Raw genomic sequence first — 88,900 nt, 5'->3', positions numbered from 1 at the left:
TGAAAACCTTCAAAATTCTTGCTGAGCGATATCGCAATCGAGGCAAAAGACTAGCATTAAGATTCAATCTAATTGCTGGAATTTATAACTTGGAGCTGAGTGAAAAATGACTTATGAAAGAAATCTAATTTCTTTAATTTATAACTAAGTAAATTCTAAATGCTAAAATTATTTTTTATAAATTATCTGATTGGAACTTATAAGAAACCTATGAAAACTTTAATACCCCTATTCCTCGCACTCGCTCTAAGCACCACAGCCATCACGATCTAAACTAAATTAATCACATCTCCCCTTACGAAGCAGTGCTTCTCATCTCCTCAAAGGAGAGGGAAATTCATTGTGACCCCAATGAAACCATTCATTCCAAACAACTAAAAGCTTTAAGCATTCACTATGCTAAGAAGAGCTAAAACTAAAATATTGACAAATCGCTCTATGAAAAAAACTACTTATTAAAATTAAAGTAAATTTAATTTATTGATATTTCACTATCTTTATATAAAATGTGCTCGCTTTTTATAATTTATTAATCTTAGGGGTACAACATGAAAAAATTATTGGTTGCAGCACTAGCAGTTTCGACAGTGGCTTTCACTGGCTGTTCAATCCGTATGGCGGATATGACTGTAGCTTCTACAAAAAACTATAATTTAAACTCAAATCAATTCGTAAAAGGTCAGCGCGTTACTGGTGAAGATAAAGTACCAGTTGTGTTATTCCCACTAGGTATTCCAAATTTCAAAACAGCAATTGACCGTGCTATCGAAAAAGACCGCTGTGCAGTTGCACTTTCAGACGTTGTTATCACTCAACTAAACCAAGCATTCCTTGTTGGTCAAATTGGCTATCGCGTTGAAGGTACACAAGTTATTGACCGTTCACAACCAGAATGCAACAAATAAGACTGCATAAAAAAGCCTCTATCAAAGAGGCTTTTTTAGAGAGCTAAGTTCAATCACTTCATTCCAAAAATCAGCTTTAACCCAAGCACTGTCATCACTGCCCCTGCTGCCCGATCAAAACCCGCTTTAAACTTCAAATAGACTTTACGTGGTTTCTCTGCGGATAAAGCCACAGCGACCAATGAGCACCACCCTGCATCGATAAAGAAACACAAAACTGGCAGTACAAAGTAGAAATACGTCGGAATCTCTTTCGGTAAAAGTGCCGTAAAAATACTGGCTAACACAATTGCAATTTTAGGATTCGACAACTGGGTAATTAAACCAGTGGTAAATGCACGACGGAGTGACATTTGCGAGCTGCTCGCATCGCCTGCTTCAATCGGTTCTTTGGCATGTTTAATAATTTTAAATGCCATCCACAGCAAATATAAACCACCACAAATTTTTAAAGCCAAATAAGCAGAAGGTACAGCCAATAAAAATGCCTGCAAACCCAATACCGCTAATAGGCCAAATATTGCAGCGCCCAAACCTGTACCAAGAGCGGTAAATAAACCGTGTTTACGTGAAATCGCAATGGAATTCTTCGCCACATAAATTGACGTTGGCCCCGGGCTCATTGCACCAAGTAATAGTGCTGCCGCAATCGAGCCTAATATCCAAAATGATTCCACTGTCACACCGTTTTCACTTAAATTCGTGGCAATTTTACAGATAGAATCTCTGAATTTCTCCCTATAATTTGCAGTGTTTATTTTAATTGACCAAATTTTTCACTATAAATAACTTGAATACCGCATTAATCCATCGCATGATCGCTAAAAGTACAAATTAATATCAAGACAATGAAATTAGCTGAAGCCCTACTTTTACGCAGTGACTTACAAACAAAATTGGCCTCGCTGCAACAAAGAATCAATAACAACGTGCTCATTCAAGAAGGTGATGCACCTAGCGAAGAACCAAATGCTTTAATTCAAGAAGCATTTGCTGTAAATACAGAACTTTATGGTTTAATTGAAAAGATTCACGCCACCAATGCACAAGCTAAAACCGGTTCAGGACGCTGCATGCTTTCAGTGCTCAATGAACGTGATTTATTGACCCAACAGCATCGAATCTTGCAACAAGCAATTGACAGCTCACGCCGTGAAAATGGTCGTTATAGCTCGAGTGAAATCCGTTGGATTAAAACCATTGCAGTGGCAGATTTACAGAAACAGGCTGATAGCATTAGTCAGCAACTTAGACAAAATAATTTAGAAATTCAGGCATCCAATTGGCAAATTGACCTGATAGATTGACCTGATTTAGTCATTTGAACCACGGTTCATTCCAGTTCGGGCATACTGGGCGAGTACAGAGCCTTTTTAAATGTTTGTAAGGCTTTAATCCAACAAACTAAACTGCAGAAGTAAGACGTCTACTTCAAAATGTTCACACATCTGACGTAGCACACTGCATCTGTGACTCTTTACATGTCACGTCTCACTACCGTGTACTGACAGTATGTCCACCCTATTTTTGATGCATCTATCTGCTAATCGTCATCTGCGGCGGCTTCATTGAGTGCAACATCTTCACGGGGCAATTTATAGTCATGGTCATTTACAGGGACACCGCCAATGATCATGGTGCGATGTTCATTTTGAGGACGATGCAATTCGTCTGTCGTATCACAACCCACCATCCAAAAACTGCACAGGCACAGCATAGGCAGCACAGCCCGACTTAATTTGCTCATTGAATGCCCTCCATTTTTATAATTATCTTGTTTATAAATTCAGCATAGCATTTTTGTGCAGATATTCACCTTATTTATCTGCCGATTTAGGGTCAATTGTCAGGAATTATGTCTCTATGTCGTTTCCTATACTAATCATAGGATCATATGATATGTGCTGATATAAACGGAATCGTTCTCTTGGTAAACTAAATATACTCAACAGGATTTCATCTTCAGCACCTCCCGTTTTACAATGCCTACCTATTTGACCTCCAACCACCAAGATAACGATCACCAACATGTTTGAATCTATCGCCCACGCCATTCCTGAGCAGACTATTCAATATCAAGGGGTTAATTTGTGTATTAAGCGTTTGGACTTGGTACACCTGCAAATATCGGGTAATAAATTTTATAAACTTAAATACAATTTTATTGAGGCACAGAAATTAGGATTTAAACAGGTGCTTAGCTTTGGTGGTGCTTATTCAAATCACATTGCAGCCACTGCATATGCTGCACATTTATTTGGTTTAGGCAGTCTAGGCATCATCCGTGGGGAAGAACTACAACATCAAGCCCGAAATCCTACTTTAGCCACCGCCGAACAGTTTGGTATGCAGCTCAGTTTTGTCACACGCCAACAGTATCGGGAAATGAAACAAGTTGACGCTTTAGCGCAATTACGACAGGAATTTCCCGAACATTATGTCATTCCTGAAGGTGGAACCAATGCATTGGCAATCCGTGGCTGTACGGAAATCTTAAGCCATGAAAATCAACAAAATTTTGATCTCATCTGCTGTGCAGTCGGTACAGGTGGAACCATAACAGGCTTGATCGAAGCAAGTGCTGAACACCAACATGTTCTTGGCTTTTCTGCGCTCAAAGGTAATTTTCTTTGCGACGATGTTGCTCAGTTGACGCAGAAAACCAATTGGAACATCAGTGATGAATTTTGCTGTGGCGGCTATGCCAAAACAACGCCGGAACTTTTACAGTTTATGCAAGACTTTGAACATCGCTATGCGATCCCATTAGAACAGGTTTATACGGCTAAAATGTTGCGAGGTATTTTCAGCATGATTGAGCGGGGTCAGATTAAAAACCATCAGCGTGTTTTAGTGATCCATACTGGTGGCCTACAAGGTCGCTTGAAAGGTTCAACCGAAGCGCTAAAAAGCGTATAATCCTGCGTCCTTTCTTCCACGCGGAAACTTACCATGTCGCAAAATCAATATGATGTCCTTGTTTTAGGTGCTGGTGCATCAGGCTTAATGACGGCATATAAAGCGGCACAGCGTGGACGCAAAGTTTTAGTAGTTGAAAAAGCCAATAAAGTTGGCAAAAAAATCCTAATGTCTGGCGGCGGTAAATGCAATTTCACCAATTTATATGTCGAACCAGAAAATTATATTTCACATAATCCGCACTTTGTTATTTCAGCATTAACTCGCTATACCAACTGGGACTTCATTGGTATGGTCTGCGAATATGGCATTGAGTACGAAGAGCGCAAACATGGGCAGTTATTTACCCAAAATGGTGCAAAAGAAATTCTCGCCATGCTATTGGCAGAATGTGACAAAACAGGCTTGGTGGATATTAAAACCAACTGTGAAGTAAAAGCAGTCAATGCCTTGCCAGAACAAGGCTTTCAAGTGGCAACCAATCTAGGCTATTTTGAAGCAGAATCGGTGGTTATTGCCAGTGGCGGTCTTTCTATTCCTACTTTAGGTGGTTCAGGAATTGGCTATGAGATTGCCAAACAATTTGGTCATTCTGTCTACCCCACTCGCGCTGGCTTAGTACCCTTCACTTTCTCCGATAGTTTTAAAGAAGTCACCACACGCTTGAGCGGCAATGCTGTTGAAGCCACGTTATCGAATGAGTTAAACAGTTTTACTGAGGCTCTACTCTTTACTCACCGTGGTTTAAGTGGCCCAAGCTCATTGCAGCTTTCAAACTACTGGGATGTCGGCCAACGCTTTAATATCAATTTCCTTCCAGCTTTAGATGTTTTAGATTTCCTCAAATCTAAGAAATCTAGTCAACCCAAAGTGTTACTGCGTACACTGTTCAATGAACACTTACCGAAAAGTGTAGTTATAGAATTACAAAATCTGATTTGGCCTGAACAAGCTGAATTAGCCATTGGCAATATTAGTGATGAAAAACTAGAACTTATTGCAAGCCGTTTAGAAAGCTTTGAAGTGAAGCCATCAGGCACTGAAGGTTACCGTACTGCTGAAGTTACACTCGGTGGTGTGGATACCACTGAAGTCTCATCAAAAACCATGGAAAGTAAAAAACAGAAAGGCTTGTACTTTATTGGCGAAGTGCTCGATGTAACGGGGCATTTAGGTGGATACAATTTCCAATGGGCATGGGCTTCTGCGCATGCAGCTTCTGAATACGTCTGATCTCGACATAGAATGAATTAAATATAACCAGCAGATGACCTCTGCATAAAAAAGGGCTGATTCATTCAGCCCTTTTTCTTGCCCAATCTGACTTATTCAAGATAGTCGGTTTTAAATAATGATACTGACGACGACGAAGTTCGTTGAATTGTCAGATCCATTTTTTCAACGGCAACTGAAATATGTTGTGGTTGCACGCTTGCAGTTTGTTTGAGTGTCGATACTAAAGTATTGAACATTGAAATTACCCCCATTTTGCCATTCCTTTGCAAGGATCATAGGTGTCATTCATGACAGCAATATGAATCCTAAGTTTTTATATTTTAAGTAATATTCCATATATCATTATTACTTAAAATACCAATTTTCGGGTAAATTTCAATCATTATTTTTAGACTCATTGGTATGATTTTTTTCACTGTTTGGCGGTGATTGTACTGTCTACTCCAAATCAGTGCGTTTTGATTTTGCAAAAATAAAGCGTCGTGCGCTCGCCAAAAAACCTACCGTGATCCCTGCAATAATCACTGGGGCTAAAAATTTATTCGGTGCTTTTGCCATACAATATTCCTTATAGAGCATTAAAATCGACCACCTAAGCGTGGCCGATTTTGTACAGACGGAACAGGTTAATTAGGGTCATCCGGTTTTGGTGGAGTTACAGGTGCCGAAGGTGCATCGACCTCTTTTTCAGCTTCACCAGTTGAACCAAATGGATTATTTTGTGGTTGATCACTTGGGTTTACATCCAACTGATCTGGAGTTGCAGTTTCTTTTTCACTAACGCCGGGAGTAGCCTGTTGAATGTTTGGATAGCCATCATCTTTTTTCACTTCAGAAGTCATCACAGATGTTGATGGCGTTGGACTTACTGCAGACGATGTAGGCGTATTAAATGTGGTTTTTGCCTTCGCCTGTTCCTGTACTGGATTCGGTTCATTAGCTTCACGTTTTGCTTTATCAATAAGATCTGATAACAATCGTTCCGCCGGATTGCGACCACCTAAACCAAAGGCCAAAGCGAAAGCAACTGCAACCGCACCGAGAGTTAAACCAAAGGCCAAATTCACGATCGAGTCGGCAATACCCATGGCACGCAAGCCCATGGCTACAACCAAGCCCATAATCAGCACACGGACCAAATTACCTAACCAACGTGAACTGTTATATTCCCCTCGTTGCACCACATTTGCCACAATATTGGCAAGCCAGAAACCCACCACCAAGATCACGGCACCAAGTAAAATACTTGCACCGAACTGGATAAACATAGCAATAAGGGCACTGATTTGCTCAAAGCCTAAACGGTTAGCAGCTTCAGATACCGCAAACAACATTGTGAAAAATACAATGAGGCAACCGACAACATCCGACACTTTGGTTTTGCCCAAAAAGCGTTGAATGTCTAATTTTTCTGGCACAGTATCAACACCTGTACCCGAGATCACATCCACAACTAGACGCGCTACAAAGCGTGACACCACATAGGCCAAGATTAAGATTAAACCTGCGGCAATGATGTTCGGTATCGCATACATGATCTCATGTAACATGGCTGTTGCAGGCTGAGAAATCGCCTCGATACCAAGTGCTTCGAAAGCCACAATTAATGCAGTGATAATGACTATAGCAAAGACAAAATTACCCAAAACTTGAGCAAGTTTTGCGTTTTTAAACATGCCCACTTTTTCGACTTGCTGCTGCAAACTCAAACTGTTCACCAAGCCTTCCACGATACCTCGCACAATCTTCGCCAAAATATAACCCACAAAGACGATGACACCGGCAATAAAGATATTGGGAAGATAAGAAACAACTTCAGTGACCATATTTTGGATTGGGAACAATAGACCGTTCAAACCCAAGATCGATAAAACAATCGGTAGGAAAAGTAACAAAATCAGCCAATATACAATTTCACTGATATTTTGACTGATAGGGCTGACACCAACCTCAGAACTAAGTTTTTCATCGAGTTGGGTTTTATCCAGCAGTTTCTTTGAACCGACTTTGACCAAACTCGCCACGATCCAACCAATAAAACCTACAGCTACCGCAGCCAAGAGCTGTGGAATAAATAACAAGAACTGCTGAATCATATTACTGAATGGGCCACTGACACTGGTCAAATTCAGCACATTGAGCGCACCAATGACGGCAATGATCAAAATAATCCAGAACACTACTCTGGAGACTATATTTTCAACATTGGAACGGTGCCCAGTTGCATTTGAAAGTTTTTGATTTGTACCTAATTGTTGCAGAACTTTTTTGACGCCAGCAGCAATCAATAAAGCAATGACCCAACCAATCAGGAGAATTGCTACTGCACTTAAAATGGGGTGAAACTGTTCCCAATAATACATGGCATCAAAACGGCCACGCGGACCACCCAGATAATCATTCATACGTTCGCCCTCATTGTTATACATGATCTGTTGTTATGTGCATTTTTACGTATGCCGCGATATCACACAGCATTGGTGCTTTAAACTTGAGCTTTCTTTTCCACCTTAGTTTTTGCGTATTTTTTAATCAACCAAAGTATGCATAACTCCAACAAAAGCTCACAATTGAATGTAAAAAAGCCTTGGCATAACCAAGGCTTTATTTGTGTCATTCTGATGAGATGCTTAAGGTTCAGATCTTGCAATCATGTAAATCTGACTCATGTATTTATCATCAATGATCTGTCGCAGTAGCTGTATTTGAATCATTGGCAACAGCTTCATCCCCCGCTGTACCGCTAGTCGTATCATTGGCAGTTGCAGTTTGTGCATTCGGTGCAGGATGATCAGGTGGTGCATCCGAAGCAGACGGTTTCATATCTGCAAACATATAAAACAATAACGCGATTAAGAAGATACCCACTAAAATTAGCATATACACTGGGATACGTTTTTTTTGTGTTGTTTCTTCTGCGCTGGTGGTATGGGGCGGTTTATTAAAATCGTGTGTCATATTCCCCTCGCTATTTTGTTGTTCGTCGTTCACTTTTTATACTAGCAATACAATATCCTTTGTTGTGTGAAGAACAATTACAATCCGTGAAAACATGTAACTTGAAAGATCAATTCAATTTATATCCATTTTTCAGTTTAGCTAGATCCCTTAATTTTAGATTTAAAATCAATCGCTAAGGTATAAATATCGGAGCATGAAATGAATGTAACATTTCAATCGTATTCATTTTCAGAGTATCAAGTGTTGCGAAAATAACAGCTTTTTTGAGCTAGATGGAATTCTCTGCTTTTGATGGATGAAATGAGCTATAATCATGCACCTTATTTTTCACCTGTTATCAAATCTATGGCGTACCATCAACAAGGTGTAACGCTTGATCTTGACACTGACGTCACTCATCAATGTTCCCTTCATTACACTCGCGATCAACATCTTATTGGCATTATTGAATTTAGTAAGCCAAGTTATGTGTTGAAATGGGGTGATTTGGAATATTTCCGCCGACGTACTGAAGAGTTTTCAGTGATGCCATTCCCTGAATGCATCAATGCGATGGTGATTGATATTCGAAATATTGCGGCTTTTTTAGATAATGAAGTGCCTATTATTCCTTGGCGCTTGCTCGAAGAAGAATGCCCGATTCGCTTAGTTGTTCCCCAAGATCGACTGGAGCATTATGCTGGCTTTTTTGAACCGACTTGGTTGACTTCCGACGTAGACACAGCGATTCAAGAAATTCGTGAATTTATGGATATGTTTGTGCATTAACACGGAGATTAAACTAAAGTTTAATCCCGAAAACCTCCATTTGGAGGTTTTTTTATGCCCTTTTATTTTCATTATCTATTTCACAATAAATATAATTCATTTAATATTCAATCGCTTATAACAAATTTACTTATAAAAAATCTTCATAACTTATCCCATTTCTTAGTAACAATTCGGCAATAAATTTTGCTTGAGCCTTGTTCGATTTATCACCTAAGATGTAGAAAATGATCTCTTTTTTATTGTTGAAACATTCTTAAAAACAAAGCAATAAAACTAAATACGTAACAAGATCATAAAAAGTGGATATTAAATCAGGGTAAAAGGAGTTTTAACGATGACGTCAAAAAAACATTTAGCAACTTTGTTCTGTGCAAGTGCGCTCACTTTAGGGCTTAGCGCATGTAGTGACAATAAAGCACCTACAACGGATAAAGCTGCAGGAAGTGAAGCTGCTGTTTCTGACTCAGGGACTTTAGATAAGATCAAAAAATCGGGCACGATTGTTTTAGGCTATCGCGATTCATCGATTCCATTTTCATATATCGCAGATAATCCAAACCAACCTGTGGGTTATGCGCATGATCTTCAATTAAAAGTAGTTGAAGCAGTAAAAAAACAATTAAATCTTCCCGATTTAAAAATCCGTTATAACTTAGTGACCAGCCAAAACCGAATTCCATTAGTTTCTAATGGCACCGTCGACTTAGAGTGTGGTTCAACCACCAACAATAAAGAACGCCAACAACAAGTTGATTTCTCAACAGGTTTCTTTGAAGTGGGTTCACGCTTACTTACTGCAAAAGACTCTGGGGTTAAAGATTTTGCTGACCTCAAAGGCAAAAAGTTAGTGACCACGGCAGGAACGACATCTGAGCGTTATATTCGTCAACATGAAAAAGAGTTAGGTATTGGTGAAGTCATTTCTGCCAAAGACCACGCTGAGTCTTTCCTCATGCTACAAAATGGTCGTGCAGCGGCATTTATGATGGATGATATTTTGCTGGCGGGTGAAAAATCGAAAGCCAAAGATCCAAATAAATGGGAAATCGTGGGTACAGCACCGATTCAAGAAATTTATGGTTGTATGCTACGTAAAGGCGATACTGGCTTTAAACAAGTGGTTGATGATGCAATCAAAGCGACCTATAGCTCTGGTGAAATCAATGACATGTATAAAAAATGGTTCCAAACGCCAATTCCACCAAAAAATATCAATTTGAATTTCCCGATGTCTGATCAATTAAAAGCATTGATTAGCAATCCACATGACCGTGACGAATAACTTTCCCTAAACATTCTAAAGATGCTTAAGCCAAACGGATTTTGGCTTAAGCTCATTATAGGGAGTTCCTATGAATTATAGCTGGAATTGGGGTGTGCTGTTCCAATCTACAGGTGTAGGTGATTCGACCTACCTGAATTGGATTTTAATTGGGATCGGCTGGCTGTTTGTCATCGCTTTGGTGGCATGGAGCATTGCGATGGTGCTTGGCAGCATCTTGGGTATTATGCGTACCCTACCGAGTCCTGTAGCACGAGGTATTGGTACGGCCTACGTGACTATTTTCCGAAATGTACCCTTATTGATTCAACTGTTTATATGGTTCTATGTTGTACCCAACTTCCTCCCCGATGCGATTAAAAGCTGGTGGATGAATGACCTTGGGGCAAATACGACCGCCTTAATTTCTGCAAGTGTCGGCTTGGGTCTTTTTACAGCTGCACGAGTCTGTGAGCAAGTCAGGACAGGTATTGAAGCGCTTCCTTTGGGGCAAACCAATGCAGGTTATGCCATGGGATTTAGTACGGCTCAACTATACCGCTATGTGATCTTACCGCAGTCATTCCGCACGATTTTGCCACCTCTCAGCTCTGAGTTGACCAACTGTGTCAAAAACACCTCAGTCGCGTCTTTGGTCGGTGTTGCAGAAATCATTTCGCAGATGAAAACCATCAGTGAATACACGCAAAACACCATCGAAATTTATACCTACGTCACCATTATTTTCATCGTGATCAACATCTGTTTAATTGGTTTCATGAATTTTCTGGAAAAACGCCTACGCGTTCCTGGCTTAATTGCAGGAGATAAATAATGGAATGGCTCAGTTCTTTTATTCAAGACCTCCAAGCGTCTGGCCCTGCACTATGGCATGGTTTCAGCATCACGCTAAAAGTGGTGATCACGGCAACCATTGGTGGTGTCTTTATTGGGACTTTATTGGCGTTGATGCGCCTGTCCTCGATTAAAGTATTTAATATTTTTGCTAAAGGCTATGTGAACCTTTTTCGTTCTATTCCTTTGCTCTTGGTGCTGATGTGGTTCTACTTTGCCGTACCCTTTATCTACACAGGGATTACAGGTAACTATCTGACGATTGATACTGCCCTCGTGTCGAGTATTGTGGCCTTCATGCTATTTGAAGCGGCTTACTTTTCAGAGATTGTCCGTGCCGGGATTCAGTCAATTCCTAAAGGTCAAACTTCTGCAGCTTATGCTCTCGGTATGAGCTATAGCCAAGCGATGCGCTTAATTATTTTGCCGCAATCTTTCCGCAAAATGACGCCACTGCTTTTACAGCAAACCATCATTCTGTTCCAAGATTCAACCATGGTATATGCCATCGGACTGTTAGACTTTTTCCGCACCAACTATGTTCGAGGCGACCTCATGTCATTGTTAACTCAATACATTCTGTTTGCCGGTCTGGTGTATTTCACTATTAGTATGATCGCTACCTATGCAGTTAAAAAATTACAACGGAGGTTAAGTGTATGACCGATCAAAAAACGATGATTGACCTCCAAAATGTCAGTAAATGGTATAAAGATTTTCAAGTGCTTACCGATTGCACGACTCAAATTAAACAAGGTGAAGTGGTTGTCGTGTGTGGACCTTCAGGTTCAGGCAAATCAACGCTCATTAAAACCGTCAATGGACTTGAGCCTTTTCAAGCCGGTACGATTTTAGTCGACGGTATTTCCATTAATGACCCAAAAACCGATTTAAATAAATTGCGTAGTCGTGTCGGTATGGTGTTCCAGCACTTTGAACTGTTTCCACATTTATCCATTACCGAAAACCTGACCATTGCGCAGGTTAAAGTCTTGGGTCGATCAGAAGCCGAAGCCAAGAAAAAAGGCTTGGCTTATTTAGATCGTGTGGGTTTGAGTGCGCATGCCGCTAAATTTCCTGCACAGTTATCAGGTGGACAGCAACAACGTGTTGCCATTGCACGTGCGCTCAGTATGGACCCGATTGCCATGCTGTTTGATGAACCAACTTCGGCACTTGATCCAGAGATGATTAACGAAGTGCTTGATGTAATGGTGGGTCTTGCCAAAGAAGGTATGACCATGATGTGTGTAACCCATGAGATGGGCTTTGCTCGTCAGGTTGCAGACCGAGTGATCTTTATGGATCAAGGAAAAATTGTAGAAGACTGCAGCAAAGATGATTTCTTTAATGCTCCTCGTGGTGAACGAGCGCAGCAGTTCTTAAATAAAATTCTGCATTAACATCAAAACGTTTATTTAACTGATGTTACGAAGTAACATCAGAAGCGTAATTTGATTCAAATAAAAGTACGATACGCGGTAACGTCATCCGCAAGTGTTTGAGATAGAACTTCTTCTAATCAAAAATGTTTTTGCGATACTTTAGATAATTAGACGCTTGTGAACGAGTTTTGTCGGTGAGGTGATTGCACCGCAAGATGGTTTCCTTGCGAAGCACGCTTCTCATTTTGCCTAATGAGAAGCGTGCTTCGTAAGAGTACCTCCAGCCGAAGGCTAATCACTTTATTCATTCCCTTGATGTAAGACTCCGTCGAATTGGCTTAAAAATCATTTTAAAAATGCAAAATTACTTTTGCATGCGTAACATCAGTTATTTAATTTCCGAAAATAAAAAGCTCATCCATCGATGAGCTTTTTTTCATGGCAGATTACCAATAATTTTCTACAGCAATATTGCCTTCACCACGACGGTTCATAGTCAAACCACGCGCCTTTAATGCCGCCTTGGTGTCATCAACCATTTGTGGATTACCACACAACATGACATGCGTCGTTTCCACATTAAACGCTAAGCCTGCCGCCTGTTCTAACTCGCCATTTTCAATTAAAACTGGTAAACGGTCATGCAGCGGTGCATTTGGATCACGTGTCACAATAGGTATAAATTTGAAGCCCGTATGCCCTTCGCCAAAGGTCTCAGCGATTTCTTGAATCCGCTCTACATAAGCCAGTTCTGATACGGTGCGCACACTGTAGACTAAATTAATTTTTTCGTATTTAGACCACGTTTCAAAGTCTTGTAGCATCGATAAAAATGGTGCTAGACCCGTTCCTGTTCCCAACAGCCATAAGTCCTTCGGCAATGGCAACTGATAACGCGCCAAGGTAAGGAAGCCATATGGTATTTTTTCTAAATACAGCTCATCGCCCACTTGTAGATGCTGCAAATTTGAAGTAAACGCACCATCTGGAACGACGATAGAGAAAAATTCTAAAGTTTCATCAAAGGGTGACGACACCACAGAATAGGCACGAACCACCAATACATCGCCCACTTTCAAGCCAATTCGTGCGAACTGACCAGCGGTGAATTTAAAATGTGCAGGGCGTGTCATGGTAAAACTGAACAAAGTATTGGTCCAACGGTGTACAGATAAAACCTTTTCTAAGCTAAATTTTTCAATTGACATGATTTGAACGTGGCGTGACAGACTGTGCTCATGTTAGCATGACAGCATAATTTATTAATATTTTTTAAATGTTAAGGCCTGATTCATGCGCATGACTTTACGCCAGTTGGCTGTTTTTGTAGCAGTCGCTCAAGAAGGTACCGTTACCAAAGCCAGTGATGCTGTCAAACTTACTCAAAGTGCAGCAAGTATGGCATTGGCAGACCTCGAAGATGGTCTCGGTGCTCCACTGTTTGACCGACTTGGTAAACGCTTGCAATTGAATGACTTGGGTCGTTTTTTATTGCCACAAGCTTTGGAAATTTTAGGGCGCTGTGAAGCTTTTGAACAAGCAGCGAAAGGCGAACTACAAAGTATTGATCTGCGTTTAGGTGCGACCCTAACTATCAGTGACTACTTGATGCCAGACCTCATGGCAGATTTCTTACAAATTCAGCCTCAAGCACATTTACAACTTCAAGTCGGCAATACCCGCCAAATGATTGAAGCGGTAAACCAATTTCAGTTGGATTTGGCCTTAATTGAAGGTTCATGCCATCTGCCACAGTTGCAATGTATTCACTGGCGTGACGATGAACTTGCCGTGTGCTGTTCACCAGAGCACCCTTTAGCGAAGTTGGATCGTGCACTCACTGCAGCTGACTTTGATAACGTGGAATGGATCTTACGTGAAGAAGGTTCAGGCACACGTGAAGTATTTGACAACGCAATTTTAAAAGACCTGCCAGATGCCAATATACGTTTAACCTTGGGTCATAACGAAGCCATTCTAAAAATCGTGGCAGGTGGTCTTGGTATGTCATGTATTTCTAAACTTGCGATTGAGCCTTTACGTGAAAAAGGTCAATTGGTGGTTTTAGATACGCCGTTCTGGCAACTTGCCCGTCCATTATTTATGTTGGTACATCGTCAGAAATACCAAGGACCGGGTCTCAAAGCCTTTATGCAATTTTGTGAAAAATAAAAAAAGCGCCTTAAGGCGCTTTTTTATCTATTTTTAAATTGGCGTTCACATGGTTCGCCATCATTATTGCCGTCCATTTTCGTATTTGGACAATTATTATTAAAGAACACTGCTTCTTCGTATGAACGCATCTGACTACAATGCGTACGCCCATCACAACTAAACTGAGCTTTTTCTACTGCCCTTGGCGAATCACTTGAAGCAGGTGCCTGCGCAGTGTCTTGAACAACAGACTGAGCTTGCGTTGAAGCTGTGCCGTATAGATTTTTTTCACCTTGCTCAGTCAGCACCCGATCGGGCAAATCACCCTGAGCTTTACGTTGTTCTTTTACAATGTTTTCATTTTCTTGCATGAGCTGTTGTAAATGTAGCTGCTTCTGTTCTTGGTACTGCTGATATTTCCCATAAACAGCCACAGCGAATACCACAATTACAATAAGTCCAATCATGCTGAAGATTTTACTGCCCCAAACTGTGCCTTTGGCTGTATCGTGAGGAGTAGCTTGGTCATTCACTCGATCCGACCTTGATTCAAATGACGGATTTATCTGTTCATGAGTGGACTGCTCTTTTTTCAAATCTAAACGGATGATATTTACCGCTTTAAATTTACCTCGATCTGCTTCAATCCTGTATTTGAGATTTTCTCCAACACGTGGTTCGATGTGTCGGCTAGGAAAATCACGAATATGAAAAAATAAATCCTGTGCTTGATCTTGTTGTATAAATCCAAAGCCGCGCTCAACGTTATAGCTTTTGATTTTCCCCTCTTTAAACATAAAAATTGTCTCTCATCTTTTCTTTTAATACTCTTATCATAATAAAAAAAGAGGCCAGATAGACCTCTTTTTATTTCAAAGATTTCCATGAAATCTTACAATCACATTATTTACGCAAATTCGAAAGCAAAGCTGAAGTAATTGACTGGTTATTTGCCACTACTTTAGATTTTTTAGCTTTTGCAGATTTGTCTTCTTCACGCTCAATGTTTATGGCTTTATAACGATCACCATTTTTCACCACATTAAATTTCACACGATCATTACGTTTTGGCTCGACACCATCTGCGGGAAAGTCAGAGATATGGAAAAATACATCACCTTCTTCACATGAAAGAAAGCCAAAGCCCTTTTCAGGATTGTACTGCTTCACTTTACCTTTATATTGTTCGGACTTCATAAAGTACCCTATTCCATTTATTCCAATGTCTTTAGTATATAAAAAAGAGGCTATAAAAGCCCCTTTTCTGTTCATGATGCAAAAATTATTCTTTTTGAACTGAACCGAAAATTTTATCGCCTGCATCGCCAAGACCAGGAACGATATAACCGTTTTCATTTAAACCTTGGTCTACAGATGCTGTATAAATGGTCACATCTGGGTGAGCTTCATTCACACGTTTAATGCCTTCTGGAGCTGCTACAAGCACCATGACACGAATATCTTTACAACCACTGGCTTTTAGAACGTCAATAGCAGCGACGAGCGATGAACCTGTTGCAAGCATTGGGTCAATAATCATGGCTAAACGGTTTTGTACGTCTGGTACTAATTTTTTGTAGTAAGTACGCGCTTCTAAAGTTTCTTCGTCACGCTCTAAACCCAATACAGATACTTTTGCACTTGGAATCAGGTTTAAGAAACCATCCAACATACCAATACCTGCACGTAAAATCGGTACGACTGTTATTTTTTTACCGGCAATACGATCTACAGTTACTTTACCATTCCAACCATCAATTTCATGATCGACCATTGGTAAATCTTTCGTTGCTTCATAAGTCAGAAGCATAGTCACTTCTTGAGCAAGCTCACGGAAGTTTTTAGTACTAATATCTGCACGACGAAGTAAGCCGAGTTTATGTCGAATAAGCGGATGACGGATTTCATGGATAGCCACGGGAGAACACCTAAAAGGTTAAGATAAAATTTCAACCATTATAAAGCTATTTAACAAATGATAAAAATAAAAAAGCCCCCTTTACAGGAGGCTTTTTTGTAATAAGCAAATTAATTGCTTAATTCATTAGTTAAATCCACTTTGAATTAAGCTAAAAATGAACTGTTGTAATTCAGGTGAGATCGCAAAGTATGCCACTTGAGAAACTGCAATGATTGGATCTGGATATACACCGATCAACAACACAAGTGCAGCTGCGCCAAGCACCATAATACCACCCACTTTTTGACCCCAATGATCGACAGCGTCGATACGTGGGTTTTCCGGTGGAGTCATGTACATCACAACCATCACACGTAGGTAGTAGTACAAACCGATACCTGAACCAAGGATCACCATTGCAGCTAAGAACCATGAACCACCAGCAACTGCTGTTTTGATCACAAGGAACTTACCAATAAAGCCCGCTGTTAATGGGATACCTGCAAGAGATAACATCATGACAGTGAGTGTTGCAGTCAACACTGGACGACGCCAGAACAAACCACGGTACTCAGCAAGACTACCTGCTTCGTCTTTGTTGTTGTAAGGGCTAGACATCAGTGTCACAACACCGAACGCACCAATCGTTGTTAATACATAAGTAATCACATAAACGTTGACGCTGCTGAATGTTGCAAAGCCTTGTACTTGAACAAAGTCAGTATTACGTGCACTGACAATCGCAACAAGTAAGTAACCAAAGTGAGCGATTGAAGAGTATGCAAGGATACGTTTCAAGTTCACTTGACGTACTGCTAGTAAGTTACCCGCAAGGATAGACAATACTGCAATGATGGTCACGATCGTGATGAAGCTGTCAGAAAGGATTAAGCCAGAAGCCAAGAAATAACGAACGAATAGACCGATCATTGCCACTTTAGCCACAGTCGCTAAGAATGTCGCGATTGGCGCTGGCGCACCTGCATACACGTCTGGTGTCCATTTGTGGAATGGCGCAAGAGACAATTTAAATGCAACAGCAAATACAATCAGTGCAAGACCAAGGACTACACCCGGTTGGCTGAATGTTGTGAACATTTTGCCTGGTTCAGCAACGAATGCCATTGTACCTGTATACGCATATACATAAGCCATACCCATCAACAACATCGCAGAAGCGGTTGCTGAAAGCACCAAGTATTTCACACCCGCTTCAAGCGACTGTGAACGTTGGTGTGTATAAGCCAATAGGCCGTATACAGGAATCGACATTAACTCAAGGCTGATAAAGAATGACGCATAGTGAGAACTTGCAACCATTAACAATGCACCTGTTACAGAGCACAGCATCAAGATATAAAGTTCTTCACGGTTATCTTTATAGGTTTCGATATACGCATGTGACAATGTACAGCAAGCAAGTGCTGCAATCAAAATCACGAATTGGTACAACATCGTAAATGGATCTACGATGAACAAATTCATTACGTTTGCAGGTGCATACTGCCCTGCAACGAAAACAAAAATAATATAAAAGGCTGCAAGGTTCAGACCGATAACGGAAGTCGTTGCAACTAAATTGTGGTTACGCTTGATTGCAATTAGCAACATCACGACGATCGCAGTTAAAGCCACGATCATCACAGGAGCTAATGGCATAAGCTCAGAAAATGACATTGTGAAGTCCATGGCTTATTGCATCTCCACATTTTCAGGTTGTACAGCAATCTGCTGCACAACATCAACGACTTCTTGAACTGGGATATAGCTATTTGCAATCCACGCCATGCTTGAATTTGAAATATCAAGGAAGCTTTGTGGGAATAGACCAAGCCATACTAGACCAAGAGCACAGATTAAAAGAATCACAACTTCACGCGCATTTAAGTCTTTCAACGGATTTGCGTAATGCTGTTTTTGTTCTTCGTTTGGTGTACCAAACAACGCTTTGTGAATCAGGATTAAACCGTAAAGACCGGCAAATACTAAGCTTACTGCAGCAAGGATTGTATACACAGGGAACTTGTCATAAGAACCCATCAAGATCAGGAATTCACCGATGAAGTTACCTAGACCCGGAATACCTACAAGTGCCGCAACAAAGAACATTAAGAAGAATGAAAGGTATTGGAACTGACCACGAATACCGCCCATCAAACGCATGTCACGTGTATGCAGACGTTCGTAAACCTGACCACACATAATGAACAATGCAGCAGAAGATAGACCGTGAGCCAGCATCATAATCATTAAGCCTTGGAATGTCAGGATGTTACCTGCATACAAAGCAAGAAGTACGAAGCCCATGTGCGAAATAGATGTGTACGCAAGCAGACGTTTCATGTCTGTTTGTTGGAATGCACACCATGCACCGTAGAAAATACCGATTAGACCAAGAATGATCGCGATGTCAGCAAACTGAGCAGATGCTACTGGGAAGAATGGAATAACGAAACGTAAAAGACCATAAGCCGCAGTTTTAATCAAGATACCTGCAAGGTCGACAGAACCCGCTGTAGGTGCTTGTGCATGTGCATCTGGTAACCAGCCGTGTAATGGGAAAACTGGAAGTTTTACCGCAAAACCAATGAACATACAGATCATGAATGCATACGCAAGTGCTGGAGCTTTCGCCTCAACAGTGTGTGCAACACTCATCAAGAAGTCATAGTTAAAGCTGATTTGACCGTGAAGTTGGAAGCCAACAACCACTAGACCCAAGATACCGATCAACATGATCAGACCCGCAACCTGAGTATAGATAAAGAATTTAGTTGCAGCGTAAACGCGTGACTTACCTTCTGCTCCTTTATGACCCCAAAGTGCGATCAAGAAGTAGATTGGTACCAGCATCATCTCCCAGAAGAAGAAGAATAGGAACATGTCAATCGCTAAGAATACACCGATCACACCACCTAAAGACCAAAGTAGGTTTAAGTGGAAGAAACCAACGTTCTTTTGAATCTCACCCCATGAACAGCCGACCGCAAGTACACCCAGTAATGCAGTTAAACCCACCATAAGCAGTGAAAGACCATCCACCGCAAGGTGAATGTTAATCCCTAAAGTGGTAATCCACGGTAGGTTAAATTGAGCAGCCCACTGTGGAGCCTGTGTACCCAACTCGTAGTTATAAGTACCGCTTTGCCATAAAACGACGGTTAACACCAACGTTAATAGCATACCAATTAAGGCAATATAGCGTGGTAAGTGCTTGTCGAGTTTATCGACAAGCCAGCATACAAAACCTGCAATGAACGGAATAAGGATCAGAGCGGGTAGAATTAAATTGTTTGGAGTTTCCATTTTATTTCCCCACGACCTGAATCACGACCAGGATCAATAGTAATGCAAACGTACCGAATGCCATACTAGATGCGTATTCACGCAATGAACCTGTTTGACGTGAACTTGTAAAGCTATTACCGCCTTTAACAAGTGCAGGCAATACAAGCCATAAGCCGTCAATTGGATCACGACCAAAGATTTTAGCCAGTAGCAAATAAGGCTTAACGAAAACAATGTTATACAAAGCATCGAAACCAAGTGCATTACGACAGATATTTGCAAGACCCGCGCCCAGTGAAGTTTTCGCGAACGATTTCACTGCACCATAAGCAAAGGCAAATAACACCACGCCAACTGCAAGACCTGCAAGTGCAATACCAACAGCTGTGTATTCAGCGCTATGCATACCGTGTTCTAGTGCTTCTGGAATATCAAACGCTGGGATTTGTGCAGCATTTAAAATATTCGTTACTGGTGCTTTTAATACATAAGCTAAACCAGTTGAAAGCACTGCAAGAATCGCCAATGGACCCCAGTAAGTAACACCTTTGATTTCATGGTAAGGCGTGTTTTCTTTACCAAAGAATACAACCCAAATAAGACGGAATGTATAAATTGAAGTTAAGAACGCACCTGCTACACCAGTCCAGTACAAGCAGTCATAAACTGCAATCGCTTGACCTTTCACCCATACCGCACCAAGAATCGCATCTTTCGAGAAGAAGCCGATCGTGATGAATGGAATCGCTGCCAATGCACCGCCACCAATCGCGAAACAAGCAAACAAGAATTTGTTTTTGTGGAATAGACCACCCATCTTGAAGATGTTTTGTTCATGATGGTAAGCCAAAATCACAGCACCAGAAGACAAGAATAATAATGCCTTGAAGAATGCGTGAGTCAGCATGTGGAATAGACCTGCTTGGTAAGCTTCAGCACCTACAGCCATAAACATATAACCCAACTGACTCATAGTTGAGTAAGCAAGAATACGTTTGATGTCTGTTTGTACCAATGCAGCAAAGCCTGCAACCAACAATGTCACCGCACCAGTGATTGAGATGAACATCATCACTTCTGGCGCTTGTTCAAACACGCTGAACATACGGCTACATAGGTAAACACCCGCTGTTACCATTGTTGCTGCGTGGATCAATGCAGATACTGGTGTAGGACCAGCCATCGCATCTGCCAACCATGTTTGTAATGGGATCTGAGCAGATTTACCTGCAGCACCCAAGAACAACATCAATGCAGTCCAAATCGCAATTGAAGAACTCTGAGCCAAAACTGTTGGCGCAGCAGCTACAACTTCTGCAATGTTTAAAGTGCCGAATTGTTGGTAGATCAAGAACAATGCGATTAGTAGGAATACGTCACCCACACGTGTCACGGTGAATGCTTTAATTGCAGCAAAACCGTTTGCAGGTGTTTGGTAGTAGTAACCAATCAATAGGTATGAACATAGACCTACACCTTCCCAACCGAGGAATAACAACGCTAAGTTGTCACCCAACACTAAAAGCAGCATGCTTGCTACGAATAGGTTGAAGTATGAGAAGAAACGTGCAAAGTCTTCTTCGCCACGCATGTACCATGTTGCAAAGATGTGAATTAAGAAACCCACACCTGTAATCATGCCCATCATCAATAATGATAAGCCATCTAAATGAAGCGTGAAGCCCGGTGCTAAGTTACCTGCACTGAACCAAGTCCAAAGATGCTGAGTTGTTGCAACTGAACCATTATTAACAAAGTCGATACCGGCAATTAATGCAAATAAAGCTGAAAGACCAACTGAACCTGCACCAATAATTGCAGCAACTGATTCAGGAAGGTTTTTACGACCTGCCGCCAACAGGATAAAACCAATTAGCGGGAAAAGTACTGTTAAATATAAATAACTCATCCGCGCATCTCACTAGCAGCATCCACATCCAGATGATGGAAGCGATGATAGAACTGAAGGACGATCGCAAGACCGATACACGCCTCTGCTGCAGCAAGCGTTAAGATCAAGATAAACATCACTTGACCATCTGGCTGTGCCCATGCGCTTCCTGCCAAAACGAACGCTAAAGCAGCAGCGTTCATCATGATTTCAAGGCTCATTAAAATAAATAGTAGGTTGCGTCGAACCATCACACCGTAAAAACCCAGTGCAAAAAGAATGGTTGCAACGATCAAACCATGTTCTAAAGGGATGTTGCCCATTATTCTTTGTCCTCTTCTGCACCTGGCTCACGTTTGCCAAGATGGAATGCAGCGACAAGTGCGCCAAGCAATAACATCGCAGCAACTTCAACCAGCAATAAGTACTGAGTAAAGAGTGAAGTACCCACTTCTTTCGGACCGACAACTTGAGCACCCATGACAGTGCCTGCAGTTGTGTAGTCTGACTTCAACATCCAAACAAGGATTAGACCCATTAGAAAGCTCATCAACGCAGGATATGCCCACGCTGAAGAAGTCAGCCATTTGCTTTCTTGTTCAACTGTATTTTGACCAAGATTCAGCATCATCACGACGAATACGAATAGCACCATGATTGCGCCAGCGTAAACGATAATTTCGAGGGCACCGGCAAACGGCGCACCCACGATCATGAAGATACCTGCAACTGCAAGTAAAGAGATAATCAAGCTTAATAAAGCGTGTACTGGGTTCGTGTTAGTTACAACACGAACGGTAGAGACGATGGCCACAAGCGCCATCAAATAAAATGGCCACATCATGGTAATAGACTCCGTACATCAACTGGTGTGCTTTCGCGTTGAGCCTGACCTTTATCTTTACCAGCAACAGCCATACCTGTTACGCGGTAGAAGTTATAGTCTGGGTATTTACCAGGACCTGAGATAAGAAGGTTTTCTTTCTCATATACTAAGTCCTGACGAACATACTCACCTAACTCAAAGTCAGGTGTCATTTGAATCGCAGTCGTAGGACATGCTTCTTCACACATACCGCAGAAAATACAACGTGAGAAGTTGATACGGAAAAACTCCGGATACCAACGACCATCTTCTTTTTCAGCTTTTTGTAGTGAAATACAGCCGACTGGACATGCAACCGCACAAAGGTTACATGCTACACAGCGCTCTTCACCATCAGGGTCACGCGTTAACACGATACGACCACGGAAACGTGGTGGTACGATGTCTTCCGCTTTAACCTCTGGATATAAAATAGTGTCACGTTTACGTGTCGCGTGTGAGAATACCATCCACAACGAACGTACAATTGACCCAAATCCAGCTAGAAATTTAAACATTTTATTCTCCCTGCTGTCTTAGGCCTGATTCATTAGAATCACAGCACCAGTTACCAGAAGGTTAACCAACGCCAATGGCAAGCAAATTTTCCAACCAAAGTTCATGACTTGGTCATAACGTGGACGCATTAAAGAGCCACGAGCCAAGACAAACATCATTACAAAGAATGCTGTTTTAATAATGAACCAGAATGCAGCTGGAATGAATGGAATATCTAGGTTGAAAGGCGCTAACCAACCACCGAAGAATAAAGTCACGATTAATGCAGAGATCAGTACTACGTTGACGTATTCCGCAACGAAGAACATACCCCATTTCATACCGCCGTATTCGACATGGTAACCTTCCGCCAATTCTTGTTCTGCTTCTGGTTGGTCAAATGGATGACGGTGAGTTACCGCAACACCCGCAACCACGAAGATCAAGAAACCTAAGAACTGAGGAATAACAAACCAAACATCACGTTGAGCTTCAACAATTTCACGCATGTTGAATGAGCCTGCAATCGCAACCACACCCATCAGTGAAATACCCAAGAACACTTCATAAGAAATGGTTTGAGCGGCAGAACGTAAACCACCAAGTAATGCGTATTTGTTATTTGATGACCAACCACCGAACAATACTGCGTATACAGCAATACCAGCCATTGCCATAAAGAACAATAGACCGATGCTCATGTCTGAAACACCTAGATAAGGTGAAACAGGAATAACCATGAACGATAGCACCGCAGTTGCCATCGCAACTGCTGGAGCCATACGGAAAGTCAATTTGTCAGCAAATTTTGGTGTCCAGTCTTCTTTGAACATGATTTTCAGCATGTCGGCAACGATCTGGAACATACCGCCCGGACCTACACGGTTCGGACCGTAACGGTCTTGCCACAAGCCGAGTAAACGACGTTCAATAAAAGACATCAACGCAGCAATCAACACTACAACCAGTAAGATCACAATCGCTTGAAGAACTGAATAGGCGATTGGCCAGTTTTCAGCCCACAGCGGCGTTTGACGGATTAATTCTTGTTCCATGAATTACACTCCTACCGCGACTGAAACAGGTTCTGCAAGCGATACTGTAGGTGCTAGACCCACTGGGTAACCGATATAACCTGTAGGTAAGTATTCAATCACTTGAACTGGAAGGACGATTTCAGCATCCCCTGCTTTCACAGCGATACGTTGACCATCTTGAACATTTAAGCGTGCTGCATCTTGTTCACCCACAGCAAACATTGCTTCAGGAATACGTGATTCCATCGCAGGAGTTTTCACTGTAAATTCACCAGAAGCGAAGATGTGATGCATCGGCACAAGACGGAAGCTCTCACCATTAACCGCAACAGGTGCAGGTGCAACGAAAGTACGTGCTGGACGTTTCGCTAAACGATCGAATAAACGAACGCCTGCATCACCACCTTTTAAGTGACCACCCACGTTGTCTTGGAATTTGTTCCAAGCTTGTGGAGAGTTCCAACCTGCAGACCAAGCAAATGGTACAAGTGAAGCTGGAGTTTGGTTACCTACATAACCTTCCATAGAGAACGTCAACGCAGAGTCTTTATCGACTGGTTGTTTTGGTTCATGAATAGAAAGTGGTGCGCGCATCGCAGTACGACCTGAGTAACGACGTGGTTCACGTGCCACTTTCAGACCATGTACACGGAAGCCAGCATCTGGTGCTACGTCTTGAATTGCTTCAAGTGCAGGAACGTTTTTCGCTACTGACTCGATCACATCATCAAGAACTGTCCAAGAAATCGCTTTGCCTTTCACGCCAGTTTCAATGGCATGTAACCAGCGCCAAGATTCTTTGATCGCAAGTTCTGGTTTGTAGTAGCTTGGGTCATACACTTGGTAGAAACGTTGTGCACGGCCTTCCTGAGAGACAACAGTACCATCACCTTCAGCAAATGAAGCAGCAGAAAGTACGATGTTGGCTTTTTTCACAGTTTCAGTTTCAGAATGATCAAGTACGATCACTTCTTTACCAGAAAGTGCAGCATTCACCTGCGCGGCTGGTAAACGACGATAAAGGTCATTTTCCACCACGATCACGGTATCGTAATCTTGTGCGAATGCTTGTTCTAAACTTTGACCACCAAAGATCGCTAAGCCCATTGAGTTCACTTCAGGAACAGTCAATGTTAAGCCCGCATTACCAAGGTTCTGTGCAACTTGTGCAGCAGCTTCCATGATTGATGCGTCTTGCAAGCTTGTACCAGAGATGATTAATGGTTTTTTCGCAGCTTTTAAAGTGTCAGCAATGGTTTGTGCAAATGCTTTTGCATCGTCATCCAAACCTAAGATCACTTCACCTTTGACAGCAGCTGCGACCGCAAAACCTAAACGTGCAATGTCGTTAGGTGATGCAACAACTTCACCTGTTGCAACATCAGCTAAACGTGTTTGAGTTGCAGCAAGGATGTAAATCGGAGATTTGGCATCTTGAGCAATACGTTGTACAGGCTCAGCCAACCACTCTTGCGTACGGCGCTCTGCAGCCATTTCTTTAGCTTTATTTTTCGCAGCTTGGCGAACAGATAGAGCCATACGAGGCGCAGTTTGAGTCAGATCTTCACCCAAAATCAACACAGCATCGTAGCTTTCGATTTCACGCATACCAGGGTTATAAACACCTTCGGTTTGCATAATAGAAGCTGCAAGTTCAACAAGTTTTTGCTCTTTTTGAGACATACCCGTTGAGAAGTTGTCTTGACCTACAAGTTCGCGAAGCGCGAAGTTTGATTCAAGTGATGCACGTGGTGAACCGATACCCAATACTTTTTTGCCTTGGATATTTTCAATTACGGTATCCAATGCTTGGTCTACAGAAACTGTAGTTACATTTGCACCAGAACGGAATTGTGGTTGACGTGGACGATCTTCACGGTTCACATAACCTGTACCGAAACGACCTTTATCGCAAAGGAAGTATTGGTTCACGTCACCGTTAAAGCGGTTTTCTACACGACGTAGTTCGCCATAACGTTCACCTGGAGAGATGTTACAACCTGAAGAACAGCCTTGGCATACGCTTGGCGCATACTGCATGTCCCATTTACGGTTATAGCGTTCAGAGTGAGTTTTATCTGTGAATACACCTGTTGGGCACACTTCAGTCAAGTTACCAGAGAATTCAGATTCTAAAGTACCTGATTCTGGACGACCAAAGTAAACACGCGAAGCGTTTGCATACACACCAAAGTCTGTACCACCTGCATAATCTTTGTAGTAACGCACACAACGGTAGCACGCAATACAACGGTTCATTTCATGAGAAATGAAAGAGCCTAGCTCTTGGTTGTAATGCGTACGTTTTGTGAAGCGGTAACGACGACGGTCATGCTGAGTCATTACAGTCATATCTTGTAAATGACAATGACCACCCTCTTCACAGACTGGGCAGTCGTGTGGGTGGTTGGTCATCAAGAATTCAACAACAGAAGCACGGAAATTTTTTGCTTCGTCATCTTCAATCGAGATGTAGGTATTGTCAGATGCAGGCGTCATACATGACATAACTAAACGACCGCGAGTATCTTCAGGATTCGCGTATTGAGTCACAGCACATTGACGGCAAGAACCGACAGAACCTAAGGATGGATGCCAACAAAAGTATGGGATGTCGATGCCAAGGCTAAGACATGCTTGTAGCAAGTTCTCTGAGCCGTTGACTTCATACGATTTTCCATCGACATGAATTGTAGCCATAGTCGAATTCCTTAAGCTTGTTCTACGTTGCTAGTTTGAGCTGCCGCATTTACGACTTTAGCTTCAAACTCGCCACGGAAATGTTTGAGTGCGCCCATTAACGGTTCCATCGCACCTGGAGCATGCGCACAGAAAGTTTTACCAATCCAAAGCTTACGAGTAAGTTCTTGTAAGTGATCGATATCTTCTTTCTTACCTGTGCCATCTTCCAAGGCTTTAAGCGCTTTAACCGCCCAAGGTAAGCCATCACGGCATGGTGTACACCAACCGCAAGATTCACGCGCAAAGAATTCTTCTAAGTTACGTGTCGCAGAAACCATACACTGAGTTTCATCAACCACCATGAGCAAACACGTACCTAAACGTGAACCTGCTTTCATGATGCTTTCAGCATCCATAGGAAGGTCAATGTGTTCAGCAGCAAGGAAGTCTGTAGAAGCACCACCCGGTAACCATGCTTTGAGTTTTAAACCATCACGCATACCACCGGCATGATCTTCAATCACTTCACGCGCAGTTGTACCAAATGGAAGTTCCCAAAGACCTGGGAAAGTTACCTTACCTGATGCACCGTAGATTTTAGTACCTGGATCTTTCGACTTACCTTCAGATAAACCGATATACCATTCAGGGCCACGAAGCATAATTGCGGGTAAGTTGTTGTAAGTCTCTACGTTGTTAACAATCGTAGGACGACCCCAAGCACCTGCAACTTGTGGGAATGGCGGTTTAGTACGTGGGTTCGCACGGCGACCTTCAAGCGAGTTAATCAATGCAGTTTCTTCACCACAGATATAACGACCCGCACCGGTATGCACGTGTAACTCAAAGTTCCAACCAGTACCTAGGATGTTTTCACCTAAGTAACCTTTGGCACGAATTTGGTCCAATGCTTCATTTAAGTATTGAGCCGCTTCGATGTATTCACCACGGATGAAGATATAACCTTGTGTTGCTTCTAATGTATAAGCAGCAATCAACATCCCTTCGATCAACTGATGAGGAAGTTTTTCCATCAACAGACGGTCTTTAAAGGTACCTGGTTCCATTTCATCGGCATTACAGATGAGGTAACGAGGACCTGAGTTATCATTTGGTGCCATAAGCGACCATTTGATCCCTGCTGGGAAGCCCGCACCACCACGACCTTTTACAGTCGCAGCTTTGATTACTTCAAGAACTTCTTTCGGTTGCATGCCAACAGCTTTCTTAAAGCCAGCATAACCTTCAAGTGCTTCGTAATCATCTGCACTGCGTACGTGTTCCTGTTTGCTCAAACGCCAAGTTAATGGGTGAGTTTCTGGGTTACCGTCGCCATAAATTGGTTTTGGTTCAGTATTCATACATACTTCTCCAATAACTGTTTAATTGAAGTCACTTCAACTAGACCGTGAGTGTCTTCGTCAATCATTAACGTCGGACCTTTGTCACAGTTACCTAGGCAGCAAATTGGCAATAAAGTAAAGCGACCATCTGCAGTCGTTTGACCAAATGAAATGCCTAATTCACGCTGGAATGCTTCAGCAAGTGTTTCCGCGCCCATCAAGAAGCAAGCAATCGAGTCACATAATAAAATTACGTGGCGACCAACTGGTTGACGGTAAATACGGTTATAGAAAGTAGCAACACCTTCTAGGTCTGCAAGGCTCATGCTAAGCAATTGAGCAATAGCATTCATCTGTGCATCATCTACCCAGCCATTACGGCGTTGTACACACTTCAACGCATCAAGACATGCTGCGCGTGGGTACGGATAGTGACCAATGTGATGTTCGATATCGTGGATTTCTTCCGCAGTTAAAATCCCTTCAACGTTCACACGTGGTTTTTTGTCAGTCAAAATCATCATAATGCGATTACCCCTTAGCGATCCACGTCAGCCATTACGACGTCAATTGTCGCTAAATAAATGATTAAGTCAGACATTAAGCTGCCGTTAATCACAGAAGGCATTTGCTGTAAGTGCGTGAAGGTTGGTGTACGGATACGTGTACGGTAACTCATCGTTGACTTATCTGAAGTCAAGTAGTAGTTCGACGCACCTTTTACCACTTCCGCCATTACAGAGCTTTCGCCTGCTGGCATTACAGGACCCCATGACACGCTCAAGAAGTGCGTAATCAATGTTTCGATGTCTTGTAAAGTTTTATCTTTTGGTGGTGGAACAGCCAGTGGATGGTCTGCTTTGTATGCACCAGAAGGCATGTTGTCTAAACATTGCTTGATGATTTTCAGCGATTCTTCAATTTCACGGAAGTGAACAAGAACACGTGCATAAGCATCGCCTTCGTACTCTAAAGGCACATCGAAGTCGTAGTTTTCGTAGCCGCTATAAGGACGGTATTTACGAACGTCGAAATCAATACCTGTAGCACGTAGACCAGTACCCGTTACACCCCAAGCCAATGCAGATTTAGCATCATACTGAGCAACATTACGGGTACGACCGATAAACACTGAGTTTTTCAGTGCTGCAGTGTAGTACTCGTTCATACGCTTCGGCATCCAATCTAGGATTTCGCGAATGAGGTGCTGCCAGTTGTTTGGCAAGTCATGCGCTGTACCACCGATACGGAACCATGCTGGGTGCATACGGTAACCCGTGATCGCTTCGATCGCGTCATAGATTTTTTGACGGTCAGCGAACATATAGAATACTGGGGTCATACCGCCGGCATCCTGAATCGCAGTACCAATGAACAATAAGTGGTTATTGATACGGAACAATTCAGACATCATGACACGGATACATTGTGCACGATCAGGAACGGTAATCCCTGCCATTTGCTCTACGCCAAGAACGTAAGGCATGTTTTGCGCACAACCACCTAAGTAGTCAACACGGTCTGTATACGGAATGAATGAGTGCCATGTTTGACGCTCAGCCATTTTTTCCACACCACGGTGGTGATAGCCGATGTCAGGAACACAGTCTTTCACTTCTTCACCGTCCAACTGCAAGATCACACGGAAGGCACCGTGCGCAGATGGATGGTTAGGACCCAAGTTTAGGAACATGAAGTCTTCATCATCGTTCCCACGCTTCATACCCCAATCTTCAGGTACGAAACGAAGATGTTCTTGTTCGTAATCCTGTTTCGCTTGGTTTTGGCGATAAGGCGTGTATTCGGTCGCACGTGCAGAATATTCTTTACGTAACGGGTGACCTTCCCAATATGTTGGCAACAAGATACGACGGAGCATTGGATGCCCTTCGAAGTTGATACCAAACATGTCGTAAGCTTCACGTTCGTACCAGTTGGCATTCGGCCAAATATTGGTTGCCGTTGGAATGTTTACATCATTCTCAGCTAATGCAACCTTGATACGAATATCACTGTTACGCTCTAACGATAACAAGTGATAGAACACAGTGAAGTCAGATGCAGGCAGACCATCGCGGTGTGTACGTAAACGCTCATCAACCGCAGACAAGTCAAACAGCATCACGTATGGACGTGACACCGTACGCAAGAACATTAAAACTTCTTGTACACGTGCGCGCTCAACCCAGACTGTTGGAAAGTCTTCAAAAGTCGTTTGCACGTAGAAGTTCTCACCAAATTTGGTTTTGAGCTCTTCTACAATTGCAAATGCAGGGCGGGAATCAACTGGAGTTGATTCTGGCATAGCAATGTCAGTTTCAGCCATTGGCTTGGCTTCCTATTTAATACAAATTCAGTCAATCAAAACGACAATTACACCCAGTCCGGGTGTATCAATATTTCGTCGCAGTGATTATTTAATTTCATCCATTGAGCGTAAGTTTTTCACTGCAATACGCTGTGCGTTCTTACGGTCACGTTCTGGCATCATCTTTGGCTTATACACTGGCTTAAGATCATCACCAATCACGGCCGATAAAGGACGGCGCTCAAGTTGAATCTGGTCTTGCAATAACATCAATGCCTGAATTAAAGCTTCAGGACGTGGTGGGCAACCCGGGATATACACATCGACAGGGATGATTTTATCCACACCTTGTACAACTGAATAAATGTCGTACATACCACCAGAGTTTGCACATGCGCCCATTGAGATTACCCATTTAGGCTCAAGCATTTGCTCGTACAAACGTTGAATTACAGGCGCCATTTTCATGAAGCATGTACCTGCAACAATCATCAAGTCAGCCTGACGTGGTGAAGCACGAATAACCTCGGCACCGAAACGTGACAAGTCATGCACGCCTGTTAAAGTCGTTGCATACTCTACGTAGCAGCAAGATGTACCAAAGTTAAACGGCCAAACTGAGTTTTTACGACCCCAGTTTACTGCTGTATGCGCAACATCCTCTAAACGAGTCATGAACACATTTTTATTCACTTCTTCTTCAAGCGGATCGGTAACGATTTGACGCTCTTGAAGTGGATATTGATCAGCATCCGGATTCGCACGGGTTAATGTATATTTCATCCCGTCTTACTCCTTGTCAGATGATGCAGTCGGTGACTTAGATTTCACACGACCAGATGATTGCGCTGGAATTTGACCTGTAGGGTCCATAACCAACTCTTCAATAGAGTTAAAGCGTGTGATTTCTGCGATGTCCATATTTGGTGAACCAATTTTCAACGCTTTACCTGCAGCTTTACGCTTATCAGAAGGCGCCCAATCTAATGCACCTACTTTTACCGCGTAAATTAAAGCAATCAATAAATCGACCACAAAAATAACCACGGTAGTAAAACCAAACCAGCCTGCTTCACGAACAGAAGTAGACCATGCATATAGATAAAGTGCTTCGATATCAAACACGACGAAGAAAATTGCAACTAAATAGAATTTCGCAGACAAGCGAATACGTGCACCACCAGCACCTACTACACCTGACTCAAACTGCTCTTGCTTAGCACGACCCCATGATTTACCCCCAAGGAGTAAAGGGACGGTCAGCATAAAGACGCAAAGGAATGTAACGCCGATCACGAAGGCAATAATTGCCCAATCGTATGGAGTAATGGCACTCATGCGGGGATAACTCCTGGCAGGCCTATTTATTAACAAAGAATGTATGTATTGGCCTTCAAATACACCAAACACAAAATTAATCCCGCCAATTGTACCTGATTGAGGAGGCTTCTTGCTAGCTTATCGGTATTCGTCTTTAGGATGATTTTTTAATCATTTCAGCATTTAAATTGGGTTTACTCCCTTAAAATTAGGATTAATCGCTTAATTAGATTAGATTGCATTTTTTTATTAATTATTACATTTATGTGATTTTATCAGAAAATTATGACTGTTCAGTTTCATCAACAAACCCTTCATTTCTCAGCATACACGTTCAAATTGGCGTATTTTTATCAACTGTGTCATTTATTAAATAAATACTCCCCCACCTCAACTTTGTTGTTTCTTTATTCACTTCTTTTGCTTTTGATCTTTTCTTCAAATGAAAAGCCAGCTGTATTGGTTCTATGTAAAAAGACATTTTTTTAGCTTCTTGTGGCTTTTTTGCAATTCTTTGACACGACCTATAAAGAGTGTGATATTTGTAGTTAAAACACAAAAAGCAATCACAACGGAGAGACAATAATGACTTTAGAATTTACGCATAAACCTGATTATTTTCTATCTGCGCAATTGGTGATTCACCATATTAAAAACTACTTAGATAAGCACCCTGATGCTCAAAATGCCATTTTTGATTTACGTGATATCTATGAGTTATTACGTCAAGATTTAGCTTCTGCAACCACCAACCTTAGCGGGATTATGAATATTGTAGATGAATATAAAATTGAGACTCTAAACGGCGACCAAAAACTCATTAGCAATTATTCTATCGATGCTAAAAACAACTCTTTACTCATCGATTTCAATGCAGATGCCCTTGCTGCTCTGAAAAATGGCAAACCCATTATTGAACCTGATGCAACGATTACCGAATAAATAAAAACCTGATGTAAAAAAGCCATTCAAATTGAATGGCTTTTTATATGTACCACTCGCTAAATACAGCTGAGTTAGATTTCTTAGGCTGTTTAGCTTTCATTGGCACTAAGCTCTTTACCATCTAGCTTCGGCTTATTCTTCTTAAAACGTGTCGCAGGCCATGTCATGGTAAAACGCGCCCCACCCAATGTTGGACTTCCATCAATACCAACTGTTCCACCAAACCAATAAGCAATACGGCTAACAATCGATAAACCTAAACCATAGCCCCCTGAAGCACGGGTACGACTATCATCTAAGCGTGCAAAGGCATCAAAAATACGCTTACGATCTTCTTCTGGAATGCCGGGGCCATCATCTTCAACACAAATATAAGCCATGCCTTCGTCATTCACACCACCACTAATCAGCACTTTATCATCACAATAACGCACTGCATTACCCACCAAGTTTTGTACAACGCGATGTAAGTAGCGTCGCTCGGTTTCAACAATCACCCCAATCGGTGGTGCTTGCAATTCCAAAGTTTTCCCCGTCTTTAAGGCTTCGGTTTCAATCAAGACCTGATCTAAAACTTCAAACAAGCTGACATCTTCAAATTCCAAAGATGGCATGCCTTGTTCGAGCTTGGCATAAGTCATGATTTCATCAATTAAGGTGTTAAGCGCTTCAATATCTTTGTCGATTTGTTCAACTTGCTGCTGACGGTATTCATAGTCATCTTCATCCGCCATCATTTCTACACCAAAGCGAATCCGCGCCACAGGTGTTCGCAATTCATGAGATACCGCGCGCATCAACTCACGCTGCGCTTCAATTAAACGCTCAATATGATCTGACATCGAGTTATAGCTCGATGCCAAGGTACCAAATTCATCGGTACTTTCGACAGGCAGACGTACAGATAAGTCCCCGCCCTTCATTTTATTTAACGCATAATTTACAGCACGCAGCTTACGTTGCATCGGCACCAATAGACCATAAACACCCAAGCTCAAGACAAACAAGCTCAGTAGCGTAATACCAGCTGCCAATTGGAAAGGCATCCAATTAAATAATGGTACCGGCCCCATAACCAAGACTTCTGATGTTGAACTTGGAATTGGCGATACGATCGAAATGGTTGTGCCGCGCTCCGTAGCACTATCACGATACAAAATAATGCTGTGATCTAAACGTAGTCGGCCGATTTGCTCAGAATCTAAAGGTAAACTCTGAACATTTTGAATTGAAATTGGATATGAAAAATGATGCTGAATTTTTTCAAGATATTGTTTTTCTTGACCAGGGTAATAAACCAAATAATCCAGTATAAAGACAGGCAACGCCTTCATTTGGCGTTCTGAAATATTATCGGCTTTGATATACAGCAGATGCGCAGGGTCATCTTTTAAGCCAATAATAATATAGGCTGCCGTAGTTTGTGCATCCCAACGCACCACAGCTTTACGCTCTTCTATACGTTTTGTTTCCGCTCGGGTTAAATCTACCTGATTAGCTTTGACATAATAGATCGGCAACTCAAGTAGATCAGATGCATCTGACACCCAATCCGACTTTTGCTGTTCGTTTGGCTGACGTGCAATACCTTCACTAATAATGAAAGCCAAGCCGTCAGTAAGCGACTCACGATATTCTTGCGCGCGCTGGTAGTTGATGATCTGTACCAGCAAATAGCCAAATGTAGCGACTAAGAAGACTAATATCAGTAGTCCCGCGTAGACGCGCAAAAATATACTGTGTTTAAACACGTAAAAAGTGTCCTACTTTGCCAAACTTAGGGACGGCATTTTACATTAAATGCCGTTAGTTTCTTTTACGAATAAATAACCTTTACTACGTACGGTCTTAATACGTTTCGGGTTTTCAGGATCATCGCCAATTTTTGGACGAATACGTGAAATACGCACATCGATTGAACGGTCTTGACCATCGTATTCAATACCACGAAGACGCTCAAAGATATCTTCACGAGAAAGAATGCGACCTGCATTAGATGCCAACAACCATAAAAGGTCATATTCCGCACTAGTAAAGTCAACCAACTCATTATTGAGCGTGACAGAACGACCACCGTTATCAATCACAAGATCATCAAATTCGATGCGCTGTGCAACTTCATCTTCTGGTGCTTTGTCTGTACGACGTAATAATGCACGAATACGCGCAAGTAGAACGCGAGGTTGAACAGGTTTTGCAACGTAGTCATCTGCACCCATTTCTAGACCCAAAACTTGGTCCATATCTTCGGTACGTGCAGTCAACATTAAAATTGGTTGATGGTAATGTGGACGAACTTCACGACAAATGGTTAAACCATCTGCACCCGGAAGCATCACGTCGAGTAATACCATATCTGGTTGTTCAGCGATAATACGGCGAATCGCACGATTACCGTCTGGTTCTACCCCAACTTCAAGTCCGTTACGGATTAAGTATTCTTGAGTTAAACGAGCAAGACGCTCATCGTCTTCAACAATTAAAATTTTAGGTAACTTTTCTTCTTGGCTCATTGATTGCCCCTTATTTGATTGGGCGTATCCTATTTGAAATCCGATAGATACGCTTAAACATAGTTTGCAATATACACACGTTTACATTGTAAACAAGATGGCATTCACGAAACTGATACATCAATATCGTATTTTGTAATAAATTTTAACCTGCCATATTTCTGCAATTTTATTTACCGATCATTTCCATGACCTATTGCTCACAATAGCAACAATTATAAATTTGGATACATTTTCATCGGATAAAAACTGACTGGTTGATTCACAACTTTTTACGCTTTCTGAAGTTATCCACAATGTTATCTATAAGCACTCTTTTTCGACTTTGCTATGCTATGCCCTTGTCGGATAAGGCATATATAACAAAGATAAAAAATAGGGATTTTTACGCAATGGAAGGCAGTTCGGACTGACCGAAATTTTTAAATAAATGTCAATATTGATATACCCTGAATTTTCCCGTATCTTGTGTTCAATAAATTTTTAAACCACTAGGTCTTGTGTTTAAACCTCAAACACTGTGGCATAAAAATTGCCCAGTTCAAACGGTCCTAACATAAAAATAGATGACAAATGGAGCTATGCTAGCATGAGCGTAACGAATTCAACCCCTGGTCAAATTCAGGTGATTAAACGCACCGGTGACGTTGCACCTTTTGATGCAGAAAAAATCTCTGTGGCGATTGGTAAAGCGTTCTTGGCCGTTGAAGGCCAGCAAAGCGCTGACTCCAGCCGTATTCACGACCGTATCTCTCAATTAACTGAGATGGTATTGAATACCTTTAACCGTCGTTTACCTTCTGGCGGTACCATTCATATTGAAGAAATTCAGGATCAGGTTGAACTTGCGCTTATGCGTACAGGTGAGCAAAAAGTTGCTCGCTCTTACGTGATTTACCGCGAGCAACGTGCTGAAGCTCGTAAACAAACTGGTGCTCACCACCACCCTACTTTACAAGTAACGGGTTCAAACGGTCAGCTTAAACCACTTGATCTTGGCGCGCTTGAGGCAAATATTGTCAAAGCAGCTGAAGGTTTAGAAGGCATCGATGTTCAAGCGATTATCGATGAGACTGTAAAAAACCTATATAACGGCGTAAAAGAGTCAGACATCTCAACGACCATGATGATGGCAACTCGTACACGTATCGAACAAGAACCAAACTATACATACGTGACTGCGCGTTTATTGCGTAATGACCTTGTTGCTACAGGTTTAGAGTTTTTAGGTTTAGATACTGACACGAACGAAGGCGACGCTTTAGAAACTTTCTTGAAGAAAGGTATCGAGCTTGATCTTCTTTCTCCAGAGCTACTTAACTTTGACCTTGCAAAATTGGCTGCTGCGATTCAACCAGAACGCTCAAACCAATTTACTTATTTAGGTCTACAAACCTTATTTGACCGTTACTTCATCCACTCAGATGGCGTACGTTTCGAATTACCACAATTATTCTTCATGCGTGTTTCAATGGGTCTTTCATTGAACGAAGACAACCGTGAAGAACGTGCGATCGAATTCTACAACTTATTGTCTAGCTTCGATTACATGGCGTCTACGCCGACTCTATTTAACTCTGGTACTTTACGTCCACAGTTATCTAGCTGTTACTTAACAACGATTTCAGATGACCTTTACAACATTTATGGCGCAATGCGTGATAACGCAATGTTGTCTAAATGGGCGGGTGGTTTAGGTAATGACTGGACGCCTGTTCGTGCGCTTAACTCGTATATCAAAGGTACGAATGGTAAGTCACAAGGTGTTGTACCGTTCCTTAAAGTTGCCAACGATACTGCCGTTGCAGTCAACCAAGGTGGTAAACGTAAAGGTGCAGTATGTGCATACCTTGAAACTTGGCACCTGGACATCGAAGAATTCCTAGAGCTTCGTAAGAACACGGGTGATGACCGTCGTCGTACACACGACATGAACACAGCGAACTGGGTTCCTGACTTGTTTATGCAACGTGTATTCGAAGATGCTGAATGGACACTGTTCACACCATCTGAAACACCTGATTTGCATGACCTAACAGGTGCAGAATTTGCTGAACGCTATGCTTACTACGAAGGCATTGCGAAAGAAACCAACATGCTACATAAGAAAGTCCGTGCGAAAGACTTATGGCGCAAAATGTTGTCTATGTTGTTTGAAACTGGTCACCCTTGGATCACATTCAAAGACGTATGTAACTTACGTTCACCACAACAACACGTTGGTGTAGTTCACTCTTCTAACTTGTGTACAGAAATTACGCTGAACACTAACGAAGATGAAATCGCAGTATGTAACTTAGGTTCAATTAACCTTGTACAACACGTTCAAGGCGGTGTGTTAGATCGTGAAAAGCTTGCTCGTACAGTTAAAACTGCTGTTCGTATGCTCGACAACGTGATTGACATCAACTACTACGCTGTTCCTCAAGCTCGTAACTCGAACTTGAAACACCGTCCAGTGGGTATGGGTATCATGGGCTTCCAAGATGCTTTATACGAAATGAAATTGGCTTATGGTTCTGATGCTGCGGTTGAGTTCGCTGATGAATCTATGGAAGTGATTTCTTACTACGCGATTCAAACATCTAGCGACTTGGCACTTGAACGTGGTACTTACGAGACATTTAAAGGTTCACTTTGGGATCAAGGTATCTTGCCAATTGACTCTTTAGATATCGTACAAAAAGCACGTCCTGACCGTATGTTCGAAGTTGACCGTACAACACGTTTGGACTGGGATACTTTACGTACTAAAGTTCAAAAAGACGGTATGCGTAACTCAAACGTGATGGCGATTGCACCGACTGCAACCATTTCGAACATTTGTGGCGTATCACAGTCAATCGAACCAACTTTCCAAAACTTGTATGTGAAATCTAACCTTTCTGGTGAATTCACAGTGATCAACCCGTACCTAGTACGTGCGTTAAAAGATCGCGGTCTTTGGGATTCTGTAATGGTCAACGACCTGAAACACTTCGAAGGTTCGGTTCAAAAAATTGCACGTATTCCTGAAGAGCTTAAAGCAATCTTCGCGACTGCGTTCGAAGTTGAGCCACGTTGGATTGTGGATGCTGCATCACGTCGTCAAAAATGGATCGACCAAGCTCAGTCTCTTAACCTTTACATCTCTGGTGCAAACGGTAAGAAACTCGATATGACGTACAAAATGGCATGGTTACGTGGTCTAAAAACCACTTACTACCTACGTGCATTGGGTGCGACGTCTGCTGAGAAATCAACCATCAATACTGGTGCATTGAACGCAGTTAAGCCTGCTACTGTTGCAGCACCTGTAACTGCTGTTGCGAAAGAAGAACCTAAAGCTGAAGTTGCTGCTGAAGAAGAAGGTTTTGGTCAAGCAGCTCCAGTGCCAATGGCATGTTCAATTGACAACCCTGATTGTGAAGCTTGTCAATAGGACTGACAGGTTTTAATCCCCCTAAATCCCCCTTTGTAAAGGGGGACTTCCTAAAACCCTTTTGGATTCAAGGAAGCCCCTCTTTTTTAAAGAGGGGTTTGGGGAGATTTAAAAATTAAAAATAAATAAAGGAATCCACCATGCCACATATGACGCATAACTATCAGTTAGGGTTAATTGCCTTGGTGGTTTCCTTTATTTTGACTTTTTATGTCCCGATCGCCTATTTCTGGTTCAAGGCATATAAATCGCGTAATCAAAATAAGTAGTGGGGATATTTGCTCTACCGAACAATTTTAGAGCAGTGATCGACAAAACTTAATTTTGCTTACACAAATTGAGCGTATAGTAGGACATCTCAGCGACGCTGGATGTCTATAAAAGATATAAAGCAACGAAGAGAGAACTGTTATGTCTATCCTAAGTTGGGACGATTTCGAAGATGATGAACCGAAACAAGCTGCACAAGCTCACCAGCCTGCGCCCGTCGAACCGCAAAAAACGACTGATTCGCAAGTGGTATCTAATGCACAGCACTCATCGCCGAATTTGGCAGCTGCACAACCCGCTCGAACCAGTACAAATCGACCAACAGATCCAACCGATCCGTTGGCAAGAGCATCTAACGCTCTAGAAAATCTAGACGTTGCACCTGGCTTAGAAGAGCTAGAAATGGGTGCTCAGCGTGTTCAAGTTGACGATAAAGCGATGATCAACTGCCGCGCTGACTTAAACCAACTTGTACCGTTTAAATACGAATGGGCTTGGCAAAAATATCTAGACGGTTGTGCAAACCACTGGATGCCGCAAGAAGTGAACATGAACCATGACATCGCACTTTGGAAGTCTGAAAATGGCTTAACCGAAGATGAGCGTACTATTGTTATGCGTTCTTTAGGTTTCTTCTCGACTGCAGATTCATTGGTTGCGAACAACTTGGTTCTTGCAATCTACCGTCACATCACCAACCCTGAATGCCGTCAGTACATCTTACGTCAATCATTTGAAGAAGCGATTCACACGCACGCTTACCAATACTGTATCGAATCTTTAGGTATGGACGAAGGCGAAGTCTTCAACATGTACCGTGAAATTCCTTCAGTGGCTCGTAAAGCGGCATGGGGTCTGAAATATACACAATCTTTAAGTGATCCTACGTTCAAAACAGGTACACCTGAAAACGACCAAATCTTGCTTCGCAACTTGATCGCGTTCTACTGCGTACTTGAAGGTATCTTCTTCTACTGTGGTTTCAGCCAAATCTTGTCTATGGGTCGTCGTAACAAGATGAATGGTGTTGCTGAGCAATTCCAATACATCTTACGTGATGAATCTATGCACTTGAACTTTGGTATCGACATGATCAACCAAATCAAGATCGAGAACCCTCACCTATGGACTGCTGAGTTCCAAGAAGAAATCATTCAAATGATTCTTGAAGGTACAATGCTTGAAATCGAATATGCTCGTGACACTATGCCACGCGGTGTATTGGGTATGAATGCAGGCATGATGGAAGAATACTTGAAGTTCATCTGTAACCGTCGTTTAAGCCAATTAGGTTTACCTGAACAATTTGCTGGTGTGAATAACCCATTCCAGTGGATGTCAGAAATGATGGACTTACGTAAAGAGAAGAACTTCTTTGAAACTCGCGTAACGGATTACCAAACTGGTGGTGCGTTAAGCTGGTAAGTAATTTTTGAAAAGCGGAATCAAATGATTCCGCTTTTTTTATTATATTTTATGGGGACTTAATATAATGAATAATACCGTAGATATTAATATTGATGTTTTAGAAGAAGAAGTAAAATCTTTAGTAGATGAACCAATACCAGCAAATATTATATTAGAGAAATATCAAAATACTTTTTTAACACCATTAGAAACATTAGAGACTAGTAGCTTTGCAAAATTTGTATCATCTCAAAAACTGAATTACACATTAAATAAAGAAAGTTCCGATGTAACTCTCTCTGACCATTTCTTCACAAGTGCAATATTATTCACACCTGAAGAAAAAGGTATTTACGAATTAACATACACGAATATTTTTGGAAAAAAACGAACAATAGTCGTCGATTCAGTAGATAAACAAGGTCGTGTAACCTTTTGGTTAAACGACATAGTTAGTAAATTTAATCTGAAAATTAATAATTCGAAATGGTTGGGCAGAAAAAGAGTAAACTTAACAGAGTTTAAAATTTGGGGGTTAGACTTTTCAGAATTCACAAATCAGATTAAAAAACTAAATCAAATTACAAATGATAGATCAGAGTACGAAGGTAAAATTGAAAATTTAAAGAATGAACTTACTAAGAATATAAACATCCTAAAAAACAAATTTGATGAATATCAAAATTTTTTAGATGAAAATGCTAGTTATGAGAGCGAACTAATAGAGAATATTAGTACATTAAAAGTAAATAGAGATTCGCTTCAAAAGAATATTGACCAGCTGAATATTGAAATTACATCTTTAGATTCTCAACTTTCAGCCAAGCAAAATCAACTTAGTAAACTTGAAAATGATTTTAATGAGTTATCTAAAAAAAGTAAGCTCTTATCAGATGGAAATGTTCGATTAGAAAAACGCCAACAAGAACTTGAAAAAAAGGTTAATACATTTACAGACACATTAGAAGGATTTAATGATCGTGCAAATAGAACAAAACTAACATATGGAGCATTGTCCATCATCCCCATGATCATCCTTAGCTTTTTAATCATATTATCGTGGGATACATTAAAAACGTTTAGTCAATCTACAGCATTAGCTACTTTCGAGTCTGCCTGGATTGTTTTAATACAACGAATTCCTTTTACACTTTTAGTAATTACTCTCGCATCAATGTGTATCGCTTTTATCTATAAAATGGTACGCCACCTAACAGAGGTACAACAACAGGAATTAAACCTCGCTAAAATCAGCATGCTAGCCAAAGATGTGGCTGATAGTGTTTATTCAAATTTACCTGAATCAGCCTTACAAAAAATACGAGCAGAAAAAAAACTTGTTTTAATTCGTGAGTTTATGAACTCAGAATATATTCGTTATCAACAATTTATAGAAAAGGAAAAAAACCTGTCGAACAAAACTATTAAGTTTATTCCATTCAATGGTATTTTAAAAAATTACGTACCATTCTTGAAAAATATAGATTCAAATCCTGCTGATAAATAAAAAATCCCGCTTAAAGCGGGATTTTTTAAATCACTGTAATGTTTTTCAAATAACTTTTCGAGAAGAACAATCGCAGTGCATATACCACTGCCATCGCAAATATTGCATAACCTGCGGGTGTGATAAACAACGGAATACACAAAACAATCACCACGGTTAAAGGATATAAAAGTTTTCTAAACCCACTTTGATGATGCAATTCATGGAGTAAATATAAACTTGTCGTATAAATCACGAGGCTGATCGCCACAAAGTAGCTTTCTTTTTCAGAACTAATCAGCGCCTCATGCGAAACCACATCGACTGCGGCAGCTAAACTAGCACCAATCGCCGCGATACTAATAAAGACAAAGAAATGTCCATACCCCCAAGTAAATGCCATTTTTCGGCTATTTAAACGCTCTGCAATACTGGTATCAAAATAAGACCACCACATAGTGAACATCATCATCAGGCCGCCTACCATCAAAAAGATCAGTTCAGTACTAAAACGCTGATTCGTTAATGCATCGGTTATGGCAATCGAGCATCCGACAATAGATTCGCCTAAAACAATAATGGTGAGCAGTGAATATCGCTCAGCAATATGATGCGCATGCCAAGGTGTACGGCTTGCAGCCTCTGCAAAAACTGGCACAGACAGTTCAGCAATTGCGAGCAAAATGAAAAGATAAACTGTGAAATGCAGCGGTGAAAAATGAAAGAACAGCCACCCGACTTGTACCAGTATGATTCCAAACGCATAGCGTAATGCAGTTTTCCGACGGGACAGATCATGCTTTGCAACGCGAAACCACTGCGTAACTAAGCCGAGACGCATAATGGCATAACCAATCACAATTACGTCAAAATCCTGCTTTTGAAAAGCGCTTGGAATACCAGCAGCAATGACCAAAGAGCCAATAATCTGAACAAAAGTTAAGATTCGATAGAGCGCATCATCATTATCATACGCCGAAGCAAACCAACTAAAGTTCATCCACGCCCACCACAAAGCAAAAAACACCATGCCATACAGCGTTAAACCCTGAGCCAAATGATTTTCAACAATGGCATGATGCAGTTGCTGCCCTGCTGTTGCGATCGCGACAACAAAGATCAAGTCAAAAAGCAATTCTAAAGAGGTCGCGACACGATGATGCTCATGTGGATCACGTGGGTGCAAAGGTTTGAGCCACTGACTAGGGAATAAAAATGATTTGGACATAGCATTCAGCTTTATTGTTTTCTGTCTGAATTTTTTCAAAAGCCTGAAATAGTTACAAGGTCGATTACATAAATCAGATGAGATACAGTTTTCTAGAAAAGGGATAATGGCTTTAAAACCTACTTAAGCGTTAGATATTTCAATCGTGGAAGTAAAAATTCAAAGTGACAAAACTGCGAAAGACGTTTAAAACAAAAACTCGATAGATCGATGTGTTTTTTTATATCTCAGCTATATTTTTCTCTAAATTTTAATGACATACTGCTAGCCACTAAAAACAATAATGAAACCTAAAAGTGATGTTAAAAGAAAAATTAGCGTCTTTTCCTGACGCAGTTTGGGTACAGATCCATTATGATCAAATGCAAGTTTTAACGCGTGATCATCAAATTGTAGCTGAACAAAACTGCCCTTTGGCGTTTATAGAACGCGGAAGTTTTGTCCGAAACTATCATGTTGCAGAACAGTGCTTCAACCAACTCATACAACAGATCCACTTCAAGTGGTATGAGTTTGGACAGCCGGTTATTTTTATTCAGTTAAAAGAACGCTTAAGTGAAGAAGTCAGCGCACTCGAGCTACAAGCCATTCAAGAAATGGCTCTAAGCGCAAATGCACATTTTGTATTTGTCTACGATAAACATGGCATCGCACTCGAAGCAGAAACCATCAAAAATGATGAGTCACCTTTGCTCAAATGGTTTTTCTGTGGGCTGATCTTGCTCATTTTGCTGATTATCTTTAAATAATCAGCATCATTCATTAGGTTCGGTGCAACTACGACACTTTCTGCTGCTGCAATTGCTCAATACTCGAAATCAAATCGTTAAAACGATCAATCACCAAAGCCGGTGCAGCCGTTTGAATTTCTTCTGCGCTACCATAACCATAGCTCACAGCAATACTCGGCACAGCATTACGGCGTGCGCCTAAAATATCGTACTCACGGTCTCCCACCATCACACATTCTTTTGCATCCAACTGTTCTTGCTGCAAAATGTATTCAATTAAATCGCCTTTGTTGGTTCGCTCACCGTTCAGTTCACTGCCATAGATCACAGTAAAATATTTTGCCAAATCAAAATGTTCTAAAATTTGGCGGGCATAGACCGTCGGCTTTGCTGTAGCGACGTACAAGTGAAAGCCTTGCTGTTGTAAAGTTGCTAGAGTGTCGGCAACCGCAGGATACACTTTATTTTCAAATAAGCCGGTAACGGCAAAGCGCTCGCGATAACCAAGTAAAGCCTGATCTGCAAGTACATTATGCAAATCGACATTGAGGATTTTGGCCAAAGAGGCTTTCAAAGGTGGTCCAATGATCCAATCGATATTGGTCTCATCCGAAATGGGATGTCCAATTTTCGCCAGTCCATAGCGTGCTGAAGTGGTAATGCCTACTTTTGGATCTGTTAATGTTCCATCGAGATCGATCAATATATTCTTAATCACAGCTTTTACCTTATCCATTCACTTCTGCAAAAATACTATCGAGTGTTCGCTCAAAGTTGCCTATACTATCGCAAATTTTGTTTAATAAGGACATCATTGTGCGCCCTACTGTACTGTGCTTTTCAGGTCTTGACCCTTCAGGTGGTGCAGGACTGCAAGCGGACATTGAAGCCATTGGTCAAAGTGGTGCACATGCTGCCATTGCGTGTACAGCATTAACCGTTCAAAACTCACAACAAGTGTATTCGTTTGAAGCGACCTCTCGTGAGTTATTGCTGGCTCAAGCACATGCCGTCGTCGGTGACCTCCCTATTCGCTGTGTAAAATCAGGAATGTTAGGAACGACTGAAAATATCGCGGCTCTCGCTGAGTTTTTACGTGAACATCCCGAATATCATTATGTTCTCGACCCCGTTTTAGTTGCCAATAGTGGTGGTTCTTTGGGCGATCAAGCAACGTTGGTCAAAGCCTTTGCGGAATTGATTCCGCTTGCCACTGTGCTTACACCTAATACCGTAGAATTACGTGCGCTCACAGGTGAAGAGGATATCTCTAAAGCAACTGCGCAACTTTTTGCGATGGGTGCTCAAGCGGTATTAGTAAAAGGTGGGCATGAAAATACGCCAGACTATATCCAAAACTCGTTGTATGTTCAGGGTGAATTAGTTTCTGAAACCCGTTGCCCACGACTGGATGGGGAATATCACGGTTCGGGCTGTTCATTGGCGAGTTTTATTGCAGGGCGTTTAGCCTTAGGTGATGAGCTCAAAACAGCTGTTCATCATGCCGAAACATGGCTATTTGGTGTGTTGAAAATCGCTGAATCGCCAGTTGTCGGCGGACAAAAAATTCCAAAACGTTTTTAACTTTTCTCGGTTATTTATTTAAACCCGATAGAATAAAACGCTGCATCATTTAAAGCCCTGAATATCAGGGCTTTTCAAATTAAGAGTCGAGTTGAACGCGATAGACCAAGGTTGGAATTTCCCACGCACCACCAGCAAATCCTTTGCACTGTGTGGTTTTTGCCATATAGGTTTGGATAAAACGCTGACCATTCCACGACCACTCCCCCGTACTATGACAGTCACCAATGCCTCGCCCACGTTGATTGGAAAAAATTTGCCCTTCGCTAAAACCACTTCCAGAAAAGGTCACGGATTGTTTGATTTGCTTTAAGTTGCGATCCATCAACCAATAACCATTACCACTATTATATGCCCCACGCCAACATGGCACTTCGACCAAGGCATTTTTCCCATTGATTGGAAACACCACGACCCGATCATCCTCTAAAAAATTTGCATCAAAGAGTTGAGGACAATCTTCCACTGTCGTTTTCTTCTTTATCAATCCAAATAATTGTTTGGCGGTGGGCGCATTGACGGCATACCGTGTTTGTAAGCCTTTACTGTAATTTTGAATATTCACTTTCGGAATACTTTTCGGTTTGAGTACATTAACCGAACTGCTATTGGCTTTACGTAATAATGCTGAATTTGTCCCTATTCGCTTTTGAAAATCATCCATACGGAGCAAAACCGCACTAGCACCTTGTACGGACAATAACCATGTTTTGTTGTTGCCTTTCCACACAATCGGTTGATTGGCTTGTAAGGCTTGAATCAGTTTTTGAGTTTGAGCTGCACTTAACTGACCTTCCGCAGTTTTGGCATCAAGCTGCACAGTTCCCTGATTTTTACCTAAAATATAAAGTTGAAGCGGTTTATTTGCCGCACTTAACGTTTCAGGATCGAGTTTCACTCGTGCGCTGACTTGCGCTTGAGCGCCCGCAGCACGTTGTAATAATACAGAAATAGCGGGCTGATTGCCCTCCGCTTGATAACCTGCAACGCGACAAGTCCCCGTATTATCACAAGCGATTTCCCAATCCTTATGTGAAAAATAATTTCCTTGAATTTGAGCAAAACTCACACTACAACCCAATGCAGCAACGTAGCCCAATAAAAGTTGCCAGATGACATTATTTTTGTTCATGTCTTTGGCTCGAATAATTATATTAGAGCCATCTTAGAATGCTTTTCACTGAAACTCCAGTTTAAATGGATCTGCTACATGATTTAAATTTATAGAGATGAATCATTCAGTTGCTGTATCTCTTCACATTTTTTTCGTTTCGCATTTTCATCACTGAGCGTATTCATCAAATCTGCCGCTAGGTCTTTTAAAAGACTCATATCATCATCGGTCATTTGATTCGGCTGCCGATCTAAAACACAGAAACTTCCCAATGCCACCCCATTACGGTCTCTAAGTGCAACGCCTGCATAAAAGCGAATGCGGTTATGCATCAATTCAGGTAAATGCGCAAAGCGTGGGTCACGTTGTAAGTCTTCAATAATCAAGCGTTCATTTTGATACACCAAATGGCTGCAGATTGAGTCTTGTTTCGACTGGCGCACCTGCATCGGTTGCTCGGTAGCCTGAGCCAAAGGGCTACCTGGAGTATAGACCCAGTCTTGCTTGACCCAAGAAATTTGCGCATATTTCACATCGAAGGCTTGTCGAGCTTCTTCAATATATTGTTCAAAGATCGGTAAATTCCGCTCATCCAAAACATTCAGTTCTTCTAATGCTTTTAAGCGCTGCACTTCAACACTAGGATCAGGCTCATCCAACCAAGATTCACCCTGCTTCAATTGAAAAGCTTCAATGGTTAATAACAAGTCATTCATATTATTGACCACTGCATCGACGGTGAAATTTTCTTTGATCGCATCTAATTGGGATATATCATCACAGCTCCACAGTGCAAAAATCAGTTTTTTATCTGGAAACTGTGCCTTAAAAACATGGCTTAAAAGGCGAATTTGAGCTTCGGGTGCTGTATGGAAAATCGAAATACATACGATCTGAATATCCTCTTGGATATCATCCATACTTTGATGCTGATTTTGAATCAATACGTCGCTAAATGCCTGAGCCGGAATACCCCTTAAACTTAGGCCATGCGCCAACATAGCCGATACTTGAACATCAATTTCCCAACGTGCGCCGATACATAACACCGCTGCTTTCTGACCCAGCGGTGAAACTGGATATGCCCGCTGAAAACTATGATTAAACAGTTTTAATCCCTGATGTAAGCGTAGTCGATGCTCTGCACTAGCCTCGGTGTTGTGTCCGCTCGAAAAAATCCGTATGGCTGGAATCGCCACTTTGGCATAAAACGCATTGACCCGACGTGCCTTAATTTCATCCGTAGCATCTTTCGGTAACTTTTCAGCAATAAAAGTCTGTGCTACATCCATGGCATCTTGCACATCATCAGCGACCAATCGCTGATAAAAGCGCTCATGCGGCGCCAATGCAGGTGTACTACCGATCAGGGTTTTAATAAAACCTAAGGATGGCACATAGCTCGAAAGCACCAATAAACACGCGGTTAAAGGTGTCGATAAAATTAAACCAATTGGCCCCCACACCGCCGTCCAAAACATGGCGGCAATGATAATGGCTAAGGTTGAAAGTCCAGTACTTTCCCCATACAACCAAGGCTCAATAATATTATTACTGACCAATTCCAAGAGCAGGATTAAGCCGACTGTCCACAGCACCATATTCCATGTGGGATCTACCGCAAAAGCCAAGGCGATGGGAAAAATCGCAGAAATCATAGGGCCGACATAGGGAACGAAGCGCATCACAATCGCCACCATTCCCCACATAATTGCTGCCGGCACACCAATAAACCAAAGTCCCAAGGCCATCGGAATACCGTAGGTCACATTCACCATCAGCTGCATACGTAAATATTTACCGATACGATTGGCCGCTTCATCTAGTGCGTCTGTTCCGATATTTAAATTTCCGCCCAGCAGCTTGAGGAAACGATCATGCAAATCTTTCCGATTGACCAAAATCAGAATCACAAATAAAAATACAATACCTGCGGTTGCCAAGGGATTGAGCACCCGCTCGCTCCAAGCCATGACCGCTTCAGCCGTGGTTTGTTGTTGCCCCACCACTTTCACTTGTTGCACTTTAGGATTTTTCTCTTCAGGAACCACATCATCTATCGAATTTTCAACAGTATCTATGGTGGTTTTTGCGCCATCCCAAACACTCGGGCCGCGTGCAAATTGACGAATAGAATCCATTTTTTTTTGAATTGTGCCGTGATATTGCGGTAATTCTTGGCTTAATTGCCCCAATTGATAACCTAAATAAGAGGCCGCGCCGGACAAAATCGCCAAAGCTAAACCGACCACAATAAATATAGATGGCATCTGTGGAAGTCCCCAACCACGAAGTTTCATCACCAGAGGATCAACTAAAAAAGCCAATAAAATTGCGAGTGCCAATGGAATAAAAATATCTTTGCCAAGATATAAGGCGGCAATCAGCAAACTGCCGATGATAAATCCTGCCGTGATTCGAATCACTTTATGTAAGTCTGCAGGGGGCATCTGCTTCGATGCGTTCAGATCTTGCAAGCCTTGCTTTTGACCTGATGGTGATGATTCAAAATCTTGCGCTAATTTATTATTTTTATGATCCATTTTCTTATCCTGAACGATGGTCATTATTTTTTAATTTAGGCTGAAGTTTTAGGGCTGCATACGCATTTCATGTAATGATTTGCAAAGAAAAAAACAGAGCTTCATAGCTCTGTTTTCATACTGCTTTTTGAGAAGAATTAAAAGGTAATCACTTTACTTTGATGAGTCACAATATCCACTGGAACAGAAATATGTTGATGAACGATCTTCCATTGAGACTGCGTTTTTTTCATCCCAATGGTGTTACGACACCACGAGATCCCTGGCGTTGGTATTCCACTCTTATCATCAATTTTGGAATAACAGTGCAGAAAGGCAATATCAGGTTCTGCATGGATGACCAGTTCCCGCCTAAACACCTTTAAACCTTCACGAAAATACTCTCTATAAAATTCCCACATTTTTTGATATGCCATTAAGCCCCGCATTTCACAACTGGCATCAAAAAAGTTCACATCTGCTGCGCAGGATTCAGCAATGTTTTCAATTTTCAATTGGCAGATGACCTCATCCCAATTGGCTAAAAATTGCAGAATTTCGTCAGCGGCCTGTTGGTCACCGACTATTTTGATTTTATCTTGCATCTCTGGCACCTATTTCTTTTATTTTTTATGAAGCATTATTCTGTGAGGCGTTTGGAAGTTGAATTTCAACGATCTTCCAGCTCCAACCTCGGCGTTGCATCCTAAATACGGTATATGTTGCTTCGCTAAGGCCTTGGAGCGGTACATACAGATCAAATCGATTCCAAGCACTATAGCTTGCTTTGGGTTCAAGGGACTGGCTTTGTTTTAAAGCGACTGTAGTTGGAGTTGCATCCTTTTTGGATGATGTTGATGTATGAGGATGTTCTGCGACCTTATTTTCAGCATGAGTGAATAGTTCAATCCCTGAGCTAATCATGCTCGGATCGGTTAGTTGGGTTATTTCTGGTAATTGGATCGACTCTTTTAATGCTTTGCCTTGTAAAAGCAGCATGATACTGTTTGGATTGACCAGACTGTCGACCAGCGTTGCACTGAGGACTGTGCTGAGCTGCCCACCCCACGACTGAGCGAATTCGGGTAAATGCTGCATCCCAGTTTTCTGTTGAATGAGGTCTTTAACTTGTGGTTCTAGACTCGATTTGACTGCGGCAAAATCGATATATTGAGCAATTTTTTCAGGTTGATTGTGCTCATAGGCTTGACGTATTTGGTACAGCACCCAATACGGAGACGCAATCATCCAACCCAAGACGATGATCAAGATCGCAATGAGCCCATAATACAAAATATGATTCTGCTTATTCATCGTTCACCACTCTAGCCAGTGAAGTTGTGGTACTTCCTTGTACCGTTAAATAAGCCTGATCTAGATTGAATAGCGTCCAACCCAACAGCACTTATCTGAGAACCATATTGCTTTTGACCTAGTGATTTTAATGAGCCATCAGGGTTTATTCCCTTTCAACTATCTCTATCAGGTTATTGCAAATTTAAACTGTTAGATCTTTAATTTGGGTACTTGCACCATTGGTTTTAACTGATTCAATGCCTTTATCTCGCGATTGCTCACTGGCATAAAATTGGCTAGTTCCAATAATTTGATGGTTTGCCGCTTTCAAATTGAAATAAGGTTTGCCATTTTTGGCTGTCAGTCGTTCAAAACGGCTGTCATCTGCACTGTTCTTTTGTACAGACTCAATCCCGTTTTGTGCTGATGCTTTCGCTTTGTATAATTCACTCGTTAAAATGATTTCACCGTTACCCGCTTTTAAAACAAAACGGAACTGCTGATCATTAGAGTGACTGATCTCGTACCATCCCGACATAGGTTACCCCTTCATTTTCATTGTTTTATCTATTATTCGATCAGGATTTGTTGTTGGAAATTCAACCTGATCTACAGAATATAAATGAACTCGGTCACATTTTTCAATGTCTTTTTTGATCAGTATAAAGCTCAAAATTTAATCGAAAAGGGATTTTTTAATAAATAATTCCAATAAAAAATAATCCGACCGAAGTCAGATTTCATCATTTTTACAGCATGATGTATTTCAAAATATATGCGCGTTTCTGCATGTAATGAATGTCTTAAGAACTCACGATCTGCTTTGAATACGTCGCTTTATTCATTTCTAAAATTTCCACACAAAGTTGCACTTCTACTACTGAAGCTGTGACATGTTGTTTCAGCACGTCCAATAACAACAATGAAATTTGCTTTTGCACTTCGACCGTTCGACCCGTCAATAATGAAACTTTGGCATGCATATACGCATGTTGAGCGTGTTCATCCAAGCCCACAACAAAATCTTGCTGAGCTACGGCACGGCTCTTAATATCATTGATGGCACTCACATGACCCGATTCAAATAAGGCAGCGTTTAGCGCTTTAAGTAAAGGTCGAGCTTCGACGTCAAGGTTATTGGAATATTCCAAATGAATATGCGGCATAGTAAAGACATTTCAAACCTGTAATGCGTCTATTATGCAGGCTGAAAAGTAAAATCTATAGCGGATTAGATATCAATTTCATGTTTAAGTAGACATCCTAAGCCAAGTGTTGACTTCGCTTAGGATGCTTGAAGGTTGCTTTAGAGCGAACAAAAACGAAACTTAAACTTTTTTCACGTATTCAGATTTGAGTTTCATTGCTCCTATACCATCAATTTTACAGTCAATGTCATGACCATCTGTTGCATCAGCTAAAAAACGGATATTTTTAACTTTTGTGCCCACTTTCACCACTGAAGATGAACCTTTAATTTTAAGGTCTTTCACCACAGTAACCGTGTCACCATCGATCAATACATTGCCATTGGCATCTTTAATCACTAACTGTTCATCTGCAGCGCTTTCGCCCTCACGCCATTCGTGTGAGCATTCAGGACAAATCAGTAAATCACCATCATTATAGGTATATTCAGAATTACATTGGGGACAATTGGGTAAAGACATAAAAGACCTCAAAAAAAGATGGACGCAAAAATCCATAAAAACTTAATATAACATTTTTATGTATTTCATAAACTTAAAAACCATAAATTTCGTATGGTTTAATCACCTTGTGAAGGTCGTAAATTTCACAACGCTACAGTACTTGAAGGTTTAAATTTTAGATCTCTAATGAGGTATTTAATATTAACGCTTTTAAGATATGCGCATGATTTTTATCCGTATGTTTAGCTGCTGTGAGTAAGGTTAGTGGCTCCTCTTTTTCCCATGCCCGCAGTTGTTCCAACTCGGCTTGATGTGGCTGTATTTCTTGCAAATAGCGCTGTTTAAACTCGTCCCAACGAGAAGCCATTGCCTCATCTTGATGATACCAACGACGTAAATCTGTAGATGGCGTCAATGCCTTCGGCCACAAATCTAGCTCTGCGCTCACTTTACTGATACCACGCGGCCACAAGCGATCGACCAAAATGCGTTTACCGTCGTCTGGGCTTATCTCATCATAAATACGTTTAATGTGTACAGTCATTAAGCCCTCCTTCGCCTATTTATAGTTTTTCGATCATTCTTCAGATTATTCATCGGGGATCGCTGGATTCACTAAAAAAGCCAGCAACTGTAAAGACTCCTGCCACCCCAAATAACAGGCATCAGGTGGAATAACGCTCGGCAACCCTGCCTGTACAATCGTCACTTCGGTTCCTACGGAGACCGCTTTAAACTCAACAGTGACTTCGATTTCACCAGCTAACTCTGGCATATCAAATTGGTCTGTATAGCGCAGTAAATGATTCGGCACGACTTCATGATAATCACCATGAAAAGCGTGTGTGGTTCCCGTTGAAAAATTTTGAAACGACATGCGGTACGAGCCACCTACACGCACATCCAAATGCTACACATGGGCAGTAATCCATGTGGTCCCCTCCATTCACCAAAGCATCTGGCTCCACAAAGGCATGATAAACGCGCTCTACAGGCGCACTAAAAACACGATGTAATCGAACAGTATTGCTCATGATGATGTCCTTTTGTCATTGTTTTCACTGAATCATCCACATGCATTCACCCTCGCTTTATCGTCCATTTTTATCACACTGAAACGTTCTAAATGAGACAGCTTTGAGACGTGCGAGAAAGGTCATTGCTGTTCAATACTATAGCGAATCCTACAGATTGATCCCATCACTTTAACGCAATGCCGTGTTATATTTTGTGAGCTGCATTCATATTGATTTGGATTAAAAATATTGAAAAATCAAAATTTTACACAATTTTTCTAAAATTTAAATAATAAAAAACCCAGTTAAATCACTGGGTTCTTGTTGCTAACGATACAATAGTTAGACTTAACTCAATTGTGCTTCATCTTCATCCAGATCATCATCTTCATAGATATAAGCCATACAACCCCAGCCGTCATATTCGCCCGAATGTTGTTCCGCAATTTTTATAAACCACTGCTCTAAATCAACGATATCTTCATAATCAGGTTCCATGTAGACATAGACCGTGATAATCCATTCCAGGCGATCTGATTCTTCATCTTGGAACAATGAAATTTTTTGCTCTTCTTTCAATAAGTACAATGCACACTGTTCAGCCTGCTCTTGGGTCGAAAAGGCAATTGAATATTCGATTTCGTGCGGCACAGATAAATCGTCACCATCTTGCTGCATCTGCCACAGCACATTGCCATTATCATCATCTGGAAATTGTTTAAAATCACGAGTCATTGTGCGTTTCCTTATCGTTTATGAATTTTATTCTATTGACTTAGATTAACGGATAATTGTTGCAATTTGCATTAGCGAAATATCTTTAATCATAAAAAAAGACCGCCGAAGAGATCTTTCTGATAACAATTCAAATTAAACTGCAACGTCCATATTGGCCTGAGTTTCTTTGAGATGTAAAACCAAAGCAGCCATTTTCAACTCTTCTAAGCGTAACTGAAGATAACTGTCGAGTACCTGTGCCTGACTAAAATGTACACCATGCGCATTGAGCAAGGTGAAATCATCCGCCAAAGCCTGCAATAGCTCACCTAAGTTTTTGGTATTTAATTGGGCTAAATACAAATCAGCACGACTATTAAACACCAATGTAAATAATTGCATCGCAGCCAAACGACGTTCTTCATCGACATAATTACATTTTGCAGTCGATTGCTGCTCCATTGCATCAATCATTTTGCAACGTACCGCAGTCAAATTTTGGTTTGCCGCAGATTCATTCATGCCATCCATCAGCTGATCTAAAATACTCTGTAAAGGTAAAAAGAATGCTGACTGATAGCCCCGTATTTTGTTGTCCAAAGCACGGTTGATGTTTTCCAAATGCTGCTGATCCAGCGCTTGGCTATACAAACCCTTTAACTCGGCACGGGCTTGTTCCTGTATTTGTGATTTAGCTCTTTCTTGATATTTGCTCAAATACTGACGCACTTGTTCGATCTGTGCGCGAATATCATTCAACATGATATCGGCATTGGCTTTGGTGACTTCCACCAAACCATCAGCCTGTAAAGTTCGATACTCAACATATTGTTCAATATCCACAATATGTTGATATTTCGCTACTTTATCGACTTGGATTTTTAAGCCACTGTTTTGAATGCGTAATTGACTGATTTCATAATTCAGTTCATCTTGTTGCGACTCTGTTTCAGCCAGTTTTAACCGCGCACGATCGAAGTTTTCCTGCAGTGAACGTAGGGTTTTATCATTTTTCAATTTGCGGTTATAAACAAAAAGGAGAGCCACAATTAATAGGATGATAAGGACGATTAAAGCAATATTGATCATTTGCCAATCCTCAAAATAAGCTTCAATAATTTAAGTTTATTCCCCAAAACAAACCCAAGTTACAAAAGTTAAAATCAATGATTCATTTCATATTAGCAGAATAAATGCAAAAAACCGTATTTACCTGACCAAATACACACTTGCACACAATTTAACTAAAATACTGTTTTAAATCAATTTAATAAAATATTTTTCATATTAAAAAATAATCAATCAATATCCTTTAGGAAATATAATAAAACTTTAAAAATGAATTTTATTTACTAAAAGATACAAATGAATTTAATATCAATCTTTCTAAATTTTTCACACACTTTATAGAGATATTTAAATTATTTATATATCCCCAGAATTGGGGATATGGCGTATATCATGTTTCATATTTAAGCAGAAAAACTAATTTAAAGCTGTAGATATGCAGCGCATAGTATGCGTCCTAAAGATATCAATTCAACACAGCAGGTTTTATGAACGGTGAGCATTCACATGAATATGCTTTAAAATTCTGCCGCGCAATGAATATGAACAGCTTGTTGGGTTAAGGGCTGGGTAAATGCCAGATCGCAAGCATGTAAAGCCATCCGTCCGAGTGAGCTCTGTTTTGCATTTGGGTGATACAGTTGATCCCCTGTAATTGGATGCCCAATATGCATCATGTGTACACGTAGCTGATGAGAACGCCCTGTCACTGGTGTTAATAATACTCGGCTAATATCCTTGCTTGCGTCATAGCTGATGGCTTGATACAAGGTTTTTGAAGGTTTGCCCAATTCAAAATGCACCATCTGTCGTGGGCGATTTTCCCAGTCCGTAATGAGGGGCACTTCAACACTACCCTCACCTTCGAGTTTGCCTTGAACCAAAGCCACATATTGCTTTTGAACCGTCCTCGCTTGGAACATTTTACTCACCGCCACTTCTGCATCGCGGTGTTTCGCAAACATCAAAATGCCTGATGTTGCCATGTCTAAACGATGGGTAATTTTTGCAGCAGGATACTGCTCCAAAACACGAAGATAGGCACTGTCATGATGCTCAGGCAAACGTCCCGGAACCGACAACAATTCCGCTGGTTTTTCGATGACAACCAAGTCTGCATCTTCATACAAAATACGTAGAGGACCTTGAGGCGGCGCATAGACAAAGTTGGGATCTAAAGGCATGGACAGACTGTGTACTGGGAGAATGTCGGCAAAATAACAACTGACTAATTCGCTGTCAATCGACTTTAACCGATCAGGTCTAACCCTAACGATTATTGGTCCCCAATTTACCAAAGGCTGGTGCTAATGAATGAGATAAATCATCCTCCAGTAACTGTAAGATGCTTGCACTCGTGGTTGAAGGATACTGATGTAGTGTGATGCGATATTCGCCCTGAAACCACTGTGACAAATGCAAGGCATAGGTTCGTTTAGGCCCAAAACCTAAATGCTGTTTTAAACGACTCTTTATACCTGTCCGTGATGATCCGACATACAAAATGTGATTGGGTTGATTTAACTTGGCACAGGCATGGGTTCTCAATGCCTTAAATGCAGCATAGTCCTGATATGTCTGCTGTATATCGCCACCAACCTGCTGTATCACATAAATATAATGTGCGTGTTGAGTAAGATCATCAAAACTTGAAAACTCAAATATACGCTCAGCTTTAGTCTGCTGTGCCTGCAGACAATCCTGTATCAATTGATCAAGATAACCCATAACAAAATTATTTAAAATTTAGATAGTTAAGCATAACAACTTTGTGAAAAAGGACAATCCGAAGCTTAGATTAAGTTTGAGTTGTTCTGCGTGATATTTATTACATCAGCAATGATCAAAGTGTGTTGGGAATACATGCGAAGTTTGGAATTTTGAAAAAGATGGAAGGATTTATTATTCGTTTGAATTCTTTAAAATTTTTTAGGGTGTAAGAGAAAACAGTGTTGTTTACTTCAACTATCATCACTTTGTAAGTCATGATCTTATAGCCTATAAACTTCTGGTTTATAGCGTCCTAAGCTGAATCGAGACCTTTTGGGTGAGTACTGTACACGTGTTTTGCACCACTGACAGCATGCTACTCTTTTCAATCTCTGTAACACCCTTGAGATATATAGTAGTGATATCGAAGAGGGATTGTTTCCCTGAAAATTACTGTTTTTGGCTTATTTTAAAAATATTTTTCACATTTAAAGATATATTGAAAATATTTTCTCCTTGTATCATTTTTTAGCATTTTTTCCATCTTATAAATGACTTTTTCCGAGAATTTCCGCCACAACTTAGTACTCAAACAACAATTATTTATGCTGTTCAAAGCAAACTATTACTTCTTTTTACTCATTTCAGACAGCAAATCCAGCTGAATTTCCTGAATCTTGGCAAGACGATCCCATTGATGCATCAACAAATGATCTATCTTTTCATGTAAATGGCGAATTTCTAATTCAGCTTTTAAATTCACCTGATAATCATTCTCCGAACGCATGCGGTCTTTAGCTTCTTGACGGTTCTGGCTCATCATAATAATGGGCGCTTGTATGGCAGCGAGGCAAGACAACATCAAATTCAGCAAAATAAAAGGATAAGGATCAGCAGGATGCTTCACCATCACCACAGTATTGACTAAAATCCACACCGCTAAAAACAATGTAAAACAAATAAGAAATGCCCAGCTACCGCCAAATGTTGCAATTTTATCCGCTAGCCTTTCGCCAAAACTCCACTGCTGATCCAGCTTTTCTTCAACATTTTTGCTAATCAGATCATGCTGCTGCATGCTGTTCAGCACCTCATATTCTAAATTGGAGACTTCGCCTTGTTCGGAGTTCAGAATTGACTGCACATACTGCATACGGTATTTGGTTAAATCAGTTTGGCATATATAGTCCTGAGCACCAGATTCAGGAAAATCCTGAGCAATTTCTTCTGTAATGACTTTACGCACGGTTCCCATTGGAATCATATTTTTCAGTGGGAAACTTTTTTTGCACACCAAACAAGTACGGCATTCTACTTTCCCGTTCATTCTTGCCTTGCCCAATTGAATTTTATGTTCTTTTGAGCATACTGTTTTGCCTAAATTTAATGCAAGCAGCTTGTGCTTTTACACCCAATATTTTTTATGATTTAAGCTTATTTTAGATAGTGCAATGCAATGTAGGGGGTTAAATTCAAAAGTAAAATACCAATTTTATAGACAGCCATTCCACCATAATGAATAGCGTCAAACTGCTGATCGCTCAACTTAAACCACTGCCCATGCAGGCGTTTCATCCAATCTTTAGCAAAGACAAATACCACAAACCAAATGATTAAAATCAGATAGTTAATCACTAAGCTATACAGCAAGAAATCGCTTAAATGACTCAAGTTCATGGCAAATCTCCTAAGCGTATTTTTATCCTTAGTTTATGCCCCTTTCGAGCAATTGAATATTGCTTTTAAATTTCCGCTTAGATTTGGACTATTTTTAAGAGAGATGCCTGACGATCTTTGAGCTTGTGCTGATTTCACTGGTGTGGTTTGTTTTGTGCAGATTAAAGGAGTAATGATTCATTATTCTTTTTTATTTTGGCTTAAATTTTTGGGGTGGTATAAGAGAAAACAATGTTGTTTACTTCAACTATCATCACTTTGTAAGTCATGATCTTATAGCCTATAAACTTCTGGTTTATAGCGTCCTAAGCTGAATCGAGACCTTTTGGGTGAGTACTGTACGCGTGTTTTGCACCACTGACAGCATGCTACTCTTTTCAATCTCTATCACACCCTTGAGATATACTTTAACCAAAGGGCATCGGGATTAATTTCCTAAGTTTTTCTAATTTTCTGCAAATTCAGCAAATTTTTTCAGCCATTTTAGGTTTGGCAGGATATTTTATCTTTTCAGCTCATTTCAGCGTTTTTTATCTGCAGATTTGCCCAATTATAAGAAAATTTTCTTTCACAACAGACCAAACGTCCAAACACAGCGTCAAATTTTAAAATATATCGCCGCTGAACATTCCCCCTCCGCTTCAATTATCTACATTGATTATGACTCACAAAACACCGCTCAGTGAGTAACTAATGATCTAGATCTATCTTTGTTCTACTTATTGAACTGATGTTACGCAGTAACATCAGAAGCGCAATTTGCTTCAAATAAATGAACGATACGCGGTAACGTCATTCGCAAGTGTTTTAGACAGGGCTACTTTTAATCAAAAATGTTTTTGCGATACTGTGAATAATTTGACGGTAATGAGCGAGTTTTGTCGGTGAGGTGCATTGCACCGCAAGATGGTTTCCTTGCGAAGCTTTGCTTCTCATTTTGCCGAATGAGAAACAACGTTTCGTAAGAGTACCTCCAGCCGAAGGCTAATCCCTTTATTCAATCCCTAGATATAAGACACCGTCGAATAGAATTAAAAATCATTTTAAAAATGCAAAACTACTTTTAAGTGTGTAACATCAGTTATTTAATGGATGATCTATTCAACGAGGTATTGGTCAATGAACTAAATAGCTTTGTACCCACTGTGCGCTAAACCACCAACCACTACATGCCGCCATACCACAGAGTAAATTGGCCAAAATTTTATTCATTCGACTGAGGTCTGATGTATATATTTTGAGATTGATCAGATAAGCAATCACGGCATAAACCAGTCCAATCGCACCACCAATGATGATCAAGATCAAAGGCCATGCTGCATAGGCATGCGCCTCTGCTGGATATTTTGTAGAACGGATGGTTTCTGTGGTCATGCTGTATATCCTGTTAATAACGCGATTACCTGTTTTAGTTAGCAATTTCTGCGCCATTTTTCCTGGATATACAGCGTTATTTCAAGGTACATACATGTTGCATTTCTAGCTTTGACTACAACACTTATCACAACCGACAACTTTTTCTGTTGGCCAGCTCATACGTGCACGCTTATAAGCGAGTTCAAAATTGGCAAAATAACCAATCAATATTTGCTGCTCAAACTGCGGCATGTCTACGCATCCTTGCGTGCAATTGTGAATTAAATGCGAGCCATTCGTTAAGGCATTTTCATCGACTATAAATTTAATCATCTACCATTCCCCTCATTATTTTTTATAAAATTCAAAAGATTAATAAATCCATATAAAAATTATGTGATTTATAATCACATAATAAAATTATGCCTTTATTGTTCAAAAATCAATCGAATTTTAAAGATTTTTTTAGGCGTCTCTTGGATGACTTAAACGCATAATGATGTGCTCTTTTAGGACGGATAGGTGCGATTGCTCGATTGCATTTTTTGCGCTTAAGCCAAGTGCTTGGAATGTTGAGTAAAGGTATTTTTCACTCGAACTGACATCAACAAATACGGCGTCCAAATCAGACAACCCATAGTACTCGTCGCTAACTGTATGATGGTCTGTGTATCAGTAGCGCTTCTTATAATTTTTATAATCTTTATCAAACTTTGCTAATACTCAGTTTCTGATTTTTAATTTTATATTTATTAAACAAAACGCAGATCACTCACTCTAAAAGATGGATTCATTTTAGAGTGAAATATTGATTGGTTTATAAAGGGGTATCGACCTGTACAGTTCGTTTTTGGCGTATGCGGCGAACCAACCAGATCACGATTGCAATCACTAAGATCACCACGAAAAATGGGACTAAAAAGGCCAATACTGACAAGACTGCAGCACCAATCCATTCCCCTGTAGATAAGATCGGATTTGCAATGCCACCTGTGGTTGCGGTAGATACGCCACGCGCAGCGACGGTACTCATTTGCACTGCTGTTGCTGTACCACCACCGACAATAATTGCTGCAGCCCAACTGGCAAATTGGGACATTTCACCTGAGCTTACTGCCATTGTGGCGATGGTCCCTGCGATCATGGCTGCAGGTGTTGAAATGGTGTCGAGGGCATTGTCTACCCAAGGGATATAGTACGCGGCAATTTCACAGACAGTCGCAATTGCTAAGCCGATAAATACTGCAGGCATAGACAACCATTCGAATCCTTTCATCGGTTCGAATAGTCCTAAAATGGAAGCAACACTCATCACCAATAAAGGTACAAAGACACGGAAGCCACAAGCAGCACTTAAGCCAATACCAATACACAGTCCTAATATTGTTTCCATGGGCTTCTCCGAACGGTTAAACGTACAATTTGTTTTTATATATGCAGTTTTATACGTTAGCAAAAAGCCCTATCGAGTGATAGGGCTTTTCTTTCTAAACAGCGGATAACTGTTAGTGTTTTGCAGCTTAGGCATTCTTATTGTTAAATTGATTGCCTTGGCATTTGGTACACGGTGGTAAACGATCAGTACCAATTTCTAAGTAGACGCGGTGTCCGCATTGAACACAAAAATAGAAGCCTGTTCCGGGTTTTTGACCAGCAGTAACCATTTTTGTTCTCCATGTGTTTTTAGAAATGGTAGATTCAGTATAACCCTCTTGTGATGAATGTCTATTGGTCATTTCGACAATTGATAATGGCATTTAGGCAAAGCATAATTTCGAATGGAAATTTTGGTGGGTTTAAAGCGATTTGCTGAGCCAGTTCTCTACTTGCAGTTCGTCTACACGCAGAAATTCTTTTTCATTGTTTGTGACCATGACCCAATTATTTGATCGTGCATGAGCAGCTAGCCATAAATCGTTATTGCCAATAATTTGCCCCTGAAACGCTAACTGTTTTCGAATTTGAGCATAGTGTACGGCGGTTTGCTCATCTAACTCTATAACAGGAATGATTGAAGTTAACTCTTCAATGACTTTGAAAGCTTTGTCTTTCCATTGGCTTTTTTCTGCACCAAAGCGAAGTTCACCCAAAGTAATCACTGAAATAAAAATATTGCCGTCAGGTAAATGTTTTTCAAAATGCTGACGGACAATTTCGGGTTGATGCTTGGTGATATAGATACAAATATTGGTATCTAATAAATATTGTGTTGGCATTAGAACTCTTCTCGTTCTTGCGGTGGTTCATCCACTCTTGTTTCTGCATAAAAGTCGTCTGGCATTTGTGCCAAAACTTTAAATAATTGATCTGCTGTAACTGGTTTTTCTCGCAGTATAACCTCATCACCACGGCGGAAGATTTCAACTTCCTTGCCCTCAAAGCGAAATTCTTTGGGTAAGCGAATAGCTTGACTGCGTCCTGTCATAAAAACTTTTGCGGTAGTCATAGCACTACTCCAGCAGTTTTGATATATACCTTATGATAGGTATTTTTTGAATATTTTTCAATCAAAAGAAACCCAGTCGAATGATAGGGCTTCTGATTAAACTTAAACATTATCTAGAAAAAAATGAAACAAACATACTGTCAATCTCTTCAAAAACTCTCATGCCTGGTTTAATTACGGGTGCTAATGTATCTTTCAAAAAAGCATCTGATCTATTTCCCACTCGTATTAATCCTAATTCTTGCTTCAGTCTAGTAAAAAAATCTCCTGAAGCTGACTTTAGATCATCATTAGGATTTCCTCTAGCGACACTTGCCCGTAACGCGTCAGCTTTAATTCGTAAAGCATCCGTCAGTTTGTCATTTTTTTCAATCGACTTTAGATATTCCTCAATTACTTCATCATCAAGAAGATAGCTTTCCAAATTACGTCTTGTCGTTACATGAATATTATTGTGAAGAAGTTCTTCAACTTCCTGATCGGAACGATCATCTCTATCTAATAGTTTTATAATTTTTGCTTCTGGCATTAAATTTTTCAGGACTAATGTAGGTGCATGATCTTCTTTTTCGATATCATTACAGCTTCCACCACTTATAAAAGTGATATTGTTAGAGCTTTTAGATAAAATCATTCCATAAATTGAAGCATCAAAATCCTTTCGCGCTGTACCAAGCAAGTTACCTTCACATACGACAATATTGGAGGGTAAAAATACATTTTGCATTTCTCCTAAAGCGATTGAAAGAAACTTTTCCCAAACAACCTTATCAATTGGGGCTGGATACAAAATAGTATCTTCATCAAAATCATTTATGTGAAAATCAATAAAATGAACTGTATTTGGATTTTGTATAGATATTTCTTTTGCTTTTTGCATAACTCCCAATGAATGAGTATTAACCCAAAGTTGAGAACTTTCAGGAATAATTTTATATAATTCTTCTAAAAGCTTTGCTTGAAGTGAAGTATGAATATGCAATTCAGGTTCATCAATCATAAAAATTGTATTGTTATATGCACCTATTTTTACATGTAAATCCAATATTAAATCAAAAACAGCTTTTTCACCTGCAGATAAATTTTTATAAGGATAATTCTCAACAGTACCTTTTTGAAACGTAAAACAGTTATCCGCAAGAGGATCAACAATATTTCTTAATGTTAAATCAGGAAAAATATTATTAAATGAATTACGGATATTACCTATTAACTCATCTCTCAAATCTTCTACAGTTCTTCTATTATTAATTTCGCTATACAAAGATTGAACTGTCTGTTGCACTAGCCTTTGATAATTTTCAGATACAGTTTGATCAGCATCGATAGATCTCCCTAGCCTCAAATTTTCAAAAGGTTGATTCATTCTAGAAAAATGATTAATTTGAAAATCTGGCTCATGTCTATATGCTGATCGAAAATAAAGAGAATTTTTGGGTAAATAATGAATGTCAAAATAGTCATGAAAATCAATTTTAACGGCATTATGATTATCAAAACCTAATAATGGATTCTTAGAAAAGTAGCTATGATCCCCTTGCCACCCCCATCCAGCTCTTTCTCTATAATAATGGTATAAAGCATCAAAAAGTGAGGATTTTCCACTACCATTTGGCCCTATTATAACAACTAGCTTGTTTTGTTCAGGAATACCTGTAATCGTTAAATTGGAAAATCTTTTAAAATTATTCAGACGAATTTCTTTAACTTTCATATTTATATTCAAATAAAAAACCCCACATAAATGTAGGGTCTTTTTTAAACAATATCAATAACTTTAATCCACCCCAACCCTCCTTTAAAAAAGGAGGGAGTTTCCCCTCTTTCTCAAAGAGGGGTTAGGGGAGATTTTTTAAACATTCCCTTCTAAAAAATCCTGTGCAAAGCGTTGTAATACACCGCCCGCTTCATACACATGCACTTCTTCTTCGGTATCCAAACGGCAAGTCACAGGCACTTTAATGATTTCATTTTTACCATCAGCAGTTGAACGCTCAACCACCAAAGTCAGGTCAGAACGCGGTGCAATATTACCAATCACGCTATACAGCTCAGTACCATCCAGCTTCAAAGTTTTACGGTCTGTCCCTGCTTTAAACTCAAGCGGTAACACACCCATACCCACCAAGTTAGTACGGTGAATACGCTCAAAACCTTCCGCCACAATCACTTCTACACCTGCAAGGCGCACACCTTTGGCAGCCCAGTCACGGCTCGAACCTTGACCGTAGTCCTTACCTGCAATAATGATCAGCGGTTGCTTACGGTTCATGTAAGTTTCAATTGCTTCCCACATACGCATCACTTCGCCTTCAGGCTCTACACGCGCTTTTGAACCTTGCTTGATCGTACCGTCAGAGCGAACCACCATTTCATTAAACAATTTCGGGTTGGCAAATGTCGCACGCTGTGCAGTCAAATGGTCACCACGGTGGGTTGCGTATGAGTTAAAGTCTTCTTCAGGCACGCCCATTTTATGCAGGTACTCACCCGCAGCCGAATCCATCATGATCGCATTTGAAGGCGATAAATGGTCTGTGGTGATGTTGTCAGGCAGAATCGCAAGCGGACGCATATTCGCAAGTGTACGCGGTGCAGCCAATGCCCCTTCCCAATACGGCGGACGGCGGATATAAGTACTTTGCGGACGCCAGTCGTATAACGGGCTTGCCGCTTTTTCACGCTCACCCAAATCAAACATTGGGATATACACTTTCTTAAACTGTTCAGGCTTCACCGCTTTTTTCACCAATGCATCAATTTCAGCATCAGACGGCCAAATGTCTTTCAGGTAAATTGGATTACCGTCTTTGTCATTGCCGAGTGAATCAGTTTCGATGTCAAAACGAATCGTCCCTGCAATCGCATACGCCACAACCAGCGGAGGCGAAGCCAAGAACGCTTGTTTTGCATAAGGATGGATACGGCCGTCAAAGTTACGGTTACCTGAAAGTACCGCTGTAGCATATAAGTCACGGTCAATAATTTCTTGTTGGATTTTTGGATCTAAAGCACCTGACATACCATTACACGTGGTACATGCATACGCCACGATACCAAAGCCGAGCTTTTCTAAATCACCGAGTACACCAGCTTCTTCGAGGTATAAAGCCGCAGCCTTAGAACCCGGTGCAAAAGATGATTTCACCCAAGGTTTACGCACAAGTCCTAACTCATTAGCTTTACGTGCAAGTAAGCCTGCTGCCACGGTATTACGTGGGTTTGAAGTATTGGTACATGAAGTAATGGCCGCGATGATCACCGCGCCATCTGGAATTAAACCTTCTGCTTCTTGCGCGCGTGCTGCTTCTAAGTTGCCTGCAATGCCTTTGGCTTTTAGATCAGCCGTAGATACACGTGCATGTGGGTTCGATGGACCTGCAATATTACGAGTCACTTTCGACAAATCAAAACGCAGTACACGCGGGTATTCCGCTGCTGTCATATCTGACGCCCAAAGACCGATTTCTTTGGCATAGCTTTCAACCAATTTCACTTGATCCGCTTCACGGCCTGTTAATGTCAGGTAATCAATGGTGTTTTGGTCAATGTAGAACATCGCAGCCGTTGCGCCATATTCAGGGGTCATGTTCGAGATCGTTGCACGGTCGCCTACAGACATACTGTCTGCACCTTCACCGAAGAACTCTAAATAAGCACCAACCACACGTTCTTTACGCAAGAATTCTGTAAGCGCTAACACGATGTCAGTTGCGGTAATGCCTGCTTGACGCTGACCGACAAGCTCTACACCAATGATGTCTGGCAGACGCATCCAAGATGCACGTCCCAGCATCACGTTTTCAGCTTCTAGACCGCCGACACCGACAGAAATCACACCCAATGCATCAGTATGCGGTGTATGTGAGTCTGTACCCACACAGGTATCAGGGAATGCTAAACCATCACGGTTTTGAATCACTGGAGACATTTTCTCCAAGTTGATTTGGTGCATGATGCCGTTGCCCGCAGGGATCACATCGACATTTTCAAATGCTGTTTTGGTCCATTCAATGAAATGGAAACGGTCTTCGTTGCGACGGTCTTCAATTGCGCGGTTTTTCTGAAATGCGTCTGGGTCAAAACCGCCAAACTCTACAGCAAGAGAATGGTCAACGATGAGCTGCGTTGGAACAACAGGGTTCACTTTAGATGGGTCGCCGCCTTGGTCTGCAATCGCATCACGTAAACCTGCAAGGTCAACCAATGCGGTTTGACCTAAGATGTCATGGCACACCACACGTGCAGGGTACCAAGGGAAATCGTGGTCTTGTTTACGGTTAATCAGTTCTTTTAAAGACTGTTCTAAGATTGCAGGGTCGCATTTACGAACCAACTGCTCTGCAAGGACTTTAGATGTATATGGGAGTTTTGCGTATGCGCCTGGCTGAATATCTTCTACGGCTTGGCGTACATCGAAGTATTCTAGCTGGGTGCCTTGCAGCGGTTTACGGTAGTTGTTGTTCATAGCGTTCCTGCCCTCGGTCTTTCATTTTTTTGCGTTGTCTTTTTCATAGACAATTCATCTTTGTTCGATAGGCATACTACACTGCCGAAAACCCATTTCCCAAATCTCATATATTTCATAGAGTTAAATATAAAAACAGGGGTTTTTGAAATATTTAGTTACACTAACTTTGGAATATTCGCTCTAAATGTGAATTTTTTTGAAAAATAGCTGCAAATCTGCCTCATTCTTTAGTCTAAGGAAAATTGCACTGCATAATAATTAATCTAAATATCAACCAAATTGATTAAAAATCAGTCTTATCAATTTTAGTATTTAATAATCAAGGCATTAAATTACTTCATTAGCTCATTGCTCCTTAAAGCCACAATGTGAATCAAAGCACGGTTTTATTATTTATTTTATCTTAATTCTCAATTTATCCCTATTTGCAGGGATAGCGTCGAATCACCCCACTCTCAGATAATAAAAGCACGACACACAAGGACAGTAACTCGCTGTATTCGCCAAAATAATCACAATATTTACAAAACTTTAGCTAAAAAATCAGCAACTACTGTTCTACCGTCATTATGCTTTGGGGAAAGATCATGACAAAATTTAAAACCATCATTGGGGCTGGCTGCCTCTTAAGCTGTCTCAGCTTCATTGCCTGTGGCGACAACGACCAATCGACAACAGATTCGACGATTCAAGAAGAGGAAGTAGACTCACCGACTGTCGTCTCGAATCCACCACGTTTGAAAGCCAATGTACAAGGTGAACATGAACTGCTGATTGCCTATAAACGCCAAGCCTTATACGACCCTGAAACCGGTGAAAATGACCTATTACAGGTCAGAGGCTATCTGACTAAACCTGAACTCTGGAACTCGAAAAATAGCGATGGCAGTGTCTCTGATGTACTGGTTGGCCCACAAATTCGTGCGAAACAAGGTGACAATTTAAAAATTCATCTGGTCAATCATCTCCCTGTTGAATCGACGGAGACCTGTCCAAGTCCAGTGACCAATATTAACCAAGGGAACTGTTTTAACACCACAAATTTACATACACATGGTCTTTGGGTTAGCCCGCAAGGAAATAGTGACAACGTATTTTTGAGCTTAAAACCTCAACAAGATTTTCATTACGAATTTAAGATCGAACCGAATCATCCTGCGGGAACATTTTGGTATCACTCACATGTGCATGGTTCAACCGCGATTCAGGTCTCAAGCGGCATGGCTGGCCCTTTGATTATTGAGGGCGAGCGGAAACCTGTCATTCGTCAGGGGCAAATTCAGCAGACTGGAGATTTGGACATCTTATGGAAAAATCAAAAAACCCAGCAGTATGACCATGAAAAAATCATGCTGTTCCAGCAAATTCAATACAATGAAGATTGCGACAGCAAATTAAGCCAAGTAAATGGTACACCCTGTATCTATAGCTTAGAAGATTATTCAAAACTCGATATACCGACCTCATGGGCAGATGAAAATCGTTTCACCAGTATCAATGGCAAAATGTTTGGTGAAATTAAGGTGGATCAGAACCAATACCACCGCTGGCGTATGATTCATGGCGGTATCCGTGACACCATTGGTTTGACCATCAAAGAACTGCCTGATTCTGCGCTCTTTACCGCAGAGCAAACCCTTAGCGAATGTCAAAAATATCAAAGCAAGTCGATGTCTTCACAGTTTAAAACGCTGAAAACATTACCGTTATATACCCTTGCACAAGACGGCTTGACCATGGGGAAAATCCAAAAGCAAGGGATTGAAATTTTTCAACCGGGTTATCGCTTTGATGCCATGCTCGCCTTCCCGACCACCAATAAATACTGTGTATACGATGCCAAACTGAATCTAGAAGATGAAATTAATGCGCCTGAATCAAGTCCGCTACTGCGTCGCGCACCAGAAGAAAAACTCAATACACAGCTCCTCGGTTGGGTCAATGTGCAAGCAACTCAACTACCGCAGCAAACGCCGTTTAACTTCTTAAAAAGTCAGGCCACCCAACTAAAACTGGCACCAGAAGTGATTGCACAGCTCGAACAGGGTGATTTATCAGCCTTTATCTCTCATGCGAGTTTAATGACTGCTGAAGTCGATGAAATGCTCAAAACGATGGCGAAGCAAATCACCAACTTTGACATTCTGTTCAATACAGATGGCAGCTTTAAATTTGGTATTCGTCATGCCGAAGAAGGTACCTTGATCAGCTTTGGCGATGCCTACTATGATGAAGACCATACCCACCATAGCTATGTCCGCAAGCTTCCAATCGGGCAAACTCAAGAGTGGGAGTTAAGCAGTAATGTTGCAAGCCATCCCTTCCATATTCATGTCAATCCATTCCAAGTGGTGAAAATATTGAATGAAAATGGTGTCGATGTCAGTGCGATCGGCAGCTCAGATAAAGATGGTGCAGGAAATATTGACTCGCAATATCATGGAATGAAAGGCGTTTGGAAAGATACGCTCTTTGTCAAACAGGGCTATAAAATCTTTGTTCGCAGTAAGTACGAAAAATTTGAAGGTGACTTCGTGCTGCACTGCCATATTTTAGACCATGAAGATCAAGGCATGATGGAAACCGTACGTATTTGTGGCGATCAATATGATTGTAATAGTGAACCGCCTTCACATCATTCCACGATGGATATGACTGCAAGCGATATGCCGACACACAATCACTAAGACAGATCTCTGCTGTACAAAAGCCCATATCAATATGGGCTTTTTGTTTGCCTAACACTGCGGCTTGCTGCAAAATAACATGATTAATGATATCTAAAATTTATACTGAGGCTGGTCATGACAACGTCTATGGCATTCACATCTTTTTCTCTCAACGGTGTCGATGCACAAAAATTTCTACAAGGGCAAGTGACTTTGCATGTTGAACGCCTTGAAGAAAATGCAACACGTTATACCGCAATCTGCGACCTCAAAGGCCGTATTCACTTTGGTTTATGGCTCACCAAACACAGTGCTGAAAGTTTTTCTATTGTCACTACAGCAGATCAAGCCGAAGAATTTGCCAAACATATTAAAAAATTTGGTGCATTTTCTAAGATGAAACTTGAAGAAACTGGTGCAGTTTTTCCGAGTTTAGTCGGTGATGAAACGACATTTGCTTCGGAACCGACGGATGTTGCAGCATGGGAAATTCAAGCGATTCAAGCGGGTCAGGCATATATTGACCAAGCGATTGAACATGTGTTCCAACCGCAAGAGTTACGTCTACATCAGCGTGAAGGCGTCCACTATGACAAAGGTTGTTATTTGGGTCAGGAAGTGATTGCACGTTTATGGTTTAAAGCAAAACCAAAAGCTTGGTTGCATGCAATTTCAGGCACAGGAACTGCGCCTGCACAAGGCGAACAGCTGAATAAAGGCGTACAAGTGGTAAATAGCGCGGCTGTAGAAAATGGTTATGTAGCTTTAGTTGTGGCACGCCCAGAAGCTTTAGAAGAGTTAGATGTGACTGTTTTAGCATTGCCTGAAGCATTAAATGGTGATGTGGCACGTCCTGCTTAAGCATCTTAATTTTGAAAATAAGAGCCAAATTACAAAAGTTGTTTGGCTCTTATTCTGATTACTATTTAAAATTACAACAAAATATAAAGATTTATAAAAATGCTCATCCCTTTCCCATTTCGCTTTTTCTTATTGAATTGCCTCATTCTCTTCAGTTGTTTTATATCACCAAATATTTATGCCGAGATAAATTCAGCGGTATTGGAAGAGCTAAAAAATAGCAATGTGGTCGATCAAACCAACTCGCTTTCCCGCGATGAAATTGCCCAGTTAAAAAAGCAAAACGAGCAGCTTTATCAGCAAAAGCATGTCGACTTTAAAATTTTGATGATTCCCTCGACCAATGGAAAAGCTATTGATCAATATGCACTTGAGATATTCAATAAACTTAAAATTGGCAATGAAAAGCTCGATAACGGCTTACTACTTTTGGTTGCAAAAGATGATCGTAAAATACGGTTCGAGGTAGGTTATGGTTTAGAGGGAGATTTAACTGATCTAGAAGCTGGGCGCATAATTCGACACACCCTCGCTCCAAATTTCCAAAATAATGACTATTTTAATGGCTTTAAAGAAACACAAAAAAAGTTACTAGATAAATCAATTACTCTTGGTAAACCTAAAAACGAAGATCAAAAAATAGATCACATTCTAAAAACAATAGCTGGAATATTTCTATCATTCTTATTGTGTATCCCACTCTATTGGTGTTACACAAAAGTGATTATTAAATTTGGTACTAATGGTGCCTCAGGTGCTTTTATTGGACTCCTTATCTTTGAAATTTTTATTCATCTTTTGATTTTTGGTTATTTAAATTTTGGAAAAATTGCATTTTTACTTTGCGCATCTATTCCTCTTTATGCCCCTTTTATGTTGACTATATTTCTTCCCTTCAATGAACAATACAGGTTACTTAAAACTATTTTATACAGCTTACCACTTCAGATTTTTGCTTTATTTGGCTTCGGCATTTTTTACTTCATCGAATTCTATCCTCAAATATCATTCATTATATTAACAACCATAACCACTTGTTTTATTTTGCTTTTATTAAGATATGCAGTGTTTTTATATCGATTCAGAGCAGGTACTGAAAATACCTATCTCACTGCTTTTTATAATCAATATTTACAAGAAAAAGCACGTCAAAAAATGTTGGATGAACAATATGAGCGTTTAAATCCTTTCAATAGAACGAACGAATCAAGTCAGTCTTCTTCCTCTAGTTACAGCTCTTCATCGTCAAGCAGCAGTTCTTCATCAGGAAGCAGCTCAAGTAGTTCTTCCTCTTCTTCAAGAGAATCAGGAGGAAGCTCAGGTGGTGGTGGCGCCTCGGGTTCATGGTAATACCTAAAACGAAGTTGCGATTAAATCGTAATTTTTAAAATCCAATCATTTAAAGCCAAAGCCTAAAAATTTTGGCTTTTATATCACTCATTTTTTTCCCTCACATAATAAATCACTCCTGCCCGATCATCTGAAAAATAAAATGATTTTCCATCGATCTTATAAATATCTGCGGGTCGCCCATACACCGTTTTACCGACTAAAAAACCATCCATAAAGGTTTCAAGTTTTTGTCCTTTACGCATCATTGCAATTTGATAGCCATGACCAATCGCCTCGTCGGTAGAGCCATGCAAAGCCACTAAAAAAGCATTTTTAATAGTGGCATCGGTATGAGGGTCATCAAAATAATCAAAACCCAATGCAGAGGAATGAGCAGGAAAATAAGCATAGGGCGATGGAACATTTTTACAGCCAGATGCACGTTTAAATTTAGAATCCGCCAAGACTTTGCCCTGCCATGAATAACATGCGGGCCAGCCATAATCGGCATCCCGCTTTAACGCATAAAAAGTTTCATCGGGCTTTTTACTTCCCAAATGATCGGAACCTTGATTGGTTGCAAATAGAAATTTTCCGATCCATTTTAATCCAACTGCGTTACGTAAACCTGTCGCATACATCCGTTGCTCTGAACCATCAGGATTCATCTCGATGACTGAGGCTCGCACTTTTTCTTTCTCTACACACGCATTACAACTCGAGCCAACCGACACATAAATCTTTCCATTTCCACCGACTGCAATCGTCCGCGTCAGATGCCAACCGCCGTATTTATAACTCAAACCATAATCAGGAAATGTCGCTAAAACTTCAGCCTTACTCGAAGGCTGAGTTTCTCCTTTGTTGAATTTTTGCCGTGTCAGTTGGTGCGTTTCTGCCAAATAGAGCCAATCCTGTCCTTGAGCATCGGTATAAAACTGAACTGAATTTGGATTTCTCAAACCAGTCAAATAAGGAATGATTTTGCCAAATTTACCTGTGTCAGCATTCCAATCATCCAATATATATACAGTACCTTTTTTATTATCTGTTAGATCATACATATCCGTGACAAGCATTCTGCGATCAGGTGCTTGCGCAAAAAAACGAACACATTTGAGACCTTCGGCAGCAGGAATAATTTCATACTGCGCAGGCAAATTTAATGAAAACTGCTTGCCATTTTTTAAATGGATTGGATGCGGTACAAGTTTGGGTTGTTGCGCCCAACTGGTCATTGAACAGACGAAACTAAAGATCAAGATGGCGCTTATTTTTATCATATTTAAATACATCTCAATGAATCATGTATATCTATATTCATCATAGATGCCTTGTATCTATTTTATTCAATTTATATTTTTAGAAAATATTATACTTTTGAAAAGAAAGGTTTTTTTAAATCACATATGCTGTTGCAGCACACAACAGTCAAAAATAAGGAGGAACTTTATTCCCCCTCACGTCTTCGTTTTTAAATCATGATTTTAATCAAAATCCATGAAACAACTTATTCATGTCTTTGCATACATATTCTTTAAAATGATAGGCGCGCGCATGTTTGGCATCAAATTTAGCTTCTAAATCGCCTTTTTTGAAAATATAAACCCGATCCTCTTTACTGACTAAAAACTCTGCACCCAGTTTCATCAAAAGCGCATCTATTTTATCTTCATCTGCAATCGATTCATCTGCATTGATTTTATCGTAATTGCGTTTAATGCCTTTAATAAACATCGCGCTGCCTCTGAGAAAATAACAATGCGCGATTAAATCAGAGTCCTGCTTTTTTGCAAAGGCTTTTGATGCAATAAAGTCATGGCATTTAAAGCGCTAAGGGCAATCAACATTATTTTATAAAAACGCTTTAAATCACAATTCCTCACTTTACATTTACGTAAATCTACCTATGATGTAAAAACCGACAAAAATAACCACCAAAACACATAAACGGAATTATGTGTATGATTTACAAAAGGTTTCAAGATGAAAAAAATCCTACTCGCAAGCATTATAGCAATGAGCGCTCAATTGGCTTTTGCTGAAACTAAAACAGATGCCGTCGATCCTGAATTTGCTAAAGTGGAAGCTATGGTCAAGGCCAAAGATATGAATGGTGCCTACCAGACACTGAGCAAGCTTGCAGCAAAAGGTAATGCTCAGGCCATTTATAATTTGGGCTATCTTACTCAAACAGGTCAAGGCGTAGCGAAGGATGAGAAAAAAGCCATCCAACTCTATGAACAGGCTGCAGCCAAAGGTTACCCAGTTGCTAACTATGTTTTAGGTAAAAATTATGCAACGGGCACACTGAGCTTAAAACAAGATACCAATAAGGCCAAACAATATTTAGAACGCGCATCTTCGGCAGGGTTTGACGATGCCTCCATCGACTATGCCATTTTACTTTTTGCAGAAAATAAGCCTGAGTCAGATAAATTGGCACTCAGCAAACTTGATCCGCTGATTAAAAAAGGCAACTACCCTGCGATTCATGCCAAAGCGCTTTATGACATCAGTGCTGGCTTTAAAGCTAAAAATGAAAAGCCTATTCAGCAAGGTCTAAATAGCATTCAAGAGTTAGCGAAAAAAGGTTATGTCCCTGCATTGATGGCAGTGGGCAATATGTTTGTAAATGGCAATATCATCCCGCAAAATTTGCCTGAAGCTAAAAAAATATTTAGCGCATTAGCCAAAGAAAATATTCCGCAAGCCAAAGAATCTTTGGCAACCGTGGATAAAATGATTGCTGAACAAGCCAAAGCACCTAAAGCCAATGCGAAAAAGAGTTAATTGAGCATTAAAAAAAGCCCTGCACATGCAGGGCTTTTTCATGGGTTTAAGCAAATCTTGAGCTGATCAAAATCACGCCCACCACAGACTGATTAATACACCTGTTACGACAAAGCCCAAGATAGTACTCATCAACAAAGGCGTTAAGGTCTTTTCATTTAAGCCATACACTTGTCCTAGCATGGCAAAAATCGTCGGCATCGGTAATGCGGCAATAATCGTCCCTGCATATAACATCTCTTGGCTGACATCGGTCAAATAACGTAAGCCTAAATAAGTCAGTAAAGGCATCACCAAGTTGCTTGAAATCACCAAATAGAAGCTCTGAGCATTCACATACTTTAAGCTCATACCGACAATCCCTCCACCAATTGCAAACAGTGCCAGTGGTGAAGCCGTTTGACCTAACATCGCTAGTACATCATTGATTTGATGAGGCAAACGGATTTGGAAAATTGCAAATCCAATCCCTAACATTACCCCTGCAAAGAGTGGATTTTTTAACAGGGTCATTAAGGTATTTTTGATGATGTCGCCAATATTGGCTTTTTGCTGTGAACTTCCTAATTGTGCAAGGACCAGCACCGTTGGAATCAGTAGCACACTTTCAATGATGACGATTAATGAGGTATAGGTCATCGCATTTTGACCGACCAACAAGCTTAGCACTGCAGTGCCAATTAAGCCTGTATTTGACATGCCAGCGCCTAGTGACAGTACCGCTGTTTGCGACATATTATTTTTAAAATGTGTCGACAATAGCCAATAGGCCATGCCATACAGTAAAAACGTGACTCCGGTATAAACAAAGAAATAGCCGGGATACCAAATTTGATGCAAATCTTTAGAAGCTAATGACTGAAAAAACAAAGCAGGCAGTGCAATCTTAATCACAAATGCGCCAATGGTTCCAACTTGTTCTTTGCTCAATAAACTAAATTTTACAGACAGATATCCCAAGGCCAAAAGAAAAAAGATTGGACCAATCACCTCAAAGACCATACGAAATATCCTGTGTAATAGACTCAGCCATCCACACCCTCAACCTGAGAGTGTAGATCGGACCTCTATTTTGAAAATTAGAAAGCCGTAAATTGACTTCTTTGTGCATGCGGCTGACAGCGTAAGTACTGCGGAGAAATTTTTAAATTTTCACCGAGTTCTGCAGCAGCATGCCATGGCCAACGCGGGTCATATTGAATTGCACGAGCTAGACCAATCGCATCTGCCATACCATATTGTAAGATGCCTTCGGCTTGCATTGCTTCGGTAATTAAACCCACAGCAATTACGGGAACCTGAACGGCTTGCTTAATGGCTTCAGCAAAAGGCACTTGATAACTGGCTTGTAATTGAATTTTTTGCGCAACATCTAAGCCGCCACTAGAAACATGAATATAGGCTGTTCCTAGTTGTGCAAGCGCTTTTGACAAGCCAATTGCCGAGTCTAGATCCCAACTCGGTGCTTCAGTATATTCCATCCAGTCAGTTGCGGAAATACGTACCCCAATTGGATAATCTTCAGGAACGGCATTTTTCATGGCTTGGAACACTTCAAGCGTCAGCCGAATGCGATTTTCCAGACTGCCACCATATTCATCGCTACGCCGATTCGACAATGGCGACATAAATTGATGCAGCAAATAACCATGTGCGGCATGTAGCTCAATTAAGTCAAAGCCTGCATCTACCGCTCGTTTTGCTGAATTGGCAAAGTCTTGAATGATCTGCTGGATTTCTTCTCGGCTTAAAGCATGGGGTGCATGATCTGTGGCATTAAAGGGCAACTCACTTGCTGAAACAGTTTGCCATCCTTGAGGGTGATCTGGGGGTAATTGTCCACGTCCTGCCCAAGGTTTATCTGTCGATGCCTTACGACCCGCATGTGCCAGTTGAATAGCAAATGGCATAGGTGAAAGTGATTTCACCTTGGACAATAGTGCCTTCATCTGTGCGCGTTGCATATCATTCCAAAGGCCGAGGTCTGCATAGCTAATGCGCCCCTCTGCCTGTACAGCCGTTGCTTCGACGATACAAAGTCCGGCACCTGACAAGGCATAATTCGCCCATTGTTGCTCATGCCAATAGCTTAACTCCCCTTGCTCATTGGCAGAATATTGACACATGGGTGCAATCACGATTCGATTACTCAGCCCCAATGTTCCAAACTGAATTGGTTGAAATAACAACGCCACATCACTCTCCTTTTAGAAGGCTTTGGTCACACTTAATCCTGCACTCCAATTCACCCCATCCGCGGGTTCAAAGAAGCGTCCGTTTCCATCATTGACGATCACTGATCCGACATAGTTCTCATCTAACAAATTATCTGCACGTACATAGGTTTTGACTTTCCAATCTGCTTGTATCCACACATAACCTGCGTTGGCAGAAACCACGGTATAGCTCGACGCGGCATCACTGTTGGCATCATCGACATAGACTTTATCCATATAGCGAACATCTAGGCCGGCATTAAAGCCAATATCTGGCTGCCAATTTAGTGCGGCAAACGCTTGGTTTTTGGCAATACCCGGAATTTTCGCACCCGATCTAATAGATGACGCTTTAGGTTTCGCTGGATCTGCAGGATTCGGTATTTCTGGAACAAAAGCATCAAATGTGGCATCGATATAACTGTAACTTGCTTGCGCACTTAAATCTCGCCATAGCTGTTTATTCCATGAAAGCTCAACACCTTCACGTAAGGTTTTATCGGCATTTCTATAGGTTGCACGCCCTTCCTCTGTCCCAGCAGAGACGATGTCATCTTGAGTTTTGCTTTGGAACAATGCTGCCGTGAAATTCCCCCATGCATTTTGTGATTTAAGCCCAAGCTCGTAGTTATCGCTACTGGCCGGTTTTAAATCAAAATTCATGCCGTCATCTTTAGAATAGGCCATTTCTGTAAAGGTCGGTGTTTCAAAACCTTTGGCATAACTGACATAGGCATTCAGTTGAGGCGCAATATTCCAGCTTACTGCTGCTGAAGGTAAAACTTTGTCATAGTCAGTTTTACCGCTGTCATCCTTATTTAAACCCACGACATATTTATCGTCAGATTCATAATGAACATTGCTATATCGTAGCCCTGTATCTAAAGTCCAATTGGGTAAAAAATTCCACGAAGCTTGGACATAGGGGTCTAAATTCCACAAGGTGTTATTTTCATTTCGACGAATATTGCCTTTCTTGCCAAAATTTCCATTGGCATCAAAATTTTCATAGCCCTTACGGTCTTCATCCATATAATCAAAGGCAAGGCCTGCAGTAAAACGCGTATTCGGCAAGAGGTCTTTGCCTGTCCAGCGAATATCTGTTCCATAATAATCACGGCTAAAATCAATCACACCACCTGCATGGCGCGCATTATTTTGTGGATTTTTGGGGATGGACTGATACTGCACCACATCACGTTGCCCCATATATACCATTGCATTAAGTTCATGCTGATCATTCAATGGTTTTTTCCACGTCAACCCAGTTTGAGTTTGGCTAATTTCCTTACGTACATCATAAGTATTATTGGCATCATTAACTTGTTTCGGATTTTGACGCAATTGCTCCCGATTCAGACCTTGTGGATCATCGGCATTGATATCCACATGATTCACAATCCAATTGACCTTGGAACCATCATCCAAATCCCACGTCAGTTTTGCATTGCTGAGTACCTTATTTGCAGCACTATGATCACGGTAGCCATCGGTTTCAAAATAAGAAGAACTCACAACATAACTAGGTTCATTGGCCTGTTCTGAGCCACCTTGCAGCACAATATCAGCACGGCTTTTATTATGACTGCCGCCTGAATAGCCGAGTTCGATGGAGTCTTTTCCAGTACCTTGCTTGGTCGTTGTTAAAATCGCCCCACCCGAAGAGTTACCATATAAAGAGGAAAATGGCCCGCCCAATACCTCGATATGATTTAAGCTACTCATATCGATATTTGACGTCTGTCCCTGACCATCCGGCATGGTCGCAGGGATTCCATCAACATATAAACGGATACCACGCACACCAAATGTTGAACGTGCGCCAAAGCCTCGCATAGACAGTTGCAAGTCTTGTGCGTAGTTTTCACGGTTATTCAGTTGCAGGCCGGGCACACCTTTTAAGGTTTCGGACAGATTTACACCCGTATTGTTATTATTTTCAGCCTGCTGTACACGGTATACCGATGCAGGTGTTTTTAACCACGTGGTATTGGTTCGTGGTGCTTCAATGGTAATCTCAGGAAGTAAAACAGGTTCCGTAGAACCTGTTTCTGCATACAGCTGTTGGCTAATACATGCCGTCAGGCAAAGTAAATGTGTCTTAAATGATGTGACGTTAAATTTACTTTGCATAGAGCACCTATTTTGACATTAGAAGATTACCTTAGAGCTTAAACCAATTAGGAAAGCATCATCAACTCGATTTGTTGAGCCTGGGTTAATCACATATTGTAAACTAGGGCGAATCATCAACCATTTCGTCGGGTTATGGCTATAGTTCAACTCGACATTATATTCTGCACTTGCATCAAATTTCTCAGCAGAAAGTCGATCATTGACATGTACACGGTTCACGCCCAAGCCAACCATATCGTTAGGTAAACGATCGGCCAATCCAATGTATTTCAAACCCAACTGCTGTGAGTTATCAACTTTTGTGGTGACACGATCATGCCAAGTAAAATTGGCAAAGCTATGCAAACCACGTTTGCCTTCACCTGTAGACGTTAACTGTTGCTCAATCGCTACCCAACCACCAAAGGTACGATCTTCAGCTTCACCCGAAATAATGTCTTTTTGATTTTTTACATTATCTGCAGTGTTGTACATCGCACCAAAGCGGTAGCTGCCCGGTAAGCCATTCACCAATGCTTTCGGTGTCCAAATGATTTCTACAGGAATAGTTACACCATCGGCATCATCGGTATCCAAATTCCAACCATGGCGTTCCAAAGCATTTTCAGGGTTGTATTCATACACACCCGCTTGTACAGCAAGTTCTGGGCTAAGCTCTTGCTTCACACGTGCGCCCCACTGTGAAACTGGGGTATTCATCCAAATATTGCCTTGCCATTTACCCATTTGCGCAGCGCAAAACGCAGTACTGGCAAAGTCACAGCCCATCACGTTAAAGTCCATGCCCAAACCTAAACGGCCTGCTTTAATGCTTAAGCCTTGCTGTTTAAATTGCTTTTCAATAGACAGTTCAGATAAGCGAGTTTTCTGATTACCACGACCAAAATTGGCTTGTGCATTTGCCAATTGAGGAACATCCCCTTGCAAATCACGAACTGAGGTACTTTGACCTTGACGAGCAGTCATTACAGCACGCACAGTCACGCCATCCCAACCTGCAAGTTTTTCCATATCAAGCTGTGTACCTAACCACAATTGGCTGGCTACCGTTGCTGAATGTCCCGGATTACGACCGCCATCGGCAAGATAGGCAGCATCAGCAGCAATATTGGCCTCAAACTTCACACCTTGTTGTGCAAGTTCGTTACGTTTACCATCCCAATCCCCGAGCATGTACTGATCTTTAGTGTCGAATGCTTCTGCGGCGTGAACATGTGTCATGGCTGCTGCAACAAATGCAGGTAGAAGAGCTAGACTGTATTTTTTCATGGTAAAACCTAAATCTGGAGAGAGTCTCTAGACAAGCCACATGGCTTGAAATCTAATGTCACAAAAATTACATAATTTTTCACGTTCTATCTCAGCATTATTTTTATCATTCACAAAACTTTAATTTATCAATAAGTGACTTTAAATAAATCTATTGTTATGTAATATTTTTAGTGATTATTTTTCAATATCTTATATATCTATTAATTCAATTGTTTAACTTCTGATCGCTTTTTCAAACTCATTATTGTGACTTGTTGGTTTATTATTCTCACAATTAATAATCAATAACCTATTCATACACTCCCTTAGGCCGCGATGAAACTTGCATTATGTAGGGCTAGACCCAATAGTATGCATAACTTGAATGATCCATTGCTTCGACTTTTATGCCTGAATTACCAGAAGTAGAAACCACTAAAACCAGTTTATTGCCATTATTGAATGAAAAGGTTCTCAAAGTTGAGGTTTTTCAGTCGAGCCTGCGTTGGCCTATTCCTGACGACATTCAAAAACTCGTCGGACAAAAGCTGCTTCAGCTCAGCCGTCGATCAAAATATATTTTGGCTGAATTTGAACAGGACAGCATGTTGTGGCATTTGGGCATGTCTGGCAGTTTTCGGATTTGTGAAGGTCATGAAGCATTACGAAAGCATGATCATCTGGTGATTCATTTTGAAGATATGCAATTACGCTATCACGATCCACGCCGTTTTGGCTGTATTTTATGGTTAGATGCATCATCTCAAAGCAAACTGATTGACACGCTTGGCCCTGAACCGCTGAGTGATGACTTTAATGCTGAATACTTATTCCAAAAATTTAAAAATAAGCAGACCAGTATCAAAGTATCGATCATGGACAATCACATCGTAGTCGGTGTGGGCAATATCTATGCAACGGAAAGCTTATTTAACTTAGGCATACACCCTGCGCAGCCTGCATCAAGTTTGAGTTTTGAACAAGTTGAAAAAATGGTCATCGAAATCAAACGTATTTTAAAACAGGCAATTGATTTAGGCGGTTCGACGTTACGTGATTACACCAATGCGATGGGCGAAAATGGTTATTTCCAACAAACTCTGCTCGCCTACGGACGTGCCGGTGAAATGTGCATCAACTGTGAAACCATCTTGCACAATATCAAACTAGGGCAACGTGCATCGGTGTTTTGCCCAGAGTGTCAGCCTTTAAAAAAGGTTAAAATGCTGACTAAGAAAACCGTGAAAGGAAATAAAGCATGAAGTCTGCGATTGTTCGCCACATATTAGTCAAAGATAAAGAACTATGTGAGCAACTGAAAAAGAAAATCAAAGGCGGTGCGGACTTTGCCAAAATTGCAAAGCAGCATTCGACATGCCCTTCGGGTAAAAAAGGCGGTGAGCTTGGCGACATTAAAAAAGGCCAACTGGTTGGTCCAATTGATAAGGCGGTATTTACCCTACCCGAACGTGAACTGCATGGTCCGATCAAAAGCCAATTTGGCTGGCATTTATTAGAAATTAAGTTTCGGATGTAACATAGCACCCACATTGAACATGCTATAACGAGTATATCGCGAATATGTGCTTTTCATCTTAAAGCACATAATCCCAGTATTTTTTTCAATCGTTCAGAACATTGGCTGGCGGTTTTCAATCATATAATATAAATCATAGCAACCAGATAACATTGCACTAAATCAATTCTACTTAATAATAAATAAAGGACATTCCATTGGGCTATTACAACTATTTTCGTCTTGGCACTGTCGATACAACAGATTTTACAATCATTCGAGGTGAACGAAAGCATGCACTTATCCAAGCATTATATGATGATCAAGATATGAACCCTCATGGTGAAGTCCAGTTGGCACTAGATTTAGATGGGAATCGTAACGATGAATCAAAATGGTATGATGCGATACAGCAAATTAGCAAATTATCCAAAAATCACCCTTTAGTCTTATTTATATTAGGTCAACAAGCCTGCGCACCCGAATCACCTGAAGAAGCAAATGAAGTATTTACAGGCATTCGAAATGGCATTGTTTTTTCGACATCAGAACCTAAGTTTATGAAAATGACGCCTCAACAAAATTCACAATAAAAAACGGCGCTTTAAGCGCCGTTTTCACTGCTAAAGGATTAACCTTTACGTTTTAATTCATCACGAATTTCACGAAGTAATTCGATATCTTCTGGAGTCGCCTCTGGAGCTGGCTCTTCAACTTTTTGACGGCGCAATTTGTTCATCAATTTCACTAACCAGAATACGACCCATGCCAAAAGCAAGAAGTTGATTAAGATAGTTAAGAAGTTACCGTAAGCCAACACATTAAGGCCTGCATCCTGTGCTGCTTTGAGCGTGGTGAGGTTATTTGGATTATCGCCCAATACTAAGAACCAATTTGAATAATCAACGTCACCACCAAGGATCCAAGAAATAAAAGGCATGATAATGTCTTTTACCATGGAATCGATGATTTTACCGAAAGCACCACCAATGATGACACCTACAGCCAAGTCCATCACGTTGCCTTTTACGGCAAATTCTCTAAATTCTTGAATAATACTCATGTGATCTCCAGAAATTTTTTCAGCTTTAATTTTGTGACGAAGTATACATTATATCTGTATAACTATTTCCACCTAATTTACTTGGTTTATATTAGATTCTAAATACCATGTATAAAAATTCACACAAAACATTTTTGATTTTGGTAATACATTCTATTAAAAAGGATTTATCAAAATTATACATGTCGAATTAAATGAATAAAGTCATTCAATTTTTGCATTTTTATTCAAAACACCCATGCATAAAAAAACCGCTAACCTAAGTCAGCGGTTTTTTTGAAACTGTAAAATTAACCGTTACGGTTACGTTTACGTTCGTTTTCAGTCAACCAGCGTTTACGGATACGAATTGACTTAGGAGTTACTTCAACTAATTCGTCATCTTCAATGAATTCAAGCGCTTGTTCAAGCGTAAATTCAATGTGCGGAACAAGAGTCAACGCATCATCAGTACCTGAAGCACGTACGTTAGTTAACTGTTTCGCTTTAGTTGGGTTAACAGTCATGTCGTCTGAACGCGAGTTAATACCAACGATCATACCTTCATAAACTTCTAACTGAGGTTTAGCGAATAGACGGCCACGGTCTTGTAAGCTGAATAGCGCATAGCCCAAGCAAGTACCTTGAACCATAGAAATCAACACACCGTTTTGACGTTTCGCCACAGTACCTTGTTTCATAGGACCGTAGTGCGAGAAGCTTGAAGTCATGATACCTGTACCTGAAGTCATAGTTAAGAATTCAGAACGGAAACCAATCAAACCACGTGAAGGAACTGTTGCTTCAATACGGATACGGCCTTTACCGTCAACTTCCATATTGGTCATTTCACCTTTACGGTGACCCATTTGTTCCATTACAGCGCCTTGGTGCTGCTCTTCAACGTCAAACGTTACGTTTTCGTATGGCTCTTGTTTTTCACCATCAATTTCTTTGATGATTACTTGTGGACGTGATACGCCCATTTCGAAGCCTTCACGACGCATGTTTTCAATAAGAACTGAAAGGTGAAGCTCACCACGACCAGATACTTTGAAACGGTCAGGACTGTCAGTATCTTCAACACGTAATGCTACGTTGTGAATCAATTCGCGATCTAGACGTTCACGGATATTACGTGAAGTTACGAATTTACCTTCTTTACCAGCAAACGGTGAGTTGTTTACTTGGAAAGTCATCGATACTGTAGGTTCGTCTACAGAAAGTGCAGGTAAAGCTTCAACTGCTTTTGGATCACAGATTGTGTCAGAGATATGAAGTTCATCAATACCCGTTACACAAACGATGTCACCAGCAGAAGCTGATTCAACATCGATACGCTCTAAACCATGGTAACCCATGATTTTTAAGATACGACCGTTACGTGTTTTACCGTCTTTGTCGATTACAGTTACAGGAGTGTTTAATTTCACTGAACCACGTTGAATACGACCAACACCGATAACACCTACGAAGCTGTTATAGTCAAGTGAAGACACTTGCATTTGGAATGGACCGTCAACGTCAACCGCTGGTGGTTCAACGATGTCTACAATTGTTTCGAACAATGGAGTCATGTCTTCAGCAAGTTCTTCTGGAGATGGACCAGCCACACCACGAAGACCTGAAGCATATACAACTGGGAAGTCTAACTGTTCGTCAGAACCACCAAGGTTGTCGAACAAATCGAATACTTGGTCAATTACCCAGTCTGGACGAGCGTTTGGCTTGTCGACTTTGTTAATAATTACGATTGGTTTCAAACCACGTGCGAACGCTTTTTGCGTTACGAAACGAGTTTGTGGCATTGGGCCTTCTTGAGAGTCAACAAGAAGAAGTACGCAGTCAACCATTGACATTACACGTTCTACTTCACCACCGAAGTCGGCGTGTCCCGGGGTGTCCACGATATTGATACGGTATTCAGTATCAGTACGTTTGTCTAACCATTTGATTGCAGTGTTTTTTGCAAGAATGGTAATACCACGTTCGCTTTCAATAGCGCCCGAATCCATTACACGTTCGATCTCGCCTGCGCGATCGCCAAGAGCACCTGATTGCTGTAAAAGTTTGTCTACAAGAGTAGTTTTACCATGGTCGACGTGCGCGATGATGGCAATGTTACGGAGAGTTTTAATATCTGACATGTGAATTCGATACGCCTAAAGTTTGAGGGCAAATTATACAGAAAAAATATAGATTTTAGTAGTGACAGTTTATTGACAATCGCATTTTTTTTGACGACTGGCACGCTTTTGGTTTTGTAAAGCTGTGTAAACAGATTAGAATAGCGCCACCTAGCCTTAATTTTCAGTGCCGCATGTCTGATTTAAACCAATCTCCCGAAGCAAAAGATCAACTCGATTTAGTCTATGGATTGAATGATCGACCAAAACCTTTTATTGCTTTCCTCGCTGCGTTTCAACATTTATTGGCCATTATTGTCCCAATTGTGACGCCGGGTCTGCTGATCTGTTTGGCACTTGGTGTGTCAAAAGAAGACACCAATATGATTCTTTCGATGTCATTGGTGATCTCTGGTATCGCAACCTTTTTACAATGTAAAAAAGTCGGTCCATTTGGTGCAGGTCTACTGATTGTACAAGGAACCAGCTTTAACTTTATTGGTCCTATTATCGGTATTGGTTCTGCAATGGTTGCGGCAGGTACACCTGTAGAAGCAGTGATGGCATCTATCTTTGGTGTGGTGATCGCGGGTTCATTCATTGAAATGGGCGTATCACGGATCTTACCGTGGGTGAAAAAACTGATCACTCCATTGGTAACAGGTATCGTGGTGTTATTGATTGGTCTGACTTTAATTAAAGAAGGCCTGATCAGCATGGGTGGTGGTTATCAAGCCATGGGCGATAAAACATTTGCCAATGCAGACAACCTCATCATGTCTTGTACCGTTTTGGCACTTATCATTTTACTGAACCGTGTACGTATTACATGGGTAAAGAGTTCTGCCATCCTGATTGCTTTGGTCGTCGGTTACATCCTTGCAGGCTTTATGGGACATTTAAACTTTGATGGCTTAAAAGATGCGCCACTGGTTCAAATTCCAACACCGATGCACTTTGGCTTAAGCTTCTCTTGGAGCTTGTTCATTCCAATGGCATTTATCTACCTTGTGACATCCTTGGAAGCGATTGGTGATATTACCGCGACTTCTAAGCTTTCAAATCAAGCTGTAGATGGTCCTGAATGGATGAAGCGTATTAAAGGTGGTGTATTGGTGAATGGTGCAAACTCATTCCTTGCCGGTATCTTTAACACGTTCCCAAGTTCTGTATTTGCGCAAAACAACGGTGTCATTCAGTTAACAGGTGTTGCAAGCCGCTATGTGGGCATTTGGATTGCTGCCCTTTTGGTTATTTTAGGCTTACTTCCTGCTGTAGCAGGTGTCATTCAAGCGGTTCCACAAGCCGTGCTTGGTGGTGCTGTGATGGTAATGTTTGGTGCTGTAGCAGCCTCGGGTATCAATATCTTGTCAGGCATTCATTTAGACCGCCGCGCACTATTAATCATTGCGATTTCATTGGCATTGGGTCTAGGTGTTGCACAAGTACCACAAATCCTTGAACATCTTCCTGAATTGTTCCGTAATATCTTCAGTTCAGGCGTTGCCACTGGTGGTATCGCTGCCCTTATTTTGAATATTGTTCTTCCTGAAGTGAAGAAGTAAGTTCATTTGTCAAAGAACACTGCCTAGGTTCCGCCCTAGGCAGTGTTTTTTATGATGGAGAAATCTATGGATCTCACAAGTGAAGTCGTTATACGACAGATCGATTTATTACAAGATCGCGTGCTTTTCGTAAATGCACCGACAGATGACTTACTCAGTCAATTGAATGACAATATTAAGCCATCGATTTGGTGCTGGAATTTTAATGATTTTCAGTACTTTCAAAATCAACAGTCAAACGTCCATTTTGGTGTCGATTTTCCTGAAGGTCAGTTTGATCAAGCGGTTATTTTTGTTCCGAAATCAAAAGAACTGCTAAATTATTTATTACACAATGTCGCAAGTCATCTTGCTCAAGGTGCATCTATTTTCCTCGTGGGTGAGAAAAAAGGCGGTGTTGAACGCGCTGCAAAACAATTACAGCCCTTTGGTAAAACACTAAAAATTGATAGCGCGCGTCACTGTCAAATGTGGCAAACCCTATTGGAAAAAACTGTCACACTGAAGCCACTGCAAGATTGGGTGCAAAAATATCCAGTTGAAACCCCAAATGGTGAGCTTACGATTTGCGCACTGCCGGGTGTCTTTAGCCAGAACCGTTTAGATGTGGGTACGGCTACCTTATTGCCTTATTTATCACAGATGACTTCGGGCAAAATTGCTGATTTTGGCTGTGGAGCGGGTGTTATCAGTGCATATTTAGCCAAACTGAATCCTAAAAATCGTATTTTTGCCATGGATGTAGATGCCTTTGCACTGGCGTCTACACAAATGACATTTGAACAAAATTTGCTTGAACCTGAACAACTTGAAATTAAAGCGGTCACAGGAATCGAGGATGCACCACTATTTTTACATGCCATAGTCAGCAATCCACCCTTCCATCAAGGGATTCAAACCGACTACAATGCCAGTGAAAATCTATGCAAAACTTCGCGCAGACATTTGAAGTCTGGGGGTGAGCTTTGGATTGTTGCCAACCGATTCCTCAATTATCCGACTTTAATTGAGCAGCATTATGGTCAATGTACAATCAAAGCCGACCAACAAGGATTTAAAGTCTTGTTTGCGAGCACGCAAAAAAATCTTAAGGAACAATGATGAGCGAAACTCAAAAACCAGCTCAGCTTCAGCGTAAGTTGGGTGCTCGCCATCTCAACATGATTGCAATTGGTGGATCAATTGGTACAGGTTTATTCCTTGCCTCAGGTGCAACCATTGCCAATGCAGGCCCGGGTGGCGCCCTGCTCGCATACTGCTTAATTGGTATCATGATTTACTTCTTGATGACCAGTTTAGGTGAGCTTGCAACACATAACCCAACTTCGGGTGCATTCTTTACCTACGGCACCAAATATGTCGAGGGCGGTTTCGGCTTCGCTTTGGGTTGGAACTATTGGTACAACTGGGCGATTACCGTGGCATTTGAATTGGTCGCAGTCCAATTCATTATGAAATTCTGGTTTCCAGATATTCCGGGCTTTTACTGGAGTGCGATTTTCCTCGCAATCGTCTTTGCCATTAATGCGCTGACCGTAAAAGGCTTTGGTGAATCTGAATTCTTCTTCTCGCTTGTTAAAGTGCTCGCAATTGTTGCCTTTATCATTATCGGTCTGTTTATGATTGGCAAAATCATGCTGACACCGGGTGTAGAAACATTTGCCAACTGGAGCAAGGGTGAAGCCCCATTTGTCGGTGGTTTATCTGCCTTGATTGGTGTCGCCATGATTGCCGGTTTCTCTTTCCAAGGGACTGAAATGGTTGGTGTGGCTGCAGGTGAATCGAAAGATCCTGAAAAGACCATTCCTATTGCCATCAAGCAAATTTTCTGGCGTATCTTGTTGTTTTATATCGTGTGTATTTTCATTATCGGCACTCTTATTGCCTATGATGACCCACGTTTATTACAAGCAGCATCTACTGAAAATATTGCACTATCACCATTTACCTTACTGTATGAAAAAGCAGGTTTTGCCTTTGCTGCATCGGTGATGAATGCGGTGATCTTGACTGCGATTTTATCAGCGGGTAACTCTGGTATGTACTCCTCTACCCGTATGCTGTTTGATATGGCACGTAAAGGCAGTGCGCCGAAAGTCTTTGGTCGCTTAGATGCACGTGGCGTACCAATGAATGCACTTTATGCAACTACAGCGATTGCGGCACTGTGCTTCTTAACCACATTTATCGGTGAACAAGCGGTCTTTAACTGGTTACTGAACATGTCAGGTATGTGTGGCTTTATTGTGTGGCTCGGTATTGCAGTTTCACATTATCGCTTCCGTAAAGGCTACTTGGCTCAAGGCAATAAATTGGAAGATCTTGCTTACCGTGCAAAATTCTTCCCATTTGCACCGTGGTTTGCCTTTATTTTGTGTGCCATCGTGGTCCTTGGTCAGAACTATCAAGCCGTTTTAGATGGTGAGTGGTTGGCCGTTGTTTCTACCTATATTGGTATTTTCTTATTCCTTGCCATTTGGTTCGGTTATAAGTGGAAACACAAAACTAAGTTGGTTTCCTATCAAGAAATGGATGTAAAACCAATGAAAGTTGATCAAGAATAATGTGATCATTGAATAAAAATAAGCAGCTTCAGGGCTGCTTTTTTATGGCTAAAATTGTATCTCAATACATTCACGCTTTAACAAAATGCTTAGTGTCTATTTAAAGGTAAGCGTCCGCTGAACACACCTTATGAATTCATCCTATAAGCCTTAATTTAGTCCCCACTTAGAAACAAGTGGGGACTTAAATTTATGACTACAAATCATCAGACATCCATCGCATCTCTTGCGAAAAAACGAAGAACATACAGTGCTGAATTTAAACAGCAGATCGTTCAGGCTTGTAAAGCACCGGACGTTTCAATTGCTTCAGTCGCTTTGCAACATGGATTGAATACAAATCTTGTATCCAAATGGATTCGCTTAATTGATGCTAAGCCAGGGAGTGATCGCACACCACTACCGAATAAACCTGCATTTATTGCCTTATCTTGCTCTGCACCATTAGATCCTACTCCTACTGACATGTTAAAAGTTCAAATTACTTTACCCAACTCAAAAGCAGAAATTGGCTTGAAATGGCAAGTATCAGAAATATCTGCTTTAGCAGAATTACTCAAGGCACTTGCAACATGATCCGCATTGATGAAATCTGGTTGTCTACTCAGCCCATGGACATG

The 88,900-nt window shown here is 41.0% G+C and carries 85 protein-coding genes and 2 pseudogenes; 29 read left to right on the top strand and 58 right to left on the bottom strand.

Features of this window, described 5'->3' with window-relative positions; all coding sequences use genetic code 11:
- Together FTU83_RS05055 and FTU83_RS05050 are read left to right on the top strand one after the other, a co-directional pair.
- Nucleotides 1–110, top strand: a pseudogene (locus tag FTU83_RS05055) (IS5/IS1182 family transposase); the annotation flags it as partial.
- Nucleotides 111–548: 438 nt separating this feature from the next.
- The gene (locus FTU83_RS05050) at nucleotides 549–905 is read left to right on the top strand and encodes a hypothetical protein (RefSeq protein WP_067764607.1); all 357 of its coding nucleotides are present in this window, start codon (nucleotides 549–551) and stop codon (nucleotides 903–905) included.
- Between the two features lie 53 nt (nucleotides 906–958).
- On the opposite strand, the gene FTU83_RS05045 is transcribed toward FTU83_RS05050, so the two are convergent.
- Nucleotides 959–1,582 (bottom strand): LysE family translocator, encoded by a 624-nt coding sequence (locus FTU83_RS05045; RefSeq protein ID WP_078191198.1) that lies wholly within the window; start codon nucleotides 1,580–1,582, stop codon nucleotides 959–961.
- 171 nt (nucleotides 1,583–1,753) lie between these two features.
- Here FTU83_RS05045 and FTU83_RS05040 point away from each other — a divergent pair, with 171 nt between their 5' ends.
- On the top strand, nucleotides 1,754–2,212 hold the full coding sequence (locus tag FTU83_RS05040) for a DIP1984 family protein (RefSeq protein ID WP_111884907.1): 459 nt from the start codon (nucleotides 1,754–1,756) through the stop codon (nucleotides 2,210–2,212).
- Between the two features lie 236 nt (nucleotides 2,213–2,448).
- Here the strand turns inward: FTU83_RS05040 and FTU83_RS05035 are convergent, their stop codons facing one another.
- Nucleotides 2,449–2,652: an NF038215 family lipoprotein gene (locus tag FTU83_RS05035; protein ID WP_078191077.1), complete on the bottom strand. Its 204-nt coding sequence runs from the start codon at nucleotides 2,650–2,652 to the stop codon at nucleotides 2,449–2,451.
- A 281-nt stretch (nucleotides 2,653–2,933) separates the two neighbouring features.
- Here FTU83_RS05035 and FTU83_RS05030 point away from each other — a divergent pair, with 281 nt between their 5' ends.
- Both FTU83_RS05030 and FTU83_RS05025 read left to right on the top strand, forming a co-directional pair.
- Complete coding sequence (locus tag FTU83_RS05030; RefSeq protein ID WP_180105816.1) at nucleotides 2,934–3,824, top strand: 1-aminocyclopropane-1-carboxylate deaminase/D-cysteine desulfhydrase; 891 nt, start codon at nucleotides 2,934–2,936, stop codon at nucleotides 3,822–3,824.
- 33 nt (nucleotides 3,825–3,857) lie between these two features.
- On the top strand, nucleotides 3,858–5,057 hold the full coding sequence (locus FTU83_RS05025; protein ID WP_180064943.1) for an NAD(P)/FAD-dependent oxidoreductase: 1,200 nt from the start codon (nucleotides 3,858–3,860) through the stop codon (nucleotides 5,055–5,057).
- 441 nt (nucleotides 5,058–5,498) lie between these two features.
- On the opposite strand, the gene FTU83_RS17665 is transcribed toward FTU83_RS05025, so the two are convergent.
- The 3 genes from FTU83_RS17665 to FTU83_RS05015 all read right to left on the bottom strand — a co-directional run bounded on the left by FTU83_RS17665 (nucleotide 5,499) and on the right by FTU83_RS05015 (nucleotide 8,018).
- A complete protein-coding gene (locus FTU83_RS17665; RefSeq protein ID WP_373685356.1) occupies nucleotides 5,499–5,618 on the bottom strand; it encodes a hypothetical protein in 120 nt (39 codons plus the stop codon).
- 68 nt (nucleotides 5,619–5,686) lie between these two features.
- Nucleotides 5,687–7,465: a mechanosensitive ion channel gene (locus FTU83_RS05020; RefSeq protein WP_180105815.1), complete on the bottom strand. Its 1,779-nt coding sequence runs from the start codon at nucleotides 7,463–7,465 to the stop codon at nucleotides 5,687–5,689.
- A 274-nt stretch (nucleotides 7,466–7,739) separates the two neighbouring features.
- Nucleotides 7,740–8,018 (bottom strand): hypothetical protein, encoded by a 279-nt coding sequence (locus FTU83_RS05015; RefSeq protein WP_078191085.1) that lies wholly within the window; start codon nucleotides 8,016–8,018, stop codon nucleotides 7,740–7,742.
- Nucleotides 8,019–8,366: 348 nt separating this feature from the next.
- Between FTU83_RS05015 and FTU83_RS05010 the strand changes: the two genes are divergently transcribed.
- The 5 genes from FTU83_RS05010 to FTU83_RS04990 all read left to right on the top strand — a co-directional run bounded on the left by FTU83_RS05010 (nucleotide 8,367) and on the right by FTU83_RS04990 (nucleotide 12,311).
- The gene (locus FTU83_RS05010; RefSeq protein WP_078191199.1) at nucleotides 8,367–8,789 is read left to right on the top strand and encodes a hypothetical protein; all 423 of its coding nucleotides are present in this window, start codon (nucleotides 8,367–8,369) and stop codon (nucleotides 8,787–8,789) included.
- A gap of 337 nt (nucleotides 8,790–9,126) precedes the next feature.
- Entirely contained in the window at nucleotides 9,127–10,074 is a 948-nt protein-coding gene (locus tag FTU83_RS05005; RefSeq protein ID WP_180105814.1) for a transporter substrate-binding domain-containing protein, read from the top strand.
- A 70-nt stretch (nucleotides 10,075–10,144) separates the two neighbouring features.
- The gene (locus tag FTU83_RS05000) at nucleotides 10,145–10,888 is read left to right on the top strand and encodes an amino acid ABC transporter permease (protein ID WP_180007506.1); all 744 of its coding nucleotides are present in this window, start codon (nucleotides 10,145–10,147) and stop codon (nucleotides 10,886–10,888) included.
- Nucleotides 10,888–11,571 (top strand): ABC transporter permease subunit, encoded by a 684-nt coding sequence (locus FTU83_RS04995; RefSeq protein ID WP_168378570.1) that lies wholly within the window; start codon nucleotides 10,888–10,890, stop codon nucleotides 11,569–11,571. Before FTU83_RS05000 ends, FTU83_RS04995 begins: the two co-directional genes overlap by 1 nt.
- Nucleotides 11,568–12,311 carry an amino acid ABC transporter ATP-binding protein gene (locus FTU83_RS04990; protein WP_078191089.1) on the top strand — a complete coding sequence of 248 codons (744 nt, stop codon included), beginning with the start codon at nucleotides 11,568–11,570 and terminating at the stop codon, nucleotides 12,309–12,311. Before FTU83_RS04995 ends, FTU83_RS04990 begins: the two co-directional genes overlap by 4 nt.
- Before the next feature lie 428 nt (nucleotides 12,312–12,739).
- Here FTU83_RS04990 and FTU83_RS04985 read toward each other — a convergent pair whose 3' ends face one another.
- Nucleotides 12,740–13,501: a ferredoxin--NADP reductase gene (locus FTU83_RS04985; RefSeq protein WP_180105813.1), complete on the bottom strand. Its 762-nt coding sequence runs from the start codon at nucleotides 13,499–13,501 to the stop codon at nucleotides 12,740–12,742.
- A gap of 85 nt (nucleotides 13,502–13,586) precedes the next feature.
- Between FTU83_RS04985 and gigC the strand changes: the two genes are divergently transcribed.
- On the top strand, nucleotides 13,587–14,465 hold the full coding sequence (gigC, locus tag FTU83_RS04980; RefSeq protein WP_111884894.1) for a LysR family transcriptional regulator GigC: 879 nt from the start codon (nucleotides 13,587–13,589) through the stop codon (nucleotides 14,463–14,465).
- 23 nt (nucleotides 14,466–14,488) lie between these two features.
- Here the strand turns inward: gigC and FTU83_RS04975 are convergent, their stop codons facing one another.
- The 16 genes from FTU83_RS04975 to ndhC all read right to left on the bottom strand — a co-directional run bounded on the left by FTU83_RS04975 (nucleotide 14,489) and on the right by ndhC (nucleotide 31,597).
- A complete protein-coding gene (locus FTU83_RS04975) occupies nucleotides 14,489–15,244 on the bottom strand; it encodes a cold shock domain-containing protein (protein ID WP_180105812.1) in 756 nt (251 codons plus the stop codon).
- A 106-nt stretch (nucleotides 15,245–15,350) separates the two neighbouring features.
- The gene (locus FTU83_RS04970; RefSeq protein ID WP_078192288.1) at nucleotides 15,351–15,644 is read right to left on the bottom strand and encodes a cold shock domain-containing protein; all 294 of its coding nucleotides are present in this window, start codon (nucleotides 15,642–15,644) and stop codon (nucleotides 15,351–15,353) included.
- An 85-nt stretch (nucleotides 15,645–15,729) separates the two neighbouring features.
- On the bottom strand, nucleotides 15,730–16,365 hold the full coding sequence (upp, locus tag FTU83_RS04965) for a uracil phosphoribosyltransferase (protein WP_180009325.1): 636 nt from the start codon (nucleotides 16,363–16,365) through the stop codon (nucleotides 15,730–15,732).
- A gap of 126 nt (nucleotides 16,366–16,491) precedes the next feature.
- A complete protein-coding gene (gene nuoN, locus FTU83_RS04960; protein ID WP_078192290.1) occupies nucleotides 16,492–18,036 on the bottom strand; it encodes an NADH-quinone oxidoreductase subunit NuoN in 1,545 nt (514 codons plus the stop codon).
- 3 nt (nucleotides 18,037–18,039) lie between these two features.
- Nucleotides 18,040–19,653 (bottom strand): NADH-quinone oxidoreductase subunit M, encoded by a 1,614-nt coding sequence (nuoM, locus tag FTU83_RS04955; protein WP_078192291.1) that lies wholly within the window; start codon nucleotides 19,651–19,653, stop codon nucleotides 18,040–18,042.
- 1 nt (nucleotide 19,654) lies between these two features.
- Nucleotides 19,655–21,544 carry an NADH-quinone oxidoreductase subunit L gene (gene nuoL, locus FTU83_RS04950; protein WP_180105811.1) on the bottom strand — a complete coding sequence of 630 codons (1,890 nt, stop codon included), beginning with the start codon at nucleotides 21,542–21,544 and terminating at the stop codon, nucleotides 19,655–19,657.
- Nucleotides 21,541–21,849 (bottom strand): NADH-quinone oxidoreductase subunit NuoK, encoded by a 309-nt coding sequence (nuoK, locus tag FTU83_RS04945; RefSeq protein WP_067665227.1) that lies wholly within the window; start codon nucleotides 21,847–21,849, stop codon nucleotides 21,541–21,543. Before nuoK ends, nuoL begins: the two co-directional genes overlap by 4 nt.
- Nucleotides 21,849–22,367 carry an NADH-quinone oxidoreductase subunit J gene (gene nuoJ / locus FTU83_RS04940; protein ID WP_171262661.1) on the bottom strand — a complete coding sequence of 173 codons (519 nt, stop codon included), beginning with the start codon at nucleotides 22,365–22,367 and terminating at the stop codon, nucleotides 21,849–21,851. Before nuoJ ends, nuoK begins: the two co-directional genes overlap by 1 nt.
- A complete protein-coding gene (gene nuoI / locus FTU83_RS04935; protein ID WP_078191099.1) occupies nucleotides 22,367–22,909 on the bottom strand; it encodes an NADH-quinone oxidoreductase subunit NuoI in 543 nt (180 codons plus the stop codon). The genes nuoJ and nuoI overlap by 1 nt, the downstream gene beginning before the upstream one ends.
- Nucleotides 22,910–22,927: 18 nt before the next feature.
- Nucleotides 22,928–23,944: an NADH-quinone oxidoreductase subunit NuoH gene (nuoH, locus tag FTU83_RS04930; protein ID WP_078191100.1), complete on the bottom strand. Its 1,017-nt coding sequence runs from the start codon at nucleotides 23,942–23,944 to the stop codon at nucleotides 22,928–22,930.
- Between the two features lie 3 nt (nucleotides 23,945–23,947).
- Nucleotides 23,948–26,626, bottom strand: a complete 2,679-nt coding sequence (gene nuoG / locus FTU83_RS04925; protein ID WP_111884891.1) for an NADH-quinone oxidoreductase subunit NuoG — start codon at nucleotides 26,624–26,626, stop codon at nucleotides 23,948–23,950.
- A gap of 11 nt (nucleotides 26,627–26,637) precedes the next feature.
- Nucleotides 26,638–27,969: an NADH-quinone oxidoreductase subunit NuoF gene (gene nuoF / locus FTU83_RS04920; RefSeq protein ID WP_168378564.1), complete on the bottom strand. Its 1,332-nt coding sequence runs from the start codon at nucleotides 27,967–27,969 to the stop codon at nucleotides 26,638–26,640.
- Nucleotides 27,966–28,475, bottom strand: a complete 510-nt coding sequence (nuoE, locus tag FTU83_RS04915) for an NADH-quinone oxidoreductase subunit NuoE (RefSeq protein ID WP_078191103.1) — start codon at nucleotides 28,473–28,475, stop codon at nucleotides 27,966–27,968. The genes nuoF and nuoE overlap by 4 nt, the downstream gene beginning before the upstream one ends.
- Nucleotides 28,476–28,489: 14 nt before the next feature.
- Nucleotides 28,490–30,277, bottom strand: a complete 1,788-nt coding sequence (gene nuoC / locus FTU83_RS04910; RefSeq protein WP_078191104.1) for an NADH-quinone oxidoreductase subunit C/D — start codon at nucleotides 30,275–30,277, stop codon at nucleotides 28,490–28,492.
- Nucleotides 30,278–30,364: 87 nt separating this feature from the next.
- The gene (locus FTU83_RS04905; protein WP_078191105.1) at nucleotides 30,365–31,042 is read right to left on the bottom strand and encodes an NADH-quinone oxidoreductase subunit B family protein; all 678 of its coding nucleotides are present in this window, start codon (nucleotides 31,040–31,042) and stop codon (nucleotides 30,365–30,367) included.
- Between the two features lie 6 nt (nucleotides 31,043–31,048).
- Nucleotides 31,049–31,597, bottom strand: a complete 549-nt coding sequence (gene ndhC, locus FTU83_RS04900; RefSeq protein ID WP_078191106.1) for an NADH-quinone oxidoreductase subunit A — start codon at nucleotides 31,595–31,597, stop codon at nucleotides 31,049–31,051.
- A gap of 567 nt (nucleotides 31,598–32,164) precedes the next feature.
- On the opposite strand from ndhC, the gene FTU83_RS04895 reads away from it, so the two are divergent.
- Entirely contained in the window at nucleotides 32,165–32,521 is a 357-nt protein-coding gene (locus FTU83_RS04895) for a hypothetical protein (RefSeq protein WP_180009319.1), read from the top strand.
- A 92-nt stretch (nucleotides 32,522–32,613) separates the two neighbouring features.
- Here FTU83_RS04895 and bfmS read toward each other — a convergent pair whose 3' ends face one another.
- Nucleotides 32,614–34,275, bottom strand: coding sequence for a sensor histidine kinase BfmS (gene bfmS, locus FTU83_RS04890; RefSeq protein WP_180105810.1), 1,662 nt, complete (start codon nucleotides 34,273–34,275; stop codon nucleotides 32,614–32,616).
- Between the two features lie 45 nt (nucleotides 34,276–34,320).
- On the bottom strand, nucleotides 34,321–35,037 hold the full coding sequence (gene bfmR, locus FTU83_RS04885; protein WP_067764711.1) for a response regulator transcription factor BfmR: 717 nt from the start codon (nucleotides 35,035–35,037) through the stop codon (nucleotides 34,321–34,323).
- Nucleotides 35,038–35,626: 589 nt separating this feature from the next.
- Here bfmR and FTU83_RS04880 point away from each other — a divergent pair.
- The 4 genes from FTU83_RS04880 to FTU83_RS04870 all read left to right on the top strand — a co-directional run bounded on the left by FTU83_RS04880 (nucleotide 35,627) and on the right by FTU83_RS04870 (nucleotide 41,642).
- A complete protein-coding gene (locus FTU83_RS04880) occupies nucleotides 35,627–38,458 on the top strand; it encodes a ribonucleoside-diphosphate reductase subunit alpha (RefSeq protein WP_078191109.1) in 2,832 nt (943 codons plus the stop codon).
- 140 nt (nucleotides 38,459–38,598) lie between these two features.
- Nucleotides 38,599–38,727, top strand: coding sequence for a hypothetical protein (locus tag FTU83_RS17380; protein WP_257220656.1), 129 nt, complete (start codon nucleotides 38,599–38,601; stop codon nucleotides 38,725–38,727).
- Between the two features lie 142 nt (nucleotides 38,728–38,869).
- On the top strand, nucleotides 38,870–40,153 hold the full coding sequence (locus tag FTU83_RS04875) for a ribonucleotide-diphosphate reductase subunit beta (RefSeq protein WP_078191110.1): 1,284 nt from the start codon (nucleotides 38,870–38,872) through the stop codon (nucleotides 40,151–40,153).
- A gap of 67 nt (nucleotides 40,154–40,220) precedes the next feature.
- Nucleotides 40,221–41,642 (top strand): hypothetical protein, encoded by a 1,422-nt coding sequence (locus FTU83_RS04870; RefSeq protein ID WP_180105809.1) that lies wholly within the window; start codon nucleotides 40,221–40,223, stop codon nucleotides 41,640–41,642.
- Nucleotides 41,643–41,667: 25 nt separating this feature from the next.
- Here the strand turns inward: FTU83_RS04870 and FTU83_RS04865 are convergent, their stop codons facing one another.
- On the bottom strand, nucleotides 41,668–42,849 hold the full coding sequence (locus FTU83_RS04865; protein ID WP_180105808.1) for a low temperature requirement protein A: 1,182 nt from the start codon (nucleotides 42,847–42,849) through the stop codon (nucleotides 41,668–41,670).
- 299 nt (nucleotides 42,850–43,148) lie between these two features.
- On the opposite strand from FTU83_RS04865, the gene FTU83_RS04860 reads away from it, so the two are divergent.
- On the top strand, nucleotides 43,149–43,598 hold the full coding sequence (locus FTU83_RS04860; RefSeq protein WP_180089197.1) for a hypothetical protein: 450 nt from the start codon (nucleotides 43,149–43,151) through the stop codon (nucleotides 43,596–43,598).
- A 28-nt stretch (nucleotides 43,599–43,626) separates the two neighbouring features.
- Here the strand turns inward: FTU83_RS04860 and FTU83_RS04855 are convergent, their stop codons facing one another.
- Nucleotides 43,627–44,298 carry an HAD-IA family hydrolase gene (locus FTU83_RS04855; RefSeq protein WP_180105820.1) on the bottom strand — a complete coding sequence of 224 codons (672 nt, stop codon included), beginning with the start codon at nucleotides 44,296–44,298 and terminating at the stop codon, nucleotides 43,627–43,629.
- 98 nt (nucleotides 44,299–44,396) lie between these two features.
- Here FTU83_RS04855 and FTU83_RS04850 point away from each other — a divergent pair, with 98 nt between their 5' ends.
- On the top strand, nucleotides 44,397–45,164 hold the full coding sequence (locus FTU83_RS04850) for a hydroxymethylpyrimidine/phosphomethylpyrimidine kinase (protein WP_078191115.1): 768 nt from the start codon (nucleotides 44,397–44,399) through the stop codon (nucleotides 45,162–45,164).
- 79 nt (nucleotides 45,165–45,243) lie between these two features.
- Here the strand turns inward: FTU83_RS04850 and FTU83_RS04845 are convergent, their stop codons facing one another.
- The 24 genes and pseudogenes from FTU83_RS04845 to acnD form a co-directional block, all read right to left on the bottom strand.
- Entirely contained in the window at nucleotides 45,244–46,296 is a 1,053-nt protein-coding gene (locus FTU83_RS04845) for a DUF1176 domain-containing protein (protein ID WP_180105806.1), read from the bottom strand.
- Between the two features lie 89 nt (nucleotides 46,297–46,385).
- Nucleotides 46,386–48,821 carry an AI-2E family transporter gene (locus FTU83_RS04840; protein ID WP_257222523.1) on the bottom strand — a complete coding sequence of 812 codons (2,436 nt, stop codon included), beginning with the start codon at nucleotides 48,819–48,821 and terminating at the stop codon, nucleotides 46,386–46,388.
- Between the two features lie 137 nt (nucleotides 48,822–48,958).
- On the bottom strand, nucleotides 48,959–49,405 hold the full coding sequence (locus FTU83_RS04835) for a nuclear transport factor 2 family protein (RefSeq protein WP_218945770.1): 447 nt from the start codon (nucleotides 49,403–49,405) through the stop codon (nucleotides 48,959–48,961).
- A gap of 25 nt (nucleotides 49,406–49,430) precedes the next feature.
- Nucleotides 49,431–50,114 carry a DUF2939 domain-containing protein gene (locus FTU83_RS04830; protein ID WP_180105805.1) on the bottom strand — a complete coding sequence of 228 codons (684 nt, stop codon included), beginning with the start codon at nucleotides 50,112–50,114 and terminating at the stop codon, nucleotides 49,431–49,433.
- Between the two features lie 184 nt (nucleotides 50,115–50,298).
- Nucleotides 50,299–50,634: a YegP family protein gene (locus FTU83_RS04825; RefSeq protein ID WP_180009306.1), complete on the bottom strand. Its 336-nt coding sequence runs from the start codon at nucleotides 50,632–50,634 to the stop codon at nucleotides 50,299–50,301.
- 265 nt (nucleotides 50,635–50,899) lie between these two features.
- A complete protein-coding gene (locus FTU83_RS04820; protein WP_180009304.1) occupies nucleotides 50,900–51,262 on the bottom strand; it encodes a 5-carboxymethyl-2-hydroxymuconate Delta-isomerase in 363 nt (120 codons plus the stop codon).
- A gap of 162 nt (nucleotides 51,263–51,424) precedes the next feature.
- Nucleotides 51,425–51,766 (bottom strand): zinc ribbon domain-containing protein YjdM, encoded by a 342-nt coding sequence (locus tag FTU83_RS04815; protein ID WP_180105804.1) that lies wholly within the window; start codon nucleotides 51,764–51,766, stop codon nucleotides 51,425–51,427.
- A 157-nt stretch (nucleotides 51,767–51,923) separates the two neighbouring features.
- Nucleotides 51,924–52,292, bottom strand: a complete 369-nt coding sequence (locus FTU83_RS04810) for a DUF488 domain-containing protein (protein ID WP_111884822.1) — start codon at nucleotides 52,290–52,292, stop codon at nucleotides 51,924–51,926.
- A gap of 45 nt (nucleotides 52,293–52,337) precedes the next feature.
- A pseudogene (locus FTU83_RS04805) lies at nucleotides 52,338–52,782 on the bottom strand (SRPBCC family protein).
- Between the two features lie 330 nt (nucleotides 52,783–53,112).
- Nucleotides 53,113–53,499, bottom strand: coding sequence for a ribonuclease E inhibitor RraB (locus tag FTU83_RS04800; RefSeq protein ID WP_180105803.1), 387 nt, complete (start codon nucleotides 53,497–53,499; stop codon nucleotides 53,113–53,115).
- A 135-nt stretch (nucleotides 53,500–53,634) separates the two neighbouring features.
- Entirely contained in the window at nucleotides 53,635–54,570 is a 936-nt protein-coding gene (locus tag FTU83_RS04795) for a hypothetical protein (RefSeq protein ID WP_180105802.1), read from the bottom strand.
- A gap of 497 nt (nucleotides 54,571–55,067) precedes the next feature.
- Entirely contained in the window at nucleotides 55,068–55,733 is a 666-nt protein-coding gene (locus tag FTU83_RS04790) for a pseudouridine synthase (protein WP_078191125.1), read from the bottom strand.
- A gap of 85 nt (nucleotides 55,734–55,818) precedes the next feature.
- Complete coding sequence (locus FTU83_RS04785; RefSeq protein ID WP_180105801.1) at nucleotides 55,819–56,277, bottom strand: GIY-YIG nuclease family protein; 459 nt, start codon at nucleotides 56,275–56,277, stop codon at nucleotides 55,819–55,821.
- A 607-nt stretch (nucleotides 56,278–56,884) separates the two neighbouring features.
- A complete protein-coding gene (locus FTU83_RS04780) occupies nucleotides 56,885–57,586 on the bottom strand; it encodes a DUF1003 domain-containing protein (protein WP_168378549.1) in 702 nt (233 codons plus the stop codon).
- 107 nt (nucleotides 57,587–57,693) lie between these two features.
- On the bottom strand, nucleotides 57,694–57,936 hold the full coding sequence (locus tag FTU83_RS04775; RefSeq protein WP_078191128.1) for a DUF6868 family protein: 243 nt from the start codon (nucleotides 57,934–57,936) through the stop codon (nucleotides 57,694–57,696).
- Nucleotides 57,937–59,052: 1,116 nt separating this feature from the next.
- Entirely contained in the window at nucleotides 59,053–59,310 is a 258-nt protein-coding gene (locus FTU83_RS04770; protein ID WP_180021364.1) for a hypothetical protein, read from the bottom strand.
- A 105-nt stretch (nucleotides 59,311–59,415) separates the two neighbouring features.
- The gene (locus FTU83_RS04765; protein ID WP_180105800.1) at nucleotides 59,416–59,625 is read right to left on the bottom strand and encodes a hypothetical protein; all 210 of its coding nucleotides are present in this window, start codon (nucleotides 59,623–59,625) and stop codon (nucleotides 59,416–59,418) included.
- 218 nt (nucleotides 59,626–59,843) lie between these two features.
- Nucleotides 59,844–60,002 carry a DUF2569 family protein gene (locus FTU83_RS17660; protein ID WP_180064013.1) on the bottom strand — a complete coding sequence of 53 codons (159 nt, stop codon included), beginning with the start codon at nucleotides 60,000–60,002 and terminating at the stop codon, nucleotides 59,844–59,846.
- 107 nt (nucleotides 60,003–60,109) lie between these two features.
- A complete protein-coding gene (locus FTU83_RS04755) occupies nucleotides 60,110–60,685 on the bottom strand; it encodes a DUF4126 domain-containing protein (protein ID WP_180105799.1) in 576 nt (191 codons plus the stop codon).
- A 127-nt stretch (nucleotides 60,686–60,812) separates the two neighbouring features.
- Nucleotides 60,813–61,028 (bottom strand): hypothetical protein, encoded by a 216-nt coding sequence (locus FTU83_RS04750; protein WP_111884814.1) that lies wholly within the window; start codon nucleotides 61,026–61,028, stop codon nucleotides 60,813–60,815.
- A gap of 60 nt (nucleotides 61,029–61,088) precedes the next feature.
- Nucleotides 61,089–61,508, bottom strand: coding sequence for a type II toxin-antitoxin system VapC family toxin (locus FTU83_RS04745; protein WP_180105798.1), 420 nt, complete (start codon nucleotides 61,506–61,508; stop codon nucleotides 61,089–61,091).
- A complete protein-coding gene (locus FTU83_RS04740) occupies nucleotides 61,508–61,738 on the bottom strand; it encodes an antitoxin (RefSeq protein ID WP_078191134.1) in 231 nt (76 codons plus the stop codon). The genes FTU83_RS04745 and FTU83_RS04740 overlap by 1 nt, the downstream gene beginning before the upstream one ends.
- A 109-nt stretch (nucleotides 61,739–61,847) precedes the next feature.
- The gene (locus tag FTU83_RS04735; protein ID WP_180063920.1) at nucleotides 61,848–63,452 is read right to left on the bottom strand and encodes an AAA family ATPase; all 1,605 of its coding nucleotides are present in this window, start codon (nucleotides 63,450–63,452) and stop codon (nucleotides 61,848–61,850) included.
- A 138-nt stretch (nucleotides 63,453–63,590) separates the two neighbouring features.
- Nucleotides 63,591–66,206: a Fe/S-dependent 2-methylisocitrate dehydratase AcnD gene (gene acnD, locus FTU83_RS04730; RefSeq protein WP_180105797.1), complete on the bottom strand. Its 2,616-nt coding sequence runs from the start codon at nucleotides 66,204–66,206 to the stop codon at nucleotides 63,591–63,593.
- Between the two features lie 590 nt (nucleotides 66,207–66,796).
- On the opposite strand from acnD, the gene FTU83_RS04725 reads away from it, so the two are divergent.
- From FTU83_RS04725 to FTU83_RS04715, 3 genes are all read left to right on the top strand, one after another.
- Nucleotides 66,797–68,896, top strand: a complete 2,100-nt coding sequence (locus tag FTU83_RS04725) for a multicopper oxidase family protein (protein WP_180105796.1) — start codon at nucleotides 66,797–66,799, stop codon at nucleotides 68,894–68,896.
- 117 nt (nucleotides 68,897–69,013) lie between these two features.
- Entirely contained in the window at nucleotides 69,014–69,739 is a 726-nt protein-coding gene (locus tag FTU83_RS04720) for a folate-binding protein YgfZ (protein WP_257222522.1), read from the top strand.
- A 99-nt stretch (nucleotides 69,740–69,838) separates the two neighbouring features.
- The gene (locus FTU83_RS04715) at nucleotides 69,839–71,089 is read left to right on the top strand and encodes a YgcG family protein (protein ID WP_180105795.1); all 1,251 of its coding nucleotides are present in this window, start codon (nucleotides 69,839–69,841) and stop codon (nucleotides 71,087–71,089) included.
- Between the two features lie 83 nt (nucleotides 71,090–71,172).
- Here the strand turns inward: FTU83_RS04715 and FTU83_RS04710 are convergent, their stop codons facing one another.
- Both FTU83_RS04710 and FTU83_RS04705 read right to left on the bottom strand, forming a co-directional pair.
- The gene (locus FTU83_RS04710; protein WP_180105794.1) at nucleotides 71,173–72,354 is read right to left on the bottom strand and encodes a sorbosone dehydrogenase family protein; all 1,182 of its coding nucleotides are present in this window, start codon (nucleotides 72,352–72,354) and stop codon (nucleotides 71,173–71,175) included.
- 208 nt (nucleotides 72,355–72,562) lie between these two features.
- Entirely contained in the window at nucleotides 72,563–72,808 is a 246-nt protein-coding gene (locus tag FTU83_RS04705; protein ID WP_078191141.1) for a hypothetical protein, read from the bottom strand.
- Between the two features lie 249 nt (nucleotides 72,809–73,057).
- Between FTU83_RS04705 and FTU83_RS04700 the strand changes: the two genes are divergently transcribed.
- On the top strand, nucleotides 73,058–73,864 hold the full coding sequence (locus tag FTU83_RS04700) for a tetratricopeptide repeat protein (protein WP_180027264.1): 807 nt from the start codon (nucleotides 73,058–73,060) through the stop codon (nucleotides 73,862–73,864).
- A 72-nt stretch (nucleotides 73,865–73,936) separates the two neighbouring features.
- Here the strand turns inward: FTU83_RS04700 and FTU83_RS04695 are convergent, their stop codons facing one another.
- From FTU83_RS04695 to FTU83_RS04680, 4 genes are all read right to left on the bottom strand, one after another.
- Entirely contained in the window at nucleotides 73,937–74,866 is a 930-nt protein-coding gene (locus tag FTU83_RS04695; protein WP_180105793.1) for an AEC family transporter, read from the bottom strand.
- Between the two features lie 77 nt (nucleotides 74,867–74,943).
- On the bottom strand, nucleotides 74,944–76,059 hold the full coding sequence (locus FTU83_RS04690; protein WP_180105792.1) for an NADH:flavin oxidoreductase/NADH oxidase: 1,116 nt from the start codon (nucleotides 76,057–76,059) through the stop codon (nucleotides 74,944–74,946).
- Nucleotides 76,060–76,071: 12 nt separating this feature from the next.
- Entirely contained in the window at nucleotides 76,072–78,213 is a 2,142-nt protein-coding gene (locus FTU83_RS04685; protein WP_180105791.1) for a TonB-dependent receptor, read from the bottom strand.
- A gap of 18 nt (nucleotides 78,214–78,231) precedes the next feature.
- Nucleotides 78,232–79,485: a carbohydrate porin gene (locus tag FTU83_RS04680; RefSeq protein ID WP_180008494.1), complete on the bottom strand. Its 1,254-nt coding sequence runs from the start codon at nucleotides 79,483–79,485 to the stop codon at nucleotides 78,232–78,234.
- A gap of 389 nt (nucleotides 79,486–79,874) precedes the next feature.
- On the opposite strand from FTU83_RS04680, the gene mutM reads away from it, so the two are divergent.
- From mutM to FTU83_RS04665, 3 genes are all read left to right on the top strand, one after another.
- A complete protein-coding gene (mutM, locus tag FTU83_RS04675; RefSeq protein WP_180008496.1) occupies nucleotides 79,875–80,729 on the top strand; it encodes a bifunctional DNA-formamidopyrimidine glycosylase/DNA-(apurinic or apyrimidinic site) lyase in 855 nt (284 codons plus the stop codon).
- Nucleotides 80,726–81,004, top strand: coding sequence for a peptidylprolyl isomerase (locus tag FTU83_RS04670; protein ID WP_078192338.1), 279 nt, complete (start codon nucleotides 80,726–80,728; stop codon nucleotides 81,002–81,004). The genes mutM and FTU83_RS04670 overlap by 4 nt, the downstream gene beginning before the upstream one ends.
- Nucleotides 81,005–81,201: 197 nt before the next feature.
- The gene (locus tag FTU83_RS04665; protein WP_005007840.1) at nucleotides 81,202–81,576 is read left to right on the top strand and encodes a hypothetical protein; all 375 of its coding nucleotides are present in this window, start codon (nucleotides 81,202–81,204) and stop codon (nucleotides 81,574–81,576) included.
- Nucleotides 81,577–81,614: 38 nt separating this feature from the next.
- Here FTU83_RS04665 and mscL read toward each other — a convergent pair whose 3' ends face one another.
- Complete coding sequence (gene mscL / locus FTU83_RS04660; protein WP_078192339.1) at nucleotides 81,615–82,046, bottom strand: large conductance mechanosensitive channel protein MscL; 432 nt, start codon at nucleotides 82,044–82,046, stop codon at nucleotides 81,615–81,617.
- A 290-nt stretch (nucleotides 82,047–82,336) separates the two neighbouring features.
- Nucleotides 82,337–84,172, bottom strand: a complete 1,836-nt coding sequence (typA, locus tag FTU83_RS04655; protein WP_180008500.1) for a translational GTPase TypA — start codon at nucleotides 84,170–84,172, stop codon at nucleotides 82,337–82,339.
- Between the two features lie 173 nt (nucleotides 84,173–84,345).
- Between typA and FTU83_RS04650 the strand changes: the two genes are divergently transcribed.
- The 4 genes from FTU83_RS04650 to FTU83_RS04635 all read left to right on the top strand — a co-directional run bounded on the left by FTU83_RS04650 (nucleotide 84,346) and on the right by FTU83_RS04635 (nucleotide 88,856).
- Nucleotides 84,346–85,716, top strand: coding sequence for a uracil-xanthine permease family protein (locus tag FTU83_RS04650; protein WP_078191151.1), 1,371 nt, complete (start codon nucleotides 84,346–84,348; stop codon nucleotides 85,714–85,716).
- A 66-nt stretch (nucleotides 85,717–85,782) separates the two neighbouring features.
- Nucleotides 85,783–86,817, top strand: a complete 1,035-nt coding sequence (locus FTU83_RS04645; RefSeq protein ID WP_168378529.1) for a methyltransferase — start codon at nucleotides 85,783–85,785, stop codon at nucleotides 86,815–86,817.
- Complete coding sequence (locus tag FTU83_RS04640) at nucleotides 86,817–88,280, top strand: amino acid permease (protein WP_180005021.1); 1,464 nt, start codon at nucleotides 86,817–86,819, stop codon at nucleotides 88,278–88,280. Before FTU83_RS04645 ends, FTU83_RS04640 begins: the two co-directional genes overlap by 1 nt.
- Nucleotides 88,281–88,472: 192 nt before the next feature.
- Nucleotides 88,473–88,856: a transposase gene (locus FTU83_RS04635; protein WP_180105790.1), complete on the top strand. Its 384-nt coding sequence runs from the start codon at nucleotides 88,473–88,475 to the stop codon at nucleotides 88,854–88,856.
- The last annotated feature ends 44 nt before the right edge of the window (nucleotides 88,857–88,900 follow it).

Source organism: Acinetobacter sp. YH12152, assembly GCF_013418285.1.
In the GTDB taxonomy this organism is placed as follows: domain Bacteria; phylum Pseudomonadota; class Gammaproteobacteria; order Pseudomonadales; family Moraxellaceae; genus Acinetobacter; species Acinetobacter amyesii.
The sequence above is the reverse complement of the archived record's forward strand: the minus strand, read 5'-3'. Positions and strand labels throughout refer to the sequence as shown.

What these genes read in the sequence shown, in the direction of transcription:
- FTU83_RS05050 (WP_067764607.1), top strand. Translation starts at nt 549, where the DNA reads ATGAAAAAATTATTGGTTGCAGCACTAGCAGTTTCGACAGTGGCTTTC.
- FTU83_RS05040 (WP_111884907.1), top strand. Translation starts at nt 1,754, where the DNA reads ATGAAATTAGCTGAAGCCCTACTTTTACGCAGTGACTTACAAACAAAA.
- FTU83_RS05035 (WP_078191077.1), bottom strand. Translation starts at nt 2,652, where the DNA reads ATGAGCAAATTAAGTCGGGCTGTGCTGCCTATGCTGTGCCTGTGCAGT.
- FTU83_RS05030 (WP_180105816.1), top strand. Translation starts at nt 2,934, where the DNA reads ATGTTTGAATCTATCGCCCACGCCATTCCTGAGCAGACTATTCAATAT.
- FTU83_RS05025 (WP_180064943.1), top strand. Translation starts at nt 3,858, where the DNA reads ATGTCGCAAAATCAATATGATGTCCTTGTTTTAGGTGCTGGTGCATCA.
- FTU83_RS17665 (WP_373685356.1), bottom strand. Translation starts at nt 5,618, where the DNA reads ATGGCAAAAGCACCGAATAAATTTTTAGCCCCAGTGATTATTGCAGGG.
- FTU83_RS05020 (WP_180105815.1), bottom strand. Translation starts at nt 7,465, where the DNA reads ATGAATGATTATCTGGGTGGTCCGCGTGGCCGTTTTGATGCCATGTAT.
- FTU83_RS05015 (WP_078191085.1), bottom strand. Translation starts at nt 8,018, where the DNA reads ATGACACACGATTTTAATAAACCGCCCCATACCACCAGCGCAGAAGAA.
- FTU83_RS05010 (WP_078191199.1), top strand. Translation starts at nt 8,367, where the DNA reads ATGGCGTACCATCAACAAGGTGTAACGCTTGATCTTGACACTGACGTC.
- FTU83_RS05005 (WP_180105814.1), top strand. Translation starts at nt 9,127, where the DNA reads ATGACGTCAAAAAAACATTTAGCAACTTTGTTCTGTGCAAGTGCGCTC.
- FTU83_RS05000 (WP_180007506.1), top strand. Translation starts at nt 10,145, where the DNA reads ATGAATTATAGCTGGAATTGGGGTGTGCTGTTCCAATCTACAGGTGTA.
- FTU83_RS04995 (WP_168378570.1), top strand. Translation starts at nt 10,888, where the DNA reads ATGGAATGGCTCAGTTCTTTTATTCAAGACCTCCAAGCGTCTGGCCCT.
- FTU83_RS04990 (WP_078191089.1), top strand. Translation starts at nt 11,568, where the DNA reads ATGACCGATCAAAAAACGATGATTGACCTCCAAAATGTCAGTAAATGG.
- FTU83_RS04985 (WP_180105813.1), bottom strand. Translation starts at nt 13,501, where the DNA reads ATGTCAATTGAAAAATTTAGCTTAGAAAAGGTTTTATCTGTACACCGT.
- gigC (WP_111884894.1), top strand. Translation starts at nt 13,587, where the DNA reads ATGCGCATGACTTTACGCCAGTTGGCTGTTTTTGTAGCAGTCGCTCAA.
- FTU83_RS04975 (WP_180105812.1), bottom strand. Translation starts at nt 15,244, where the DNA reads ATGTTTAAAGAGGGGAAAATCAAAAGCTATAACGTTGAGCGCGGCTTT.
- FTU83_RS04970 (WP_078192288.1), bottom strand. Translation starts at nt 15,644, where the DNA reads ATGAAGTCCGAACAATATAAAGGTAAAGTGAAGCAGTACAATCCTGAA.
- nuoN (WP_078192290.1), bottom strand. Translation starts at nt 18,036, where the DNA reads ATGGACTTCACAATGTCATTTTCTGAGCTTATGCCATTAGCTCCTGTG.
- nuoM (WP_078192291.1), bottom strand. Translation starts at nt 19,653, where the DNA reads ATGGAAACTCCAAACAATTTAATTCTACCCGCTCTGATCCTTATTCCG.
- nuoL (WP_180105811.1), bottom strand. Translation starts at nt 21,544, where the DNA reads ATGAGTTATTTATATTTAACAGTACTTTTCCCGCTAATTGGTTTTATC.
- nuoK (WP_067665227.1), bottom strand. Translation starts at nt 21,849, where the DNA reads ATGGGCAACATCCCTTTAGAACATGGTTTGATCGTTGCAACCATTCTT.
- nuoJ (WP_171262661.1), bottom strand. Translation starts at nt 22,367, where the DNA reads ATGTGGCCATTTTATTTGATGGCGCTTGTGGCCATCGTCTCTACCGTT.
- nuoI (WP_078191099.1), bottom strand. Translation starts at nt 22,909, where the DNA reads ATGTTTAAATTTCTAGCTGGATTTGGGTCAATTGTACGTTCGTTGTGG.
- nuoH (WP_078191100.1), bottom strand. Translation starts at nt 23,944, where the DNA reads ATGGAACAAGAATTAATCCGTCAAACGCCGCTGTGGGCTGAAAACTGG.
- nuoG (WP_111884891.1), bottom strand. Translation starts at nt 26,626, where the DNA reads ATGGCTACAATTCATGTCGATGGAAAATCGTATGAAGTCAACGGCTCA.
- nuoF (WP_168378564.1), bottom strand. Translation starts at nt 27,969, where the DNA reads ATGAATACTGAACCAAAACCAATTTATGGCGACGGTAACCCAGAAACT.
- nuoE (WP_078191103.1), bottom strand. Translation starts at nt 28,475, where the DNA reads ATGATGATTTTGACTGACAAAAAACCACGTGTGAACGTTGAAGGGATT.
- nuoC (WP_078191104.1), bottom strand. Translation starts at nt 30,277, where the DNA reads ATGGCTGAAACTGACATTGCTATGCCAGAATCAACTCCAGTTGATTCC.
- FTU83_RS04905 (WP_078191105.1), bottom strand. Translation starts at nt 31,042, where the DNA reads ATGAAATATACATTAACCCGTGCGAATCCGGATGCTGATCAATATCCA.
- ndhC (WP_078191106.1), bottom strand. Translation starts at nt 31,597, where the DNA reads ATGAGTGCCATTACTCCATACGATTGGGCAATTATTGCCTTCGTGATC.
- FTU83_RS04895 (WP_180009319.1), top strand. Translation starts at nt 32,165, where the DNA reads ATGACTTTAGAATTTACGCATAAACCTGATTATTTTCTATCTGCGCAA.
- bfmR (WP_067764711.1), bottom strand. Translation starts at nt 35,037, where the DNA reads ATGAGCCAAGAAGAAAAGTTACCTAAAATTTTAATTGTTGAAGACGAT.
- FTU83_RS04880 (WP_078191109.1), top strand. Translation starts at nt 35,627, where the DNA reads ATGAGCGTAACGAATTCAACCCCTGGTCAAATTCAGGTGATTAAACGC.
- FTU83_RS17380 (WP_257220656.1), top strand. Translation starts at nt 38,599, where the DNA reads ATGCCACATATGACGCATAACTATCAGTTAGGGTTAATTGCCTTGGTG.
- FTU83_RS04875 (WP_078191110.1), top strand. Translation starts at nt 38,870, where the DNA reads ATGTCTATCCTAAGTTGGGACGATTTCGAAGATGATGAACCGAAACAA.
- FTU83_RS04870 (WP_180105809.1), top strand. Translation starts at nt 40,221, where the DNA reads ATGAATAATACCGTAGATATTAATATTGATGTTTTAGAAGAAGAAGTA.
- FTU83_RS04865 (WP_180105808.1), bottom strand. Translation starts at nt 42,849, where the DNA reads ATGTCCAAATCATTTTTATTCCCTAGTCAGTGGCTCAAACCTTTGCAC.
- FTU83_RS04860 (WP_180089197.1), top strand. Translation starts at nt 43,149, where the DNA reads ATGTTAAAAGAAAAATTAGCGTCTTTTCCTGACGCAGTTTGGGTACAG.
- FTU83_RS04845 (WP_180105806.1), bottom strand. Translation starts at nt 46,296, where the DNA reads ATGAACAAAAATAATGTCATCTGGCAACTTTTATTGGGCTACGTTGCT.
- FTU83_RS04840 (WP_257222523.1), bottom strand. Translation starts at nt 48,821, where the DNA reads ATGGATCATAAAAATAATAAATTAGCGCAAGATTTTGAATCATCACCA.
- FTU83_RS04835 (WP_218945770.1), bottom strand. Translation starts at nt 49,405, where the DNA reads ATGCAAGATAAAATCAAAATAGTCGGTGACCAACAGGCCGCTGACGAA.
- FTU83_RS04830 (WP_180105805.1), bottom strand. Translation starts at nt 50,114, where the DNA reads ATGAATAAGCAGAATCATATTTTGTATTATGGGCTCATTGCGATCTTG.
- FTU83_RS04825 (WP_180009306.1), bottom strand. Translation starts at nt 50,634, where the DNA reads ATGTCGGGATGGTACGAGATCAGTCACTCTAATGATCAGCAGTTCCGT.
- FTU83_RS04820 (WP_180009304.1), bottom strand. Translation starts at nt 51,262, where the DNA reads ATGCCGCATATTCATTTGGAATATTCCAATAACCTTGACGTCGAAGCT.
- FTU83_RS04815 (WP_180105804.1), bottom strand. Translation starts at nt 51,766, where the DNA reads ATGTCTTTACCCAATTGTCCCCAATGTAATTCTGAATATACCTATAAT.
- FTU83_RS04810 (WP_111884822.1), bottom strand. Translation starts at nt 52,292, where the DNA reads ATGACTGTACACATTAAACGTATTTATGATGAGATAAGCCCAGACGAC.
- FTU83_RS04800 (WP_180105803.1), bottom strand. Translation starts at nt 53,499, where the DNA reads ATGACTCGTGATTTTAAACAATTTCCAGATGATGATAATGGCAATGTG.
- FTU83_RS04795 (WP_180105802.1), bottom strand. Translation starts at nt 54,570, where the DNA reads ATGATCAATATTGCTTTAATCGTCCTTATCATCCTATTAATTGTGGCT.
- FTU83_RS04790 (WP_078191125.1), bottom strand. Translation starts at nt 55,733, where the DNA reads ATGCCTTTAGATCCCAACTTTGTCTATGCGCCGCCTCAAGGTCCTCTA.
- FTU83_RS04785 (WP_180105801.1), bottom strand. Translation starts at nt 56,277, where the DNA reads ATGGGTTATCTTGATCAATTGATACAGGATTGTCTGCAGGCACAGCAG.
- FTU83_RS04780 (WP_168378549.1), bottom strand. Translation starts at nt 57,586, where the DNA reads ATGAACGGGAAAGTAGAATGCCGTACTTGTTTGGTGTGCAAAAAAAGT.
- FTU83_RS04775 (WP_078191128.1), bottom strand. Translation starts at nt 57,936, where the DNA reads ATGAACTTGAGTCATTTAAGCGATTTCTTGCTGTATAGCTTAGTGATT.
- FTU83_RS04770 (WP_180021364.1), bottom strand. Translation starts at nt 59,310, where the DNA reads ATGACCACAGAAACCATCCGTTCTACAAAATATCCAGCAGAGGCGCAT.
- FTU83_RS04765 (WP_180105800.1), bottom strand. Translation starts at nt 59,625, where the DNA reads ATGATTAAATTTATAGTCGATGAAAATGCCTTAACGAATGGCTCGCAT.
- FTU83_RS04755 (WP_180105799.1), bottom strand. Translation starts at nt 60,685, where the DNA reads ATGGAAACAATATTAGGACTGTGTATTGGTATTGGCTTAAGTGCTGCT.
- FTU83_RS04750 (WP_111884814.1), bottom strand. Translation starts at nt 61,028, where the DNA reads ATGACCAATAGACATTCATCACAAGAGGGTTATACTGAATCTACCATT.
- FTU83_RS04745 (WP_180105798.1), bottom strand. Translation starts at nt 61,508, where the DNA reads ATGCCAACACAATATTTATTAGATACCAATATTTGTATCTATATCACC.
- FTU83_RS04740 (WP_078191134.1), bottom strand. Translation starts at nt 61,738, where the DNA reads ATGACTACCGCAAAAGTTTTTATGACAGGACGCAGTCAAGCTATTCGC.
- FTU83_RS04735 (WP_180063920.1), bottom strand. Translation starts at nt 63,452, where the DNA reads ATGAAAGTTAAAGAAATTCGTCTGAATAATTTTAAAAGATTTTCCAAT.
- acnD (WP_180105797.1), bottom strand. Translation starts at nt 66,206, where the DNA reads ATGAACAACAACTACCGTAAACCGCTGCAAGGCACCCAGCTAGAATAC.
- FTU83_RS04725 (WP_180105796.1), top strand. Translation starts at nt 66,797, where the DNA reads ATGACAAAATTTAAAACCATCATTGGGGCTGGCTGCCTCTTAAGCTGT.
- FTU83_RS04720 (WP_257222522.1), top strand. Translation starts at nt 69,014, where the DNA reads ATGACAACGTCTATGGCATTCACATCTTTTTCTCTCAACGGTGTCGAT.
- FTU83_RS04715 (WP_180105795.1), top strand. Translation starts at nt 69,839, where the DNA reads ATGCTCATCCCTTTCCCATTTCGCTTTTTCTTATTGAATTGCCTCATT.
- FTU83_RS04710 (WP_180105794.1), bottom strand. Translation starts at nt 72,354, where the DNA reads ATGATAAAAATAAGCGCCATCTTGATCTTTAGTTTCGTCTGTTCAATG.
- FTU83_RS04705 (WP_078191141.1), bottom strand. Translation starts at nt 72,808, where the DNA reads ATGTTTATTAAAGGCATTAAACGCAATTACGATAAAATCAATGCAGAT.
- FTU83_RS04700 (WP_180027264.1), top strand. Translation starts at nt 73,058, where the DNA reads ATGAAAAAAATCCTACTCGCAAGCATTATAGCAATGAGCGCTCAATTG.
- FTU83_RS04695 (WP_180105793.1), bottom strand. Translation starts at nt 74,866, where the DNA reads ATGGTCTTTGAGGTGATTGGTCCAATCTTTTTTCTTTTGGCCTTGGGA.
- FTU83_RS04685 (WP_180105791.1), bottom strand. Translation starts at nt 78,213, where the DNA reads ATGCAAAGTAAATTTAACGTCACATCATTTAAGACACATTTACTTTGC.
- FTU83_RS04680 (WP_180008494.1), bottom strand. Translation starts at nt 79,485, where the DNA reads ATGAAAAAATACAGTCTAGCTCTTCTACCTGCATTTGTTGCAGCAGCC.
- mutM (WP_180008496.1), top strand. Translation starts at nt 79,875, where the DNA reads ATGCCTGAATTACCAGAAGTAGAAACCACTAAAACCAGTTTATTGCCA.
- FTU83_RS04670 (WP_078192338.1), top strand. Translation starts at nt 80,726, where the DNA reads ATGAAGTCTGCGATTGTTCGCCACATATTAGTCAAAGATAAAGAACTA.
- mscL (WP_078192339.1), bottom strand. Translation starts at nt 82,046, where the DNA reads ATGAGTATTATTCAAGAATTTAGAGAATTTGCCGTAAAAGGCAACGTG.
- typA (WP_180008500.1), bottom strand. Translation starts at nt 84,172, where the DNA reads ATGTCAGATATTAAAACTCTCCGTAACATTGCCATCATCGCGCACGTC.
- FTU83_RS04650 (WP_078191151.1), top strand. Translation starts at nt 84,346, where the DNA reads ATGTCTGATTTAAACCAATCTCCCGAAGCAAAAGATCAACTCGATTTA.
- FTU83_RS04645 (WP_168378529.1), top strand. Translation starts at nt 85,783, where the DNA reads ATGGATCTCACAAGTGAAGTCGTTATACGACAGATCGATTTATTACAA.
- FTU83_RS04640 (WP_180005021.1), top strand. Translation starts at nt 86,817, where the DNA reads ATGAGCGAAACTCAAAAACCAGCTCAGCTTCAGCGTAAGTTGGGTGCT.
- FTU83_RS04635 (WP_180105790.1), top strand. Translation starts at nt 88,473, where the DNA reads ATGACTACAAATCATCAGACATCCATCGCATCTCTTGCGAAAAAACGA.